Origin of the sequence: Micromonospora trifolii (assembly GCF_050516465.1) — a bacterium.
GTDB classification, from domain to species: Bacteria; Actinomycetota; Actinomycetes; order Mycobacteriales; family Micromonosporaceae; genus Micromonospora; species Micromonospora trifolii.
This window is the reverse complement of the sequence record NZ_CP191526.1, coordinates 5,899,923-6,010,517: the sequence shown is the minus strand read 5'-3', so window position 1 is coordinate 6,010,517 and position 110,595 is coordinate 5,899,923. Positions and strand designations below refer to the sequence as shown.

At 71.4% G+C, this 110,595-nt stretch carries 111 protein-coding genes, 1 tRNA gene and 1 pseudogene (1 of these 113 cut by a window edge); 45 read left to right on the top strand and 68 right to left on the bottom strand.

The window, feature by feature from the left end:
• Positions 1-372 precede the first annotated feature (372 nt).
• From rpsF to rplI, 4 genes are all read left to right on the top strand, one after another.
• Positions 373-663, top strand: coding sequence for a 30S ribosomal protein S6 (rpsF, locus tag ACQRWP_RS27995; protein WP_036391391.1), 291 nt, complete (start codon positions 373-375; stop codon positions 661-663).
• A gap of 80 nt (positions 664-743) precedes the next feature.
• The gene (locus ACQRWP_RS27990; protein ID WP_181518404.1) at positions 744-1,280 is read left to right on the top strand and encodes a single-stranded DNA-binding protein; all 537 of its coding nucleotides are present in this window, start codon (positions 744-746) and stop codon (positions 1,278-1,280) included.
• Positions 1,280-1,561, top strand: coding sequence for a 30S ribosomal protein S18 (gene rpsR, locus ACQRWP_RS27985; protein WP_051723758.1), 282 nt, complete (start codon positions 1,280-1,282; stop codon positions 1,559-1,561). Before ACQRWP_RS27990 ends, rpsR begins: the two co-directional genes overlap by 1 nt.
• A gap of 14 nt (positions 1,562-1,575) precedes the next feature.
• On the top strand, positions 1,576-2,022 hold the full coding sequence (rplI, locus tag ACQRWP_RS27980; RefSeq protein ID WP_030487689.1) for a 50S ribosomal protein L9: 447 nt from the start codon (positions 1,576-1,578) through the stop codon (positions 2,020-2,022).
• A gap of 202 nt (positions 2,023-2,224) precedes the next feature.
• On the opposite strand, the gene ACQRWP_RS27975 is transcribed toward rplI, so the two are convergent.
• Positions 2,225-3,784 carry a hypothetical protein gene (locus tag ACQRWP_RS27975; protein ID WP_430499001.1) on the bottom strand — a complete coding sequence of 520 codons (1,560 nt, stop codon included), beginning with the start codon at positions 3,782-3,784 and terminating at the stop codon, positions 2,225-2,227.
• A gap of 395 nt (positions 3,785-4,179) precedes the next feature.
• Here ACQRWP_RS27975 and dnaB point away from each other — a divergent pair, with 395 nt between their 5' ends.
• Positions 4,180-5,589: a replicative DNA helicase gene (gene dnaB / locus ACQRWP_RS27970; RefSeq protein ID WP_430498999.1), complete on the top strand. Its 1,410-nt coding sequence runs from the start codon at positions 4,180-4,182 to the stop codon at positions 5,587-5,589.
• 23 nt (positions 5,590-5,612) lie between these two features.
• Here the strand turns inward: dnaB and ACQRWP_RS27965 are convergent, their stop codons facing one another.
• The 5 genes from ACQRWP_RS27965 to ACQRWP_RS27945 form a co-directional block, all read right to left on the bottom strand.
• Positions 5,613-6,290, bottom strand: coding sequence for a maleylpyruvate isomerase N-terminal domain-containing protein (locus ACQRWP_RS27965; protein ID WP_430498998.1), 678 nt, complete (start codon positions 6,288-6,290; stop codon positions 5,613-5,615).
• Positions 6,291-6,393: 103 nt separating this feature from the next.
• Positions 6,394-6,777, bottom strand: coding sequence for a zf-TFIIB domain-containing protein (locus tag ACQRWP_RS27960; RefSeq protein ID WP_430498996.1), 384 nt, complete (start codon positions 6,775-6,777; stop codon positions 6,394-6,396).
• A gap of 22 nt (positions 6,778-6,799) precedes the next feature.
• Complete coding sequence (locus ACQRWP_RS27955) at positions 6,800-7,432, bottom strand: phosphoribosyltransferase (RefSeq protein WP_430498994.1); 633 nt, start codon at positions 7,430-7,432, stop codon at positions 6,800-6,802.
• A 41-nt stretch (positions 7,433-7,473) separates the two neighbouring features.
• On the bottom strand, positions 7,474-8,838 hold the full coding sequence (locus ACQRWP_RS27950) for a glycosyltransferase 87 family protein (protein WP_430498992.1): 1,365 nt from the start codon (positions 8,836-8,838) through the stop codon (positions 7,474-7,476).
• A gap of 50 nt (positions 8,839-8,888) precedes the next feature.
• Complete coding sequence (locus ACQRWP_RS27945) at positions 8,889-11,414, bottom strand: putative bifunctional diguanylate cyclase/phosphodiesterase (RefSeq protein ID WP_430498990.1); 2,526 nt, start codon at positions 11,412-11,414, stop codon at positions 8,889-8,891.
• A gap of 595 nt (positions 11,415-12,009) precedes the next feature.
• Between ACQRWP_RS27945 and ACQRWP_RS27940 the strand changes: the two genes are divergently transcribed.
• From ACQRWP_RS27940 to ACQRWP_RS27920, 5 genes are all read left to right on the top strand, one after another.
• On the top strand, positions 12,010-15,090 hold the full coding sequence (locus ACQRWP_RS27940) for an AfsR/SARP family transcriptional regulator (RefSeq protein ID WP_430498988.1): 3,081 nt from the start codon (positions 12,010-12,012) through the stop codon (positions 15,088-15,090).
• A 263-nt stretch (positions 15,091-15,353) separates the two neighbouring features.
• Entirely contained in the window at positions 15,354-15,845 is a 492-nt protein-coding gene (gene moaC, locus ACQRWP_RS27935; protein ID WP_099856846.1) for a cyclic pyranopterin monophosphate synthase MoaC, read from the top strand.
• Positions 15,842-16,312, top strand: coding sequence for a MogA/MoaB family molybdenum cofactor biosynthesis protein (locus ACQRWP_RS27930; RefSeq protein WP_430498986.1), 471 nt, complete (start codon positions 15,842-15,844; stop codon positions 16,310-16,312). Before moaC ends, ACQRWP_RS27930 begins: the two co-directional genes overlap by 4 nt.
• A 77-nt stretch (positions 16,313-16,389) precedes the next feature.
• Positions 16,390-17,649, top strand: a complete 1,260-nt coding sequence (locus ACQRWP_RS27925) for a molybdopterin molybdotransferase MoeA (RefSeq protein WP_430498984.1) — start codon at positions 16,390-16,392, stop codon at positions 17,647-17,649.
• Between the two features lie 11 nt (positions 17,650-17,660).
• The gene (locus tag ACQRWP_RS27920) at positions 17,661-18,074 is read left to right on the top strand and encodes a molybdenum cofactor biosynthesis protein MoaE (protein WP_430503312.1); all 414 of its coding nucleotides are present in this window, start codon (positions 17,661-17,663) and stop codon (positions 18,072-18,074) included.
• A gap of 4 nt (positions 18,075-18,078) precedes the next feature.
• Here the strand turns inward: ACQRWP_RS27920 and ACQRWP_RS27915 are convergent, their stop codons facing one another.
• The gene (locus ACQRWP_RS27915; protein ID WP_430498982.1) at positions 18,079-19,545 is read right to left on the bottom strand and encodes a glycosyltransferase 87 family protein; all 1,467 of its coding nucleotides are present in this window, start codon (positions 19,543-19,545) and stop codon (positions 18,079-18,081) included.
• Between the two features lie 215 nt (positions 19,546-19,760).
• Positions 19,761-20,306: a DoxX family protein gene (locus ACQRWP_RS27910; protein WP_430498980.1), complete on the bottom strand. Its 546-nt coding sequence runs from the start codon at positions 20,304-20,306 to the stop codon at positions 19,761-19,763.
• Positions 20,307-20,439: 133 nt separating this feature from the next.
• Here ACQRWP_RS27910 and ACQRWP_RS27905 point away from each other — a divergent pair, with 133 nt between their 5' ends.
• Entirely contained in the window at positions 20,440-20,988 is a 549-nt protein-coding gene (locus ACQRWP_RS27905) for a GNAT family N-acetyltransferase (protein WP_430498978.1), read from the top strand.
• A 24-nt stretch (positions 20,989-21,012) separates the two neighbouring features.
• Here ACQRWP_RS27905 and ACQRWP_RS27900 read toward each other — a convergent pair whose 3' ends face one another.
• The 3 genes from ACQRWP_RS27900 to ACQRWP_RS27890 form a co-directional block, all read right to left on the bottom strand.
• Complete coding sequence (locus tag ACQRWP_RS27900; protein ID WP_091396677.1) at positions 21,013-22,254, bottom strand: ATP-binding protein; 1,242 nt, start codon at positions 22,252-22,254, stop codon at positions 21,013-21,015.
• Positions 22,255-22,410: 156 nt separating this feature from the next.
• A complete protein-coding gene (locus tag ACQRWP_RS27895) occupies positions 22,411-22,860 on the bottom strand; it encodes an LppU/SCO3897 family protein (RefSeq protein WP_430503311.1) in 450 nt (149 codons plus the stop codon).
• Positions 22,861-23,360: 500 nt separating this feature from the next.
• Entirely contained in the window at positions 23,361-23,786 is a 426-nt protein-coding gene (locus ACQRWP_RS27890) for an LppU/SCO3897 family protein (protein ID WP_430503310.1), read from the bottom strand.
• A gap of 459 nt (positions 23,787-24,245) precedes the next feature.
• Between ACQRWP_RS27890 and ACQRWP_RS27885 the strand changes: the two genes are divergently transcribed.
• Both ACQRWP_RS27885 and ACQRWP_RS27880 read left to right on the top strand, forming a co-directional pair.
• The gene (locus tag ACQRWP_RS27885) at positions 24,246-25,250 is read left to right on the top strand and encodes an EamA family transporter (protein ID WP_430498975.1); all 1,005 of its coding nucleotides are present in this window, start codon (positions 24,246-24,248) and stop codon (positions 25,248-25,250) included.
• 10 nt (positions 25,251-25,260) lie between these two features.
• Positions 25,261-25,914, top strand: coding sequence for a prepilin peptidase (locus ACQRWP_RS27880; RefSeq protein WP_430498973.1), 654 nt, complete (start codon positions 25,261-25,263; stop codon positions 25,912-25,914).
• A 142-nt stretch (positions 25,915-26,056) separates the two neighbouring features.
• On the opposite strand, the gene ACQRWP_RS27875 is transcribed toward ACQRWP_RS27880, so the two are convergent.
• From ACQRWP_RS27875 to ACQRWP_RS27855, 5 genes are all read right to left on the bottom strand, one after another.
• The gene (locus ACQRWP_RS27875) at positions 26,057-29,236 is read right to left on the bottom strand and encodes a UvrD-helicase domain-containing protein (RefSeq protein ID WP_430498971.1); all 3,180 of its coding nucleotides are present in this window, start codon (positions 29,234-29,236) and stop codon (positions 26,057-26,059) included.
• Positions 29,237-29,297: 61 nt separating this feature from the next.
• Positions 29,298-30,542, bottom strand: a complete 1,245-nt coding sequence (locus ACQRWP_RS27870) for a metallophosphoesterase (RefSeq protein ID WP_430498969.1) — start codon at positions 30,540-30,542, stop codon at positions 29,298-29,300.
• Positions 30,543-30,555: 13 nt separating this feature from the next.
• The gene (locus ACQRWP_RS27865) at positions 30,556-30,810 is read right to left on the bottom strand and encodes a MoaD/ThiS family protein (protein ID WP_430498967.1); all 255 of its coding nucleotides are present in this window, start codon (positions 30,808-30,810) and stop codon (positions 30,556-30,558) included.
• Positions 30,811-30,812: 2 nt separating this feature from the next.
• Positions 30,813-31,826: a GTP 3',8-cyclase MoaA gene (gene moaA, locus ACQRWP_RS27860; RefSeq protein WP_430498965.1), complete on the bottom strand. Its 1,014-nt coding sequence runs from the start codon at positions 31,824-31,826 to the stop codon at positions 30,813-30,815.
• Positions 31,823-32,737 carry a fructosamine kinase family protein gene (locus tag ACQRWP_RS27855; RefSeq protein ID WP_430498963.1) on the bottom strand — a complete coding sequence of 305 codons (915 nt, stop codon included), beginning with the start codon at positions 32,735-32,737 and terminating at the stop codon, positions 31,823-31,825. Before ACQRWP_RS27855 ends, moaA begins: the two co-directional genes overlap by 4 nt.
• 173 nt (positions 32,738-32,910) lie before the next feature.
• Here ACQRWP_RS27855 and ACQRWP_RS27850 point away from each other — a divergent pair, with 173 nt between their 5' ends.
• The 4 genes from ACQRWP_RS27850 (at position 32,911) to ACQRWP_RS27835 (ending at position 35,486) form a co-directional block, all read left to right on the top strand.
• Positions 32,911-33,954 (top strand): DUF4192 domain-containing protein, encoded by a 1,044-nt coding sequence (locus ACQRWP_RS27850; RefSeq protein WP_430498961.1) that lies wholly within the window; start codon positions 32,911-32,913, stop codon positions 33,952-33,954.
• A 61-nt stretch (positions 33,955-34,015) separates the two neighbouring features.
• Positions 34,016-34,267 carry a hypothetical protein gene (locus ACQRWP_RS27845; RefSeq protein WP_430498959.1) on the top strand — a complete coding sequence of 84 codons (252 nt, stop codon included), beginning with the start codon at positions 34,016-34,018 and terminating at the stop codon, positions 34,265-34,267.
• On the top strand, positions 34,264-34,662 hold the full coding sequence (locus ACQRWP_RS27840) for a hypothetical protein (protein WP_430498957.1): 399 nt from the start codon (positions 34,264-34,266) through the stop codon (positions 34,660-34,662). Before ACQRWP_RS27845 ends, ACQRWP_RS27840 begins: the two co-directional genes overlap by 4 nt.
• Positions 34,663-34,769: 107 nt before the next feature.
• Positions 34,770-35,486, top strand: a complete 717-nt coding sequence (locus tag ACQRWP_RS27835) for a GAP family protein (protein ID WP_430498955.1) — start codon at positions 34,770-34,772, stop codon at positions 35,484-35,486.
• A gap of 13 nt (positions 35,487-35,499) precedes the next feature.
• On the opposite strand, the gene fdhD is transcribed toward ACQRWP_RS27835, so the two are convergent.
• Positions 35,500-36,366: a formate dehydrogenase accessory sulfurtransferase FdhD gene (fdhD, locus tag ACQRWP_RS27830; protein ID WP_430498953.1), complete on the bottom strand. Its 867-nt coding sequence runs from the start codon at positions 36,364-36,366 to the stop codon at positions 35,500-35,502.
• A gap of 241 nt (positions 36,367-36,607) precedes the next feature.
• On the opposite strand from fdhD, the gene mobA reads away from it, so the two are divergent.
• The 3 genes from mobA to ACQRWP_RS27815 all read left to right on the top strand — a co-directional run bounded on the left by mobA (position 36,608) and on the right by ACQRWP_RS27815 (position 38,763).
• Complete coding sequence (mobA, locus tag ACQRWP_RS27825; protein WP_430503309.1) at positions 36,608-37,312, top strand: molybdenum cofactor guanylyltransferase; 705 nt, start codon at positions 36,608-36,610, stop codon at positions 37,310-37,312.
• Positions 37,309-37,575, top strand: coding sequence for a DUF6457 domain-containing protein (locus ACQRWP_RS27820; RefSeq protein WP_430498951.1), 267 nt, complete (start codon positions 37,309-37,311; stop codon positions 37,573-37,575). Before mobA ends, ACQRWP_RS27820 begins: the two co-directional genes overlap by 4 nt.
• Before the next feature lie 81 nt (positions 37,576-37,656).
• Complete coding sequence (locus ACQRWP_RS27815) at positions 37,657-38,763, top strand: T3SS (YopN, CesT) and YbjN peptide-binding chaperone 1 (protein WP_430498949.1); 1,107 nt, start codon at positions 37,657-37,659, stop codon at positions 38,761-38,763.
• Between the two features lie 6 nt (positions 38,764-38,769).
• Here ACQRWP_RS27815 and ACQRWP_RS27810 read toward each other — a convergent pair whose 3' ends face one another.
• Positions 38,770-39,726 (bottom strand): zinc-binding dehydrogenase, encoded by a 957-nt coding sequence (locus ACQRWP_RS27810; RefSeq protein ID WP_430498947.1) that lies wholly within the window; start codon positions 39,724-39,726, stop codon positions 38,770-38,772.
• A gap of 72 nt (positions 39,727-39,798) precedes the next feature.
• Positions 39,799-40,263 carry an Lrp/AsnC family transcriptional regulator gene (locus ACQRWP_RS27805; RefSeq protein WP_430498945.1) on the bottom strand — a complete coding sequence of 155 codons (465 nt, stop codon included), beginning with the start codon at positions 40,261-40,263 and terminating at the stop codon, positions 39,799-39,801.
• A gap of 59 nt (positions 40,264-40,322) precedes the next feature.
• Here ACQRWP_RS27805 and ddaH point away from each other — a divergent pair, with 59 nt between their 5' ends.
• Positions 40,323-41,156, top strand: coding sequence for a dimethylargininase (gene ddaH / locus ACQRWP_RS27800; RefSeq protein WP_430498943.1), 834 nt, complete (start codon positions 40,323-40,325; stop codon positions 41,154-41,156).
• Between the two features lie 67 nt (positions 41,157-41,223).
• Here the strand turns inward: ddaH and ACQRWP_RS27795 are convergent, their stop codons facing one another.
• Complete coding sequence (locus ACQRWP_RS27795; protein WP_430498941.1) at positions 41,224-42,411, bottom strand: ABC transporter substrate-binding protein; 1,188 nt, start codon at positions 42,409-42,411, stop codon at positions 41,224-41,226.
• An 81-nt stretch (positions 42,412-42,492) separates the two neighbouring features.
• Positions 42,493-43,290 (bottom strand): alpha/beta hydrolase family protein, encoded by a 798-nt coding sequence (locus tag ACQRWP_RS27790; protein WP_430498939.1) that lies wholly within the window; start codon positions 43,288-43,290, stop codon positions 42,493-42,495.
• Positions 43,291-43,374: 84 nt separating this feature from the next.
• Here ACQRWP_RS27790 and ACQRWP_RS27785 point away from each other — a divergent pair, with 84 nt between their 5' ends.
• On the top strand, positions 43,375-43,977 hold the full coding sequence (locus ACQRWP_RS27785; RefSeq protein WP_238661813.1) for a bacterial proteasome activator family protein: 603 nt from the start codon (positions 43,375-43,377) through the stop codon (positions 43,975-43,977).
• A gap of 2 nt (positions 43,978-43,979) precedes the next feature.
• Here the strand turns inward: ACQRWP_RS27785 and ACQRWP_RS27780 are convergent, their stop codons facing one another.
• The 3 genes from ACQRWP_RS27780 to ACQRWP_RS27770 all read right to left on the bottom strand — a co-directional run bounded on the left by ACQRWP_RS27780 (position 43,980) and on the right by ACQRWP_RS27770 (position 46,639).
• Positions 43,980-44,792 (bottom strand): HAD family hydrolase, encoded by an 813-nt coding sequence (locus tag ACQRWP_RS27780; protein WP_430498937.1) that lies wholly within the window; start codon positions 44,790-44,792, stop codon positions 43,980-43,982.
• Positions 44,792-45,613, bottom strand: coding sequence for an HAD family hydrolase (locus ACQRWP_RS27775; RefSeq protein WP_430498935.1), 822 nt, complete (start codon positions 45,611-45,613; stop codon positions 44,792-44,794). The genes ACQRWP_RS27780 and ACQRWP_RS27775 overlap by 1 nt, the downstream gene beginning before the upstream one ends.
• Positions 45,614-45,898: 285 nt before the next feature.
• Positions 45,899-46,639: a hypothetical protein gene (locus ACQRWP_RS27770; protein ID WP_430498933.1), complete on the bottom strand. Its 741-nt coding sequence runs from the start codon at positions 46,637-46,639 to the stop codon at positions 45,899-45,901.
• Positions 46,640-46,770: 131 nt separating this feature from the next.
• On the opposite strand from ACQRWP_RS27770, the gene ACQRWP_RS27765 reads away from it, so the two are divergent.
• The 3 genes from ACQRWP_RS27765 (at position 46,771) to ACQRWP_RS27755 (ending at position 48,546) form a co-directional block, all read left to right on the top strand.
• Positions 46,771-47,202 carry an OsmC family protein gene (locus ACQRWP_RS27765; protein ID WP_091396762.1) on the top strand — a complete coding sequence of 144 codons (432 nt, stop codon included), beginning with the start codon at positions 46,771-46,773 and terminating at the stop codon, positions 47,200-47,202.
• A gap of 149 nt (positions 47,203-47,351) precedes the next feature.
• Entirely contained in the window at positions 47,352-47,699 is a 348-nt protein-coding gene (locus ACQRWP_RS27760) for a metallopeptidase family protein (RefSeq protein ID WP_196924705.1), read from the top strand.
• 124 nt (positions 47,700-47,823) lie between these two features.
• On the top strand, positions 47,824-48,546 hold the full coding sequence (locus tag ACQRWP_RS27755) for an AIM24 family protein (protein WP_430498931.1): 723 nt from the start codon (positions 47,824-47,826) through the stop codon (positions 48,544-48,546).
• 87 nt (positions 48,547-48,633) lie between these two features.
• On the opposite strand, the gene pheA is transcribed toward ACQRWP_RS27755, so the two are convergent.
• The 5 genes from pheA to ACQRWP_RS27730 all read right to left on the bottom strand — a co-directional run bounded on the left by pheA (position 48,634) and on the right by ACQRWP_RS27730 (position 52,130).
• Positions 48,634-49,587, bottom strand: a complete 954-nt coding sequence (pheA, locus tag ACQRWP_RS27750) for a prephenate dehydratase (RefSeq protein ID WP_430498929.1) — start codon at positions 49,585-49,587, stop codon at positions 48,634-48,636.
• A 10-nt stretch (positions 49,588-49,597) separates the two neighbouring features.
• The gene (locus ACQRWP_RS27745) at positions 49,598-50,092 is read right to left on the bottom strand and encodes a hypothetical protein (protein ID WP_430498927.1); all 495 of its coding nucleotides are present in this window, start codon (positions 50,090-50,092) and stop codon (positions 49,598-49,600) included.
• Between the two features lie 207 nt (positions 50,093-50,299).
• Positions 50,300-50,689, bottom strand: coding sequence for an ACT domain-containing protein (locus ACQRWP_RS27740; RefSeq protein ID WP_430498925.1), 390 nt, complete (start codon positions 50,687-50,689; stop codon positions 50,300-50,302).
• Positions 50,690-50,764: 75 nt separating this feature from the next.
• Complete coding sequence (locus ACQRWP_RS27735) at positions 50,765-51,223, bottom strand: hypothetical protein (RefSeq protein ID WP_430498923.1); 459 nt, start codon at positions 51,221-51,223, stop codon at positions 50,765-50,767.
• Between the two features lie 169 nt (positions 51,224-51,392).
• Complete coding sequence (locus ACQRWP_RS27730; RefSeq protein WP_430498921.1) at positions 51,393-52,130, bottom strand: hypothetical protein; 738 nt, start codon at positions 52,128-52,130, stop codon at positions 51,393-51,395.
• Between the two features lie 163 nt (positions 52,131-52,293).
• Between ACQRWP_RS27730 and ACQRWP_RS27725 the strand changes: the two genes are divergently transcribed.
• On the top strand, positions 52,294-53,511 hold the full coding sequence (locus ACQRWP_RS27725; RefSeq protein ID WP_091396783.1) for an arginine deiminase: 1,218 nt from the start codon (positions 52,294-52,296) through the stop codon (positions 53,509-53,511).
• 76 nt (positions 53,512-53,587) lie between these two features.
• Here the strand turns inward: ACQRWP_RS27725 and ACQRWP_RS27720 are convergent, their stop codons facing one another.
• The 15 genes and pseudogenes from ACQRWP_RS27720 to ACQRWP_RS27650 all read right to left on the bottom strand — a co-directional run bounded on the left by ACQRWP_RS27720 (position 53,588) and on the right by ACQRWP_RS27650 (position 68,822).
• Complete coding sequence (locus tag ACQRWP_RS27720; RefSeq protein ID WP_430498918.1) at positions 53,588-54,475, bottom strand: DUF5926 family protein; 888 nt, start codon at positions 54,473-54,475, stop codon at positions 53,588-53,590.
• Positions 54,476-54,534: 59 nt separating this feature from the next.
• A complete protein-coding gene (locus ACQRWP_RS27715; protein WP_430503308.1) occupies positions 54,535-54,954 on the bottom strand; it encodes an ATP-binding protein in 420 nt (139 codons plus the stop codon).
• Positions 54,955-55,015: 61 nt separating this feature from the next.
• Positions 55,016-56,470 (bottom strand): ATP-binding protein, encoded by a 1,455-nt coding sequence (locus ACQRWP_RS27710; protein WP_430498916.1) that lies wholly within the window; start codon positions 56,468-56,470, stop codon positions 55,016-55,018.
• 54 nt (positions 56,471-56,524) lie between these two features.
• On the bottom strand, positions 56,525-57,313 hold the full coding sequence (locus tag ACQRWP_RS27705) for a glycerophosphodiester phosphodiesterase (RefSeq protein WP_430498914.1): 789 nt from the start codon (positions 57,311-57,313) through the stop codon (positions 56,525-56,527).
• A 10-nt stretch (positions 57,314-57,323) separates the two neighbouring features.
• Positions 57,324-57,659 (bottom strand): rhodanese-like domain-containing protein, encoded by a 336-nt coding sequence (locus tag ACQRWP_RS27700; RefSeq protein WP_030487745.1) that lies wholly within the window; start codon positions 57,657-57,659, stop codon positions 57,324-57,326.
• A 58-nt stretch (positions 57,660-57,717) separates the two neighbouring features.
• Entirely contained in the window at positions 57,718-58,635 is a 918-nt protein-coding gene (locus tag ACQRWP_RS27695) for an LCP family protein (RefSeq protein ID WP_430498911.1), read from the bottom strand.
• Positions 58,636-58,855: 220 nt separating this feature from the next.
• Positions 58,856-60,127, bottom strand: a complete 1,272-nt coding sequence (locus ACQRWP_RS27690; RefSeq protein ID WP_430498909.1) for an LCP family protein — start codon at positions 60,125-60,127, stop codon at positions 58,856-58,858.
• Positions 60,128-60,286: 159 nt separating this feature from the next.
• Entirely contained in the window at positions 60,287-61,513 is a 1,227-nt protein-coding gene (locus ACQRWP_RS27685; protein WP_430498907.1) for an LCP family protein, read from the bottom strand.
• A gap of 76 nt (positions 61,514-61,589) precedes the next feature.
• The gene (locus ACQRWP_RS27680; RefSeq protein ID WP_238681609.1) at positions 61,590-62,567 is read right to left on the bottom strand and encodes an NAD-dependent epimerase/dehydratase family protein; all 978 of its coding nucleotides are present in this window, start codon (positions 62,565-62,567) and stop codon (positions 61,590-61,592) included.
• 89 nt (positions 62,568-62,656) lie between these two features.
• Positions 62,657-64,348, bottom strand: a complete 1,692-nt coding sequence (locus ACQRWP_RS27675; RefSeq protein WP_238687565.1) for a solute symporter family protein — start codon at positions 64,346-64,348, stop codon at positions 62,657-62,659.
• Positions 64,326-64,691 carry a DUF485 domain-containing protein gene (locus tag ACQRWP_RS27670; RefSeq protein WP_088950720.1) on the bottom strand — a complete coding sequence of 122 codons (366 nt, stop codon included), beginning with the start codon at positions 64,689-64,691 and terminating at the stop codon, positions 64,326-64,328. Before ACQRWP_RS27670 ends, ACQRWP_RS27675 begins: the two co-directional genes overlap by 23 nt.
• Positions 64,692-64,866: 175 nt before the next feature.
• Positions 64,867-65,409 (bottom strand): annotated as a pseudogene (locus tag ACQRWP_RS27665) (flavin reductase family protein); the annotation flags it as partial.
• Positions 65,381-66,280 carry an alpha/beta fold hydrolase gene (locus tag ACQRWP_RS27660; RefSeq protein WP_430498904.1) on the bottom strand — a complete coding sequence of 300 codons (900 nt, stop codon included), beginning with the start codon at positions 66,278-66,280 and terminating at the stop codon, positions 65,381-65,383. The pseudogene ACQRWP_RS27665 and the gene ACQRWP_RS27660, both read right to left, overlap by 29 nt.
• A gap of 89 nt (positions 66,281-66,369) precedes the next feature.
• Entirely contained in the window at positions 66,370-68,073 is a 1,704-nt protein-coding gene (locus ACQRWP_RS27655) for an ABC transporter permease (RefSeq protein ID WP_430498902.1), read from the bottom strand.
• Positions 68,058-68,822 carry an ABC transporter ATP-binding protein gene (locus ACQRWP_RS27650; protein WP_430498901.1) on the bottom strand — a complete coding sequence of 255 codons (765 nt, stop codon included), beginning with the start codon at positions 68,820-68,822 and terminating at the stop codon, positions 68,058-68,060. Before ACQRWP_RS27650 ends, ACQRWP_RS27655 begins: the two co-directional genes overlap by 16 nt.
• A 199-nt stretch (positions 68,823-69,021) precedes the next feature.
• Between ACQRWP_RS27650 and ACQRWP_RS27645 the strand changes: the two genes are divergently transcribed.
• Positions 69,022-69,522 carry a SigE family RNA polymerase sigma factor gene (locus ACQRWP_RS27645; RefSeq protein ID WP_430498899.1) on the top strand — a complete coding sequence of 167 codons (501 nt, stop codon included), beginning with the start codon at positions 69,022-69,024 and terminating at the stop codon, positions 69,520-69,522.
• Positions 69,515-70,366, top strand: a complete 852-nt coding sequence (locus ACQRWP_RS27640; RefSeq protein WP_430498897.1) for a hypothetical protein — start codon at positions 69,515-69,517, stop codon at positions 70,364-70,366. The genes ACQRWP_RS27645 and ACQRWP_RS27640 overlap by 8 nt, the downstream gene beginning before the upstream one ends.
• 50 nt (positions 70,367-70,416) lie before the next feature.
• Here ACQRWP_RS27640 and ACQRWP_RS27635 read toward each other — a convergent pair whose 3' ends face one another.
• From ACQRWP_RS27635 to ACQRWP_RS27615, 5 genes are read right to left on the bottom strand one after another with little or no spacing between them, the layout of a single operon-like run.
• Positions 70,417-72,057: a cation acetate symporter gene (locus tag ACQRWP_RS27635; RefSeq protein WP_430498895.1), complete on the bottom strand. Its 1,641-nt coding sequence runs from the start codon at positions 72,055-72,057 to the stop codon at positions 70,417-70,419.
• On the bottom strand, positions 72,058-72,471 hold the full coding sequence (locus ACQRWP_RS27630) for a hypothetical protein (protein WP_238687560.1): 414 nt from the start codon (positions 72,469-72,471) through the stop codon (positions 72,058-72,060). It abuts the gene before it with no gap.
• A gap of 44 nt (positions 72,472-72,515) precedes the next feature.
• The gene (locus tag ACQRWP_RS27625; RefSeq protein ID WP_430498893.1) at positions 72,516-74,219 is read right to left on the bottom strand and encodes a DUF4153 domain-containing protein; all 1,704 of its coding nucleotides are present in this window, start codon (positions 74,217-74,219) and stop codon (positions 72,516-72,518) included.
• Entirely contained in the window at positions 74,216-75,298 is a 1,083-nt protein-coding gene (locus ACQRWP_RS27620; RefSeq protein WP_430498891.1) for an ATP-binding protein, read from the bottom strand. Before ACQRWP_RS27620 ends, ACQRWP_RS27625 begins: the two co-directional genes overlap by 4 nt.
• Positions 75,295-75,975 carry a response regulator transcription factor gene (locus ACQRWP_RS27615; RefSeq protein ID WP_430498889.1) on the bottom strand — a complete coding sequence of 227 codons (681 nt, stop codon included), beginning with the start codon at positions 75,973-75,975 and terminating at the stop codon, positions 75,295-75,297. Before ACQRWP_RS27615 ends, ACQRWP_RS27620 begins: the two co-directional genes overlap by 4 nt.
• Before the next feature lie 95 nt (positions 75,976-76,070).
• Here ACQRWP_RS27615 and ACQRWP_RS27610 point away from each other — a divergent pair, with 95 nt between their 5' ends.
• Positions 76,071-76,709: a Uma2 family endonuclease gene (locus tag ACQRWP_RS27610; protein WP_430498887.1), complete on the top strand. Its 639-nt coding sequence runs from the start codon at positions 76,071-76,073 to the stop codon at positions 76,707-76,709.
• Positions 76,710-76,784: 75 nt separating this feature from the next.
• On the opposite strand, the gene ACQRWP_RS27605 is transcribed toward ACQRWP_RS27610, so the two are convergent.
• The 6 genes from ACQRWP_RS27605 to ACQRWP_RS27580 form a co-directional block, all read right to left on the bottom strand.
• Positions 76,785-78,857 (bottom strand): carboxypeptidase regulatory-like domain-containing protein, encoded by a 2,073-nt coding sequence (locus ACQRWP_RS27605; protein WP_430498885.1) that lies wholly within the window; start codon positions 78,855-78,857, stop codon positions 76,785-76,787.
• Positions 78,858-79,019: 162 nt separating this feature from the next.
• Positions 79,020-79,682 carry a DUF5701 family protein gene (locus ACQRWP_RS27600; protein ID WP_430498883.1) on the bottom strand — a complete coding sequence of 221 codons (663 nt, stop codon included), beginning with the start codon at positions 79,680-79,682 and terminating at the stop codon, positions 79,020-79,022.
• A 66-nt stretch (positions 79,683-79,748) separates the two neighbouring features.
• Complete coding sequence (locus ACQRWP_RS27595; RefSeq protein ID WP_430498881.1) at positions 79,749-80,537, bottom strand: LytR/AlgR family response regulator transcription factor; 789 nt, start codon at positions 80,535-80,537, stop codon at positions 79,749-79,751.
• Positions 80,534-81,760, bottom strand: a complete 1,227-nt coding sequence (locus tag ACQRWP_RS27590; RefSeq protein ID WP_430498879.1) for a sensor histidine kinase — start codon at positions 81,758-81,760, stop codon at positions 80,534-80,536. The genes ACQRWP_RS27595 and ACQRWP_RS27590 overlap by 4 nt, the downstream gene beginning before the upstream one ends.
• 39 nt (positions 81,761-81,799) lie before the next feature.
• Positions 81,800-83,371 carry a sugar transferase gene (locus tag ACQRWP_RS27585; RefSeq protein WP_430503307.1) on the bottom strand — a complete coding sequence of 524 codons (1,572 nt, stop codon included), beginning with the start codon at positions 83,369-83,371 and terminating at the stop codon, positions 81,800-81,802.
• A 264-nt stretch (positions 83,372-83,635) separates the two neighbouring features.
• Positions 83,636-84,496: an Fpg/Nei family DNA glycosylase gene (locus tag ACQRWP_RS27580; protein ID WP_238681619.1), complete on the bottom strand. Its 861-nt coding sequence runs from the start codon at positions 84,494-84,496 to the stop codon at positions 83,636-83,638.
• A 50-nt stretch (positions 84,497-84,546) separates the two neighbouring features.
• Here ACQRWP_RS27580 and ACQRWP_RS27575 point away from each other — a divergent pair, with 50 nt between their 5' ends.
• Positions 84,547-85,818, top strand: a complete 1,272-nt coding sequence (locus ACQRWP_RS27575; protein ID WP_430498876.1) for a glycosyltransferase — start codon at positions 84,547-84,549, stop codon at positions 85,816-85,818.
• 103 nt (positions 85,819-85,921) lie between these two features.
• Here ACQRWP_RS27575 and ACQRWP_RS27570 read toward each other — a convergent pair whose 3' ends face one another.
• From ACQRWP_RS27570 to ACQRWP_RS27550, 5 genes are all read right to left on the bottom strand, one after another.
• Positions 85,922-86,644 carry a CDP-alcohol phosphatidyltransferase family protein gene (locus tag ACQRWP_RS27570; RefSeq protein ID WP_238681621.1) on the bottom strand — a complete coding sequence of 241 codons (723 nt, stop codon included), beginning with the start codon at positions 86,642-86,644 and terminating at the stop codon, positions 85,922-85,924.
• Entirely contained in the window at positions 86,619-87,686 is a 1,068-nt protein-coding gene (locus ACQRWP_RS27565) for an iron-containing alcohol dehydrogenase family protein (protein WP_179781433.1), read from the bottom strand. Before ACQRWP_RS27565 ends, ACQRWP_RS27570 begins: the two co-directional genes overlap by 26 nt.
• Positions 87,674-88,405, bottom strand: coding sequence for a sugar phosphate nucleotidyltransferase (locus tag ACQRWP_RS27560; RefSeq protein ID WP_430498873.1), 732 nt, complete (start codon positions 88,403-88,405; stop codon positions 87,674-87,676). The genes ACQRWP_RS27565 and ACQRWP_RS27560 overlap by 13 nt, the downstream gene beginning before the upstream one ends.
• 78 nt (positions 88,406-88,483) lie before the next feature.
• Positions 88,484-89,251 (bottom strand): hypothetical protein, encoded by a 768-nt coding sequence (locus ACQRWP_RS27555; RefSeq protein ID WP_430498871.1) that lies wholly within the window; start codon positions 89,249-89,251, stop codon positions 88,484-88,486.
• On the bottom strand, positions 89,248-89,700 hold the full coding sequence (locus tag ACQRWP_RS27550) for an NUDIX hydrolase (protein WP_430503306.1): 453 nt from the start codon (positions 89,698-89,700) through the stop codon (positions 89,248-89,250). Before ACQRWP_RS27550 ends, ACQRWP_RS27555 begins: the two co-directional genes overlap by 4 nt.
• Before the next feature lie 109 nt (positions 89,701-89,809).
• On the opposite strand from ACQRWP_RS27550, the gene ACQRWP_RS27545 reads away from it, so the two are divergent.
• The 4 genes from ACQRWP_RS27545 to corA all read left to right on the top strand — a co-directional run bounded on the left by ACQRWP_RS27545 (position 89,810) and on the right by corA (position 93,421).
• Entirely contained in the window at positions 89,810-90,202 is a 393-nt protein-coding gene (locus ACQRWP_RS27545) for a CBS domain-containing protein (RefSeq protein ID WP_091396882.1), read from the top strand.
• 83 nt (positions 90,203-90,285) lie between these two features.
• Positions 90,286-90,744 (top strand): ester cyclase, encoded by a 459-nt coding sequence (locus ACQRWP_RS27540; RefSeq protein WP_430498868.1) that lies wholly within the window; start codon positions 90,286-90,288, stop codon positions 90,742-90,744.
• Between the two features lie 106 nt (positions 90,745-90,850).
• Positions 90,851-91,945, top strand: coding sequence for a PLP-dependent aminotransferase family protein (locus ACQRWP_RS27535; protein WP_430498866.1), 1,095 nt, complete (start codon positions 90,851-90,853; stop codon positions 91,943-91,945).
• Between the two features lie 321 nt (positions 91,946-92,266).
• On the top strand, positions 92,267-93,421 hold the full coding sequence (gene corA / locus ACQRWP_RS27530; RefSeq protein WP_430498864.1) for a magnesium/cobalt transporter CorA: 1,155 nt from the start codon (positions 92,267-92,269) through the stop codon (positions 93,419-93,421).
• A gap of 86 nt (positions 93,422-93,507) precedes the next feature.
• Here the strand turns inward: corA and ACQRWP_RS27525 are convergent, their stop codons facing one another.
• Positions 93,508-94,287: a hypothetical protein gene (locus tag ACQRWP_RS27525; RefSeq protein WP_430498862.1), complete on the bottom strand. Its 780-nt coding sequence runs from the start codon at positions 94,285-94,287 to the stop codon at positions 93,508-93,510.
• A gap of 84 nt (positions 94,288-94,371) precedes the next feature.
• Between ACQRWP_RS27525 and ACQRWP_RS27520 the strand changes: the two genes are divergently transcribed.
• Together ACQRWP_RS27520 and ACQRWP_RS27515 are read left to right on the top strand one after the other, a co-directional pair.
• The gene (locus ACQRWP_RS27520; RefSeq protein ID WP_430498860.1) at positions 94,372-94,902 is read left to right on the top strand and encodes a peptidylprolyl isomerase; all 531 of its coding nucleotides are present in this window, start codon (positions 94,372-94,374) and stop codon (positions 94,900-94,902) included.
• Between the two features lie 94 nt (positions 94,903-94,996).
• A complete protein-coding gene (locus ACQRWP_RS27515) occupies positions 94,997-95,908 on the top strand; it encodes a rhomboid family intramembrane serine protease (RefSeq protein ID WP_430498858.1) in 912 nt (303 codons plus the stop codon).
• On the opposite strand, the gene ACQRWP_RS27510 is transcribed toward ACQRWP_RS27515, so the two are convergent.
• A complete protein-coding gene (locus ACQRWP_RS27510; RefSeq protein ID WP_430498856.1) occupies positions 95,901-96,329 on the bottom strand; it encodes a PH domain-containing protein in 429 nt (142 codons plus the stop codon). The genes ACQRWP_RS27515 and ACQRWP_RS27510 overlap by 8 nt on opposite strands.
• A gap of 112 nt (positions 96,330-96,441) precedes the next feature.
• Between ACQRWP_RS27510 and ACQRWP_RS27505 the strand changes: the two genes are divergently transcribed.
• From ACQRWP_RS27505 to ACQRWP_RS27480, 6 genes are all read left to right on the top strand, one after another.
• A complete protein-coding gene (locus ACQRWP_RS27505) occupies positions 96,442-97,614 on the top strand; it encodes a thiolase family protein (RefSeq protein WP_112730311.1) in 1,173 nt (390 codons plus the stop codon).
• A 56-nt stretch (positions 97,615-97,670) separates the two neighbouring features.
• Positions 97,671-98,684: an aminoglycoside phosphotransferase family protein gene (locus tag ACQRWP_RS27500; RefSeq protein ID WP_430498853.1), complete on the top strand. Its 1,014-nt coding sequence runs from the start codon at positions 97,671-97,673 to the stop codon at positions 98,682-98,684.
• A gap of 111 nt (positions 98,685-98,795) precedes the next feature.
• Positions 98,796-99,302 (top strand): hypothetical protein, encoded by a 507-nt coding sequence (locus ACQRWP_RS27495; RefSeq protein WP_430498851.1) that lies wholly within the window; start codon positions 98,796-98,798, stop codon positions 99,300-99,302.
• Positions 99,303-99,392: 90 nt separating this feature from the next.
• A complete protein-coding gene (locus ACQRWP_RS27490; RefSeq protein ID WP_430498849.1) occupies positions 99,393-100,085 on the top strand; it encodes a response regulator transcription factor in 693 nt (230 codons plus the stop codon).
• Entirely contained in the window at positions 100,078-101,544 is a 1,467-nt protein-coding gene (locus ACQRWP_RS27485; RefSeq protein WP_430498847.1) for a sensor histidine kinase, read from the top strand. Before ACQRWP_RS27490 ends, ACQRWP_RS27485 begins: the two co-directional genes overlap by 8 nt.
• 56 nt (positions 101,545-101,600) lie before the next feature.
• Positions 101,601-102,200 carry a hypothetical protein gene (locus tag ACQRWP_RS27480; protein ID WP_430498846.1) on the top strand — a complete coding sequence of 200 codons (600 nt, stop codon included), beginning with the start codon at positions 101,601-101,603 and terminating at the stop codon, positions 102,198-102,200.
• A 39-nt stretch (positions 102,201-102,239) separates the two neighbouring features.
• Here the strand turns inward: ACQRWP_RS27480 and ACQRWP_RS27475 are convergent, their stop codons facing one another.
• Together ACQRWP_RS27475 and ACQRWP_RS27470 are read right to left on the bottom strand one after the other, a co-directional pair.
• Entirely contained in the window at positions 102,240-103,841 is a 1,602-nt protein-coding gene (locus tag ACQRWP_RS27475) for a ricin-type beta-trefoil lectin domain protein (RefSeq protein ID WP_430498844.1), read from the bottom strand.
• Positions 103,842-104,017: 176 nt separating this feature from the next.
• Entirely contained in the window at positions 104,018-106,231 is a 2,214-nt protein-coding gene (locus ACQRWP_RS27470) for a glycosyltransferase family 39 protein (RefSeq protein ID WP_430498842.1), read from the bottom strand.
• A gap of 123 nt (positions 106,232-106,354) precedes the next feature.
• On the opposite strand from ACQRWP_RS27470, the gene ACQRWP_RS27465 reads away from it, so the two are divergent.
• Positions 106,355-107,062: a glycosyltransferase family 2 protein gene (locus ACQRWP_RS27465; protein ID WP_030487790.1), complete on the top strand. Its 708-nt coding sequence runs from the start codon at positions 106,355-106,357 to the stop codon at positions 107,060-107,062.
• Here ACQRWP_RS27465 and ACQRWP_RS27460 read toward each other — a convergent pair.
• Both ACQRWP_RS27460 and ACQRWP_RS27455 read right to left on the bottom strand, forming a co-directional pair.
• Positions 107,048-107,941, bottom strand: coding sequence for a transketolase family protein (locus ACQRWP_RS27460; RefSeq protein WP_430498839.1), 894 nt, complete (start codon positions 107,939-107,941; stop codon positions 107,048-107,050). The two genes, ACQRWP_RS27465 and ACQRWP_RS27460, sit on opposite strands and share 15 nt — an antisense overlap.
• Before the next feature lie 5 nt (positions 107,942-107,946).
• Positions 107,947-108,642 (bottom strand): transketolase, encoded by a 696-nt coding sequence (locus tag ACQRWP_RS27455; protein ID WP_430498837.1) that lies wholly within the window; start codon positions 108,640-108,642, stop codon positions 107,947-107,949.
• Positions 108,643-108,689: 47 nt separating this feature from the next.
• Between ACQRWP_RS27455 and soxR the strand changes: the two genes are divergently transcribed.
• Positions 108,690-109,163, top strand: a complete 474-nt coding sequence (soxR, locus tag ACQRWP_RS27450) for a redox-sensitive transcriptional activator SoxR (protein ID WP_430498835.1) — start codon at positions 108,690-108,692, stop codon at positions 109,161-109,163.
• Positions 109,164-109,183: 20 nt separating this feature from the next.
• Here the strand turns inward: soxR and ACQRWP_RS27445 are convergent, their stop codons facing one another.
• Positions 109,184-110,182, bottom strand: coding sequence for an NAD(P)H-quinone oxidoreductase (locus ACQRWP_RS27445; RefSeq protein WP_430498833.1), 999 nt, complete (start codon positions 110,180-110,182; stop codon positions 109,184-109,186).
• A gap of 161 nt (positions 110,183-110,343) precedes the next feature.
• Between ACQRWP_RS27445 and ACQRWP_RS27440 the strand changes: the two genes are divergently transcribed.
• Positions 110,344-110,430, top strand: a tRNA-Ser gene (locus tag ACQRWP_RS27440).
• 63 nt (positions 110,431-110,493) lie between these two features.
• On the opposite strand, the gene ACQRWP_RS27435 is transcribed toward ACQRWP_RS27440, so the two are convergent.
• On the bottom strand, positions 110,494-110,595 hold the final stretch of the coding sequence (locus ACQRWP_RS27435) for a low temperature requirement protein A (RefSeq protein ID WP_430498831.1). It continues 1,080 nt past the right edge of the window; 102 of the gene's 1,182 nt are visible here — the last part of the coding sequence; its start codon lies beyond the right edge, outside the window; the stop codon is at positions 110,494-110,496.

Sequence of the window (110,595 nt, the reverse complement as noted above, 5' to 3'; positions counted from 1 at the left end):
CTTTTCCCCCCGACAAGGTACGAGTGCTGTTGTATCGTCAGATAACAACACGATAAAGCTCCGCGGGGCGTCTTCGGTCCAACCTCATCGGTGTGGTCGTTCCTCCCCAGGTCCCACCCAAGGAATGCGGACCGGACGCCCCGCGGCCTCGTAGACGGGGGCCCACCACCGACCGATTGACGGTCGGACGGTGGGCCCCCGTCGGCACGTCCAGGTCCGGACCCGACCACCCCGGGCATGATCGTTGGGACCGGGTATCCTGGTCAGGTTGTCCGCGTCCGGCCGGGTTCCCTCGGCGCGTGCGGGCAGCGACACAAGACCTCCTGCCACGGAAGGACCGTGGCCGCTTAGCCCACAGGAGGTGAGCACGTCTTGCGTCACTACGAACTAATGGTCATCCTCGACTCCAGCCTCGAGGAGCGCACCGTCGCACCGTCGCTCGACACGTACCTGAACGTGATTCGGACCGCGGGTGGCTCGGTTGAGAAGACCGACGTGTGGGGCCGCCGGCGCCTCGCGTACGAGATCAACAAAAAGGCCGAGGGCATCTACGCCGTCATCGACCTGCAGGCCACGCCTGCTGCGGTGGCCGAGCTGGACCGTCAGCTCCGGCTCAACGAGTCCGTGCTGCGCACCAAGGTCATCCGACCGGAAATGCGCTAGAGCATCCAACCCCGGTTCGTCCGGATCAGCCTCCGCGACTCTGTCGTACGGCTCTGCGAGCCTGTACTACGAGACGCTGAGTGCGCGAGGAGATGGTCATGGCAGGAGACACCACCATCACGGTCATCGGCAATCTGACCGATGACCCCGAGTTGCGGTTCACCCCCTCCGGGGCTGCGGTCGCCAAGTTCCGAGTCGCTTCGACGCCCCGTTTCATGGACAAGGCGTCGAACGAATGGAAGGACGGCGAGCCGCTGTTCCTCGCATGCACCGTGTGGCGGCAGGCCGCCGAGCACGTCGCCGAGTCGCTGCAGCGTGGCGCTCGGGTGATCGTGTCGGGCCGGCTGCGTCAGCGGTCTTACGAGACCCGCGAGGGTGAGAAGCGCACTGTCATCGAGCTTGAGGTCGACGAGATCGGCCCGTCGCTGCGCTACGCCACGGCGAAGGTGCAGAAGATGTCCCGCTCCGGTGGCGGTGGCGGCGGCTTCGGTGGCGGCGGTGGCGGTGGCAACCAGGGTGGCGGCGGAGGCAACTTCGACGACCCCTGGGCTTCGGCTGCACCCTCTCCCGCGCGTGCCGGTTCGGGCGCCAATTTTGACGAGGAGCCACCGTTCTAATGGCGCCTAGCGCTCGCGATCGCAAACCAGGAGCACGTGCAACGGCCAAGGCTGCGGCACTGCGCAAGCCGAAGAAGAAGGTGAACCCGCTCGACAAGGACGGGATCGCCTACATCGATTACAAGGACACCGCGCTGCTGCGCAAGTTCATCTCCGATCGCGGCAAGATCCGCGCTCGTCGGGTGACCGGCGTGACCTCGCAGCAGCAGCGGCAGATCGCCCGTGCGGTCAAGAACGCCCGTGAGATGGCGCTCCTGCCGTACACGGCCACCACCCGCTGAGAGGAGGCACCGATATGAAGATCATCCTGACTCAGGAAGTGTCCGGCCTCGGTGCCCCAGGCGACATCGTCGAGGTCAAGAACGGCTACGGCCGTAACTACCTGCTGCCGCAGGGCTTCGCGATCGTCTGGACCAAGGGCGCGGAAAAGCAGGTCACTGTCATCAAGCGGGCCCGTGGGGCCCGCGAGATCCGCGACCTCGACCACGCCAACGAGGTCAAGGCTCAGCTCGAGGGTCTCAAGGTCAACCTGAAGGTCCGCGCCGGCGACGGCGGACGGCTCTTCGGCTCGGTCACTCCGGCCGAGATCGTCGACGCCGTCAAGGCCGCCAGCGGCCCGGTCCTCGACCGTCGCCGGCTGGAGGTGCCCGGTCACATCAAGTCGATCGGCGCCTACCCGGTGAAGATCAAGCTGCACCCCGAGGTGACCGCGTCGTTCAACCTGAACGTCGTTCAGGGCTGACGTCCGCAACACCACCACGAGGGCCCGCGCCGAGCGATCGGTGCGGGCCCTCGTGCGTACGTCGTCCGACCCGACACTGCCCGGGCCAAGATGGGCCCGCCCGGCGTGCCCGACCCGCCACCCAGCGGGGCCCCGACCTGCCTCCGGCCCAGCGAGGCACCGACCCGACACTCGCCTGGTCTGGCCTGGCCTGGCCCAGCGGTCAGCCGATGGGTTGGCCCGTCACCGCGCTGATCAGCACCGTGGAGAGGCCGCCACCCACCACCGCGGCGGCAACCGCGATGGTCGCCGAGCGCCACGTCGTACCCACCCGCCGAAGCAGCGCCGCCACCACCAGACTGCTCACCAGCGCCAGACCGAAGCGCGGCGAACCGGCCAGGAGTGACTCCAGCGCGCGGGACCGGGCGGACTCACACCCGCCCCCGCTGATGTCGGTCACACAACCAGCCGGCGCCTGGCTGTCCAACGTCAACAGCCAAACGAAGATCAGCATCGCCGGTACCAGGTAACAGGCCGCCGTGTACAGCAGAGGCCGGACGGACCCACCCGGATCCGGGTCCAGCAGGTCGTCCTCCAGACGCCGTGCCCAGGCACCCGTGGCCGCCGACTCGACCCGCCGACGCACCGACGCCGTTCCCACCGCCGGCCGGTCCGCCCGGCGCCCGGGCGTAGCCGCACGTGGTGCACCCGCGCGCGGCGCAGGCGCGCTGCGCGGCCGTGGGGCCGTGTATCCCACCACCGGAGACCGGGGCGCCGACGTCGTCGGATCCATCCAACGCGGGTCGTCATCGGCCAACCGAGTGCCGGACCAGAACCCGTCTTCCCGGCTCGGCCACCCCTCGGCCGCCACCGAACGATCGGAGCGCGGCGCCAGCGTACGGTCCCACTCGTCGTCCTCGATCGCGGACCGCTCCCACTGACCGGTGCGGTCCGACCGCTCCCAGCCACCGACGCTCTCCACCGCCGACCACTGCCCGCTCAGGTCCCCGCCGTCCGCGCCGGCCACCGGCGGCCACGCGTGCACGCCCGAGGCGTCCCACGGGTCCACAGCAGGCGGGTACGACGGTTCGGGCTCGGCCACCCGATCCGATCCGCGGGCCCACGGGTCGGCCGCCGGACGGGACCAGGAATCCTCCGCCGCACGTCGGCTACGCCGGCTGGGCCGGCTCGGCTCCTGGTCCGGCACCTGCTCGCTCGGGGCGGACTCCGGCTCCCCGCCCGACCAGATCACCTGGGGACGACCAACGGGCGCGCGGCGGGGACGCCGGTCCGAGACAGCGCCCGAAACCGGCTCGTCCTCCCCGGCCGCGGCCCGTCGGCGGCCGGCGTACCCCTGCTCCTGCGGCCGGTCGAGCGTCCACTCTCGGGTGTGGTCCGAGTCTGGGGCTGAACCGATCGCTGCCTGCTCTCGCCGACGCGTCTCGCCGCCCCGCCGCCGACCACTCGACGAGTCGGCGGACCGTCGGCCTGCGCCGGAGATCGGCCGCTCGGGCTCGTCCTCGGCCTCGTCGTCGTCCGGCGCCGCGTGGCGACCACCGCCGTCCGCGTGCCGGACCCCGGACTCCAGCGCCCACCGGGGCAGGTAGGCGTCGACAGGCTCATCCTGGCCGCGGTCCAACGCACGCCGACGACTGGAGGTGCGGTAGCGCCCGTCCTCGTCGTACGGATCAACCGGAACGGACGCCGCGCGCTCACCCCACGAGGCGGTTGGCTGGCGCTCGCGCGGGCTGCCATCGCCGCGTCCCCAGTCCCGGTAATTCACGGCCGGAGTGTGACCCTTCTGAACCGAAAGCGGAATCCGCTGTCCAGGTGTAGCCGTTCGCTGGAGATAGTACGGGACGATCGTGTCACAGGCCCGACCGAAATATTCTCCTCCACAGGCTGGGGAGTATGTCTTCGCAGGTCAGCGACGTATGGCCGAGAATTCCCCAATGGTTATCCACAGGCTGTGCACACGCTGCGCACATGCTGTCCACCGGGATCCACAGGTTGTCCCGAGGCTCGTCCACCGGCGTTGTTGAGTCTCTGACCTCGGGGTCCGTATGGTTGGCCCTCGACCGCCGGCGATGGCCCCCGATCGACCGGCCCGGTCGGACGGAAGTGTCGTACCCCAGCGGTAGAGCTGGGGTTGGATCCGGCGCAGTGGAGGGGGGACCCGTGTCGGTCACCGACGACATGCGGGCAGAGCCACGCTCCGGCGGAGGCCAGCCACCTGCGCAGCAGCGGGGGGATGGCCAGTTCGACAAGACCCCGCCCCAGGACGTCGCGGCCGAGCAGTGCGTCCTCGGCGGCATGCTGCTCTCCAAGGACGCCATCGCCGACGTCGTCGAGATCCTCAAGACCAACGACTTCTACCGGCCGGTGCACGCCACCATCTTCGACATCATCCTCGACATCTACGGCCGGGGTGAGCCGGCCGACTCGATCACGGTCGCGGCGGCGCTCGCCGACTCCGGGGATCTGGTACGCATCGGTGGCGCGCCGTACCTGCACACACTCATCGCCAGCGTGCCCACCGCCGCGAACGCCGCCTACTACGCCCGGATCGTCAGTGAGCGGGCGGTGCTGCGCCGGCTGGTCGAGGCCGGCACGAAGATCGTGCAGCTGGGCTACGGCACCGCCAGCGGCGGCAGCCGCGACGTGGACGACGTCGTCGACCTCGCCCAGCAGGCCGTGTACGACGTCACCGAACGGCGGGTCAGCGAGGACTTCGCGGTCCTGGCGGACATGTTGCAGCCGACGCTGGACGAGATCGAGGCGGTGGGCGCGACCGGCGGCATGATGACCGGCGTGCCGACCGGCTTCAGCGACCTGGACCGACTGCTCAATGGGCTGCACGCCGGCCAACTTATAATCGTGGCAGGCAGACCTGGTCTCGGAAAATCAACGGCCAGCATGGACTTTGCCCGAAATGCTGCTATTCGCGCCAACCAGGCGGCCGCCATCTTCTCGCTGGAAATGAGCAAGGTCGAGATCGTCATGCGGCTGCTCTCCGCCGAGGCGCGGGTGCCGCTGCACGTGTTGCGCAGCGGTCAGCTCTCCGACGACGACTGGACCAAGCTGGCCCGGTGCATGGGTGAGATCAGCGAGGCACCGCTCTTCGTCGACGACACGCCGAGCATGAACCTGATGGAGATCCGGGCGAAGGCTCGGCGGCTCAAGCAGCGGCACGACCTCAAGATGATCGTGGTCGACTATCTCCAGCTGATGACCTCACCAAAGCGCACCGAGAGTCGCCAGCAGGAGGTCGCGGACCTGTCCCGTGGCCTCAAGCTGTTGGCCAAGGAGGTCGAATGCCCGGTGATCGCGGTCAGTCAGCTGAACCGTGGCCCCGAGCAGCGCACCGACAAGCGACCCCAGCTGTCCGATCTGCGCGAATCCGGGTCAATTGAGCAGGACGCCGACGTTGTCATCCTTCTGCACCGCGACGACTACTACGACAAGGAGTCGCCGCGGGCCGGGGAGGCGGATTTTATTGTTGCCAAGCACCGGAATGGGCCCACCGACACCGTGACCGTCGCGGCCCAGCTGCACCTGTCCCGCTTCGTCGACATGGCCATCGGCTGACCGACGCGGCAACCCGTCGTCGGTCAGCCGAGCAGTGGGAACCAGCCCGCCGACTCGCCCAGTTCCAGCCGGTCCCGGTCGGTCAGCGGGACGCGACCGGTGGCCTTCAGCAGGAAGTCGTGGTCGTCCCACGCGGTGGGTCGAACGGTGTCGTCGCTGAGCAGGCCGTCCATGGTCGCTACCGCGACGCGTACCGCCAGTGGGCCGGGCGGCGGCGCGTCGGGCAGTTCCAGCGTCAGGTCCAGGTGGTGGACGGCGGCCTCGGTGGTGAGGGTGGCGAGGAAGTCCGGTACGCGCAGCACGTGTCCCTGGGTGGTCACGTACCCGTCGGGGTCGGCTGACGTGGCGGCGCGGACCGCCGCCGGCGCGGTGTCCCGCCAGAGCTCGACGATCCCGGTCGGGCGGTCGAAGGCGGCGGCCGATCGGCGGACCCACCAGCCGTGCCGGGCGGCCTCGTCGTCGTTGCCGGGGAAGTCACGCCAGTAGCTCACGTCGTCGACGTCGGCGGGGCCGTCGACGGGGCTGGCCAGGGTGACGAGTGCCCGTTGGGCGTCGCCGAGCATGTGCAGGAGCAGGTCGGCGATGAGCCAGCCCCGGCAGCGGGTGGCTCGTTGCAGGCCGGCGTCGTCCAGGCGATCGACCACGGCGGTGATCCCGTCGTACGCCTGGGCCAGCGCCTCGTCCGGTCGGATCGCGGTCATGCGATTCAGCCTCGCATGAAGCATCGCGCCCGCCAACGATCAATGGTCCGGGTGTGTGCCCGGGCCGACGCGTGATCGACCCGGGCGGGAGGTCGGCCTGGGATCAGCCGAACATGTCGTCGAGGAAGCCCTTGCGCTTCTTCTGCCGGTAGTGGCCGTGGTAGCCGTGGTGTTGCTGCTGCTGGTGGCCGTAGGCCGGCTGCGGCGGGTAGCCGTGGGCGGGCGGGGGCGGCGGCGGGACGGCGCCGTAACCGGGCTGGTGCTGCGGGGGCGGCGGGGGCGGGTAGCCGGCCGGCTGCTGCGCGGGTTGCCCTGGCGCGCCGCCGCTCTGTTGGCGGCTCCAGTTGGCCTCCGCCTCGAACAGCTTCTCCAGCTCGCCGCGGTCCAGGAAGATGCCTCGGCACTCCCCGCACTGGTCGATGACGACGCCGCTGCGCTCGTACTGGCGCATTTCTCCGTGACACTTGGGACAGGTGAGGCTACTCATCGCCCGACGGTACCTGGTGGACCTATGCAGTTGCTGTGAGCGCCTCGGTGACTTCTTCGTCGGACACCTCGTGAAAATCGTCGTAGTAGACGCTGACGGCGCCGAAGTCCGCCGGGCGTTGGGCGCAGATGACCTGGTCGGCCTCGGCGGCGAGCAGTTCGTACGCCTCCTGCGCGCCGACCGGGACCGCGACCACGACCCGGTGTGCCCCGAGTTGGCGGACGACCTCGACGGCGACGCGGGCGGTTGCGCCGGTGGCGAGGCCGTCGTCGACGATCACGGCCGTCCGCCCGGTGAGGTCGACCTGTGGGCGGTCGCCCCGGTAGAGCCGTTCCCGGCGTTCCAGTTCGGCCTGCTCCCGGTGGCGGACCTCGGCGATGTCGTCGCTGCTGAGCCGGCTGGCCACCGCGTCGTTGAGCACCTGGACACCGCCCGGCCCGAGTGCGCCGAAGGCGACCTCCCGGGCCCACGGCATGCCGAGCTTGCGGACGACCAGCACGTCCAGTGGTGCGCCGAGCCGTTCGGCGACGACCCGGGCGACCGGTACGCCGCCACGGACGAGGCCGAGGACGACGACGTCCGGTTCGCCGATGAGCGCGGTGAGCCGTTCGGAGAGCAACCTTCCGGCGTCGGCCCGGTCGCGGTAGGTGGTCATGCCTTCAGGTCTACGCCCTGACACGCCGTTCCGCTCGGAAGTTACGCCGAAGTGGTCCGACCGGACCGTTCATCGGCGACCGCGGCGGTCGGAGTGTCGACCGGGCGGTGCAGGGCGGGGGCCCAGGTCAGCAGGGCCAGGGGGTACAGCAGGTAGCCGAAGCGGGTCGAGGGCATCAGGGCGATGGCGGCGAGCAGCCCGTACCCGCAGATGAGCGCGGTGGCGACGGCGGTGCGGGGCGGGCGGCGGGCGAGCCGGACGGCGATGGCCACTCCGGCGGCGACCAGCAGCGCGGCGGCGATCAGCCGGCCGGCGGGTAGCGCGCTGGCGATCAGGTAGCCGGGGAACGGGGACTGGGCGGGGCTGGTGACCAGCCCGTGGCCGAGGGGGAAGCGCAGCACGTTCTCGGTGAGGGCGTCGCGGTCCACCAGCAGCGCCGGCAGTAGTGCGGCGATGGGCAGGCCGATGGCGCCGACGGCGACTCGGGTGCCGGCCCGTCGGGTCAGGCCCCAGACGATCAGGACCAGGGCGACCGGCCAGGCGAACAGCTTCAGCGCGCCGGCGAGCCCGACGGCGAGGCCGGCCCGGCCGGGTCGGTCGGCGGCGGCGAACGCGAGGGCCAGCAGGCAGAGCGCGAGTACGGGTAGGTCGTCGCCACCGGTGGCCAGGGTGAGGGCACAGATCGGCAGGACGGTGGCGGCCTGCACGCCGCGCAGCAGGGCGGCGTCCCGCCGGTGGGTCGCGGCGGTGGCGGCCTGGCCGGCGGTGGCCTCGCCAGTGGTGGCCGGTGTTCTGCGTAGGGCGGCCACGGCCAGGGCGAGCGCCAGCGCGGTGCCCACCGCGAACCAGACCCGGGAGTCGGTCCACCAGGTGTCGAGCAGTGCTCTGGGCAGGCCGAACATCGCCATCCCGGGCTGGTACGGGGTGTAGCCCATCAGTTGCTCGCCGGGTGGCAGGGCGGCGATGGCGTCGGGCCCGAGGTAGGGCGTGCCGTGTTCCAGGAGGCGGCTGCCGGCGTGCTCAACGACCAGCACCTCCTCCTGGGCCCGGTCGGTGCGCCCGCCGGCCCGGTCGATGCTCTGCCAGGCCAGGGGCAGCAGTGTGGTGGTCGCCCAGGCGAGGCCGGTGACCACCCAGCGGGCTGACAGACCGGTCAGCCGGGAGGTTGGAGAGCGTCGACGCAGCAGAAGTTGGGCGATCACCGTCAGCGTTGCGAGCAGGTAGCCGACGGCGGCGACCGCGCCCCAGGCGCGGTGCGGCAGCAGGGTGGACGTGACTGCGGTGATCGCGGCGAAGGCGGCCGACACGGCGTAGAGGCCCAGGTCGAGGGCGAGTCCGCCGGCGGCGTTGTCGAGCGTCCGCCAGTGCCAGCGACGGCGGTGGGCGGTCGGGTCGTCGACGATCACGCGCGACAGTCTGGCAGACCAGGCTGTCCGCGCAGCGGGGCGATGCCTGCTCAGGCGGGCAGGTGTGGCAGGCGGTCGGGCCTGGAACGGCCGGCCTGGCGGCGGTTCTGGCTCAACCGGATCACCGCCCCGGCGTCGTGCAGCGGCGCGGCGAGGGTGCCCGGTCGGCCGCCCGAGCCGCGCTGCATCGCCGCGAGCAGGGTGCCGGACGGCATCGGCCGGGCGAACAGATGCCCCTGGCCGGCGACGCAGCCCAACTCCCAGAGGGCCCGCCGCTGCGGCTCGCTCTCCACCCCCTCGGCCACCACGTCCAGGTTGAGGCTGCGACCCAGGTCGAGGGTGGAACGGATGACGGCGGCGGCCTCCGCCGAACTCTCCATCGTCGTCACGAAGCTCCGGTCGATCTTCAGCTCGTGTACCGGGATCCGGGAGAGCAGCGAGAGGGAGGAGTAGCCGGTGCCGAAGTCGTCCAGCGCCAACCGGACTCCCTCGTCGCGGAGTCGGCTGAGCACCCGGTCGACCACGTCGAGTTGGCTGAGGGTCAGCGTCTCGGTCAGCTCCAGGACCAGCCGGTCCGGTGGTAGGTCGTGGGCGCGGAGGCGGGCGAGCACGGAACCCGGGAACCGCGCGTCGAGCAGGCTGCGCGGGGACACGTTGACCGCGACCGGTACGTCGAAGCCGGCGTCGCGCCAGCTCACCGCCGCGATCAGCGCCTGGTCGAGGATCGCTTCGGCGAACGCCGGTAGCAGGCCCGAGCGTTCCACCGCCTCCAGGAACCGCAGCGGGTCGATCAGGCCGTGGGTGGGGTGGTGCCAGCGGGCCAGCGCCTCAGCGCTGGTCACCTCACCGGTGCCCAGGTCGACGATCGGTTGGAAGTTGACGACGAACTCGTGGTCGGCGACCGCGCGCGGTAGGTCACCGCCGAGGGTGAGGCGACCGAGGTCGGCGGTGTCGCGGGTCGGGGCGTACGTGGCGATCCGCTGCCCGGCCCGCTTCGCCTGGTACATGGCGACGTCGGCGCGGCGCAGCAGCTCGGCCATGCCGCCGTTGGACGGGGCGCCGGAGATCCCGCCGCTGGCCTCGACGCTGATGCGCATGCCGTCCAGCTCGAACGGCTCGTGCAGGGCGGCGAGCAGCGTCTCGGCCCGGTGCGCGGCGACCGCCGGGGCCGGCAGACCGCGCAGGAGTACGGCGAACTCGTCGCCGCCGAGGCGGGCCACCAGGTCGCTCGCCTGGGCGGCACCCCGCAACCGGTCGGCCACCTGCACCAGCACCTGGTCGCCGGCGGCATGCCCGAGCGTGTCGTTGACCTCCTTGAAATGGTTGAGGTCGATCAGCACCAGCGCGGTCACCCCGTCGGCGTGGCGGGTGCTCAACTGTTCGGTGCCCTCGTCGAGGAGGTGCCGGCGGTTGGCCAGGCCGGTCAGCGCGTCGTGCGAGGCCGCGTACGCGTGCTCGTCGGCGACCCGGGCCAGTTCGGCGTACGCCTGGGCGTTGCGGACGGCGGTGCAGAGCGCGGAGGCGAAGGTGCGCAGGGTGTACTGCTCCCGCTCGGAGAGCTGCACCGGGCCGCGGAAGCGCAGTCGAAGCATGCCGACGTCGACCGTCCGGTCGTGGCCTTCCAGCGGCGCGGGGACGATCGTGCCGTCCACGTCGGTGGGCGTGCCGGTCGGGCCGTCGAAGGTGATGCCGCCGGTGCCGCCGCGTACGGTGCGGCCGCCGTCGCGCAGCTCGATCTCGACCTCGTCGGCGGAGAACAACTCGGCGGCCTGGGTGACGGCGGTGGTGAGGACGTTGTCCAGATCGACCACGTTGAGCGCGTCGGTGGTGCGGGCGAGCCGCTGCCACGCCTGCTGTTCGGTCCGGGAACGGATTCTCGTGGAGTAGGCCAGGTGCAGGCTGAGCACGAGCGGCGGTATGGCCAACAGGAGTTTGAGGTTGGCCTCAAGGATCAGCAGCGTGCAGGCCGCCACGACGAACCGTAGGGCGAAACCGGCGAGCCGGAGGTCGAGATTGCTTCGGAACTGCTTTGAGATCTTGGTCCTGGACGCCAGCGCGATGACCGGTATGGCCAGAATGTCGTCCAGGAGGGCTGCGGCCAGGTAAGCCAGCGCCAACGGCACGAGCATGGCCACGGTGCCCTCGGGCGGCCAGGTCCAGGTTGTCATTGCCAGCGTGATGCCGGCACCCCAGGCCACGATGACGTTCTTTCCCACGCTGAAGGCCAGCTTGATCGCCGGCTGGCGGTGCCAGGTGAACGCGATGCCCACCGCCGTTGAGAGCACCACTATTGGGGCCGGAACGACGGCGAGACCGATGATGATCGCCGTTTCGGTCCAGCTGATCGAGTGGGTGGTGGATCGGATCCGCACCCTCGCCTTAACCAGCGTTCCCAGAGCGATGGTCACGGTGAGCACGACGAGGACCGCGACATCGTTCGGCGTGGCAGTCGTCGCAAACCGCACTGCGACCGGCAGTGAGGTGGCCGTGATGACAGCCGCTACAACGACGACGAGACCGACGAGCAGCCGTAGCCGCTGATCGGTCTCAGTCTCTCGTCGCTGAGGATGGGTCACATCACCCCCGAAAGGACTGCCTCCGCCTTGTTCGTAGCCTAACGTGCGGGAGTCGCGCACGTACCGTGCGAAATTTTCAGTCCCATTCGCTGCCGCGCATCGCAATGCTCCTCTCTGCTGCCGTGTCATTCGATGACCTGCCCCCAGGGGAGATCTTCCTAACGAAAGGCAGCTTAAGAGGTGGAAGGGCAGCTTAGAAGAATTATATGTCGGTATGCGCAACATTAGCCAAGCTGGAGTGGATTTATTACGTTCTGTCCATGACGGCTAAACGGAGTGCGGTCAGGTCGCGGCGGTGTTGGTTTCGCAGAGGGCTCGAAACTGCGGACGGTATCTGCTCGGGTTATGAACGTGTTACTCCCCCTGGTCTGCGGCCCTCTGTCTGCGGCTTCACCCAGAGTTTGGCTCGGTGTAGTGGCGGATTGGGCAATTGGTACGACTAGGTCGTAGGAGCGGTCGGGACAGCTCCTCGCAACGTCCTCAGGCCGATGCGCGACCTTCGCATCGCCGCACGAGCGGTGAGTTGCCGGGGGGCTGAACCGTAGGCTTCGTTGTGTGATCGGCTGAATACCCGCGAAGGCTGGAGCAGGGGCGAGTGGAGATTCAGGTTCTAGGCGGCCTCTCGGTGCAACTACTCTCTCGCACGTTGCGCCTCGGAACACCCAAACAGCAGGCGATCTTCGCGATGCTCGCAGTTCAGCCAGGTCGACTGGTTACCGTGGCCGACTGCGTCGATGAGTTATGGGCCGATCGCCCACCGCGATCGGCCGTGGCGAATGTGCTGAGCTATGCCGCCAATCTGCGCCGGACTTTCGAGGCTTTCCCGTCCGGTCGAGGGGTCGTCGTGCGGCAGCGGAACGGCTTTCGTCTCGACGTGCCGCCCGAGCTGATCGATGTCTCATGCTTCCAGATGGAGCGGAGCGCGGGCCGGGAAGCCTTGGAGGTCGGCCACCTGAAGCAAGCTCGGGAGTTGCTGAGCCGAGCCGTCGCTCGGTGGCAGGGCCCGATGCTCGCCGGCATCCCGCTGGGACCCGTGCTCAGCGCGCGCGTGCTCGCCGCCGAGGAAGAGCGTCTGCTCGCCGTGGAACTTCTTGCCGACGTGCAGCTGAGATCCGGGCGGGGTGATCTGGCGATCCCGTTGTTGCGGGAAGTCATCGCCCGTCATCCCCTCCGGGAGCCGACGTATGTCCTGCTCATGCGGGCTCTGTACGAGGGTGGCGATCGCGCGGGCGCGCTCATCGCGTACGACGAGATCCGGACGCGGCTGATCACCGAGTTGGGGGTGGGCCCCCGGGCAACCATCGAAGAGTTGCACCGCAAGATTGCCACTCCGAGCCCAGTACCCGCTGTGCTCTCCCGACCAGGATCTTTCGTGGCGCTCGTGCACGACCCGGCGGGAGAGGCGGCAGCTGAACAAACGGGTCAGGTCAAACCGGTGGATCATCTTCCGCGGGCCGTCGCGGATTTCGTCGGGCGGGAAGACGTCCTGTCACGGCTGCTGGCGGAGACTCAGCGAGTCGAGGAACGAGTTCCGGCAGTGCACATGATCGACGGCATGGCGGGCAGCGGCAAGACGACCCTCGCCGTGCACCTGGCCCGCCGACTGTCCGATCGTTATCCGGACGCCATCTTGTTCATCGACCTGTGTGGCCATGGCGATAAGAACCGGGTCGAGCCAGCGGGTGCCCTGGTCACACTGCTGCGTCAGCTTGAGGTGCCGGCCGACCGCGTTCCGGTCGAGTTCGACGCCAGAGCGGAGTTGTGGCGACGAGAACTGGGCCGTCGAAGGTCGGTGCTCGTCCTCGACAACGCCGCGAGCAGCCAACAGATTCTGCCTCTCCTGCCGACCGAGCCGACCGCCGTCGTGCTGGTGACATCAAGGCGGAGGCTTGCTCACCCGGACGTGGCGCCTTCACAGACGTTGCCGGTGATGACTCCTGAAGAGAGTCTCGACCTCCTCGCATTCAGTGTCGGTAAGGCCCGGGTCGAAGCGGAGCCGGACGCCGCGGCCGAGGTGGTCCGGCTGTGTGGGCATCTCCCCCTGGCAATTCGGCTGGTCGGTGCCAGACTCGCCCATCGGCGCGGCTGGCGGTTGGCGGACCTGGCCGGACAGATGGCTGGCGATCCTCTGGTGCTGCACCACCTGGCTCAAGAACAGAGCACCGTCACCGGCGCCTTCGCCGCCTCCTATGAGCCGCTCCCGAGTTCGACCAAGCGTGTCTTCCGGTTCCTGGGTCTGTATCCCGGTAACCGCTTCAGCCCGGCGGCAGTCGCCGCACTGACCGGCCTGACAGTGGTGGAAGCTCACGGGGCGCTCGACGACCTCGTCGACCGGAACCTGGTGGAAGACCTGGACTCGACGCGATATCGACTACACGACCTCATGCGCCAGTACGCCGTGGAGTTGTGCACGCGTACTGAATCCGCGAGCGACCGAAAGCTCGGGTTGGCTCAACTGTTCGACTTCACGCTGGAGGCGGCGCTGAGGGTCGCCGATCTGCTGGAGCCCGGCGTCATCAGATCCCAGGTCACTCACCGCTCGTCCGGACGTCCTGAGCTGTTCGAGGCTATCGGTGAACCATGCACCGACTGGTTGGAGGCCGAGCGCACGGAACTGGTGGCAATAGTGTTGTCAGCGCTCGAGTCGAAGCTCTACCAGCACTCCTGGCAACTGGCCCGCGCCCTCTGGCGATTTTTCTACATCCGCGGATACTTCGAGGACATCATTCTGACCTTCCGCCACGCACTGACGGCGGCGGAGGCAACGGGAGATGTCGACGCGATGGCGGTGGTGAACAACTACCTGGCTTCCGCCTACGTACGCACCGGTGACAACCAGTGGGCGCTTGACCACCTGACCCGGGCGGTAGACCTCTCTCGCAACTCCCGGGACGTGCGGAACACCGCGCGGTACCGGGCCAACCTTGCGGCTGTCTACGCGTGGAGCGGGCACCTGGCCGAGGCGGTGACAGTCGGCATGGAGAGCCTGCGCGACTACAAGGGATACGGAAATGTCGGGGTGCCAGTCGTGCTGCCGAATCTTGGCACGGCACTGATGATGCTCGGGCGCTACGAGGAGGCGTTGCGACTGCACCGCCGGCACCTGGCATGGGCCCGGACGAAGTCCGAGGACTTCCATGTGCTCAACGCCATCGGTCATGTTGGGGCAGTGCGCGTGAGAATGGGCCATTTTCCGCCGGCAATCCGGATCCTCAAGGCCTCGTTGGCCTTGCGAGATCGCACCGGCCACCGGTTTGCCGAGGCTGAGGTGCGCAACGACCTCGGGATCGCCTATCGCGGTCTTGGCCGTCTGGTCGAGGCCCAACAGCAACACGAGTTGGCCAGGCAGTTGTCGATCAGCTCGGGGGAACGACACGTCGAGGCGGCCGCGCTGAACGAGCTTGGTCGCACTCTGCTGGTGCAAGGGCGGGGCGGCGAGGCGGCCGAGATGCACCAGGTCGCTCTGCGGTTGGCCACTCGGATCTCACACCCGTACGAGCAGGGACGTGCCTTGGCCGGTCTTGCCGAAGACTTCGCCCGGATCGACCCGGCCGAGGCGCGGCGGCACTGGGAGCGGGCGTTGGCGATCTTCCGACGGATGGGCGTGCCGGAGCGCTTCGAGGCCGAACGTCGCCTCGCCGAGTTGACCGACGCGACAGTGGTCGCAGAGCGCTGACCAGCCTGAACGGCGCTTATCGATTTCTTATCGGTAGGCCCGGTAACCTACCGGCCGTATCGGCGAACGGGGGAGGTTCTGCCCCTGGGCAGAACCGGGTCGTCGACACGACCCGCTGCCGGGTCCCCCCCCAGCGACCTCGGCGGCGGGCTGGTGAGGGAGGAGCGGCGTCGGGGCCGTTGCGCCATCAGCACCCGGTGCGGTCGCCAGCGTGACGCCGCTCCTTCCGACCGCCGTCGTACCGCACCGATAGGCTCACGACCGTGACCGAACCCGCGCAGCTCAGCCACGTCGATCGCGCCGGCGCGGCCCGCATGGTCGACGTCTCCGCCAAGGCGGTGACGGGTCGGTTGGCCGTAGCGGCCGGCCGGTTGCGGACCACGCCCGAGGTCATCGACCTGCTGCACCGCGACGGGCTGCCCAAGGGTGACGCGTTGGCCGTCGGTCGGCTGGCCGGGATCATGGGGGCCAAGCGCACTCCTGATCTGATCCCGCTCTGCCACCCGATCGCCCTGCACGGCGTCACCGTCGACCTGCGGCTGACCGCCGACACCGTGGAGATCACGGCCACCGCCCGCACGGCGGACCGGACGGGGGTGGAGATGGAGGCACTGACGGCGGTTGCTGTCGCCGGTCTCGCCCTGATCGACATGGTCAAGGCGGTCGACCCGGCGGCGTCGGTGGAAGCGGTCCGGGTGCTGCGCAAGGAGGGCGGCAAGACCGGCGAGTGGGTTCGGCCGGAGGACCGGCCGTGATCCGGGCTCGGGTGATCGTCGCTTCCAATCGGGCCGCGGCCGGCGTCTACGCCGACACCAGCGGGCCGCTGCTCGTCGCCGGCCTGCGCGAGCTGGGCTGCCAGGTCGACGACCCGGTGGTGGTGCCCGACGGTGAGCCGGTCGGCGACGCTTTGCGGGCCGCCCGCGCCGACGGTGTCGACGTGGTGCTGACCAGCGGTGGCACCGGCGTGACCCCGACGGATCGGACCCCGGACGTGACCCGGGGCCTGCTGGATTACGAGATCCCCGGCATCGCCGAGGCGATCCGCGCGCACAGTCGGGACCGGGTGCCGACGTCGGTGCTGTCCCGGGGACTGGCCGGGGTCGCCGGTCGGATGCTGGTGGTCAATCTGCCCGGCTCGACCGGCGGTGCCCGGGATGGCCTGGCCGTTCTCGGGCCGATCCTCGGGCACACCGTCGACCAACTCGGCGGCGGCGACCACTGACCGCTTCGCGGCGGCGACGACTGACCGGTGCGCGCCAGGCCCGGGCGGGTGTCGGTCCGTGCCGATAGGCTCGGTCGGTGAGCACGGAAACCGCACCCACCGCGGATCGGGTCACCGCACCCCCGCCAGCCGGGTGGGAGGAAGCGCGTTCGCGGGTCTACGCGGTCGGTCTGGCCGCCGCGCTGCCCGCCGCCGCCCGACCACTTGTCGACACCGACGGGTCGACCCTGGCCGAGCCGTTGACCACCCGCACCGACCTGCCGGCGTTCCCGACCTCCAGCGTGGATGGCTGGGCGGTGCGCGGCCGCGGGCCGTGGCGCGTCGTCGGCCGGGTCCTGGCCGGCAGCACCCCCGCGCCGCTCACCGAGGACGACACCACCGTCGAGATCGCGACCGGCGCGATGGTGCCCGAGGGCACCACCGCCGTGCTCCGCGTCGAGGAGTCCGCCGCATCCACCACCGGCCTGATCAGCGGCACTCCCCGGGAGACGCCCGAGTGGCGGAAACCCGGCGAGGAGGCGTACGCCGATGAGGAGTTGTTGCCAGTCGGCACGCCGGTCGACCCGGCGGTGATCGGCCTGGCCGCCGCCTGCGGGCACGACACGCTGCGGGTCCGGCGGGCGCCGCGCGCCGCGCTGCTGGTCTTCGGCGACGAGCTGCTGACGGCGGGCCCGCCCGCGGCCGGTCGCATCCGCGACGCGCTGGGCCCCGCGGTGCCGGCCTGGCTGCGGCGCTACGGCTGCCAGGTCCGCCCATCCGACGTGGTCGGCCCGGTGGCCGACACGCTGCCCGCGCACGTGGCGGCCCTGCGCTCGGCGCTGGGCAACGCCGATCTGGTCTGCACCACCGGCGGCACGATGAACGGCCCGGTCGACCATCTGCACCCGACCCTTGAGGCGCTCGGCGCCGACTACGTGGTCAACACGGTGGCGGTCCGTCCGGGCTTCCCGATGCTGCTGGCCCGGCTGACCGGCCCCGACGGGCGAGCCCGGTTCGTGGCCGGGCTGCCGGGCAACCCGCAGTCCGCCATCGTCGCGCTGGTGTCGCTCGTCGCCCCGCTGCTCGCCGGCCTCCAGGGCCGGCCGATGCCGGTGCTGCCGCAGGTCACGTTGGCCGAGGCGGTGCCCGGTCGCGGCGACCACACCCACCTGGCGTTGGTCCGACTGGACCGGTCCGCCGGCGTCGCGTTCCCGGTCCGCCACGTCGGCTCGGCGATGCTGCGGGGCCTGGCCGGCGCGGACGGGTTCGCGGTCATCCGTCCCGGCACCAGCGGCGAGCCCGGCGACCGGGTGCCGCTCGTGCCACTGCCGTTGTTTCCCGGGGAGCGTGCGTCGTGACCGCACCAGCGATGACCTTCGGCGAGGTCACCGACCAGCCGCTCGACCTCGCCACCCACGAGGCGGCGGTCGCCGACCGCCGGGCCGGCGCCGTGGTGTCCTTCCAGGGCGTGGTCCGCGACCACGACCACGGCCGCCAGGTCACCAGCCTGGAGTACGAGGGGCACCCGAGCGCAGAACAGGTGCTGCGCGAGGTGGCCGCCGAGATCGCCGCAGAGCCCGACGTCTACGCGGTGGCGGTCTCGCACCGGGTCGGCTCCCTGGCGATCGGTGACGTGGCGCTGGTCGCCGCGGTGAGCACCGCGCACCGGGCGGCGGCCTTCGCGGCCTGCGCCCGGCTGGTCGACGAGGTCAAGGCGCGACTGCCGATCTGGAAGCGGCAGGTCTTCACCGACGGCACCGAGGAATGGGTCAACTGCCCCTGACCGCTCAGCGGCGGCCGTTGACCACCACGGCCCGGGCGAGCCGGTCGCCGTAGAACGCCGGCTCCGCGCCTGGGCGCCAGGGCAGCGCGGCGACCAGCACGATCAGCGCGAGCGCGAGCGAGTTCTCCATCAGTGCCCCGAACAGGCCGTCCTGGTAGTGCGACATCTCCGGCAGTTGGTGTTCGTACGGCCAGATCGGAGAGATCAGGAAGAGCAGGTAGAGCCCGACAGCGGCGAAGCCGTGGCGGAGCCCGGTCAGCGTCGGGTACCAGATCGGCGGGCGGAGCCCGTTGACCCCGGGTAGACCGCCGAAGACCGGCCCCTGGCCGGTGCGCTGCGGCATCCCCCTGCTCGCCTCGCGGCGGCGCACGGCGGCGTCGGCCAGCACGATGATCGCCGGGATCACCCAGACCAGGTGGTGTGTCCAGGAGATCGGGCTGATCACGTTGGCGGTGAGACCGACCAGCGTGAAGGCGGTCAGCTCGTCACCGTCGGCGCGGGAACTGGCCGCCCGGGACAGGCCCAGCGCCAGGATCAGCACCGAGAAGGCGAGCCACAGCAGCCCCGGGGTCTCGATCGAGTCGTACAGCCGGGCGAGCAGGCCGGCGAGGGACTGGTTGGGCGTCATGTCCGCCGCACCGACCCGTTCGGTCTGCCACAACACGCTGCCGAAGTAGGTCCGCGACTCGTCACCGACGATCGCGAAGGTCCCCACCGTCACGCCGATCGTGGTGCCGATGGCGGTGGCCGCCACCCGCCACTGACGGGTGATGAGCAGGTAGGCGATGAACAGCGCCGGAGTGAGCTTGACCGCGGTGGCGAGGCCGATACCGGCCCCCGCCCAGGCCCCGCCGTAGATGAAGCGCAGCAACGGGCCGTCGGTGGCCGCGTAGTGGGTGCCCCGGCGGGACCGCCAGCGAAGGCCGATCAGGTCAGCCATGATCAAGGCGAACAGCAGGATGTTGACCTGGCCGTAGCCGAGGGTCTCCCGAGCTGGCTCGATGGCGACCGCGAGCGGCACCGCCAGGGCCACCGTGAACCACAGTGGCCACCCCAGCCGGTCCACGATGGGTCGGAGCAGCCCGGCCAGCACCAGCGCCAACGCGGCGATGCTGGCGGCGGCGTTGACCAGACCGGCCGCGCCGATCGGCAGCTGCGCCATCGGCAGCATGACCAGCCCAGCGAAGGGCGGATAGGTGAACCCGAGTGTGGTTTCGGGCGCGATGAACTCGTAGAGCTCGTGACCGCTCGCCCACCACACCACGGCACCGTGGTAGATCTTCATGTCGAAGAAGTTGTACGGCCGCCCGAAGGTGCCGATGGCGAGCCATGCGGCATAGGCGACGGCGGCCACGATGGCGCCCCGTACGACGTTCCTGCGATCGATCCCGCGCGTCACACGGTCGATCCCGCGTGACACACGTTGGATTGGGGCGAGGCGGTCCGCCCGTCTACCGACATCCGTCGGCATGGCGTGGCCACCCCCGTACCAAGGTCGTCCTACCCGTCCAGGTCCTGCACGGAGCCTAGAACGGCGCCTCACGTCAGTGCCTCCCGCGTTATGCGACCGTGTCCGATCCCACACATGTTTTTGACATTTCCACCGCGTTAACGCCTACCGGGTGGTTCAGGTAATTCGTGGCCTTAGCGAGGGGTGGGGGTGAGACGGAGACGGATCGACGCAGGTCAGCCGGGGAGTCGACGTGCGGTGGACGCGGAGCGGACGGCGATTCGGGCCTCGCGTCGGGCGGTTCGGACGGCGCGTTGCATGGAACGTCGAGAGTGGCCGATGCGATGGCCCGTCCGCCACCGCAGACCCGGCTTGCCGCCGGTGTCCGCTGCGGCGAGCAGCAGACCGCCGAGGAGCCCGATGTTCTTCAGAACGTGAATCTGGTTGTTGTTCTTGGCGATCGGGTCGTCGTTGTTCCAGAAGGGATGCCCGGCGATGGTAACCGGCACCAGCGTGCCGGCCAGAACCAGCGCCGCGGGTCGGCTGAACCGGCCGGTGGCCAGCATCAGCCCGGCGCCGACCTGCACGGCCGCGTTGAGCCGGATCAACGTCTCGGTCTCGGTGGGGAAGCTCGGGTGCGCCTTCTTCAGCATCGGTGCGACCTTGTCGGTCACCGGTTTGGCGGCCACCGTGAGCCGGCCGGGGTCGCGCATGTTGCGATACCCGCTGACCACGAAGATGCCGCTCAGCATGGCGCGGGCGAGGGAACGTACGGGCGTCATGGATCAGTCATACCCCGTCGCGACGTTTGCTACCCCGTCAACCGCAGGATCGGATTGGTGTTCGTACACGTACGCCACGCCGAATCGAGCGACCGTCACGGATGGACGGGCGCTGGCGGGTAACGTCGCGCGGGTGACCACGCTGCGGCTACGCCCCGAGGACCCGGCCGACGCCGGCCCGGTCCGCCGCGTACTGGCCACCGCCTTCGCCCGCCCGGACGTGGCGACGCCGCCGGAGGTCAGCCTGGTCGACGAGCTACGCGACACCACCGCCTGGTTGCCGGAGTTGGCCATGGTCGCCGAGTACGGCGGTGAGGTGGTCGGCTACGCGCTGCTCACCCGGGCGCGGCTGCGGCCGGAGCGAGGCTCGGACGTTCCCGTCCTGGCCTTGGGCCCGGTGGCGGTCGCGCCGCACCGACAGCGTGTCGGGCACGGCACGGCCGTCGTGCAGGCCGCCCTGGACGCCTCCACCGAGTTGGGCGAGCGGCTCGTGATCGTCCTCGGTGCCCCGGCCTTCTACCGCCGGTTCGGGTTCGGCCCGGCGAGTGAACTGGGCCTGACCGGCCCGTGGGCCGGCCTCGGTGAGCCGTGGCAGGCGCTGGTGCTGCCGCCGTCCACCAGCGAGGAGGGCCCGCCGCCTCGCGGTGAGGTGCTCTTTCCGGCACCCTGGTCGAAGGTCTGACCGGGTCGACGCGGTGGTTGGCGGTCAGGCCGGCTGGGTCCGCAGGTACCGGCCGAAGTGCGGGACGGTGAAGGCGACAGTGCCCCGCTCACCGGAGTAGATCAGCCCCTTCTTGATCAGCGCGTCCCGGGCCGGAGACAGACTGGCCGGCTTGCGGCCGAGGGCACGGGCGATCTCCGCGGTGGGCACCGCGGCGTCCATGTCGTCGCGGACCACCGCGCCGGGCTCGCCCTCGACCGCGGACATCATGGCCATCGCCCGCATGTACTCGCGTTCGGCGGGAGTGGCCCGTTCGAACCGGGAACCGAAGAACCCGACCGCCAGCTCGGCCTCCGCCTCGGGTGCGGCGACCCGCACATCGGCGGCGGTGATCGGCGAGCGAGGCGCGTGGTCCCAGGTCGCCTTGCCGTACGCCTGGACGAAGTAGGGATAGCCGCCGGACTTCTCGTAGAGCAGGTCGAGTGCCTTCTGCTCGTACTCGACCTCCTCGCGCTCGGCGGGCGCGCAGAGCGCCCGGTCGGCGGCGATCCGGTCGAGCCGGTCGATGCGCTGATAGCGGAACAACCGTTCGGAGTACGACTTGGCGGCGCTGAGCACCGCCGGCAGGTGCGGAAGGCCGGCGCCGACGACGATCAACGGCGCGCCGAGCTGGGACAGCTCGTGGCAGGCGGCGCAGAGCGCCGACACGTCCTCCGGGCCGAGATCCTGCATCTCGTCGATGAAGATGGCGATGCCGGTGCCGACGTCGCTGGCCACGGCGGCGGCGTCACTGAACAGCTCGACCAGGTCGATCTCGATGTCGCCGGAGTCGGCCCGACCGCTGGCGGCCGGCACGTCGATGCCGGGCTGCCACCGGTCGCGCAGCTTGGTGGCGGCACCGGCCCGGCCGGTCGGGTTGGACCGCTGGGCGAACGCCTTGAGGACGCCGAGGAACGCGTCGATCCGGTCGGGTGCGCGATGGCGGGGGGCGAGCTCCCGGACCGCCATGTGCAGCGCGGCGGCGACCGGTCTGCGCAACGACTGGTCCGGTCGAGCCTCGATCTTGCCGCTGCCCCAGAGCCGGTTGATCGCCTGCGACCGGAGCGTGTTGAGCAGAACCGTCTTGCCGACGCCACGCAGCCCGGTGAGCATCAGGCTGCGCTCGGGTCGACCTCGGGCGATGCGCTCGAGCACGATGTCGAAGACGTCCAGCTCTCGCCCCCGCCCGGCAAGTTCGGGCGGACGCTGGCCGGCGCCCGGCGCGTACGGGTTGCGGACCGGATCCACGCATCGCAGATTATCGGGCCATCTAGCTGCAAGGCTAGACATGGATAGATGGGGCTACCGGCGTGTCGAGACCGTCGACCACAAACTAGGGCTGTCTAGCGTCCACGCTAGACAGCCCTAGTTTTGGCAATCGGACTACCTATCGGCCAGATCGGGCTAGCGCTTCTTCAGGCAGAGCACGTAGTCGAACAGGTCGACCGAGTTGTCGTGCACGTAGTTCGCGGTCGCCTGCGGCGCGAGCGTCTCGCACCGGTCGCCGTCGGTGGTCGCCGGAATTCGCAGCAGCACCTGGTAGGTGTTCGGGCCGCAGGGCACCTTGCGGAGTTCCGCGTCGTCCTCACTGCCGTCGTTCACCACGCAGTCACCCCTGGCGAACTCCTCGTTCGGAGTCGGCGCGGCCGACGTCGGGGCGTCGCTGGGCAGCGCGGGCGGAACGGCCGGGGCACTCGTCGACGGGTCAGGCGCCGCGTCACTGCCAGCGTCGGCCACCTTCCAGACCGCCCAACCGGCCAGGCCGAGGCACGGACAGAGCACGAGCAGCACCACCACCGCGATGATGAGAGCGACGTTGCGGCCGGTCTTCTTCTCCGGCGCGGCCGGCGGCATCCCGTAGCCGCCGGGAGGCTGCTGACCCCACGGGGCGGGTGGCTGACCCGGTATCGGCCCGGCCGGCTGACCGGGCATCGGGCCTGCCGGCGGGTACGGCCCGGCCGGTGGGTACGGGCCGGACGGCGGCGTCGGGCCGGCTGGTGGGTAACCCGGCCCCGACGTGGGCGGAGTCGGGCCGGCCGGTGGGTACGGGCCGGGCGGTGGGTAACCCGGGCCCGAGGTGGGCGGCGGCGCCCACATCGGCGTCGTCGGCGGCTCCGGGGTGGTGGGCGGGGGCGCCCACATGGGTGCCGTCGGTGGCTCCGCGTCGGTCGACGGCGGACCCCACTGCTGCCGGGTCGGGTCGTCCGAGGGCGGAGGGGTGCTCCACTGGGGCACTGTCGGGTCGACCGGCGGTGAGCTGTCAGGCCCGCTGGGCGGGCGCTGGTACGGATCGTCCGGCTGATCGGAACCCGCAGGTCCGTAGGTCGTCATGTCATCCCCGGGGGTGGGTGGTCTCAGCGTTGCTTGAGGCAGAGGACGAAGTCGAGAGTGTCCAGCTCACTGTCGAAGAAATACCAGTTGGTGTAGCCCTCGACCTTGCCGCACTTGGCCTCGGCGTCCCGCTCGCCGCTGGTCGGGCCGTCGATCCGGCTCAGCACCTCGTACGACTTCGCGGTACAGCCGCTGATCAGCAGCTTCGGCTTGCCGCCGGCAGTGCCGTCGTTGCGAACGCACTGGCCGACCTTCGCGAACCGGGGATCGGCCGACGACTCCGGCGCGGCCGCGCTCGGCGCGGGCTCGACCGCGTCCGCGCTGGGCTCACCGGCAGCGGCCGAGCTGCTCGGTGCGGCTGCCGGCGCCGGGTCACTCTGCCCACGGCGGAACCAGAACGCGCCGGCGACGGCTACCACCAGCAGTACGACGGCCAGTACCGCGATCAGCGGCCCCCGACCGCGCCGGCTCGGTGCCGGATCCTCGCCGTACGGACCGTCAGGCCGGTACGGCTGCCCGCCGTACGCCGGGGTCGGCGGGGTCGGCTGGTACGAGTCGCCGTAGGGCGTGCGGGGCTCGTGGCCGTAGGGCGTATCCGTCCCGCCGCCGTAGGGCGCGGCGGGCGTTGCACCGTAGGGCGGGGTGGGTGGGCCGCCGTACGGCCCGGGTCGTCCCTGCGGCGCGGGCGGGTACGACGGGACCGCCGGCGGGTAGGGCTCCGGCGCGGGTGGGTAGGGCTGCTGCGCCGGTCGTCCGGGCGTCTCGTCGGGTCTTTGCCCACGCCACGGCCCCGGGTGGCCGCCCCCCGGTTGTCCGTAGTTCGTCATGCCGCCCTCCTGCACGAGTGGTGAGAGGCCGGCCACCAAAGCGCGACGCGGACTCCGGGGTCACCGTAGCGTGGTCCACTGATGAGCTCACCTTTACCGAGCGCCACGGCCCTCGCCGGCCGTCGTGCCAGCACCACGCCGACCCTGATCTGGACCGCGTTGATCGTGGTCTACCTGCTCTGGGGATCGACCTATCTGGCCATCCGGATCACCGTGGAGACGATGCCTCCGCTGCTGTCGGCCGCCCTCCGGTTCGCCGTCGCCGGCCTGGTCCTGGCGGTGGTGCTGCGACTGCGTCGAGGCCCCGGCGCGCTGCGGGTGGACCGACGGCAACTCGGCTCGGCCGCGTTGGTCGGGGTGCTCCTGCTCGCCGCTGGCAACGGTCTGGTGGTGCTCGCCGAATCGGGGCCGCCGGGAGTGGCGGTGCCGTCCGGGATCGCCGCGCTGCTGGTGGCCACGGTGCCGCTGCTCGTGGTGCTGTTGCGCTCGGCCACTGGCGATCGTCCGCCGGTCTGGACGTTCGCCGGGGTCAGCCTGGGCTTCGTCGGCCTCATCCTGCTGGTGCTGCCGGGCGGTGGTTCGACAGCGGTGCCGCTCGTCGGGGCGTTGACCGTGGTGGCGGCGGCCACCTCCTGGTCGGTCGGGTCGTTCCTGTCCGGACGGATCCGGATGCCCGCCGACCCGTTCGTGGCCACGGTGTACGAGATGGGGGCCGGCGCGCTGGTGCTGGTGGCCGTCGCCGCCGGTCGGGGCGAACTGGCCGACTTCCACCCGGCGGCGGTGAGCACCCGGTCCTGGTTGGCACTGGGCTACCTCATGGTGGCCGGCTCGCTGGTGGCCTTCACCGCGTACGTCTGGCTTCTGCACAACGCGCCGATCTCGCTGGTGTCGACGTACGCCTACGTGAACCCGGCGGTCGCGGTGGCGCTCGGCGCGCTGCTGGTGGCCGAGCCGATCACCGCGCAGGTGCTGCTCGGCGGTGCTGTCATCGTCGCCGGGGTCGCACTGGTGGTGACCACCGAACGGCCGCGTCGGGCGGGCACGGGATCACGATCGGGGGACACGCTGGTGCGCGACCGCCAGTAACGTCCGGCTCATGTCGGCCGCCGCGCTGGTGTCGATCGCGCTGCTCGGCGCGCTGGTCGGCCTCGTCGTACCCATGGTGTCCCGGCGCTTCGCCACAGCGGATGCCCGGCCATCGGCGTTTCCCGGGCCGCAGCCGGTCCGACGGCCCTGGGTCGACCCCGTTGTGGCGGCCAGCGTCTTTGTCGGCCTTGCCGTCGCTGTGGGTGACGACCCGGCGCTGCCGGTCTTCCTCGCGGTCGCGGCGGTCGGTCAGGTGCTGGCGCGGGTCGACCTGGCCTGCCTGCGGCTGCCCGACCCGCTGGTCCTCGTCGCCGGGTTGCTGGCCCTCGGGGGTCTGACCGCGGCGGCGCTGCTGTCCGGCACTCCTGGCCGGCTGCTCGGCGCGCTGGGAGGCGCGGCGGTCGCGGGCGCGGCGCACGTGCTGCTGGCCCTGCTGCCCGGCTCACGACTGGGCTTCGGAGACGTGAAACTCGCCGCCGTCCTCGGCCTGCCGCTCGGCTGGTTGGGCCGGAATGTCCTGCTCACCGGGCTGCTCCTGCCGCACGTGCTGCACGGCGGTCTGGTGCTCGGCCTGCTCGCCGCCCGAAAGGTGCACCGGAACACTCTGCTGCCCCTCGGCCCGGCCCTGCTGACCGGCGCCTGGCTCGCTGCCCTCCTCGCCTAACGCGCCCCCACCCCGCCCCCGCCCCCGCACCCACCCCCGGCTTCGTCGATCTTGCAGTTTCCGCACCGACATAAGGTGCACCCCACGCACAACGGCGACCAAAAGTGCAAGATCGACGGAGCGTGGGGCGTGGGGAGAGGGGTTAGATCAGGCGGAGTTGGCGGTCCCTGGGGCGGCGGGGCTCGGCTTCGCCGAAGCGCTCGAAGAGGCCGGGGTCGATGGTGCCGAGGAACGGCGAAGGGGCGCTGTCGCGCTCGGCGCCGTGGCGGGTGCGGCGGGCGGCGTGACTGACGTACAGCCGGTCCTGGGCCCGGGTCAGGCCGACGAAGAAGAGCCGGCGCTCCTCGGCGACGGCGTCCTCGTCGGGCGTCGAGCCCGGCCAACGCAGCGGCAGCAGCCCGTCCTCGACGCCGACCAGGAAGACCACCGGAAACTCCAGGCCCTTCGCGGCGTGCAGGGTGAGCAGCGTGACCGCCTCGGCGCGCGGGTCGAGCGCGTCCACCTCCGCGCCGGTGGCCAACTGCGACAGGAAGGCCTCCAGGTCGTCACCGCAGCGTCGGGCCAGCGGGGTCAGCAGGTCTACGGCCGAGCGGACGTCCTCGGGACGGACCCCGCTGCCGGCGCCGTCCAGGGTGGGCACGGCGAACCGCTCGGCCACCACCTGACCGGCCAGCCGCACCCGGGCGGCCAGTGGGCCGGCAAGACCGTCGGCGTGCCGTAGCTCGCGGGCGATGGCCGCCACCCCGAGCCGGTCCCGCAGCCGGTCGTGGGAACGCTTCTGCACGGGGATGTTGGCCCGGGTCAGGGCGTCCACGATCGGGGCGGCCTGCGCGTCGGTGCGGTACAGCACGGCGATGTCGGAGAACGACAGTGAGGTGGACCGGCCGTCGATGCGGCCCGAGTCCAGCGAGCGGTGCGACAACCCGCCGACCAGATCGTCGACGGTACGCACCACGAAGTCGGCTTCCTCGGCCACGGACGCCGCCGGGTAGCGCCCGACCAGTGGAGCCTCCGGGTCGAGCCGGGCCGGGTCCAGTCGTCGACCCCGGACCAGCGAGGACGGCGCGATGGCCTGCACGGCGGCGGCCAGGATCGGGGCCGACGAGCGGTAGTTGCGGTTGAGCCGGACCAGGCGGGCGTCGGTGAAGTCCTCGGAGAAGCGCAGGAAGTAGCCGACGTCGGCACCCCGGAACGAGTAGATCGCCTGGTCCGGGTCGCCGATCGCGCAGAGGTTGCCGTCGGCGGGGCTGAGCAGCCGCAGCAGCTCGTACTGCACCTCGTCGACGTCCTGGTACTCGTCGACGAAGATCCACCGCCAGCGGTCCCGGTACCGTTCGACCAACTTCCGGTCGGCCCGCAGCAACTCCACCGGCAGGGAAACCAGTTCGTCCAGGTCGACCAGGTCCTGCTTCCGCAGCAGCGACACGTAGGCGGCGCTGTCGTCGCCGGCCTCGGTGCGGGCCGCCGCCCGCTCGGCGTCGTCGGCGATCCGGAAGTCGGCCGGAAGCCCCGCCGCGTCGGCGTTCTCCCGCAGGATGGTCAACCCCAACGCGTGGAAGGTACCCACTGTGACGTCCTCGGCGACCGGGCCGAGCAGGCCGTCGAGGCGGTGCCGCAGCTCCTCGGCGGCCCGGCGGGTGAACGTGATCGCGAGGCAGTGCTCGGGAAAGACGTTCAGCTCCGCGCAGAGGTAAGCGATCCGGTGGGTGAGCGTCCTGGTCTTGCCGGTGCCCGGACCGGCCACGATGAGCAGCGGACCGCCAGGTGCGGAGGCGGCCACCCGCTGCATGGCGTCCAGTCGGTCCAGCAGGCCGGTGCCGACCTCCTCCATGCCGGAGAGCATCGGCTCGAACGGCTCATGTGGAGACGGTGGCGACGCGATCGGCGGCGCGGGCGCCGGGACCGTCTTCCGCTTCGGCTCCGCCTTCGCCGCCGCCGGGCGCTTGGCCGGGACCCGGGGAGCCGGCTCCGCGGGTCGTCGCTGCGCCGGCACGGGTACGTCGAACAGCGTCTCCTGCGCGCCCAGCTCGGCCGGGTCGAAGAGCGTGATCACTCCGTACTCGCCGTCGTAACCGGGCACCCGGCGGACGTCGCCGCGCCGCAGCCGCCCGATGCCCTCCGCGAGCAGCTCACCACCGGCCTGCGCGACCTCGGTCAGCGGCGTCGTGGTCAGGATCTCCAGCTCGGGGCCGAGCGCGGCCAGTAGCTCGTTGAGCCGCCCCTCGACCTTCTTCGACCGGGCACCCACCTTGTTGATCTCGCCGAGGATCTCGGCCAGCGGTACCAGGTGGGTGACGTCCCGGGCGTGCGCCGGCCGGTGCCCGTCCGGGCGGTCCGCCAACTCCTCGATCCGGCTGAGGACGCCCACGGTGAGGGGCTTGCCGCACTCGGGGCAGCGCCCGTCGGCGGCCCGGGTGCGCTCCGGAGACCAGTTGACCCCACACAGCCGGTGCCCGTCCGCGTGGTACTTGCCCTCCTCCGGGAAGAACTCGATCGTGCCGGCCAGGCCGTCACCGGTCCGCAGCGCCTCCCGGACGGCGAAGTAGTCCCGTTCGGCGGTCAGCACGGTCGCCTCCCGGCCGAGCGCCGGCGGCGAGTGCGCATCCGAGTTGGACACCAGTTGGTAGCCGTCCAGGCTGCCGACCCGCCAGTTCATGGCGGGGTCGGAGGAGAGCCCGGTCTCCACGGCGAAGATGTGCTCGGCCAGATCGGCGTAGCAGTCCGCGATCGCGTCGAAGCCGGACTTCGAGCCCAGCGCGGAGAACCAGGGAGTCCAGATGTGCGCCGGCACCAGGTAGCCGTCCGGGCTGGCCTCCAGGGTGATCTCCAGCAGGTCGCGGGAGTCCAGTCCGAGGATCGGTCGGCCGTCGGAGCCGAGGTTGCCGATCCGGCCGAGCGCGGTGTTGAACCGGGCCACCGCGTCCAGATCCGGCAGGTAGATCAGGTGGTGCACCTTGCGGGTCCGGTCGTCCCGCTTGTAGATGGTGGAGATCTCCACGCTCAGCATGAAACGGACGGGGTCCGCCTCCGCCGTCTGCGCGAGCCGGGGTGGCAGCCGACGGGCGATGTCCCGTTCCGCCTCCGGGCCGAGCCGGTAGAGCCCCGGCTCGGCCGGGCGCAGCGTCTCCCGCAGGTGGTCGTACCAGGCGGGGTGGGTGAAGTCGCCGGTGCCGAGCAGGCCGATGCCCTTGCGCCGGGCCCACCACGCGAGGTTCGGCAGGGTGAGGTCACGGCTGCACGCGCGCGAGTACTTCGAGTGGATGTGCAGGTCCGCGACGAATGGCGGTAGGCCACCGGGGGGTACGGCGCTGAACGGGGGCACGCCGCATCCTGTCACGCCCGCCGCGCCGGCCACCCGCCGCCACGCGCGGACGTGACCTCCGCTATGCCGAGCGCAGCTCGACCAGACTGATCTGCGGCTCCGCGCCGACTCGGACCGGCGGCCCCCAGAAACCGGCGCCGTTGGTCACGTAGACCTTGGTGCCGTCGACCTCGCCGAGCCCGCTGACCACCGGCTGCTCCAGCCTGACGGCCAGGTTGAACGGCACCATCTGACCGCCGTGGGTGTGCCCGGACAGTTGCAGGTCGACGCCGTACCGGGCCGCCTCCTTGGCGGCCAGCGGCTGGTGCGCGAGCAGGACAACGGGACGGCTCGGGTCGCGGTCACCGAGGGCAGCGGCGAAGTCTGGCCCGGCGGCGAGGCCGGTGCCCACCCCGGTCAGGTCGTTCACGCCGGCCAGGTCGAGCACACCGCCCCGGGCCTGGATCTCCTGCCGCCGGTTCTGCAGCACCCGCAGGCCGAGCCGGTCGACCTCCTGGACCCACTCCTCCACGCCGGAGTAGTACTCGTGGTTGCCGGTGACGAAGAAGCTGCCGTAGCGGGAGCGCAGGTCGCGCAGCGGCGCGGCGGCCGAGCCGAGTTCGGCCACGGAACCGTCGACCAGGTCACCGACGACCGCGACGATGTCCGCGTCGAGCCGGTTGATCGCGGCGACGATCCGCTCGGTGTGTGCCCGCCCGCGCAGCGGGCCGAGGTGGATGTCGGAGACGGTGGCGATGCGCAGACCGTCCATGCTGCGGGGGAGTTTGGCCAGCGGGATCCGCACCCGGTCGAGGTGGGGCGGGCCGAGCGCCGTGCGGATGCCGTACCCGGTGACGCCGGTGGCGGTGAGGCCGGCGAAGATGGCCGCCCCACGGGCCAGCAGCAGCCGACGGGACGGGTCGTGGTCCGGTGCCGCTACGGCGCCGGCGGCCGGCGGCTCGGTCGGCCCGGCGGCGCCGACCAGCACCGGCTCGGGCGCGGCGGTGGTGGGCTCCGCGGCGACCACGCGGCGGCGGAGCACCAGCCGGGCGACCAGCATCGGAACTTCCAGCACGACCAGTACGACCAGCAGGTAGAACATCAGCGCGAGCCACAGGTAGCCCGGCCAGGCGAGCCAGTAGAGCCCGGCCTGCGTCCCGGCGAGGGTGACCGGCACGAGCAGGGCCAGCACCAGGGCGGCGATCCCGCCGATCCGTCGCCAGCGGCCCGGCGTGGTGGTGTCCCGAACGAGCCGCTTCCACAGGTAGAGGTGGATGAGGCCGGTGACCAGCGCCAGGACAGCCACGAACCCCAGAACCGCCATCATGTGTGCGCCTCCCTCAGCCGCCCGCGAACGGGGGCAGGACATCGATCGTGGCCCCGGCCGGCAGGGTTGCCTGACGATCATGACAGGTGACGCCGTTCACGAGGAAACTCGCCACCCGCAGCACCCCGGCGAGCCGGTCGCCGTGGCGCTGGGTCAGCTCGGCCATGACATCGTCGAGTGACCGCCCGGCGGGGATGGCCTCCTCGGCACGGCCGGCGGCGGCGCGGGCGCCCGCGAAGTAGCGGACGGTCAGCGGGGTCCCCTCCATGCTCAGCCTCCGATCGCGGACATCGGGCGGGTCGGCTGGAGGAAGGTGGGGTCGTCGATGCCGTGCCCGGCGCGCTTGCCCCACATCGCGGTACGCCAGCGTCGGGCCAACTCGTCGTCGTCCGCGCCGGTGCGCAGTGCGGCGCGCAGATCCGACTCTTCGGTGGCGAAGAGGCAGGCGCGGACCTGGCCGTCGGCGGTCAACCGGGTGCGGTCGCAGTCTCCGCAGAAGGGGCGGGTGACGCTGGCGATCACACCGACCCGGGCGGGGCCCCCGTCGACCAGCCAGGTCTCCGCCGGTGCCGCGCCGCGCTCGGCCGGGTCGGGGCTCAGATCGAAGACGGTACGCAGCGACGCCAGGATCTCCTCGGCGGTGACCATGGTGTCGCGGGCCCAACCGTGCTGGGCGTCCAACGGCATCTGCTCGATGATCCGCAACTGGTAGTCGTGATCGAGGGCGAAGCGGAGCAGCGCCGGTGCCTCGTCCTCGTTGACACCACGCATCAGCACTGAATTGATCTTCACGGGACTGAGCCCGGCGGCCGCCGCTCCGGCGAGCCCCGCCAGCACCGCGTCGAGGCGGGGGCGGCGGGTGAGCTTGGTGAACCGGTCCGGGTCCAGCGTGTCCAGTGAGACGTTCACCCGGTCCAGGCCGGCCGCCCGCAACGCCGGGGCCAGTCGGTCCAACCCGATGCCGTTGGTGGTCAGCGAGACCCGGGGGCGGGGTTCGAGGGCGGCGACCGCCGTCACGATGTCGACCAGCCCGGCTCGGATCAGCGGCTCACCGCCGGTGAACCGCACCTCGGTCACGCCGAGCAGTTCGACAGCCACCCGGACCAGCCGGACGATCTCCTCGTCGGTCAGCAACTCGGGGCCGGCCAGCCAGGGGAGCCCTTCCGCCGGCATGCAGTAGGTGCAGCGCAGGTTGCACTTGTCGGTGAGGGACACGCGCAGGTCCCGGGCGACACGGCCGTACCGGTCGACGAGGACGCCGTCGGTCCCCGGGGCGACGCTCACCTGTCGACCGTAGCGCGCTCGGCCCGGCTCAGGACGGCACGGGAGGTCTGGACGACCACATCTCGGAAGCTGGCGCCGAAGAGTGCGGTGTGCACGAGCAGCAGATGCAGCTGATGCAGGAGCACGCGGTCACGCCAGCCGTCCGGTAGTGGCCAACTCTCCTGGTAGGCAGCCAGCACCCGATCCAGGTGGGGGATGCCGCCGAAGAGGGCGAGCTGGGCGAGGTCCGTTTCCCGGTGCCCACCGTGCGCTGCCGGGTCGACGAGCCAGGCCCGGTCGTCGGCCCCCCACAGCACGTTGCCCGGCCACAGGTCGCCATGGATGCGTGCGGGCGGCTCGTCGCCGCCGAGCCCGTCGAGGCGGCCGATCACCTGCTCGACCAGAGCGGCATCGGCGCTGGTCAGCGCGCCACCGTCGACCGAGCGTCGCAGGTAGGGGGCGAGGCGCCGTTCGGCGAACCAGGTCGACCAGCGCCCGCCCGTGGGGGTGTTGTCCTGTGGGAGCGAGCCGATGAACCCGGGCCAGGTGGCACCGAAGGCGGTCGCGCCCGCCCGGTGCAGCCCGGCCAACTCCCGGCCGAAGCGCTCCGCGGCCTCCGGCGTCGGTTCGCCGGGCTCCACCCAGTCGAGCGCCAGCAGCTCCGGCAACACCACGATCACCTCGGGTACGCCGACCGCGCCCGCCTCCCGCAGCCAGCGCAGGCCCGCGGCCTCGGCGGCGAAGAAGCCCTCCGGCGCCGGTCGGTCGGCGCCCTCCGGCCAGGACTTGGCGAAGACGGAGTGGCCGTCGTCGAGGGTGAGCCGGGCGGCGGCGCAGATGTTTCCACCAGCGACCGGCGTCTCCCGGAGCCGCTGATGGGTCCGGAAGGTCGGGAGGTGTGCCGGATGCGCGCGCAGGTACGCCAGGTCCATCAGCGCACGGTAACCGCTCCTTACGACAGCCAGGTGTCGCCCGACGACATCGGCGCTCTTTCCGCACCTGTAGGTGTGGCGTGAGCAGGGAAAACACGTTCAGTAACTGTGGATAAGTCGCGTGTCGTCCACAGGGGTGGAGGAGCCTGGGACCCCCGCCGCAGGCTTCCGACATGACCTCGACCGAACGCCCTCAGCTCGCCGTCCGCTCACCCGCCGACCTGATCGCCGCTGTGCCGTACCTGCTCGGCTTTCACCCCACCGACAGCGTGGTCGCCGTGGCGCTGGTCGGCCGGCAGATCGTCTTCGCCGCCCGCGCGGACCTGCCCGACCCGACCGAGCTGGGCGGCCTGGCCGGGCACCTGGCTGGTGTGATCCGCCGGCAGGGCGCGGAGGCCGCCACCGTGGTGGGTTACGGGCAACCGGAGCGGGTCACCCCGGCCGTGGACGCGGTGCGCGACGCGCTGAACGACTTCGGGCTGCACGTGCTCGACGCGCTGCGGGTGACCGACGGTCGCTGGTGGTCCTATCTCTGCACCGAGCCCGACTGCTGCCCGCCCGAGGGTCGCCGCTACGACCCGACCGTCAACCGGGTGACCGCCTCGGCGGTCTTCGCCGGCCAGGTCGCTCTCCCCGACCGGGCCGCCCTGGCGGCGCAGGTGGCACCGGTGGACGGCCCGGCCCGGGAGGCGGCCCGCGCGGCCACCGCCGGCGCCGAGCTGAGACTGGCCGAGCTGGTCGAGCAGGCACCCGAGAGCGACCTGCTCGGGGCGCGGGCGCTGCGCGCCGCCGGGGTGGCGGCGGTCCGCGAGGCCCAGCGCCGGCAGCGGCGTGGTGAGCGGCTCGACGACGACGAGGTGGCCTGGTTGAGCCTGCTGATGACCCACCTGCCGGTTCGCGATCACGCGTGGGAACGCACCGACGGCCGGGACCGGGACATCGCCCTCTGGACCGACGTGCTGCGCCGCGCCGAGCCGGAGGTGGCCGCCGCGCCGGGTGCGCTGCTGGCATTCGCCGCGTGGCGCGCCGGACAGGGCGCGTTGGCGGCGGTCGCGCTCGAGCGCACGCTGAGCCTGCACCCCGACTACTCGCTCGCCCTGCTGCTGGACGACCTGCTCCGGCGGGGCGTGCCCCCGGCCGAGCTGGACGGCTGGCCGTCGGTCGGGATGCCCGGCGTCATCCGGCCCCGCAAACGGAGCCGACGTGGCCGCCGCTGACCAGCCCCACCGGCCGCGCGGTAATACCGTCGGTGCTACCGAAGTTGATAGGCTGGCGGACGTGACCGTCAAGCGCTCCGTGAGCCTCCCCGACGACGTCGCGGACTGGCTCGACCAGCAGCCCAACGTCTCGGCCGCCATCACCGCGGCGGTACGGGTGCAGATGGCCCGCGTGCACCTCGACGAGGTGCTGCGGCGAGCCGGCATCGAGGTGACCGAGGCGGGTCGGGCGCGATGGCGGGAGCGCCTCGCGACGCCCATTCCGGCGGAGGCTCTGGCCGAGGGGCGCCGGATGTTGGGACGCGCCGGATGAGCGATCAGATCGCTGTCGTGTTCGACGCGTCGGCGTTGACGGCTTACCTCGAGGGCAACGTCTCGGTGGGGGAGTTGATGCTGGAGGTCGCCGACGAGGGTCGGCAGGTGGCCATCCCCGCGACCTGCCTGGCTGTCGCCTTCGCGAGCGTGGTCGACGAGATCGATGCCGCGCTACTGGCCCTGATGATGACTGCCCCGATGATCCGACTGCTGCCGCTCGACGCCGAGGACGTGCGCGACAGCGGCAAGCTGGCCCGTGCCGTGGCCGGAGACGTCTCGTTCGGCCAGGCCGCCCGTGCGGCACTCACCCACGAGGCGCACTACGCAACAGTGCAAGCCAAGGTGGCGGCGAAGGTGCTCCCCACCAACTGGAGCATCCTCGACCTGGCGTGACGGGTCCTCCGTCGAAGGATGTACGCGTTGCTCCTGTCCACGGCCGACGCGGCAGGTTCACCGCCGCCGGAGAATGATCTCGTGGCCGTTCTTCGCGTTGGTACGACATGACCCCCGAGTTGCCGCTGTCGCTGGCCGGGCTGGCGTTGATCGACAGCACCAGCATCGGCACCCTCTTCATCCCGGTCTGGTTGCTGCTCGCCCCCGGCCCGGTAAACGTCCGGCGGATCCTGGGCTACCTCGCCACCATCGCGACGTTCTACCTCGCGGTGGGGCTGCTGCTGGTCTGGGGCGGCAGCGCGCTGGGGGACGCGCTGGGCGGCGCCCTGGACAACCGGGGCGTCCTCTGGGCGCAACTCGTCCTGGGCGTGGGGATGCTGGTGCTCAGCTTCCGCTACGACGGCAAACGGCGTCCCCGTACCGGTGGTGTGTTGCGCTGGCGGGACCGGGCCACCGCCGGAGATTCCTCGGCCCGCTGGTTGGTCGGGCTCGCGCTGCTCGCGGCGCTTGCCGAGGTGGCGACCATGCTCCCGTACCTCGGTGCGGTGGGTCTGTTGGCCACCTCGGGGGTGGGAGCGGCGAGCGTGGTGGCGCTGCTCACCGGGTACTGCCTGGTCATGGTGCTGCCGGCGGTGTTGTTGCTGGGTGCCAGGGTGGCCCGCCCGCGACTGGTCGAGCCGGTGCTGGCCCGCCTGAACACCTGGATCGTCACGAAGGCGGGCAGCGCGTTGGGCTGGATCCTCGGCATCGCCGGTTTCCTGATCGCCCGTGATGCCGCCGCACGGCTGGCCCTGTTCGACCTGATCGACCGGATCGGTCGCTGACGGGCCGCTCACGTCAGGCTGGCTGCTCCACGGTGATCCGGTGCGGCCCGGTGTAGACGTTCATGGTCCGCCCGCGCAGGAAGCCGACAAGTGTCATCCCCGCCTCGTCGGCCAGTTCGGCGGCGAGGGTGCTCGGGGCGGACACCGCGGCCAGCAGTGGCAACCCCGCCATCCACGCCTTCTGGGTCAGCTCGAAGCTGGCTCGTCCGGAGACCAGCAGCAGGTGCCCGGCGAGCGGCAGCCGGCGTTCCCGCACGGCCCAGCCGATCACCTTGTCCACGGCGTTGTGCCGGCCCACGTCCTCCCGGAGCACCACCAGCTCACCGTTGGGGGTGAACAACCCCGCCGCGTGCAGCCCGCCGGTCCGATCGAAGCCGCGCTGGGCGGCGCGCAACCGGTCGGGCAGTTCGGCGAGCAGCGTGGCCGGCACGCTGAGCGGATCCGCCGCGACCGGGAAGAGTGACCGGGTGCGTACCGCGTCGATGCTGGCCTTGCCGCAGACCCCGCAGGAGCTGGTCGTGTAGAAGTTCCGGGACGGGTCGGTGGTCGGTTCCGGTACGCCGGGGGCGAGCACCACGTCCACCACGTTGTACGTGTTCGGCGTTTCCGCGCCGGCGCAGAGCTGAGCGGTCAGCACGTCGTCGGTCGACCGGATCAGCCCCTCCGTCAGCAGGAACCCGATGGCCAGGTCCAGGTCGTCGCCGGGGGTACGCATGGTGACTGCGAGCGGCCGACGTTTGCCCGGACCGGCCGCGCCGACCCGGATCTCCAGCGGCTCCTCCACGGCGAGCGTGTCCGGTCGGCGGACCGATCCGCGCCCGGCGGTGGCCGCGTCCAGGTCGATCCGGAGTACGCCGCGTCGATCAGTTGCCCGTCCCATCCCGCCATCCTCCACCCCCCGCCGCCACGCCCGCACGACCACCGGCCGTTAGCGAACGCCAACCCAACCGAGCAACCCCCAACCCCATCCCGACCCCACCCCACCCCACCCCCGCGCGTTGATCATGAAGTTGTCCGCGCGTGTCGTCGGCGTGTCGAGCGACAACTTCATGATCACCGGGGCGAGTGGTCGGGCCAGCAGGGTCGGCGCGATCGGGCGCTGGCACGGCTACGGTGGCCGGGTGGGGACGTACGCCGCAGTGGTGCTCGCGGGTGGGGCCGCCCGACGGATGGGCGGGGTCGACAAGCCGGCGCTTCCGGTCGGCGGCCGGCCGATGCGTGACCGGGTGCTGGCCGCCGTCAGCGACGCGACGCCGCGGGTGCTGGTTGGTGCGGCCGACGCCGTGCCGTCGGGTGTGCGGGTCGTCCGGGAGGACCCGCCCGGCGGGGGTCCGGTCGCCGCGGCGGCGGCCGGTCTGGCGCTGCTGGATGCCGACACCACCCTGGTCGCGCTGCTCGCCGCCGACCTGCCGCTGCTCACCCGGGCCGCGATCGGTGACCTGCTGACCCACCTCGATCGGGAGACCCCCGACACCGAACCGCCGGGCGGCGGCTCCGCTCCGGCACCGCCGGCCCACACCGGCCTCGCTCCGGCACCGCCGGCCCACACCGGCCCCGACGGCGAGCGGCGCCCCGACGGAGCGTGCTTCGTGGACGGGGACGGGCGGCGGCAGTCGCTCTGCGGTGTCTGGCGGGTCGCCGCGCTGCGGTCGGCCTTTGACCGGCTGACGGTCGAGCGGGGCGGCAGTCTGTCCGGAGCCCCGGTCCGGGCGTTGCTGGCAGGTCTCGTCGTGCGGGAGGTGGCCTGGTCCGGCGAGGGCCCGCCGCCGTGGTTCGACTGCGACACTGACGAGGACGTACGCCGGGCGGAGGAGTGGGCGCGATGACGGTGATGGACGACTGGGTCACGGCGGTGTGCGCCGAGTTGGATCTGGACCCGGCCGGGGTGCCGGTGCCGGCGGTGCTGGATCTGGCCCGGGACGTCGCCCATCAGGTGCTGCGTCCGGGTGCGCCGGTCACCGCGTACCTCTTCGGGTTGGCGGTCGGCCGGGGCGCGGACCCGGCGGACGCTGCGGCCCGGCTCAGCGCGCTGGCGGGCGCCTGGCCGGTCGAGCTGGGCGCCGACCCCGCCGACCCGACGGCCCCCTGACCGCCGCTGTCCGATCCCGGTCCGGGCTGATTCGACCAACAGGCGGCGTGGGTAGGGTGATCGTGACGGACGGAGGCGATCATGACGGCTGACCACCCCTCGGCGCCGCACGGTGAGCTGCCCGGCGCTTCGACTGAGCCGGCGGAATCGATCCTGCTCGACGAGCCCAGCACCACCGACCTGCGGGCGAAGGTGACCGAGGCGTGGCGGGAGTTCGCCCGCGCGCTCGCCGTACGGCTGCGGGAACTTCCCGTTGGCGCGCACCTCGACGTGACCCTGGACCCCACCGCCTCCGGCACCGGGGACGCCGTCTATTCGATAAGCGTCGACGTGGACGCGGACCGCGTGTTGTCCGCCCGCGCGGTCGGCAACGCCGCCCTGCCGGCGGGCTACCGACTGGACCGGGGCGCGGTGGCGGACATGGTCGCGCTCGGTTGGTCCCCGCCCGGGGTGGTCGCCGGCTCCGGCGGTTCCTTCGGGCTGAACGCCACGACGGCCGAGTCGACGCAGGTCGCCACGCTGCTCTCCCGCACGCTGCGGGACGTCTACGGTGCTCCGCACCCGGCCTTCCTCGTCTATCTGGTGCACGACGCCGAGGGCGAGCCGTTGGCCGTGGACCCGCTGGGCACCGCCCGCAGCGAGTTCGGTCCGGACGCCGACGTCGAGGCGGACCTGGAGGAGGCGTTGGCCGAGGCCGCTGCCGCGCAGGTCGAGCGGGACGACGTGCTCGACCTGGCCGATCGGGTCCGCACCGTGGTCTCCACCATGTTGAAGTCGGACACCGACCGGTTGCAGATCGACTCGGACGGCGACATCACCATTCGCGCCGGCTCGGCGATGGTCTTCGTGCGGGTGCGGGACAATCCGCCCCTGGTGGACGTCTTCTCGCCGGTGCTCACCGAGGTGGAGCCGACCGAGCGGCTCTACGTCAAGCTCTCCGAGCTGACGAACCGGATGCCGATCGGCCGCCTCTACTGCGCCGACGACACGGTCTGGGCGTCCATCCCGGTGTTCGGCCGTAACTTCCAGGCGACCCATCTGATGCTGGCGGTGCAGGTGATGACCGGTCTTGCCGACGAGTTGGACGACCGTCTGCACGGCGAGTTCGGCGGCAAGCGGTTCTTCGGTGAGGGTGACAAGCCGGTCCGGCGCGACGAGTCGGAGCACCGCACCGGCATGTATCTCTGAGCCCGATCAGGCTACGTCCAGCAGGGTCTTGCCGACCGTCGCGCGCGCCTCGATGGCGGCGTGCGCGTCGGCGGCACGTTCCAGCGGGAAACGCTGGCCGATGAGCGGTCGCAGGCGGCCGGCCGCCGCGTCCGCCAGGACCTGTTCGGTGTATGCCCGCAGCCGGGCCGGCGGCACGTCCGGGCGGACCACTGTGACCTGCCGTGCCGTGGCGGCCTCCGCCGACACCGGGGACCACTCCCCGCTCGCCAACCCGAAGCTGACCATCCGGCCGCCCGGGGGGAGCAGGTCGAAGGCTGCCCGGGCCACCGGACCACCGACCCCGTCGAGCACCACGTCGACCCCGCCCACGGCAGCGCGGACCTGCTCGGCCCACTCGGGCAGCAGGTAGTCGACGGCCAACTCGGCGCCCAGGCCGGGTAGCAGGTCCACCTTGTGTCGCCCACCGGCCGCGCCGATCACCCGGGCCCCGGCCCGGACCGCGAGCTGCACCAACAGGCTGCCGACGCCGCCGGCAGCGGCCTCCACCAGCACCCGGTCACCTGGGCGGACGCCGACCGCCTCGATCAGCATGGTGGCGGTCCGCCCGTCGGCCAGCAGGGCCACCGCCTCGTCCAGCGCCAACCCGGGCGGCACCGCGATCGTCGCCGACGCGTCCACGGCCGCGCGTTCGGCGTAACCGCCGGAACCTCCGGTGGCGCTGACCACCCGCTGCCCGGTCAGCGCCGGGTCGACGTCCGACCCGACACCCGTGATCACCCCGCCGACGCCGTTGCCGGGGATCAGCGGTGGGGTGAGGCGGAACGGGCCGGGGTGACCGGCGCGCAGTTGCGTCTCGATGAAGGTGATGTTCGCGTGCGCGACGTCGATCAGCACCTGGCCGGGGCCGGGGACCGGGTCGGGCGCGGGGCCGGGCACCAGCACCTCGGGCCCGCCGAACTCACGTAACCAGATCGCCCGCATGACAGTCCCCTCGGCCCCGATGGGCTGCCTCGCCCATTCGGGGTCAGTCCACCTCCTCAACCTGGGTTGAGGTCAAGCGGAGCCGGCGGACGGGCCGACGCCGGGCGATTCGACCAGTCGGGAGAGCACGATGGTGCTGCGGGTGGAGGTCACGAAGGACTCGGCACGCAGCCGCTCCAGCGCCGCCTCCAGGTGGGCGATGTCGGCGGCGCGCAGGTGCACGAGCGCGTCCGCCTCCCCGGAGACGGTGTACGCGCCGACGACCTCGGGGTGTCGGCGGGCGGCCACGCCGATCTGCGCCGGGGTGGTCCGGCCGGCGCAGAACAGCTCGACGAAGGCCTCCGTCGTCCAGCCGACGGCGGCCGGATCAACGACGGCCGTGAATCCCCTGATCACGCCGGTGGCGCGGAGTCGGTCGACGCGACGCTTGACCGCTGGGGCGGAGAGTGACACCCGAGCGCCGATGTCGGCGTAGGACGCGCGGGCGTCCGCGACGAGTAACGCAATGATCCGCTGGTCTACCGCGTCTATCTGCAACGTTCCGCCTCTGGGAAGCAACGCTTGTGGCTGTTTTCAAAGTTCCACGGTACCTACTCTTGGTGACCGTGGACCAGCAGCGTTTCCCGCGAAAGCGGACATATCTCATGTGCTCGCCGGAGTACTTCGCGGTCGAGTACGCGATCAACCCGTGGATGGACGTGACCACCCCGGTCGACCGGGACCTGGCCGTCAAACAGTGGGACCGGCTGCGCGAGACGCTTGTCGGCCTCGGCCACGAGGTGCACCTGCTCACCCCCGAGCAGGGCCTGCCCGACATGGTCTACGCCGCCAACGGCGGCTTCGTGGTGGACGGAAGCGTCTACGGCGCCCGGTTCAAGCACGAGCAGCGGGCCGCCGAGGCGGCCGCCCACCACGCCTTCTACGAGGCGCTGGGCTGGCGGTTCATCGCACCCGGCGAGACCAATGAGGGCGAGGGCGACTTCGCGTACGTGCCGGAGGCGCACGGCGGGCTCATCCTGGCCGGGCACGGCTTCCGCACCGAGATTCCGGCGCACGCGGAGGCGCAGGAGGCGCTGGGTCGTCCGGTGGTGTCGCTGCGCCTGATCGACCCCCGCTTCTACCACCTGGACGTGGCGCTCGCGGCCATCGACGACGCGAACATCGTCTACTTCCCGGGCGCGTTCTCCGCGGCCAGTCAGCGGGTTCTCACCCAACTCTTCCCGGACGCGGTGATCGCCGACGACGAGGACGCGTTGGCCTTCGGGCTCAACCTGGTCAGCGACGGCGCGAACGTGGTGCTCAACAGCGAGGCCACCCGCCTGGCCGGCAAGCTCAAGGCGGCCGGGTACACCCCGGTCCCGGTCGAGTTGGCCGAGCTGAAGAAGGGTGGCGGCAGCGTGAAGTGCTGCATCGCCGAGCTGCGGCACTGACCCGCGAACGCCTCGGGGCCGGTCTCCCACTGGGAGACCGGCCCCGAATCGTGCTCCGGGTGGGCGTTCAGCCCAGCGTGGCCAGCTCGTTGATCAGCACGTTCGACATGACCTGACCGTCGCGCTGCACCTCGCGCAGGTACCACTTCTGCTGCGGGGTACGCGGCTGGTTGAACTGCCAGATGCCGCGCGGGCTGTCGATCTGGCCGATCTTGCCCAGGGCCAGGTTGACCTGCTGCGGCGTGGGCTTCCCGCCGGTCAGCTGGATGGCCTGGTCGAGCACCTGCGCCGCGTCGTACGACGCCATGGCGTACGTGGTGGGGGTGACCTGGTACTTCTTGCGGTACGCCGAGGCGAAGACCCGGTTGGAGGTGTTGTTCAGGTCGGCCGAGTAGTTCAGCGCGGTCTGGATGCCCAGCGCGTTGTCCTTCAAGTTCTCCAGCACGGTGCCCTCGGTGAGGAAGCCGGGTGCGTAGATCGGCCCGGCGAACTTCTCGCGCAGCTGCTTGATGAACTCCACCGCGGCCGCCCCGGCGAAGAAGCAGAAGACCGCGGTGGGCTTCTTGGCCAGCGCCTTGGTGATGTCCGAGGCGTACGTCGTCTTGCCGGGGTTGGAGGTGGCGTTGGTGTAGGTCACCGGGTCGCCGATCCGCGGGTCGGTCGTGCCGAACTCCTGCCGGAAGCCGCGGACCACGTCCGGGCTGCCGACGTTCTCCGGCATGATGATCGCGACGCGGCCGTTCGCCGGCAACTGGTCGCGCAGGTAGCGGCCCAGCGCTCGGCCAGCCTCGTCGAGCACGTACGAGGTCCTCCAGATGTAGAAGACGCTCTGCAGGCTGCTCGGTGAGGCGTTGGAGCCGATCAGCGGGACCCTGGCCTGCTCCACGGTGTCCCGGATGCCGACCATCACCGCCGAGTTGACCACGCCGGTGAGCGCCAGCACGCCCTGCTTGAGCAGGCCCTCGACGGCAGCCTTGCCGGTCTTCGCGGTGTCGCCCTCGTCGGCGGTCAACAGCTCCACCGGGTGGCCGCCCAGCCGCTGGTCGTGCAGGTCGAGGAAGAGCTGGAAGCCATTGGTGATGTCGTCGCCGATGCTCTTGAAACCACCAGCCTGCGGCGTGATCAAACCGATCTTGATCGGGCCCCGGTCGGCGGTCGGCTCGGCGTCACTATCTGAGCCACACGCGGCGACGAACCCGGTGGTACCGAGCGCGGCCAACAGTTGGAGCGCCCGCCTGCGATTCATCTGCGACACCGAGTTCCTTCCAAGGAAGCGTTACAGGGCCGAACACCGCCCCTCCGGCGTTCTACCTGGTCCGCGACGCTGCGTCAATGGCTAGTGATCATCGTGCAGGGACCGCAACACAGCGAGGACCTGAGACCAGGCGACGGAATCCGGGTCGATCAGCCCGAAATGCTCGCATCCGGGCAGTTCAACAAGGGAAATATCGGAACCTGCGGCACACGCCTCCGCGACGAAATCCCGGCTCATCTCCACCGGGACCTGATGATCGTCCGAGCCATGAATAACTACTGTCCGTGTCCGTATCGGTACCAACATCCGTGGATCCGCGGCCGCGTACCGGTCCGGGACCTGCGCCGGGCCGCCGCCGAGCAGCGCGGCGACCGCGCCCGAATCCAGATCTCGCCGGTACGCCTCGCCCAGATCGGCCACCGGGGCCAGGGCGAGCACCCCGCCTACCGTCGCCGGGGCGGTGGCAGCCGCGTACAGCGCCAGGTGGCCGCCGGCGGAGTGCCCGACCAGGATCGGCGCGGCCCGGCTCACCCGGCCGGGCAGCGCCTCGGCGGCCAGCACGGGCAGCTCGGCCACCCCGGTCAGTACGTCGGTCAGGGTGCCCGGCCAGCCGCCTCCGGGCTGCCCGGTGCGGCGGTATTCCAGCTGTGCCACCGGGTAGCCGTCCGCGGCGAGGGCTGCGGCCAGCGGGCCGGTGTGCCGCCGGTCGTACTCGGCCCGCCAGAAGCCGCCGTGCAGAACGACAACCAGTGGCCGGGCCGGCCCGGTTCCGGTTGGGAGGCGCAGATCGGCCACCTGATCCGGGTGGTCCCCGTACGCCACCGTCCGGTCGGGCTCCGGTGCGGGCCGGGTCAGCACGGCGCGCGGGTCGACAGGCATGGCGCGACGGTAGCGCGCCCCGCCCGGGTGGTTCGGCCCCGGTAGTCGGTCCCGGCCGGCATGGCTCGCGCCCGCTGGGTAAAGATGGACCCCATGACCGAAGCGCGCTCCGCTGGACAGAACGACGAGCCTGGCCCCGACGACTCCGGCCACTCCGGCACCGTGGTGGTGGTTGGTCCGGACGGCCGGCCGATCGGCACGATGCAGACCGACGAGGGCCAGGGTGAGGACCCGACCCGCCTGGTCGAACAGCCGGCCAAGGTGATGCGGATCGGCAGCATGATCAAGCAGTTGCTGGAGGAGGTGAAGGCCGCGCCTCTCGACGACGCCAGCCGCAACCGGATGCGGGAGATCCACGAGCGGTCGATCGTCGAGCTCAAGGAGGGCCTCGCCCCCGAGCTGCGCGACGAGCTGGAGCGCATCTCGCTGCCCTTCGCCGAGGACAAGGCCCCCAGCGAGGGCGAGCTGCGGATCGCGCACGCCCAGCTCGTCGGCTGGCTGGAGGGCCTGTTCCACGGCATCCAGGCGGCCCTGGTGGCCCAACAGATGGCCGCCCGGGTGCAGCTGGAGCAGATGCGCGGTGGCCGGCAGGCGCTGCCCAGTGGCCCCGGTGGGGTCGTCCCCGGGATGCCGGGCATCGGCCAGCCGGGCGCCGGTGAGGGTCACAACACCGGTCAGTACCTCTGACCTCAGTCCACCCCGAAGATCTTCTCCAGGTACGCCGCCACGCCGTCCTCGGTGTTCGCCGTCGTCACGTCATCGGCGACCGCCAGGACGGCGCGGTGCGCGTTGGCCACCGCCACGCCGCGCCCGGCCCAGGTCAGCATCGGCACGTCGTTGGGCATGTCGCCGAAGGCCAGCACGTCCGCCGCGGCCACCCCCAGCTGGTCGCAGTACCAGGCCAGCCCCGCCGCCTTGGTCACCCCGGCCGCGGAGATCTCCACCAGCCCCGAGGACGACGAGTGCGTGGCCTCGGCCAGCCCCGCCACCGCCGTGGCGATCAACTCGGCGAAGGCATCCGGGTCCTGCTCGCCGGCTCGGGCGAGGAGCTTCACCGCCGGGACCGACAGCAGCTCCTCAGGGGTCTCGATCGGCCGGATGCCGTTGGCGTCGGCGTCCCAGCGCAGTGGGTAGTGCGCCTCGTGCCGCATCTCCCGGCTGTCCAGGATCTCCACGGCGAAGCTGATCCCGGGCACCTCGGCCCGTAGCCTCCGGGCCACCTCGGCCAAGTGGTGCGGGGCGAGCGGGTCAGCCCGCACCACCTCGTCCTCGAACGGGTCGTAGACCACGGCGCCGTTGGCGCAGACCGCCGGCAGCGGTCGGGCGAGCTGGTCGTACACCATCTTGAGCCAGCGGACCGGACGGCCGGTGACCAGGACGACCGGCGTGCCTCGCGCGGAGATCCGCGCGAGCAGGTCGGCGGTGCGTGGGCTGACGGAGTGGTCGTCGCGGATCAGCGTGCCGTCGATGTCGGTGGCGATGAGGCGGGGCGTGTCTCCCATTACCGGGACAGTAGCCGGTCCAGATACACCGCCACCCCGTCGTCGTCGTTGCGCAAGGTCACCTCGTCGGCGACGGCGCGCAGCGCGGGGTGCGCGTTGGCCACGGCCACCCGCGACCAGCCGGCCCACTCGAACATCGGCAGGTCGTTGGGCATGTCACCGAAGACCAGCACATCGGCCGGGTCGACCCCGAGCGTCTGCGCCACCACGGTCAGCCCGGTCGCCTTGTCCACGCCGGGCGGGCAGATCTCGATGAAGCCGAGCCCGGCCTGGGTGAGCGTGGCGACCTGCGGCGAGACGATCCGGCGGGCCACCGCCAGCAGCTCGTCCACGTGGTGGTCGGCGGTCCGGGCGAACGCCTTGATCACGTCGCAGGCGAGGCACTCGTCGCGAGTGCGCGCCTCGAAGCGGTCCTGGTAGGGCCAGCTCTCGTGGTAGTCGCCCCACAGCGGGGCGTCGTGCTCGTCGGACGCCTCGACCATCACGGTCAGCGGGCCGACCTCCGCCTCCAGGTCGGCGAGGAGCCGGGCCAGCACCTCGGCGGGCAGCCGCTCGTCGCGGAGCACCACCGGGCCGCTCGGGTCGCTCTGGTCGACCACCCGGCCGCCGCCGGCCATCACCAGGAAGTCGGCGGCCCGGATGTCGTTGCGGGTCAACTCGGTCAACCGAGGGCCGCGTCCGGTCGCGCCGACCACCGGAATTCCGGCGGCGCGCACCCGGTCGAGCACCCCATGGGTGTACGCGGAGACGGTGTCATCGCTGCGGACCAGCGTCCCGTCGAGGTCGGTCGCGATCAACTTGGGCAGTCCCGGGCGGGTCATCGTTCCTCCTTCGCCCGCCGCCGTCGCACCGCCAGCGTCAGGGAAACCGACTCCCGGCGTGACGGCGGGCAGCAACCGTACCTCGCGGAACGGGTCGCATCCATGGCTTCCAGGCGAATCGGACGCCAACCCCGGGCACCCGCAAGATGTCCCCCGCGCGCTGCCCCCACCTACCCGCGCGATCTTGCACGTCCGGTTGCCGATCTGCGTGTTATGCGCCAGATGTCGGGACAGCAACTGCAAGATCGACGCGGCGAGGGGGTGGGGTGGGGTGGGGCTGGGGGGTTAGGGCTGGGGGTCGGGGCGGGCGAAGGGGGCGGCGGGGGTGACCGTCAGGTCGGCTGGGGCGGGTAGGCCGTCGTCGACCGGGTCGGGGTCGCGGCGGCGGCGCCGGGGTCGTGGTGCTGGCGCGTCGGCGGGCCGGTCATCGTCTGGTGGCCCGGCGAACGTGCCGGGGGGTGCGGCGGGCGCCAGCCGCAGGGCGGCCGCGAACAGCACACAGGCGACGAACGCCATCACCAGCCCACGGCCGTACTCGACCTGGAAGCCGTCCTGGGGCGAGTAGAAGAAGTTTCGCTGACCGGGGTTGTCGAGGCTGGCCGTGGCGGCCACCAGCAGCGCCAGCAGGGCACCGGCCAGGGTGAGACCGGCCAGCCGGGCGTTCGGCCGCACGGCCGCCGTGCCGCGCAACGACAGCGCCACGGTGCAGACGAGAACGAGAAGCCCGACCAGATAGCCGACCCCGAAGCCACCGACATCGGACACCCCGGCGGGCACCTTGATCGTCGCGTTTCCCTCGGGCCCGCCGTTCGGCAGGTTCATCACCAGCCACTCACCGACCAGCGAGGCGATCGCGGCCACCGCGCCCAGACCGGCGAGCAGTAGGGGCAGCCGAGGATCCTGCGCGAGATCGGCCAGGGACCAGGCGAAGCGGCGTCGCGGGGCCGGGTCGTCGGCACCCCACTCGATCACCGCGGGGGCCTCGGATCGGTCGCCCTGCCGCGGGATTGGAAGCTCCTCGGACATCGGCCACCCTTCCGCCGGTCACGGACCTGGGTCGCATCATGGCACAGCAAGCTGGTGGTGACAGGGATCGCAGGGCTGGCGAGCGCGCCGGTCTGTCGCTCGGCGGTCGCCTTTCCGCTAGCGTTTGCCCCATGCCTATCCGTACCGCTTCAGCACAATGGCAGGGCAATCTCACCGAGGGCGCGGGCACCATCCGCACCGGTAAGGGCGGCCTGTCCGGCAACTACTCCTTCAAGTCGCGCTTCGAGGAGGGTGAGGGCACCAACCCCGAGGAGCTGATCGCCGCCGCGCACGCCGGCTGCTTCTCGATGGCGTTCTCCAAGGCGCTTGCCGACGCGGGCTCGACGGCCACCTCGGTCGAGACCACCGCCAAGGTGCACCTGGACAAGACCGACGCCGGCATGACCGTGACCCGGATCGACCTGGAGACGGTCGGTCAGGTCCCGGGGATCGACGACGCGGAGTTCCAGAAGCTCGCCGAGGCCGCCAAGGCCAACTGCCCGATCTCCCGCCTGCTCTCGCCGGGCGCCGAGATCACCCTCAACGCCCGCCTGGCTGCCTGAGCCAGCCGGCCCACACCGTACGTCCACGGAAGGAGCCTCCGCCCGGTCCCGGGTGGTCGCTTCTTCCGTGCATGTGCGGATGACGGCCACGGCCGTCCAGCAGGACCGGGCCGCGTGCCCCCGCGTCGGGCACAATGGGCGAGGTGCCGGTGGAGATGAGCCGTGAGCGCTTCGAGGAGTTGGTCGGCGAAGCCCTCGACGAGGTGCCCGAAGAACTACTCGGCCTGATGAACAACGTGGTGATCCTGGTCGAGGACGACCCACCACCGGGAGAGGTCGACCTGCTCGGCCTCTACGAGGGGCATGCGCTCACCGAGCGCGGTTGGGACTACTCCGGCGTGCTGCCCGACCGGATCTTCATCTACCGCCGTCCGATCCTGCGGATCTGCGACAACGATGAGGACGTCATCGACGAGGTGGCGGTGACAGTGGTGCATGAGATCGCCCACCACTTCGGCATCGACGACGCGCGGTTGCACGCGCTCGGCTGGGGCTGAGCCCCGCCGCTCGACGCCCGCCCGCGCAATACGGCCGCGCCGCGCCGCCCGGCCGATGGCTGGTGCTTGCCGAGGTCGCCTACCGTCGGTGCAGCGAACTCGACCCTATTCAGGAGGCCCTTTCATGCGCAGCGAGCTGTTCTCCGCGGAGAATCTGGAGAAGGAGTCCGCGCAGCCCGGCATGCGGTTGCAGAACTCCAAGATGTTGAAGATCGAGCTCAACGGCGAGGCGATGGCCCGGGTCGGGTCGATGGTCGCCTACCAGGGGAATGTGCAGTTCCAGGCGTTGGGTTCGGGCGGGCTCGGCAAGTTCCTCAAGCAGAAGCTCACCGGCGAGGGCGTTCCGCTGATGAAGGTCTCCGGCCAGGGTGACGTCTTCCTCGCCGAGCTGGCCAAGGACGTGCACATCGTCGACCTGGAGCCGGGCGACGCCCTCTCCATCAACGGCTCCAGCGTGCTCGCCTTCGACTCCACCCTCCAGTACGACATCAGGATGGTCGGCGGCGCCGGGATGGCGTCCTCGTCCGGCCTCTTCAACTGTGTGTTCAGCGGCTACGGGCGGATCGCCATCACCACCAAGGGCACCCCGGTCGTGCTCAACGTGGACGCCCCGACGTACGTCGACCCGCAGGCAGCGGTCTGCTGGTCGGCCAATCTCCAGACCGGCTACCACCGGGCCGAGCAGCTCGGCCTCGGCACACTGCTCGGGCGCCGCACCGGTGAGTCGTTCACCATGAGCTTCGCCGGTCAGGGCTTCGTGGTGGTGCAGCCGTCCGAGGAGCCGCCGGTCCTGGGCAGTGGTCAGCAGCAGCAGGAGGGCGGTCTGCTCGGCGGTCTGCTGAGCTGATCGGCAGTGGCGCTGGGCGCACCTGATCTGTCGAGGTGACCGCAGTGGCGCGGGCGCCCCCGTTCTCCTGGGGGCGCACCGCGCCGGTCAGGTCAACTCACCGGTACGCAGGCGGGTCAGCCAGGCCGCCGCGTCGGCGTAGTCGACGTCGGAGAGGCCCGCTGGCGCGGGCACCGGGCGTTCGCCCGCCTCGGCCCACCGGTGCCGGGGATAGGAGCCCAGGAAGCGGACGTCGGCACAGACCCTTCGGAGCCCCTGCAACGCCTCGCCCAGGCGTACGTCGGCCACGTGGCCGGTGCAGTCCAGGAAGAAGACGTAGCGGCCCAGCGCCTCGCCGGTCGGACGGGATTCGATCCGGGTCAGGTTGACCCCGCGGACGGCCAACTCCATCAGCACGGACAGCAGCGCGCCGACCCGGTCGTGGGCGATGTAGACCGCGAGCGAGGTGAGGTCGTCACCGGTCGGCGGCGGTGGCGGCCCGGGGCGGGACACCAGCGCGAACCGGGTCACCGCGTCGGGGTGGTCGGCGATCTTGTCGGCGAGTGTGGTGAGTCGGTGCCGGGAGGCTCCGATCGGTGCGCAGATCGCCGCGTCGTACTCGCCCGTGCCGGCGCCGGCGGCGGCCGCGCCGTTGGAGAGCACGTCGACCACCACGGCGTCGGGCAGGTGGTCGCGCAACCAGCCCCGGCACTGGGTGGACGCCTGTGGATGGGCCGCCACGGTGCGGATCGAGGTCAGCGAGGTGTCGGGCCGCGCGGCGAGCACGAACTCCACCGACAGGATCACCTCCCGGGTGATCACCAGCGGCTCGCCCTCCGCCATCTCGTCCAGCGTGACGCCCACTGCGCCACCGATCGAGTTCTCCAGTGGCACCAGCGCGGCGTCGGCGTCGCCGGCGCGGACGCTGTCCAGCGCCTCTCCGACGCTGCGGGCGGGCGTACGGGTGCCGCGCTCGGCGGCGGGGATGGAGCGCAGGGCCTGCTCGGCGAAGGTGCCCTCCGGCCCGAGGAAGACGAAACGTGTCGGCGGTGTTCCCGGCATGACGATCAGCCTACGCACCCGGCCCGTTGGCCGGGCCGGCGTCGCAGGCGAGGGCGCGGATCCCGGCCGGGCTGGTGGCGCGTACCTCGATGGTGCAGACGTCCGTGCCGGCGGTGACCAGCACCGGCGAACCGGGCTCGCCCCGGGTGACCACCTGGAGTTCCTCGTGCCCGGTCACCGTCAGCACGGTGAACTGCCAGTCGCCGGCGCAGAGCGGCCCGGTGCGGACCTGGACCCGGACGTTCGCCGGCAGCACTCCGGCCCGGCCGCGCAACAGTTGCAGCACCCGCTGCCCGGTCGGCCCGTTGCGGCAGGCCGTCGCGACCAACCCGGCGTCCGGGGTGGGCGTGACAGTACCGAGAGACGGCACGGTGGTCGGCGGCGTGGCCGGTGCGGTGCTCGGACCGGACGGTGTCGGGGCCGCGGTGTGGGTGGGCACGCTGGTCGGCTCCCCCAGCCCGGGTGGGGCGCCACAGCCGGCCAGCGCCGCGACGGCGAGCGCCATCGGCAGGACTCGGGCGATGCTCGGCGCAGAAACGCGATCGGCTGCCCGGTCAGGAGTCGCCGGCGGGGTGTGAATCGTCGACCGCGGTGAGGGGGACGCGGGCGGGGGTGGGGTGAACGGCACGGGCCGATCCTCGGGACATCGGAGAATTCGTCGCGGCCGGGGTGGCCGAGCCCATCGTAGGGTGAGCGGCCGGTCGGGTGAAGGTCAGCCGGTGACGCGGTGCCCGGCGCGCTGGAGCGCGGCCGTGCCCTCGGTCAGCCGGACGGTCGGCACCAGCAGGTAGTCGGTGTCGAACGTGGAGAACGTGACGGCGCTGACCCGTGCCTCGGCGAGCGGGTCGACCAGCGCGGCCAGGCTGCCGGTGCCGGCCGGTGCCACCGGAGCGGTGACCCGTAGGCAGCGCCAGGTCGTCTCCACCACGGCATGTGCCGGCGCCCGGTCGGTCGGGCAGATCACGGAGATCCCGTCGGAAGTCCAGCTCACCGTCACCACGTCCGCGCCGCGCAGCCCGCTCGACAGCGCGTACGGCAGGGTGGTGCCGGCGGCCAACCGGCACACAGCGTATTCCCCCGGCAGCAGAGCGATATCGAGCATGAGGGCACCCTACGGCCTTCGTGCGGGCCCACCCCGGCAACGCCGCGTGCGGCGAAGGACACACTGCGCCGCAGGTCAGACCTCGAAGAAGAAGGTGAGTGAGCCGGCGACGGTGCCGTCGGTGAGCACCGGGGTGGAGATCGCGTCAACTGTCGCGTCGGAGCTGTTCGCCGAGGCGGCCTGCACCCGGATTAGCCCACGGGCGAGTCGGCCGGAGGAGAGCGCCAGCAGGGGCGGGATCTTGTCGATCTCGGCTTCGGTCAGCTCGCCCCGGTTGGCGGTGAAGTCGAGCAGGCGGAGCCCGCCATCGAGCAACGGTCGCCCGATCAGCCCGGCCGGCTCACCGAGGCAGAGCAGCTCACAGCCGGCCGTGGAGATCGCCACCACCCGGGTGTCGGCGTCGATCAGCAGACACGGCTCATCGGCCCTGGAGACTGTCGACGACCATTGGCCGACATTGTCGGACTCCGGCTCTGTCGAGGCCCGCGCCGCCGGCACGAACGCTTCCGAGAGCGAAAGTTCGACGTGGGCCACCGCGCCTCCTATGTGCACCGATCGACTGTCCACGCTAGCGGGTCGCCGACGGAATCACCGAGCGCACCGGGTCACCGGGGCGCGCAGCGTGAACCGAGGCGACCGGTGACGGCGCGGAGACCGGTGAGGTGAACGGGGGGACCGGAGCCGCGTGGCGTCGCCGGTGACGTTACCGGCGGTGGGCCGGCTTGTCAGCGGCCGTTCGGCCCTCGTCGTACCACCGGTAGTCGGCAGTTGGACGGTACGTGCCGTTCAGCCAGGTGCCCGGGTGCTGCGCGACCCGGGAAAGCTTCTCGGCGGTGGCGGGGCTGATCCGGCTGCCGCCGGCCACGAGTAGCCGGTCCAGTTCCCGGTGTGTGGCCATCAGGCAGTCCTTCGGAAGGCCGTAGACGCTGATCACGCCCGAGCCGACGAAGGTCAGCACCGGTGTCACCGGAACGGGTAGCCCCACCGCGTCGGAGAGGGCCTTGCTGGCCCGCTTGGCGTCCCGGCGGGACTCGGCCACGTACGGGGGCCGCTTGCCGTTGATCTGCACCACGTCTCCGGCGACGAGCACTCTGGCCCGGCCGTGGTCGGCGATGGTCACGGCGAAGAGGCCACTCGGCCCGATGGCGAGGAACCCGGCTCGCTCGTCCTGACCGCGGTCGAGGACGTCTGTCACGTCGGTGCGCGGCCACTCGATCACATGCCAGGCAGGCCCGAGGTGGTCGAGTTGGCCCAACGCCCGTGCCCCGGCCGCCTCGAGGCGGCGTGCACCGCGCTCGGCCCGACGGCGGCGGGCCCATTCGAGCGGTGTCGGACGGACCGGTTCGAGAACCCCCGGCGCCTCGACGCGGGGGTGTGGCACCGCGACGGGCGGCAGTGCCCGAGCGGACGGTACGGCTCGTCGTGCGGGAAAGACAGTCATCGCGACCTCCGGCAAAAGGTCCCTCGAAGTTATGTCCTCACTACCCTACGTTGCCACTACCGGTGTTCGGCAAGCCGGAGCGCCGGAGTGACTGTGGATGAATGCCATATTCATCCACAGTTCTTTTCTCGGATGCCGCTAAACCCTGCCCTACGCTGCGGGAGTGACCCACTACGTCGACAGTGAAGTCGGGCGGCTCGGCACCGTACTGCTGCACCGGCCCGGCCCCGAACTGGCCCGGCTCACCCCACGCAACAACGACTCGCTCCTGTTCGACGCGATCCCCTGGGTGGGGCGCGCCCAGGAGGAGCACGACGCGTTCGCCGCCGCCCTGCGCGAGCGCGGCGTCGAAGTGCTCTACCTGGCCACCCTGCTGGCCGAGACGCTGGCCGTCGCGGACGCCCGGGCCGAACTCACCGAGCAGGTGCTGCGCTCCCGGCGGCTCGGCGACACCCTGCGCGCCCGCGTCGCCGACCACCTCTCCTACCTGGACCCGGCCGCCCTGGCCGACGTGCTCACCGCCGGGCTGGCCCACGAGGAGTTGCGGATCAGCTCCGAGCGACCGGGTGGACTGGTCTACACGCTGATGGACCGACACGACTTCGTCATCGACCCGTTGCCCAACCTGCTCTTCACCCGCGACTCGTCGCTGTGGATCGGCGACCGGGTCGGTGTCACCAGCCTGGCCATGCCGGCCCGCCGCCGCGAGACCACCCTGACCGACGCCATCTACCGCCACCACCCCCGGTTCGCCGGCACCGAGTTCGTCTACCGCCCCAGCCTCGAGCACCTGGAGGGCGGGGACGTGCTGCTGCTCGCGCCCGGGGTGCTGGCGGTCGGGGTGGGCGAGCGGACGACCCCGGCCGGCGCCGAGCGCCTCGGCCGGCAGGTCTTCGCCGCCGGCCTGGCCCACACCATCCTGGTGGTGCCGATCGCGCAGAAACGCGCCACCATGCACCTGGACACCGTGTGCACGATGGTCGACGTGGACGCCGTCCTGATGTATCCCAACATCGCGAGCACGCTGTCCGCGTACACGGTGATCGCCGGCGGGGACGGCGAGGACCCGCGGGTGGACGGGCCGGCGCCGTTCCTGCGCGCCGCCGCCGACGCGATGGACCTCGACCTGCTCCGGGTCATCGACACCGGGCTGGATCCGGTCACCGCGGAACGCGAGCAGTGGGATGACGGCAACAACACCCTCGCGCTGGCCCCCCGGCTCTGCGTCGGCTACGAGCGCAACACGGAGACCAACGCCCAACTGGAGCGGGCCGGCATCGAGGTGATCCCGATCGCCGGCTCCGAGCTGGGCTCCGGTCGGGGCGGACCGCGCTGCATGTCCTGTCCGATCACCCGCGACCCGCTACCCGTCGCCGGCTGAGCACGCGACCGGCCCGTCACCCACTGAACGGGACGACCGCACCCGCCGGCCGGCTGAGCGGGACGACCGCCCCGGCTCAGCGCAGGGTGAGCTGGCGGCCGAGCAGCCCCTGACGGGCCCGGCGGCCGGCGGCGTCGAGTGGGTCGGTGACGGTGAGCGCCTCGGCGTACCGCTTGGCGAACTGCGCCACCGGCTCCTCCCACTCGGCCGCCGGGGTCTCCTCCGGCAGGTCCCAGACCGGCACGAGTCGACCGTGCGCGCGGAACATGCCGGCGAACTTGGTCTGCTCGCCGAGCGTCAGCGTGCCGGCCGCGCCGAGTCGGGCCAGCGCGTCCAGGGCGGCGTCCTCGTCCTCCGGCAGCACCCACCGCACGTGGGCCTTCTCCGGGACCTGACACCAGTACGCGGCCTTCGCCGCGGTCAGCCGGACCGTCGGGTAGATGGCCGCGTTAGCCCGCTCCAGCGACGCCTGGACGGTCGGATCCTCGGCGGCCCCGGGGTCGAGCCAGAAGTCGAAACCGTCGTGCATGGTGATGTCCAGTGGACCGTCCACGAGGATGTCCTGGAGCCGGGGCCCGGGGCCGGGCAGTGGCGGCACGGCCACCTGGCCCCCCGGCTCGGCACGCAGCGCGCTGAGCAACGCGTCGGCCAGATCACGGGACACGTCACCGGACTGCTGGTGGCGCTGGAGACCGATCAGCACCCGTCCGTCCGGCTTGGTGATCGCCGGGGCGGCCATCGGCAGCACCGTGGCGAGCGTCGCCGTCCGGTCGCCGAACTCCTCGACCAGGGCGGGCGCCAGCCGCAGCGGGGCGGAGGCGGCGGGCACCAGCTCGCGCAGCGCGATCCACTCGGACTCGTCGACCAGCCCGTCGAACGGACGCGGCACGAAGACGTCCCGCACCTTGTCGCGACGGGGGGTGGTGTCGGCGGCGGTGCGCTGGCTCTTTCGACGCTTACTCACGGCGTCACAGCCTAGAGCCCCGGGCGGCTCGCCGTGGCCGGGACCCGCCCGAGCCGGCCTCAGCCCGCCGGCACCAGGTCGGGTCGGGGTGTCGGCACCGCGTCGAACTCCGCCCAGACGCGCTGGCCCATGCCGTCCTGCTCGACGCCCCAGCGGGTGGCCAGGCCGGCCACGATGTGCAGCCCGCGCCCGTCCGCGGCGTCCGGGCTGGCCGTCCGGAGCCGTGGCCCGGTGCTTGCGCTGCCGCCGTCGGTGACCCGTAGCTGGATCAGTGCGCCCTCATCCGAGGGCCGTAGCTGCCAGGCAACCCGGATCACGCCGCCGGGCAGCGGTCTGGCGTGCCGCACCGCGTTGCCCACCAGCTCCGCGAGCACCGCGATCAGGTCCGCGAGGAGCGTCGGGGGTACGACGTCCGCCAACTCGGCGGCGAGCCGGTGTCGGGCCAGCCGCGCCCCGCCCGGGTGGTGGGAAACCACCACGCACCAGGCTCGATCCCTCGTTGCCGCTGCCACCGTCGCCTCCACGTCGCGCCACCCCTGGTCAACCGCGTGGTAGCCGCACCTCTGCGACCGTACCGCCGCCGGTCCTCGGACGTAGGGATACCCATCCATTCTGCTGTTCAACGATCCGGCGGACGAGATAGAGGCCGAGCCCGGCCCCCGGGTAGCCGCGACGGTCGCCGGACTCGCCCTGCCAGAACCGGTCGAACGCCCGTTCCACGTGCTCGGGCCGGATGCCGATGCCCTGGTCGCTGACCCGGAAGGCCACCAGATGACCGTCGCCCGAGGCGGTGATCTCGATGGGAGAACCAGGTGCCGAGTACTTACCGGCGTTGGTCGTCAACTCGGTCAGCACGGTGGACAGGCTGGGCCGGTGACCGAGCGCCTTGGGCAGATCGCTCGGGAGGCGGAGCACCAGCCGGCGGCGCAGCTCCGCCGGCAGGTCGACGACGGCGGAGCGCAGCGCCTCACCGAGGTCGAACGGGGTGGGAGGGTCGTCGCCCGGCCCCACCTCGGCCGCCGAGCTGAGCAGACGGTCGACCAGCCGGGCCAGCTCGTTGGCGCGTTGCCCGATCACCCGGGCCGCCTGCCGTCGGTCGACGTCGGTCAGCGACTCCCAGTGGTCGGTGAGGGTGTCCGCGTACCCCTTGATGACGGTGACCGGGGTGCGCAGCTCGTGGCTGGTCACCGCGACGAACAGCTCGCGGTCGTGGTCGCGGCGCTGCTGGTCGGTGATGTCGCGGAAGGTGACCACCCGTAGCGTGCCTGGGCCGGGCAGGTCGCCGGAGGTGATCCGCAGCCAGCGGCCGTCCGGCATCCGGTGGTCCCGAACCTGCCCGGAGGGCGGCAGCGGGAACGGCAACGGGCGGCTCAGCGCCTGCTCGACCGTCCGGCCGGTGACCTGGGCGGCGGCCGGGTTCCAGAGCCGGACGTGCCCGTCCCGGTCGACGACGGCCAGCCCGTCGGCGAGGGCCGCCACCACCGGGCCGTCGCCGTGCACCGGCAGGCCACTCTGGTCGCCGTACATGTGCCCGACGCAGGACGCGAGGTAGGCGATGACCCCCTGCTGCTCGGCGCCCGGCTCGTCATCGCCCGGATAGAGCGCGTGCAGGCTGCCGACGGTGTGACCGCCGATCTCGGCCCGGGAGACCACCATCCGGCGCAGGCCGCTGCCAGCCAGTTCGCCGGCCAGCTTGCCGTTGAGGTCGCTCACCCGCGCCTGGCGTACCCGTGGCCCGGAGAGCAGGCAGACGGTGTCCGGGTCGTCGACCGCCAGTGGTCGGCCGAGGGCCCACTCCGCCGCGCCGGTCGCGGCGATGACGCGACCGCCGGTCGGACCGAACTCGACGAACGCCATCCCGGTCGCGCCGAGCGCCGGCTGGGCCACCCTGAGCAGTTGGGTGAGGACCGGCAGGCCAGCGTCACCAGAATTGATCATCTCGATCACGACGGTGTGGCCGGCGATGAGAGCGGGGAAATCGATACGCTCCGGCATGTGCCGAGTCTGCCCCGCCGACCCGGGTTTGGGCACCCCCGCCCGGTCGATGGGTCAGCGGTCCAGCCGGGCGAGGGCGTACGCGGGCCGGTCGGTGATGATCCCGTCCACCCCGGCGGCCAGCACCAGCTCCAGGTCGGTCGGCTCGTTGACCGTCCAGACGTACACCTGGTTGCCGGCCGCGCGCAGTGCGGGCAGCAGCTGCGGGCGGCCCCGGACCAGGCCGATGCCCGGCCCGGCGATCCGGGTGCCGAACGGCAGTCGCCCCAACCGCAGCCAGCGCGGCAGCACCTCCAGCAGCAGCACGGTGGGCAGCGTCGGGGCCAGCTCGCGCACCCGACGGACCGCCAGCGGGGAGAACGACATGACGGTGACCTGCACCGGGTCGTCCGGCGCGGGGTCGGCCAGCCCGTACCGGCGCAGGAGGCTGACCAGTCGCCGTTCCACGTTCGAGCCGTAGCGGGACGGGTGCTTCGTCTCGACCAGCAGTCGGACCGGCCGCCCGGCGGCGAGCACCGCGTCCAGGAGCCGGGCCAGGGTCAGCAGCCGGGTGTGCGACTCATCCGGTGGCAGATCGCCGTTCGGGGCGCTGCCCGGGTGCCATGAGCCGAAGTCCAGCGCGTCCAGCTCGGCGAGCGTACGCGCGCTGACCAGACCGCGACCGTTGCTGGTGCGGTCGAGTCGTCGGTCGTGCACGCAGACCAGGTGCCCGTCCCGGGTCAGCCGGACGTCGCACTCCAGGCCGTCGGCGCCCTCGTCGAGGGCGCGCAGGTACGCGGCGAGGGTGTGCTCGGGTAGGTCGAACGAGGCGCCGCGGTGCGCGAAGACCAGTGGCCCGCCCATTCCGCCGGCCTCAGATGACCTGGCCGGGCTGCCCGTTCGCGTCGACCACCGGTCGGCCGACCGCAGCCCACTGACGCATCCCGCCGTCGGCGTTGCGCACCTGCTCCCAGCCGTTGTTGATCAGGTAGGCGACGACCTGGGCGGAACGTCCGCCGGAACGGCAGACGACCGCCACCTCCCGGTCGGTGGGCACCTCGGCCAGCCGGGCCGGCAGCTCCATCATCGGCAGGTGGTGGGCGGTGGGCGCGTGGCCGGCCGCCCACTCGTCGTCCTCCCGCACATCCAGCAGGTAGGTCTCGTCGGCGATCTCGGTCACGGGCACGGTGGGAACCTGGGGTCCGAACACAGGAAGCAACACTAGATCCTCGTGGCCCGGTTCGGCACCGACCGGGCCGTCGGCACCGTCACAACCGGGTCACCCAGCGGGGGTTGGCCTGCGCCCAGGCCGGCACCCGGGTGCCGCGGAGCGCCTCGAAGAGCCCGTTGCCGCCGTTGTCCAGCACCACGTACGAGACCTCGTCGATCGTCTGCGGCGAGGAGGGCACCTGGACGCCGCGCATCCCGTCGGGCGGCAGCGCGCGCAGCGCGAGGAGCAGGTCCTCAAGGGGTACGCCGTTGGTGTCGACGGTCAACGAGCCGCCGACCGCCCGGAGCACCTGGTCCAGTTTGACGGGGTTGTTCCGCAGGTCCGCCTTACCGGCGCTGTCCAACATCGCCCGGAGCAACTGCTGCTGGTGGTGCTGCCGGTCGTAGTCACCGCCGGGCAGGTCGTAGCGCTGTCGGACGTAGTCCAGCGCCTGCGCGCCGTCCATCTGGTGGCAGCCGGTGGGGAAGACCCGGTTGGTGTGGATCGAGCGGACCTCGGTGTCCACGCACATCTCCACCCCGCCGAGCAGGTCGATGACCTTCCGGAAGCCGGAGAAGTCGATCAGCGCGGCGCCGTCGAACCGGATTCCGGTGAGCCGGTGCAGGGTGGCGGAGAGCAGTTGGGCGCCGGCCTGCCCGCCTCCGCCGTGTTCGTACGCGGCATTGATCTTGTCTTGACCGCCGCCGAAGCCGTTCGCGGGCGGGATGGCGACCAGCAGGTCACGCGGGATGGAGACCAGGTACGCCTCCCGCTGCCCGGCGGGGACGTGCACGATGAGGATGGTGTCCGAGCGTTGGTCCGGGCCGCTGTCGCCGGGGCGCCGGTCGGAGCCGACCAGGAGGTAGTTGAGCGGCCCGTCCAGGTCGGTGCGGTCGGTGCGGGCGTCGGCGTCGAGCAGTTGCTCCTTGGTCACCGTGCGGTCGTAGCGGTGGCTGAGCGTCTTGAGCCCGGCCACGGCGAGCCCCGCCAGCAGGACGAGGGCCAGGCCGATGCCGAGCAGGATCCGCGGCCCACGGGCGCGGGGCGCCCGGGCGGACGGGGCCGCTCCGGCCCGGCCCGCTGCGTTCCGTCCCCACCTGGACGTGACCGCCTCCCCGCAGCCGATACGTGAAACCTGCTCACGTCAGGCTACGGGCGGTGAGGAGGCCGTCGCTGACTTTCCGCGACTCCCGGTCTCACTTGCGGCTGGAGATCACCTCGGGGTGGGTGAAGACGAACTCGGCGAGTTTGTCCTGCTTGACCGCCTGGAACATCGCCATCGTCTCTTCGTTCAAGCCCTCGGTGTTGTTGTTGTTGGCGTTGAAGGTGCCGTTGTTGGTCTTGAGCATGGTCAGCTCGTTGCCGGTGACCCCGCGCATGGTGAAGATGAAGTTCTCCATCGTCACGCCGCCGGTGTCCAGCACGAGCGACTTACCTGCCACCTGGATCAGGTTGTTCATCTTGGCCGGGTTGGTCAACATCCCGCCCTCGGTGGCCTTCTTCGCCATCGCCTTGATCAGCTGCTGCTGGTTGGCCTGCCGGTCGTAGTCGCCGTTCTTGAGGGACTTGCGCTGCCGGGAGTAGTCGAGCGCGGCCCAACCCTCCATCTCCTGGCAGCCCTTCTTGTGCACCACCGGGGTCCGCTGCTTGCCGGTCTTCTTGGCGTCCGCGTTCCACATCGGCTTGCCGTCGACGTACGACATGTGCAGCGACTTGACCTCCTGGCTGACACAGATCCGCACCGTGCCCAGGGTGTCGATGACGTTCTTGAAGCCACCGAAGTTGATGATCGCCGCGCCGTCGAAGCTGATCCCGGTGAGCCGCTTGATCGTCTGGGCCATCAGCTGGGCGCCACCCTCCCAGCCGCCGCCGTTGGCGGCACCGGCCTGGAACGCGGCGTTGATCTTGCCGGAGCCGCCGCCGTAGCCGCTCTTCTGGAACGCCGGGATCTGCGCCTCGGTGTCCCGGGGGATCGAGATCAGGTACGCCTGGTCGTGCGTGGCCGGAATGTGCAGGATGATGATGCTGTCCGAGCGGACGTCGTCGGCGGCCCAGCGCTCCCGCGCGTCCACGCCGAGCAGCAGCATGTCGATCGGGCCGTCCAGGCTCGCGCCGCCCTCGGCGTCGGACTTGCCGGCATCACCCAGCAGGTTGCCCTTCGCGATGCCGCCGGTCGCCTGCCCGATCAGCGCCTTGCTGCCGACGATGGCCACCCCGCTGCTCAACATCAGCACGGCACCGAAGACCACTGTCAGCCTGGCCCAGAGCGGGTCCTTACGCTTCGTCCGCTTCTTCGACGACCCACCGCCACCCGGGCGGTCGCCACCGCCACCACCGCCGCTGCCGGGCGGACGCGAGCCCGGCCCGCCACCCGAGGGGCGTGCCTGCGCGGGTATGGCCGCAGCGACTCGACCGCTGGGGGCGGCGGACCCGGAGGAAGAAGGGCGACGACTGGCCTGAACCGGCATGCGTACTCCAGCTCGTGATCAGGAGGGGGCGGCACCACTGTACGTACATCAAATCGACTTGGCGAGTTCATCCCGGGTCAATCCGGACGTCGAATTTTGCAGACTCAGTCGATCGTCGCTGCTCGATGACCCGAACGGCTGGTGCCAGTCGGGCCACGGTCAGCCGCCGTCGTTGCTCTTCGGCGGGTTCGCCTTGACCCAGTCGGCCATCGTGTCCGCGGACATTGCCTGGTACATCGCGAGCGCCTTCTCCCGGTCCGACACCACAACCGACTCGCCGTTGATGGTGTCACTGCCCGAGTTCGGGCTGGTCACAAAGGTGAGGTTCTGGCCGCGCAGGTTACGGAACTGCAGCGCCATGTCTGTAACCGAGAAAGTCTGGTCGACGGTTACGGCCGCGGTCACCGACTTGAGGAAATCGTTGAGCTTCTTCGGGTTCGCCAACGTGCCGGTGCTGGCCGCCTTGTCCATCAGTGCCCGAAGGAACTCCTGCTGGTGCCGCATCCGGGCGAAGTCTCCGTCCGGGAACTGCTTGCGCTGCCGGATCCAGTCCAGCGCCTCCGCGCCGTCCATGTGGTTGGTGCCCTTGGTGAAGGTCCGGTACGGCTTGTGGATCGAGGTGGTGGTGCGCTCCACCTTCAGGTCCACCCCGCCGAGGGCGTCGGTGACCTCCTTGAAGCCGCCGAAGTCGATCGCCATCACGTGGTCGATCCGAACGTCGGTGAAGCACTCCACGGTGCGTACCGCCAGCGGCAGCCCACCGAACGCGAACGCTGCGTTGATCTTCGCGCGCGAACCGGAGCCGCAGTCCGCGCCGGCGCTCTCCGGGATCGGCACGTACAGGTCCCGGGGGATGGAGACCAGGTAGGCCTTCTGGTGGTCGGCCGGGATGTGCATGACGATGATCGTGTCGGCGCGCCACTGACTCTTGCTGTCGACCGGCGCGTCCGGGTCCCGCGAGTCGCTGCCGACCAGCAGGATGTTCAGCGCGCCATCGACGGTCTTGGCGGGCCGACCACCGGTGATCTCCGCGAACGGGTCGGTGCGGGCCAGGTCACTGTTGAGGTTGCGGGCGTACAACCAGGCGCCGACGCTGCCGAGCAGCGCCAGCACCAGCACCGCGGCCCCGGCCACCAGGGCGATCCGACCCCAGCGCGGTCGCGGGCCGCGCCGCCCCGGGCCACCGGTGCCACCCGGGCCGTCGGGCCCGGTGGGCCCCGCCGGGCCGCCGGAGCGAGGCTGCTCCTCGTCGTACGACGGGTAGAAGCGCGCCTCGGCCGGACGGGCACGCCCGGAGGCGCCCCGGTCGGGGCCGGGCACCGACGCGCGCCCGGCGCTGCGATGCAGGTACGGATTCGGGACGCCGGCAGACGAGGTCGCGGACATGTAACTCAGGGTACGTAGCGGAAGCCACCGCCGCCTTCAGGCGACACTCAGCGGCAGGCGGTACGCGAAGATCTGGTTACCCTAGCCGCGTCCGGAAGTACTCGATCGTGCGTCGCAGGCCGTCTTCGGGCGCGACCGACGGCTCGTATCCGAGCAGTTCACGAGCGAGCGTGAGATCCGGCCGGCGCATCTCCGGGTCGTCCGAGCTGCGGGTGACATAGGTCACCTTCGAGGTGCTGTCGGAGAGCGACACGATCAACTCGGCGAGTTGCCGCATGGTCAGCTCGTGCTCGGTGCCGCAGTTGACCGGGCCCGTCTCGGTCGAGTCGAGCAGCAGCAGGATGCCGCGCACCAGATCCTCGACGAAGCAGATGGACCGGGTCTGGTTGCCAGTGCCGTGCACGGTGATCGGCTCGCCGCGCAGCGCCTGGGAGATGAAGGTGGGGATGGCGCGGCCGTCGTCCGGGCGCATCCGCGGGCCGTACGTGTTGAAGATCCGGACGATCGCCGCGTCGAGCCCGCGGTAGCGGTGGTACGCCATCGTGGCGGCCTCGGAGAAGCGCTTGGCCTCGTCGTAGACGCTGCGGACCCCGATCGGGTTGACGTTGCCCCAGTAGGTTTCCCGCTGCGGGTGCTCCTTCGGGTCCCCGTACGCCTCGGAGGTGGAGGCCATCAGGAACCGGGCGCCGTCGGCGGCCGCGCGCTCCAGCAGGTGCAGGGTGCCGACCGAGCCGACCCGGAGGATCTCCACCGGCAACTGGGCGAAGTCGGTGGGGCTGGCCGGCGAGGCCATGTGCAGGATCGCGTCGAACCGCTCGGCCAGCGCCGGGTGGTGGGTCGGCAGACCGTCGGAGATGTCCGCTTCGACGAGGGTGAAGGTCGGCCGGTCCAGCAGGTGGGCGACGTTCTCCTTGGAGCCGGTCACGAAGTTGTCCAGCGCCACCACCGTGCAGCCTCGGGCGATCAGCGAGTCCACCAGGTGCGACGGGACGAAGCCAGCTCCGCCGGTGACGAGGACGCGGTGACCGGACCCAAAGCGCTCAGCAACCTTCATACCGCTCAGCCTACCGACCGCCGAATTCGCCGAAGGGGTCCCCTGTTGACGTCACGCGTCAACAGGGGACCCCTCGACAGGTGCCGCGATCAGTGGGCGCCAGAGCCGGTGAGGGCGCGCACCTCCAGCTCCGCGTACTTCTCCTCGTCGTGCTCCTTGGAGATGACGGTGCCGATCCATCCGCAGAGGAAACCGAACGGGATGGAGAGGATGCCCGGGTTGGACAGCGGGAACCACTGCCAGTCGTGGTCCGGGAACATCGAGGTCGCCGCACCGGAGACCACCGGCGAGAAGAACACCAGCAGCACGGCCGAGATCAGCCCGCCGTAGATCGCCCACACCGCGCCGGAGGTGTTGAACCGCCGCCAGAAGAGGCTGTAGAGGATCGCCGGCAGGTTGCCCGAGGCGGCGACCGCGAAGGCCAGCGCCACCAGGAACGCCACGTTGAGGTTCTGCGCGTAGATCGACAGGGCGATCGACACCGCGCCGATCCCCAGGGCGGAGATCCGGGCGACCCGCACCTCCTGCCGCTCCGACGCCTCACCCTTCTTCAGCACGTTCGCGTAGAAGTCGTGCGCCAGGCTGGACGACGAGGCCAGCGTCAACCCGGCGACCACCGCGAGGATGGTGGCGAAGGCGACCGCCGCGATGATCGCCAGCAGGGCTGCCCCGCCCAGTTCGCCGCCGAAGAAGTCGATGCCGAGCGCTTCGGCCAACTGCGGCGCGGCGGTGTTGCCGGCCTTGTCCTGTGCCGTGATCGCCTGGCTGCCCACCAGCGCCGCCGCACCGAAGCCGAGGGCCAGGGTGAGCAGGTAGAAGGTGCCGATGATGCCGATCGCCCAGAGCACGCTCTTGCGGGCCGCCTTCGCGGTCGGCACCGTGTAGAAGCGGATCAGGATGTGCGGCAGACCGGCGGTGCCGAGCACCAGGGCGATACCCAGGGACAGCAGATCCACCTTGTTGTAGAACGTCTGTGTCGAGTTGCCGGCGACCTCGACGCCGTACCGGAGCCCGGGTTCGAGGAACGCGCTGCCCTTGCCCGATGCGGCGGCCGCCTGGCCGAGCAGCTCCGACAGGTTGAAGTTGAACTTCGCCAGCACCAGGATGGTCATCAACAGCGCGCCGCCCATGAGCAGGAACGCCTTGACGATCTGCACGTAGGTGGTGCCCTTCATGCCACCCACGGTCACGTAGATGATCATCAGCGTGCCGACCATGATGATGGTGGCCACCTTCGCGGTGTCCGCGTCCATGCCGAGGAAGGTCGTCCCCGGCCGGATGCCGAGCAGCAGCGCGACCAGCGCGCCGGCGCCGACCATCTGGGCGAGCAGGTAGAAGATCGACACCGTGATGGTGGAGACCGCCGCCGCCGTACGCACCGGACGCTGACGCATCCGGAAGGCCAGCACGTCCGCCATCGTGTACCGGCCCGAGTTCCGCAGCAGCTCGGCGACCAGCAGCAGGGCCACCAGCCAGGCGACCAGGAAGCCGATCGAGTAGAGGAAGCCGTCGTAGCCGTACAGCGCGATGATGCCGGCGATGCCGAGGAACGAAGCGGCCGACATGTAGTCGCCGCCGATCGCCATGCCGTTCTGGAAACCGGAGAAGGACCGGCCGCCCGCGTAGAAGTCGGTCGCCGTCTTGGTCTGCCGACTGGCCCAGATGGTGATGCCCAGGGTCACCGCCACGAAGACCAGGAAGAGCGTGATGGTCAGGTTGCGGGCGGTGTGATCGCCCGCCTCAGCCGCGAGGAACGTCTCAACCGCGTGAACCGTCTTCACGGGTCACCTCCCCGATCTCGGCGCGGATCCGGTCCGCGATGGGGTCGATCTTCCGGTCCGCGTACCGGGAGTAGAGCCAGGCGATCAGGAACGTGGAGACGAACTGGAGCAGGCCGAAGACCAGTGCGACGTTGATGTTGCTGCCGAACAGCTTCGTGCCCATGAAGTCCCGGGCGTACGCGGAGAGAATGACGTAGAGCGCATACCACAGGAAGAACGCGACGGTCATCGGGAAGACGAAGCCGCGCAGCGCACGCCGCAGCCCGGCGAACTCGTCCGACCGTTGTACGGCCAGGTACTTGTCCGACTGGGAAGCGGCCGGAGCGGGTGTGTCCGTGGACATCTGTGGATCACCACCTTCACAGGCGTCAGAGGAGTTTCGCGCACCGTAAAGAGCGCACTCCCCGGCAGGGAAGGCTGAGATCGACGCCGGTCGGCGAGTGCGCCGAGCGGTTGGCTGGCTGCGCCAAGTGACTCAGGTCACTGCGGTGATCGGTCGCCCCTGGCGAGGCGTTCGTTCAGGCCGGCAGCTCGTGGTAACGACCGCGGTAGTGCAGCAGCGGAGTGGCCTCCTCGGCCAGGTCGACCGCCTCGATCGTGGCCTCGACCAGCAGGCCCCAGCCGTACTCCCGGGCGGTGTCCAGCCGGCACCCTGCCCAGCCGCCGGCGTCCGCCGGAACCGGCCCGTACGGTGTCTCGTTCCACGTGCCGGTGGCGAAGAGCCCGCCCGGGGCGGGAAAGAGGCCGGCGAACCGGTCGGCGAGCTGCCGGTGCGGCGGGCCGAGCGGCGTGACCGCGAACCGACCGGACTCCTCGAGGGCCGCCCAGAGGTCGGACTCCGGGTCGATCAACCCGAGCAGCCGGTCCGGTTCCCCCTCGGCCACCAGGGTGGACGAGACGGTCAGCCCGGCTGGACCGGGCGCCGTCCAGAGGGTCACCGGTGCGGCGAGGCGACCACGCAGCCGGCGGACCGGCGACCGTTGCCCGGTCGGCACCGCGAACGGATCGGTGTGGTGGATCTCGGCACCCGGCTCATGATTCACGTGAAACATTGTGACCCGCCCCGCCCGTCGCCAGAACCCGACCGGCGAAGGAGCGAATCAGGGCGGCGACCTCGTCCGGTCGCGTGTCGAGCACGAAGTGCCCCCCGTCGAGCAGGTGCACCTCCGCCCCCGGCACGTCGGAGCGGTACGCCTCGGGTTCGGTGACCTCGAACGAGGTGTCGTACCGACCCCAGACGACCAGCAGCGGCGGCTGGGTCCGGCGCAGCCAGTCCTGCCAGGCCGGGTACGAGGCGACGTTGGTCCGGTAGTCGTACTGGAGGTCCACTTGACGCTCGATCTCCCCGGGGCGACTGAGGAAGGCCTGCTCGTCGACCCACAGGTCGGGGTCGTACCGCTCCGGGTCCGGATCGTTGCCGACGTGCCGGGTGCGGATCGCCGCCAGCGAGAGGATGTTCTCCCGGACCGCCGCCTCGTGCGCGGGCCGGTCCTGCCAGAAGGCCCGGCGGGTGCCCCAGAGCGGGCCCAGCCCGGCGTCGTGGGCGACCGCGTTCTGCACGATGAGGCCGCGCAGGCGACCCGGATCGGCGAGGGCCATCCGGAACCCCACCGGCCCGCCGTAGTCCTGCACGTAGAGCAGGTAACGCTCCGCGCCGACGGCGGCGGCGAAACCCGCCATCGTCTCGGCGATCCGGTCGAAGGTGTACGGGCTCCGCGGGTCCGGGGCGGCACTGTGCCCGAAGCCGGGGTAGTCCGGCGCGATCAGCCGGAACTGGTCGGCGAGCCGATCGAACAGCCGCTCGAACATCCGCGACGAGGACGGGAAACCGTGCAGGAGCAGCAGCACGGGCGCGTCCGGTGCCCCCGCCTCCCGGTAGAAGATCGAGAGCCCGTCGACGACGATGCTGCGGTAACGCGTGTGCGAGCCCATGCCGACTGCCCCCTCGTCCCGACTGCTCGCACCATAACGAGGGACGGGTGCCCCCGACCGGCGTTCGGCCGGACGGGGACGGCCCGCGCTCAGCGCCGAGGGGTGACGGTGGCCAGCAGTTCTGGCTGGCGCCGGTCCAGCACGTCGCCGGCCAGGTACGCGCCCAGCAGCGCCGCGCCCAGCCCGTACGCTGCGCCGACCGGCAGGGCCAGCCAGAGCCACGCGTCACCGAGCAGCGCGGCGGCCACCACCATCGGCACCGCGACGACCACCGAGACGAGCATGGCCAGCAGGGTGAGCAGCCCCTTCGCCAGGCCCGCACCGCTGTTCATGGCGAACGGGTTGCTCGTCTCCGGCAGTGAGTACGCCCCGAGCACCGAGATCAGGCTGTTCACCGCCAACCCGGCGCCGTAGGTGGCGACCAGACCGCCGATGGTGAGCCCGATCCACTCCGGTCGGCTGAGCAGAAACGACAACACCACCGCGACGAAGCCCAACATCGGCAGCACGTACAGCGAGAAAGCCGTCATCCGGGCCCGCAACTCGACCCGGCCGGGCACCCCGGCCACCACGTTCGCCGCGTACGCGCTGCCGTCGAAGCCGAACTGGTTGGCCAGGGTGACGGCGGCGAGCACGCCCACGAGGAGCATGGAGATGGTGACCACGACCGGTGAGCTGTCGCTGGCAGCCGCCGTGTACCCGGCGCCGTCCTCGAACGCGAAGTCCCCGCCCGTAACGTTGATCAACACCGGCACGAAGATGCCGACCACCGCGACCGTGATCAGGTTGGCCCGGCGGCGCGCGTCCCGCCACCAGTAACGGGCCTCCCGGGCGACCAGGGCACCGAACCGGTCCCGGCCGGCCCAGGTGGCGACCCGGGGAAACAGTTGGGCGACCGCGCCGCCGGTGACCCCGCGCCGCACCGGGGCCTTACCGGCGCTCGCCGCACCCACCATCGCCGACTCGATCGACCGGGACCACCAGGCCAGCAGGGCGCCGAGCGCCAGCACCGTGATCAGCAACTTGACCGGTGCCGCCCACACCCGGCCCTGGGCCACGTCGATGCCGACGGTCCACGGAGCGCCCAACGGCGTCCAACCGATCACGGTCGCCACGCCGGTCAACCGGGTCCAGTCCGCCTCGCGCAGCGCGGCGAGGCCGAAGACCTGCAACGGGCCGAGCAGCGCGGCCGTCACCGCCAGCAGCACGGCCGCCAGGTCGCGGACCCGTCGGGACCGCAACATGGTGGCGAAGGCGCTGGTCACCGCCCGGCTGGCGGCCACACAGAGCAGCAACCCGGCGAGCACACCCACGACGGCGACCAACCCCGCCGACCAGCCACCCAACGACCAGGCGGTCAGCACCAGCCCGAACGACGCGATGAGCACCGCCAGCACCGGCACGCTGATCAGGGCCGCCACGAACAGGCCGGTCACCAACGTGCGCCGGGGCAGCGGCAGCAGCGCGAAGCGGGCCGGGTCCAGTGTCTCGTCCACACCGAAGAAGACAAGTGGCAGGAACAGCCAACCCAGCACCAGCAGCCCGCCACCGGCCGCCGCGATCAGCACCGCGTACCGACCGTTGCCGGTCAGGCCCGGCGCGGCGAAGAGGAAGAACCCGGCGGCGGCGAACCAGAGCCCGAGCAACGCGCCGCCGACGAACAGGGCGATCCGCCAGCCCTGGCCCCGAAAGTTGTTGCCCATCACCCGCAGCTTGAGCCGCACGAAGTGGCGAGCGGAGACCGACCGTACCGGCGCGGCGGGGGTGGCGTCCGCACTTACTGGGAGAGCCACGACAGCTCCTCGCCGGTCGCGGTGCGCCCGCCGACCACCTCGACGAAGACCTGCTCCAACGAGCGACCGCCGCGGACCTCGTCGATGGTCCCGACCCGCTTGATGGTGCCGGCGGCCAGGATCGCCACGTGCGAGCAGAGCCGCTCGACGACCTCCATGACGTGGCTGGAGAAGACCACAGTGCCGCCGCCGGCCGCGTATCGGGTGAGGATGTCCCGGATCAGCGCTGCGGAGACCGGGTCGACCGCCTCGAACGGCTCGTCCAACACCAGCACCCGGGGGCCGTGCAGCAGCGCGCAGGCCAGGCCGATCTTCTTCTTCATGCCCGCCGAGTAGTCCACGACCAGCGTGCGACCGGCGTCGCCGAGCGCCAGCACGTCGAGCAGCTCGGCAGCCCGCTGGTCGACCACCGCCGGGTCCATCCCCCGCAACAACCCGTTGTACGCCAGCAGCTCCGCGCCGGTCAGCCGGTCGAACAACCGGACCCCGTCGGGCATCACGCCGAGCAGCCGTTTGGCGGTGACCGGGTCCTGCCAGACGTCGTGCCCGAGCACCCAGGCCGAGCCGGCGTCCGGTCGCAGCAGCCCGACCGCCATCGACAGGGTGGTCGTCTTGCCGGCGCCGTTGGGGCCGAGCAGGCCATAGAAGGAGCCGGCGGGGACGTCCAGGTCGACGCCGGCCACCGCGATCGTCCCGTCGAACCGCTTGGCCAGGCCACGCAGTGCGAGCGCGGGGTGCTCAACAGTCATGCGCCGACGTTATCCGTCGATCGCCAGTTCCGCCGTCCGGCGACGGGCGGACCCGCGATCATCCCCGAGGCGGACGAGCCCCTCAGAGCCCCTGGTACGGGTGCTGGCGACCGTTGTCCCGCTCCGCACGCTGCACCCGATGCAACCGGACGCCGTGCTCGCGGGTGACAGAGGCAGGGAGCGACACGGGGAGGGGACATTGAACAGGGATGACGGCTTCGAGGAGTTCTACCGAGCAAGCAGGCACCGGGTCGTCACAGTGCTGTACGCGCTCGGTGGCGACATCCATGAGGCGCAGGACGCCGCACAGGAGGCGTACGTGCGGGCCTGGCAGCGCTGGCGGCGCATCAGCGAGTACGACGATCCGGAGGCGTGGGTGCACGTCGTGGGACACCGCCTCCTTCAGAACCGTTGGCGGAAGATTCGGAACGGGATCACCGCCCATCGGCGGAACGGTCCGGTGACCGCGGTCGGACCACCATCGGAGAACACCGTCGCGCTGGTCGCCGCGTTACGCCAGTTGCCGAAGGACCAACGCGAGGCGATCGTCCTGCACCACCTCGCGGATCTCTCGGTCGCGGACATCGCGACGCGGACCGCTGTTCCGGTCGGCACGGTCAAGGCCCGGCTCGCCCGAGGGCGCAAGGCCCTCGCACCTCTGCTCGGCACCACCCTCCCCGAGGAGGTCAGCAATGCCTGATCAGCCCTTCGTCGACCTGTTCCAGGACACCGAGCACCTGAGCTGGGCCCCGACCGCACAGGTACGGGAGCGCGGCCGGCGGCGAACCCGTCAGACGAGGATCGCGGCGGCGCTCGCCGCAGTGGTGGCGGTGGCCCTGGTGGCCACCGGGGCGGTGGCGCTGGCCAGCGGCCGGGAGGGTGCGCCGACGCCGGTGCTGCCGGCGACCGGATCACCCACCCCGACGCCCACGCCGTCGGCCACCCCGACCCCGTCTCCGACGCCCTCGACCCGCAACACCCCCGGCGCACCACCGTCGAGCCCGTCGACGACCAGCGGCAGCCCGTCGAATGGTTCCAACAGCCCGGCCATCCCAGCGGAGGCGCTGCTGCGCGCGTCGGACCTCCCGCGCGGTTTCCGGGCGGCCGGAAGTGACATGGACGGCGACTGGTCGTTCAATTTTGCTGCCAGCTTCGCCTGCGCGGACACGCCACGGCTGTCGGCGAAGGAGCGCGCCGAGCGGGGTGCGGTGTTCGGGAAACCCGATGCGTCACCGGTCATCGAGCGAGTGCGGCGGTACTCCCTCGACGGCGCGAAGGCCACCATCGTCTGGGCCCGGACGGTGACCGAATGCGAGCAGAGGGACGAACTGTCCTCGTTGTCGATTGTCGACTCGGGGTTCGCCGGAGACGGTTCGCTCCTGATCAGATTCGACGCCCAAGGCCTGATCAGTTACACACTGTTCGTCCGACAGGGTGATCTGGTCGCGGAGGTCTGGCTGGGCAGCCTGACCAACAGGACGGAGGCCCGACGGCTGGCACAACGGGCAGCCGACCGATTGTGCGCCGGCACCGACGCCTGCTGATCCCGGTGGACCGTTGGGCGTGACAGCCGGCCTCGACAAGGAGTTCGCGCCTACATGCGGAGGGCTTCCGGGGTGTGCAGGCGGAGCATGGTGGCGGCGACGTCGGCCGGGGCTCGCCTGCGGGTCGCCATCGACACGACGACCATCACGGTGAAGGCCAGCGGCACCGTCCAGGCGGCCGGCTGCGCGATGAGCGTGGCCGGCCAGCCGGACAGCGGTGGGCCGAGCACGGTGACCAGCACCGCGCCGATCGCCGCGCCACCACCGGCCACCACGCCGGCGGTGGCGCCCACGTCGGTCAGCCCACGCCACCAGATGCCGAGCACCAGCAGCGGGCAGAAGCTCGACGCGGCGACCGCGAAGGCCAGCCCGACGACCTGCGACACGTCCAGCCCGGAGACGTGCAGCGCCAGCACCGCGGGCACACCACCGGCGATGACGGTGGCCAGCCGGAACCCGCGTACCGAGCCCCGGCCGAGCACGTCCGTCGAGATCACCCCGGCAACGCTGGTCAGCAGCCCGGACGAGGTGGAGAGGAACGCCGCGAAGGCGCCTGCGGCGACCAGCGCGGCGAGTAGCCGCCCGGCCAGGCCGTCACCCAGGGCCGCTTCGGGTAGCAGCACCACCACCGCGTCGGTCTGGCCGCTGAGCAGCAACTGCGGGGTGTAGATCCGGCCGAGGACCCCGTACAGGGTGGGCAGCAGGTAGAACGCGCCGACCAACGCCAGCACGACCAGGGTGGTCCGGCGGGCCGCCGCGCCGTCCGGATTGGTGTAGAAGCGCACCAGCACGTGCGGCAGACCCATGGTGCCCAGGAAGGTGGCCAGGATCAGCGAGTACGTGGCGAACAGGCCCCGGTCGTCGTCACCGGCGGCGCTGGGCAGCAACCAGTCGTTGGCGTCGGTGGCCACCCCGGAGACGTCCGGCACCGGATCACCCGCAGCGAAGGTCAACTCGTCGCCGGGGCGTACCTCTCGGATGTCACCGTCGGGCAGGGTGAGGGTCGCGCGGTGCTCGACCACGACGGTGGTCGCGGCCCGGAACGTCGGCCCGTCGGGCGGGGTCACCGCCGGGCGGCCGTCGGCCTGCCACTGCAAGGCCAGGAAGATCACCGGTACGGCGAGAGCGGTCAGCTTGAGCCAGTACTGGAATGCCTGCACGAAGGTGATCGCGCGCATGCCGCCCAGCGCGACGTTCGCGGTGACCACGGCCGCCACCAGCAGGGCGCCGAGGGGGTACGGGGAGCCGGCCACCGTGGCCAGGGTCAGCCCGGCACCCTGGAGTTGCGGCACCAGGTACAGCCAACCGATGAAGATCACGAAGGCGGTTGCCAGGATGCGGAGTCGACGCGACCCCAACCGCAGCTCGCAGAAGTCGGGCAGGGTGAACGCACCGGAGCGGCGCAGCGGCGCGGCCACGAAGAGCAGCAGGGCCAGGTAGCCGGCGGCGAACCCGACCGGGTACCAGAGCACGTCCACGCCGTACTTGAGGACCAGGCCGGCGATGCCGAGGAAGCTCGCCGCCGACAGGTACTCCCCGCCGATGGCGGCGGCGTTCCAGGTCGGACTGATCGCCCTGGACGCCACCAGGAAGTCGGACGTGGTCCGGGCCAACCGCAGCCCGTAGAAGCCGATCCCGACGGTGACCAGGGTGACCGCGACGATGGCCGGGACCACGAAGTCGTTGCCCACTCAGCGCTCCGGCCGTTGCACCAGGTCGGTGAAGTCCTGCTCGTTGCGCTCGGCCAGCCGCACGTACGCCCAGCCCACCCCGATCAGGAACGGGAAGGAGGCCACCCCGAGCAGCAGCCACGGCAGGTTGACGCCGGCGACGGTGGTCCGGCCGAGCGAGGGCGCGATCGCGAACAGCCAGGGCAGCCCGCCCAACCCGATGGCCACCACCAGGGACAGCCGCAGCGCCAGCGCGAGTTGGGCCCGGACCAGACCGCGGACCAGCGCCTCACCGACCTGGGTCTGCTGGGCCAGCTCGGCGCGGGTCCGCTCGGCGCGGGTGTCCTGCCTGGTGATCTCGGCCAGCACGATCCGGGACCGCCGGGGCGGCGGAACCGCACCGCTCGACCCCACGTCAGGGAGTTGCTTGGCCACCCCGGCAGTCTCGCCCGCCGTACGCGATTGTCAAGCGTTCACGCTCACCAGCGTCGTAACCCGGGGCAGTCGGTCACGCTGGCGCTCACCGGGATCGTGTCGAGAACCCGCCGGGCGCGTTCCCTGCCGAGGTTCGTCGCCCAGAAGCCGTCCCGGGGCAGCTCGGCGGCGATCTCCCCGAGCGCGCAGGAACGCATCGGCTCGGGCAACCGACCCAGGGCCGGTACGGCGTCGGCCGACAGCCCGGACAGGTAGCTGACGTCCAACCGGCCGGTCTCCAGGTACCGGTCGACGTTCCGTTCGGCGATCAGGCGATCCGGGTTGAGAAGGGCCAACCCGAGCAGCGCCAGCACCGCGGTGCCGACCACCAACCGGGGGAGCCAGTCGGCCCGCAACCGCGCCACGGCCACCCCGACCAGGACGAAGAGCAGCCCGAGCCAGAGTTCGACGGTCGACACGACGAGCCGCAGCCGGGTGGCACCGTACGCGTCGGCGTAGACCTGCATCCGGTAGAGCGCCGAGGCGACGATCACCAGGCTGAGCGCGGTGAGCGTGCCGAGCAGTACCCGGACCAGCAGCCGGTCCCCCCGGGTGGCCTTCGGCGCCCGGCGGGCGGCGATCGCGATCACCAGCAGGGTGAGCGCGGTGACGGCGAGCAGTTGCCAGAAGCCGCCGCGGGCGTACTGGGCGTAGGTGAGCCCGGCGGTCCGCAGCACGTGCCCCGCCCCGCCGAACAGCACCGTCAGCTGGACCAGCACGAACACGGCGAACAGGGCGTCGAGCAATACCAGCGGGAGGGTCCACTCCAGCCGGTGTGCCGGCCGTGACGACGCCGGTCGCAGGCCCTCCAGGTCGGGTGGGCGGCTGACCAGGTACGCGCCACCGAGCAGACCGCCGCCGATCAGGATCAGCCGCAGCATCCAGCCGATCACACCGGCCGGCGCGATGTCGGGCAGCAGACCACCGACCAGATTGGCGAAGACCGCGTCGGCGGAGGAGAAGAGCAGCCCGAACAGCGTCAGCAGGACGGCGGACACCGCCAGGCTGGTCACGATGCGCCCGAACCCGATCCCCGAGCCCGCCGGGCGGTTGTTGCGCACTCCGCGTACCGCCCACGGAAGCGCCCGTACCGTCGCGGCCGGTGGCAGCGTCGCGGCGACCAGCATTCCGAGCGGACTTCGCCCGCCGGTAACCGCGAGCGTCCCGGTCCCCACCGCTGCAAGCAGGCAGAGCACGAAGAGCCAACCGGCTGCCCGGAACGTGCCGACGGCGACCAACGCGACAGTCGCGGCAGCCCAGGCGGCCTGCGCCACCCGCCCCGGTGCCCCCGTGGCACCGGGACGGGCGGGTTCGGCGTCGGTTGCGGTGCCGGGTTCGGTCGGCTCGGTGCGGCCCGCAACCGGGGAGGACGTCCCGGACCTGACGATGGCGGCGGTGCTGAGGGCGGCCGTGCCGGCCAACGCGGCGACCAGCCAGCCGAGGCCCGGCCGAACCATCGTGAGCACCGAGGCGCCGACGACTGCCGCCGCCGTCGACGCCACCAGCACCAGCGGACCCGCATCGCCGGATGGTCCCGGCCAGCGCCGCGCGATCATCGATGGCGGCCGGGGCAGGGCCGGTGCGGCCGGAGCTGCCTGGGGCCGACCGGCCGCCGGCGGTGCGGCCGGTCCGGGCCTGACGGGTGGGGCGACCTGCGCCGGCCCGGTCGGCCCGGTGGCCGGGAGTGGGGTGCTGCCGGGGCTGGTCATGCGGCCTCTTCTCGGTATGGCCCGTCGCACGGGATGGTGACCTGAATGCGGCAGCCGGGCCGGTCACCCCGGTCTGGCCCGGCGGGATCGAGGACACCGATCCGACCGCCGTGCAGTTCGACGACCCACCGGGCGATGGCCAGGCCGAGCCCGGTCCCACCACCGGCCGACCGGTCGCCGCGGGTGAACCGCTCGAACACCCGGGAACGCTCGGCCGGCGGAATGCCCTGGCCCTCGTCGCTCACCTCGAAGCGGAGCTGGTCGCCGTGCTCCTCGGCGCTCACCCGCACCGTGCCGCCGGGTGGGCTGTGTCGCGCCGCGTTGTCGAGGAGGTTCGCGAAGACCTGGTGCAGCCGCCACGGGTCCGCGTGGACCGTCAGCGGTGCCGGCAGGTCGCGGAGCTGGAAGCGCACGTCCAGGCCGGCGCCGGACGCGCTGGCCGTGGCGTGCTCCACCGCCTCGTCGAGGAAGTCCCCCACGTCGATGCGTACGCGCCGCAGCGGCACCACGCCCGCGTCGAGTCGGGACAGGTCGAGCAGGTCGGCGACGAGGTGCCCGAGCCGTTCGGTCTGGGCCAACGCCGAACGCAGCGCCGCCGGTTCGGGGTCGGCCACCCCGTCCACCATGTTCTCCAGCACGCCCTGCAACGCGGTGATCGGCGTACGCAGCTCGTGCGAGACGTTGGCGATCAGCTCGCGTCGACGCTGGTCGGCGGCGTGCAGATCCTCGGCCATCTTGTTGAACGCCTGGGCCAGCTCGCCGACCTCGTCGCGGGAGGTGGCGCGTACCCGACGTGTGTAGTCACCTCGGGCCATCGCGCCGGCGGCTGCTGTCATGTCCCGTAACGGCGAGGTCATGCCGTGGGCGAGCACCTGCGAGGTGAGCAGGGCGACGGCGATGGCGGTGGCCGAGGTGATCGGCGGCGGCCAGCCGATGCCGTACGAGAAGTAGGCCAGCCCGGCCGCCCCGGAGGCGACCAGCAGCACACCCAGCTTCAGCTTGATCGATCGCACTGGGTCCAGCGGTCGGGGCAGCAGCTCCAGCACCCGGTCCAGCCGGGTGAGCAGGGTCGCCGTCATGACGGCAGCTCCAGGGCGTAGCCGACCCCGTGCACAGTGCGGATGAGGTCGGCACCCAGCTTGCGGCGCAGAGCCTTGATGTGGCTGTCCACGGTGCGGGTGCCGCTTCCGTCGCCCCATCCCCAGACGTCGGCGAGCAGCCGTTCCCGGGGGAGCACCGTGCGGGGTCGACCCGCGAGGTGGACCAGCAGGTCGAACTCGGTCGGGGTGAGGTGGACGTCCGCCCCGGCCCGGCGGACCCGTCGCTCGGCCTCGTTGATCTCGATGTCGCCGAGGCGGATGGCGGGCGGCGCGGGAGTGGCGGCGGCCCGCTCCATCCGGCGCAGCAGAACATGCACCCGGGCGGTGAGCTCCCGCATCGAGAACGGCTTGGTGAGGTAGTCGTCCGCGCCGACCGCCAGCCCCACGAGCAGGTCGGTCTCGTCGTCCCGGGCGGTGAGCATCAGCACCGGCACCGCCCGGTCAGCCTGGATCCGGCGGCACACCTCCAGGCCGTCGAAGCCCGGCAGCATCACGTCGAGGACGACGAGATCCGGCTGTACGGCGTGAAACTGCGCGACGCCGCTGGGCCCGTCCGCCGCGATCTCCACCGTGAAACCCTCGGCCCGTAGTCGGGCGGCGATGGACTCGGCGATGGTCCGTTCGTCCTCGACCACCAGTACCCGACGTTCTTTCATGGGTCCTGACTGTAGGGAGCGGCCGTGGAGATCAGTGGTTTGCGTTGTGAATAACCTGTGGAGAACCGCTCACGGCTGTGGATAACTCGGGGATCATGCCGGCTGGCGTGGGGGAACGCCGGAGGCTCGTTGTGGACAACCAACCGAGCTGTCAGGGTGGTCCGGTAGAGAGGAGGTGTGACGGTGACCAACCCTGCCCGGCCCGGCTGGGGCGACGCCTGGACGGTGGACGACCTCCAGAGCCTCCCCGAGGACGACCAGGTCTACGAGATCTTCGACGGGAGCCTGCTCGTGTCCCCCATGGGGATGTCTTCCACGGCGCGGTCGCCAACCGCCTCCGCCGGATCCTCGACCGGCAGGCCCCCGCCGGTGTGCTCGTGGGTCAGGACATCGGGGTGAGTGCGAAACGCTCGTCGTATTTCGTACCCGATCTCTTCGTCGCCAGTGAGAGCGCACTGGACAGCGGCGGTGCCGCGCTCGACCCGGCCGACGTTCGCCTCGTCGTCGAGGTGATCTCGCCGAGCAACGCCGGCCGTGATCTGGTGCTCAAACGTCACGAGTACGCCGCCGTCGGCATTCCGCTCTACTGGCTGGTGGAGCCCCGCAAGCAGACCCTGACCGTGCTGGTGAACGGCGCGGGCGGTTACCGCGAGCAGGCGGTTTTCCCGGTCGGCGAGGTCTACAGCACCGAGCAGCCGTTCCCTCTCACCCTGCCGCTGGCCGACATCTTCTGACCCGTCGCCGCAGACGCACGAAGATGCGGAGCGGGGCCGGTGGCACAATGCCGCCGGCCCCGCTGCACCGAACCGTCAGTTGACCGGTACGACCAGATCCACGGACATGCTGCCGCTGGCCGGTACGGAGAACAGCCCGAGCTTTCGGCTGCCGTCCGGCTGCGTCACCAGGTAGCGACCGTCGAAGTACTCATCTCCAAGCGAGACGTTGTAGGTGAAGTAGATCCGCTGCGGTCCCTTGAGGCGAATGCTGAACCGACCGTCGCTGATCGAACCGTTGCCCGCAATGTCGCCGGTGTCGGCGCTGCGGGCGATGACGAATCCGCTGGTGAAGGGAGTGCCGTCCGGCGTACGGAAGGTGCCGGTCAGCTCGATGCCCTGGTCGAGTTGAACGTTGTGGGTGGCGGCCGCCCCCGCGGTCACCGGCACCGGAGTGGCCTTGAACCGGCTGGGCTTGTCGCCGGACCACTCGCTGGCGTGCGGGTTGCCGCCGAACACCAGCGGCCAGGCGTACGGGCCGAGGCGCTTGATGGTGTAGACGCCGTGCTCATCGGTGATGGCGTCCTGGGCCCCGACCCCGGGGTGACCGGTCAACACCGACACGCCAGCGTCCGGCACCGGCTTGCCGGCCACGTCGGTGACAGTGCCCGTGACCGTGCCGGCCGGGTCGAGCCGGACCTGCGGTCCGGTGACGACCTGACCGGCGGTCGCGGTGACGACGGCTGCCTCCCGCTCGTCGCCGGTGCCGCCGTTGGCGCCCACCCACTGACGGCCGTAGGTGTCGCGTTGCGGCACCGCGAAGAGCTTGTAGCTGCCGGCGGCGAGGGGTCCCACCTGGATCTTGCCGTTGCGGTCGCTGCAGTCGCCGTAGCCGTCCTGGAGCGACGCCTGCTTCGGCAGGAAGGTGTCCAGGCAGATGTTCGACACAGGCGCGCCGCTCTGCCGGTCCACGATGGTGGTGCTGATGACCGCGCCGGGCCGCATCTTCACGGTCAACTTGGTGTCGCCGTTCGCCTTGACCCGTACCCCGTTCACCTCGCGGGAGAAGTACAGCTTGTCCGGTGCGTCCAGGTAGATGGTGTGGCTGCCCTGCGACAGGTCGGTGACGGTCACCGTGCCGGTGCCGTCGCTGCAGATCGACTGGGCACAGAAGTTTGCGATCGGGGCGCCGGTGACCGAGTCGATGGCCGACAGGGTGACCGAGCCGGTGCCGAGCAGGCTGTCCGCGATGGCCGTCTGCTGTCCACCCCGCACCTCGACCAGGTTGGCTTCCTCAGGGGTCAGCTTGCCGCGGTAGTACTGCTGCCGCTCACCGGCGGTCACGCCAACCTTGTAGGCGCCCTGGAGAAGTTGCGCGGTGAACTCACCGTTCGCGTCGGTCTGCGTCCACGCCCCGCTGGACGAGTTGGCGGTGGTGATGCTGACCTCGGCGTTCGGGAGTGGGGCGCCGGCGGCGGTGGTGTACCGGCCGGTCAGGCTCCCCGCCGGCAGCGCCGTCTCGTTGACCACGATCGCCTCGTCGGCCTTCACCTCGAAGACGTCGGCGCTCTCCTGGTCGAGTTTCCCGGGCACGTACTGCTCCTGGTAGGAGCCCTCGATCGGTTGGATGCTCACGGTGTAGCGACCCGGTCGGGCGGCGATCGTGAACCGGCCCTGGTCGTCGGTGCGACCCCACGCCCGGCTATACGTGTCGGTCTCCCGAACGTCGACGTTCAGGTCCACCACCGGCTGGCCGCCGGTGTTCACGATGCGTCCGGTGATGGTGCCGGTCTCGAAGAGCTGCTCGTCGATCCTGGTGGTGCCACCGGCGGTGACGGTCACCGGGTCGGCGTCGAACGCGTTGTCCTTCTGGTGGTGGTACTGCTCGGGCTTCTCCCAGGGGAAGTAGCCCACCACGTACGAGCCGGCTTGCAGCCCGCCAACTGTGTAGTTGCCGTCGGCGTGGGTGTTGGTGGAGCCGACGTAGTCGTAGCTGTCGCTCTCGTAGAGCTGCACGAGGACCTCGGCGGCGGGCGTGCCGGTGCTGGTGGTCAGTCTTCCGCTGACCGCGCCCGTTGCCGCGGCCTGGGCCGGGGTGGCGCCAGGCAGCACGAGCGCCGTTACGACGGCACCGGCCAGCAGGGCACGGCGGGCTGGGGATAGCTGCATCGATGTCCCAATGTGAGGGTGGTGGGGCGGCCTGAGCAGGCTCTGCCCGCACCGACCCTGCGCCCCGTACGGGGGTCGGCACACGAAGAATAGGTCGCCGACGATAGCTGCGGAATTGCCCGACCGGGCGAGCCTCCTCGGTGGAATCCAGCACCCTGGCGGTCAGCCCAGGCCGATGCGCTCCGGCCGGGCCGAGGCGGAGCCGAGCCAGGTGTGCGGGTTGCCGTACCAGCACCAGCCCAGCTTGGGCGCACCCTGGCTGATCCAGAGCGCCGGCACCCGCTTGTCGCCGCAGCGGGAGCCGACCAGCGAGAAGCACCGGTTGCTCGCCAACGCGGCCGGGTGCAGCGTGATGAAGGCGAGCCCCTCGTCGATGCTCAGCGGCAACCGGCCCTGAGCGGTGATCCCCTCCATGGCCGTGGCCGGGGCCAGGTTGCGGAACTCCTCGCCCCGGTCGACGTCGAAGAGCAGGTACGCCGGCCCGGCCGGCACCTCCAACTCCTTGATCGGGTCGAAGCGGGGCAGGTCGTCCTCGGCGTAGTTCCGGTCGACGACGCCGGGCTTGCGCTTGCCGGACAGGGTGGTGAGCTCCATCCGTTCCGGCACCCCGATCAGCTCCCGGGTGGTGACCAGCAGGAACGGCACCCGGGCGTCGGTGGGGGCGGGCAGCCCGGCGGTGCCCTCGACCGCCCTGGCCCGCAGTGGCGCGACCAGGTCGCGGAAGGCGTTCTCGGTCAGCCCGGCGAGGGCGGGGTAGCTGAGCTGCACCAGTAGGTCGAGTTGGCGGTCGAACTCGGTTTCGGCGTCGAACGGGGTCTCGGTCACGGCAAGCCTCCCGGAAGTCGTACGGACTAGCGTACAACGTACGGTAGGGCTGGTTCCATTCCCGGCTCAGCGACTCCAATCCTGCTTCGCGGCCCTGACCAGCTTGTCCTTCAGCTCCCGGGTGTGCCGCCGGCTCACCGGCAGCTCGGTCGAGTCGATCACCACCACATAGCCGGAGTTGACCAGCCGCAACTCCGCGATCAACTTCAACTGCACCAGGTACGAACGGTGCACCCTGACGAAACCGGCATCGGCCCAGCGCTCCGCCAGCGTGGCCAGCGAGACCCGCACCAGGTGCGACCCCTCCGCGGTGTGCAACCGGGCGTAGTCGCCCTGCGCCTCCACCCACCGCACCGCCGATCGGGGCAGCATCCGGGTGGTGCCGGCCAACTCGATGGGGATGGTCGGGTCCTCCTCCGCGCGGGCCAGCGCCGCCGGGTGCGACGGCACCACCCGCGAGCCGATCACCCGGCGCAGCGACTCGGCCAGCCGATCGGCGCGCACCGGTTTCCGCACGTAGTCGGTGGCGCCCAGATCGAAGGCGTCCACCGCGCCGTCGTCGTACGCGGTGACGAACACGATCGCCGGTGGCCGGGCGAAGCGGCGCAACACCCGGGCCAGCTCCATGCCGTCCAGGCCGGGCATCCGGATGTCCAGGAAGACCACGTCCACGTCGCCGTCGCGCAGCAGCCGCAGCGCCTCGGTGGCATCCCCGGCCGTGTGCAACCGGGCCACCCGGGGGTCGGCCCGCAGGTGGTACGCCAGCTCGTCGAGCGCGGGCGGCTCGTCGTCCACCGCGAGGACGCGCAGGAAACCGGACGCGTTAACCGCACCCGTCCCGGTTCGCTCGCTCACGACCCTGCCCGCACGCCGGGGTGGAACTTCGGCACCCGCATGCTCACCTTGGTGCCCGAGCCCAACCCCGTCTCCACGACCAGGCCGAACCGGTCCCCGAAGACCGAGCGCAACCGCTCGTCGACGTTGGAGAGGCCGACGTGCTGGCCCGTGTCGTCGCCCGGGTCGCCGGTGCCGCGGGCCAGCTCGGCGATGCCGGCGGTCAGCGTGGTCGGATCCATTCCCACTCCGTCGTCCTCCACCGTGATGTGGCATTCGGCTCCCGCGTCCCGGGCCTCGATGCTCACCATGCCCGTGCCCGGCTTGCGGGACAACCCGTGGCGAACCGCGTTCTCGACCAACGGCTGGAGGCAGAGGAACGGCAACGTCACCGGCAGCACCTCCGGGGCGATCTGCAACCGCACCTGCAACCGGTCGCCGAACCGGGCCCGTTCGATGGTCAGGTAGCGGTCGATCGACCGCAGCTCCTCGGCCAGCGTGGTGAACTCCCCGTGCGCCCGGAACGAGTACCGGGTGAACTCCGCGAACTCCAGGATCAGCTCCCGGGCCCGCTCCGGGTCGGTGCGTACGAACGAGCCGATCGCGGTGAGCGCGTTGTAGATGAAGTGCGGGCTGATCTGCGCCCGCAACGCCCGGATCTCGGCGCGGGCCAGCCGCTCCCGCGACGAGTCCAGCTCGGCCAGGGCGAGCTGGTTGCCGGCCCAGTGCGCCGTCTCCAGGGTGGCCTGCACCAACCCCGGAGGCGGCGGGCTGTCGGCGACCGCCACCAGCGCGCCCACCACCCGGCCGTCCGCCCCCAGCAATGGTGCGACCACCGCCCCGCGGACCGGGCAGTCGACCCGGTCGCAGTGCAGTTCCTGCTCACCCAGCACGCTCGAGCGGCCGGTGTCCACCGTCCGCTGGGCCGCCGCGAGCAGTTGATCTCCGTGGTGCGTGCCGCGCCCGTCCAGGGCCAGCAGCCGGTCGGCGTCCGTGAGCGCCAGCCCGACCGCGCCAACCAGCGCCCGCAGATGGCGTACGGCCTTCGCCGCGCCCGCCTCGCTCAACCCCGCTCGCAGCGGCTCGGCGGCCAGGCCGGCGGTGTGCAGCACCTCGTAGGTGGCCCGCTGGGTGGCGGTGGCGATGCCACGGCGGGCCCGCAGCCGCAACACCGCCAGCAGGGCTGCGGTCAGCGCGGTGACGAGTGAGACGACGCCGACCACGGCGGAGAGGTTGGCAGACACGCAGCGATCCTCGCCCCTGCGAGCCGGCGCGCCAACCCCCTAGTACGCGCCCTTGCGGGCAAGCACCACCCCGACGGTGCGCCACAGGATGCTCAGGTCGTACGCGAGCGACCAGTTGTCGACGTAGTAGAGGTCCAGTCGGACCGACTCGTCCCAGGACAGGTCGGAGCGGCCGGAGACCTGCCACAGCCCGGTCATGCCGGGGCGGACCAGCAGTCGGCGCCTCACGTCACCCAGGAAGTCACCGTCGTCGGCCGGTAGCGGGCGGGGCCCGACCAGCGACATCTCGCCCCAGAGCACGTTGATCAACTGCGGCAGCTCGTCCAGCGACGTGGCCCGCAGGAAGCGACCGACCGGGAAGACCCGAGGGTCCTCCTTCATCTTGAACAGCATGCCGTCGGTCTCGTTCCGATCGACCAGGCTGGCCAGCCGGTCCTCGGCGTTGACGTACATGGTCCGGAACTTCCACACCCGGAACGTGCGCCCCTCGTGCCCCACCCGGGGCTGGCGGAAGAAGACCGGCCCGGGGTCGGAGATCCGGATCGCCACGGCGATGGCCAGGAACAGCGGGATCAGCAGCAGCAGGCCGAGGCCGGCGGCGACCCGGTCCATCAGGTTCTTGGCCAGCAGCGCCGGCCCGGAGAGGGTCGGCTCCTCGACGTGCAGCAGCGGCAGACCCTCGATCGGCCGGATGTGCACCCGGGGGCCGGCGATGTCGGTGAGCTGCGGGGCGACCACCAGGTCGACGCCGGAGCCCTCCAGCTGCCAGGCCAGCCGGCGCAACTCGCCCGGCTCCGCGCTGGCCGACCCGCAGACCGCGATGGTGTCCCCACCGACCTCACGGACCAGGGCCAGGACGTCGCGTCCGGCGTACACCGGAACCGGGGTCGGCATACCGCGGGCCGCCGCGTACCCGTCGGTGATGTGGATGGCGACGGGCATCAGCCCGGCGGCCGGGCTGCGGGTGACCGCCGCGTAGACCTCCAGACATTCGGGCAGAGTGCCGACCAGCACCATCCGGTGAGCGGCCTGGCCGGCCCGCCGCCGGATGTAGTGCAGCGCCCACCGGGCCACGAAACGGCCCCACAGGATCAACAGCGTCGCGCCGACCAGCGCAGTGCCCACGGTGAACCGGGAGAGCTGCGTGACGGTGGAGAAGGCGAGGAAGGAGACGCTCGCGGCCACCGTTACCGATGCACGGATCACCCGCTTGAACTCGTCCGGGCCGAGCCCCAGGTAGCGCCGGTCGTAGGCCCGGTTGCTCCAGAGGATCACCACCCAGCCGAACGGAAGCAGCAGGTAGGAGACGGTGTGGAACCACGTCGGGTCCTGCTGGGTGCCGGAGAACCCGGAGGCAGCCTGGTCGAAGAGCTGGATCGCGATCCAGCTGGCGAACGCGGCCGCGCCGAAGTCGAGCAGCAGCAGGATCGCGATGTAGGGGCGGTGCCAGCGGGAGACACGGCGTCGCGCCCTCGTCCAAGCCGACCGAGGGACGCCGTTGTGGGACGGCGGCGTCGGCGGCTGGATCTCGAAGCTGTCGACGTGCCGCACGAGTCTGCTCCGGCCTTCGTTGGTTACCGGGCGCTGGAGGCTTGCCGTCACCTCACCCATGTCCTCCCGCATGACACGGGCCGCTCACTCGGCGTGAAGGCCCGGGTCGCCCACCGTCCCAGTCTCCCACGCTGGCTCCGACCGGTCGTCGCCCCGAAGGAGATTGGCGACCGACGGTGCTGGCGGGATCTGGCCGGCTCCGCACCATTTCAGAAGCCGGGGACCGGGCCACTATACCGATGGATGCGCGCGTGGCGAGAAGGGCGGACCGGAGCTTCCGCTCAGTGAGGGAGATTCCGCTCCGTAGTCCTGAAGTGCAATTACTCACCGTACGAGGCGAGACAACCGACGGTCAGCGAGCGGCTTGCCGCCGGTCTGGCAGGTGGGGCAGTACTGGAGGCTGGAGTCGGCGAACGACACCTCGCGCACGGTGTCCCCGCAGACCGGGCAGGGAAGCCCGGTGCGCGCGTGCACCTTCAACCCGGAGCGCTTCTCGCCCTTCAGCTCCGCGGCCCGCTGACCGAGGGAGCGCTCGACCGCGTCGCCGAGGACCTGTCGGGTGGCGGCGTGCAGGGTGGCGATCTGGGCGTCGGTGAGCCGGTCGGTGATCGCGAACGGGGACAGCTTCGCGGCGTGCAGGATCTCGTCGGAGTACGCGTTGCCCACCCCGGACAGCACCGACTGGTCGGTCAGCACCCCCTTGACCTGCCCCCGCCTGCTCCGCAGCCGCTCGGCGAAAAGGGGCAGATCCGCGGCGAGCGCGTCCGGGCCCAGCTTGGCCACCCCGGGAACCGCCGCGAGGTCGGTGACCAGATACGCGGCCAGCTTCTTCTGCGTGCCGGCCTCGGTGAGGTCGAAGCCGGAACCGTCATCCAGGCGTACCCGCACCGCGATCGGGCCCTTGCCCGGACGCAGTGGGGTGGTGGCGGGGAACGCCTCCCGGTAGTGCAGCCAGCCTGCTCGCGCCAAATGCACCACCAGGTGCACTCCACCCTCGAAGAGGACGTCGAGGAACTTGCCGTGCCGACTGGCGTCGACCACCGCCCGGCCCGCGACCTCGGTCGGCGCCGGCTCGTACGTTTTCAGGGCGCTGATCGCGGCGATCTCCAGCCGATCGACGCGCCGCCCCACCGCGCGCTGACGCAGGTAACCCGCGAGCGCCTCAACCTCCGGTAGTTCGGGCACGACACAACCTCCGGTAGTTCGGGCACGACATAACGGTAGCCTTCTTTCCCGTGAGAATCGTGGTGGCACACAACCGGTACCGGGAAGCCCAGCCCTCCGGTGAGAACACGATCGTCGACTCGGAGATCGCTCAGCTCACCGCCGCTGGCGTCGAGGTGCTGCCCTTCATTCGCAGTTCGGACGAGATCCCGTCGATGTCGAAGGCGGCGAAGGCGCTGCTGCCGATCTCGCCGATCTGGGCGCCGCGCGCCCAGCACGACCTGAGCCGGCTGCTCACCGAACACCGACCGGACGTTCTGCACCTGCACAACCCGTACCCCCTGATTTCGCCCTGGGTGGTGCGGACCGCGCACCGGCACGGCGTGCCGGTGGTGCAGACGGTGCACAACTACCGGCAGGTCTGCTCATCGGGGATCTACTTCCGCGACGGCGTGATCTGTCAGGACTGCAAGGGTCGGGCGTTGGGTGTGCCGGCGATCAAGCACCGCTGCTACCGCGACTCGGCGGTGCAGAGCGCCTTGATGGCGACCACCCTGGCCGTGCACCGGGGGACCTGGCGCTCGGTGGATCGGTACATCGCGCTCACCTCGGCGATCGCCGATCACCTCCGCGACTACGGCATTCCGGACGAACACATCGTGGTGAAGCCGAACTCCGTACCCGATCCGGGTCGGCCGGCGCCGCTGGGTGACGGGTTCCTCTACATGGCCCGGCTCTCCCCGGAGAAGGGCGTCGACCTGCTGCTGGACGCCTGGCGTCGGCACCCGGTGGGTGCGCTGGGCACGCTGCGGGTAGCCGGCGACGGTGAGCTGCGCCCACTCGTGGAGGCGGCCGCCGCCGAGCGACCCGACGTGGTCTACCTCGGTCAGCTCGACCGGGCCGGCGTGCAGGCCGCCGTCGAGGCGAGCGCTGTGGTGATCGCCGCCGCGATGTGGCACGACGTGCTGCCCACTGTGATCATCGAGGCGTTGGCGAACGGCCGGCCGGTGCTCGGTACGGCGTTGGGCGGCATTCCGTACCTGGTCGGGGCCGATGCCCCGCACGAGCCCGCCGGCACCGGGCCCGCCGAGATCGCCTCCGCGGTCGCCGGGGGCGGCGGCGGACCAGCCATGCCGGCGGGGATCGGTCTGGGCGAGGCCGGTTGGGTGGTCGCCCCGGAGCCGGCCGCGCTCGCGGCCGCGCTGCCGGTCGCCCGCGCCGGAGCGTCCGGGCTGACCCTGGCCGCCCGCGCCCGCTACGAGCGAACCTTCCACCCCGACGTGGTCACCAAGCAGCTCATCGACATCTACGCGGGCCTGGCCCGAACCCCCAACCACGTCTGAACGCCGCGCCTGACGCTTCCGTGCGTCCGCGTCCGGCCTCGCGCCGAGCGCGGGGGACCGCCGCGCGGGCCGCGCCGGGTCGCGCCGCAGGGGCGGGTGGCGGTCAGCGCAGGGAGGCGCGGGCCGAGAAGGCGATGCTCGCCAGTAGGAAGCCGCCGTTGACGATCGTGAAGGCGACCATCACCCAGAGGACCAGCGCGGGGGCCACGGCGAGCACCAGGGCGGCCACGAAGACCACCGCGCCGTAGTCGCGGACCAGCTTCACCAGGCGCACCGGCAACGAGGTCGAGGTGACCATGCTGGCCGCGTTCGGGCCGGCCTGCATCACCGACGTCACCAGGTTGACCATCCAGGTGCCCGCGAAGGTCGCCACGAGCCAGGTCGGCGTGGCCGGCTCCTGCGCCACGGCGGTGGCCGCCAGGGCTGCCACCAGGGCGATCTGCGCGGCCACGTCGCAGAGCACGTCGACGCGCGCGCCGGCCGCGCTGCCCTGGCCGGTCACCCGGGCCAGCTGCCCGTCCGCGCAGTCCAGGGAGTACGCCACCTGCCAGCCGACCAGGGCGAGCAGGCCGACCACCCAGGCCGGTACGTCCCCGGCGGCGACCGGGCCGGCGAGCGCCACCACGGTGACCGAGGTGGCCAGCCCGAGCACCAGGTTGGTGATGGTCAACGCTGTCGGTCGCAGCCCGAGCCGCTGGGCGACGAGCGCGAAGACGGCCCCCAGCCACTGGCTGATCGACTCGCTGAACAGGCCGCCGCCCCGGTTCACCCGGTGGAAGTCGGCGACGGTGGGACGGGGGTCAGCCAAGCTGGTCGCGGATTGCACCGGCGTAGTCTGCCAGCCGCTCCCGCGTCTCGGTAGGCGACAGTGCCAGGTGTTCGAGGATCGTGTAGCGGTCCGGGCGGGTACGCGGCGCGAACTGCACCGCCTCGATGAACTGGTCGTCGGTGAGCGCCACCTCGGCGGGGAGCCGGGGCAGACCGTGCCGGGCGAGGCAGGCCGACATCTCCCCGAAGCGGCGGAGGTCTCCGCGCAGCCAGGTGCAGAACAGTGCACCCAGCCCGGCCAGCTCGCCGTGCGAGGCGGTCCCCGGAAAGAGCGAGTCGACAGCGTGCATGATCTCGTGGCAGCCGCCGCTGCACGGACGGCTGGTGCCGTCGACAGCCATCGCCAGGCCGCTGGAGATCAACGCCTCGGCGAGGACGATCACGAAGGCGTCGTCGCTCATGTCGCCGGGGTGGTTGAGCACCGCTTCGGCGCCCGCTCGCGAGAGCGAGGCGGCAAGCCCGTCGACCGGCTCACCGCGTACCTGCCGGGACAGCTCCCAGTCGGCCAGCGCACTGATGTTGCTGATCACGTCGCCGATGCCGGCCCGGTTGTGCCGGTCCGGGCCGCTCTCCACGAAGTCCAGGTCGACGATCACCCCGATCGGGATGTGTACGCCGTAGGAGCCCTTGATCCCGTCGGTGATCAGGCTGGCCACCGGGGAGGCGATCCCGTCGTTGGCGAGGCTGGTCGCCACCGACACCATCGGCAGCCCTCGACGGGTCGCCGCGTACTTGGCCACGTCGATGGTCTTGCCGCCACCGATGCCGACCACCGCGTCGTACGACCGGGCGCGGAGTTTGCCGCCCAGGTCGTCGGCGGCGTCCAGCGTCCCGCCGGAGACGGTGAAGACGTCCGCCGAGCGCAGCGACGGTCGGATCAGCTCCGCGATCTGCGCGCCCTGACCCGGACCGACCACCACCGCGACGTCACCCCCGGAGGAGATCCGCCCGTCGGCCAGGATCGCGCCCAGGTCGGCGACCGCCCCGCGTCGCACGTCGATGTGCAGCGGGGTGAGGACGCTCCGAGCTAGTAGAGGCACGCGATCTCCCGCGCGCGGGCCAGGTCGGCGTGGTTGTCGACCTCGACCCAGGGGACGTCACCGATCGGCGCCGCCCGCACCTCCCCGCCCCGGTCGGAGAACTCCTGGTAGCCGTCCTCGTAGTACAGGTTCGGGTCCCGTCGCCAGGTCGCCTCCAGCGCGTCGGCGAGGGCGTCGGCGACCTGCGGCTCGATCAGCGTCGCGCCGATGTACTCCCCGTACGCCTCGCCCGGGTCCATCAGCTTGGTGATCCGGGTGAGCTGGCCGGCGGCGTCGAAGGTGGTCTTCATCTCCTCCTCGGCCAGCGGCTTGAGGGTGTCCACGGCCAGCAGGATGCCCGGACCACGCTCGGCGAGCAGGGTCTTCTCCACGCTCACCGGGTGCACGGTGTCCCCGTTGACCAGCAGCACCCCGCGCGCGAAGTACTCCCGGGCGAGCCAGAGCGAGTAGGCGTTGTTCCACTCCTCGGCCTTGTCGTTGTGCACAAGGGTGAGCGTCACCCCGTACCGCTTCTCCAGCTCGGCCTGCCGCTCGCGGACCGCGTCCGCCGCGTAGCCGACGACGATCACGATGTCGGTGAGCCCGACCTCGGCGAGGTTGCCCAGCGCGATGTCCAGGATCGTCGTCTCACCGTCCACCGGCACCAACGCCTTGGGCAGGGTGTCGGTGTACGGGCGCAGCCGTCGTCCCGCTCCGGCCGCGAGCACCATTCCGATCATCGCGACATCCTCCCTCGTCCTGCTCCCGTCACCGCTGGAGGATAGCCCCGGCCGGGTGTGCCGCTCCGGCCAACCGGGTCAGCCGGGCAATGCCGCCAGGTCGGCGAGCATGGTCAGGCGCTCCTCGACGCCGAGCACGGAATACGGGCCGGCGGCCCGCCGGTCGGTCTCCAGTTCGATGGCGAGCCGCTCGGGACCGGCCGGAAGGGCGGCGATGCTCGACGCGGTGTGCCCGGCGGCAGTCCAGGCGGCGGCGTGCGCGTCGGCCCGGTGGTATCGCAGCGTGCTGAGCCGGTTGAGTAGCAGCACGCCCAACGGGGTGCCGTCCGGCTCGTACGGGGGCGCCAGCGCGGCGAAGGCCGAGGCCACCCGGTCCCCCTCCTCGTCCGCCAGCACCAGGGCGTACGACAGCAGTCGGCCGAGCATGGCCACCAGCCGGGCCACCCGGTCGTCATGGCCGGCCCACAGCTCCTCGGTGACCTCGGCGTGCACCTGGTACAGCTCGGCGAGGAAGGCGGCGCCCCGCTCGGTGGCGGACAGGGCGCCGTCCGGGCCGCGGTAGATCATCCCGTGTGCCACCTGCTTGTCCACGGTCCGCCGGCAGGCGACCGGGTCCTGGTAGCGGGTGATCGCCGCGAACCCGGGCCCGTCGACAGTGCCACCGGGCGCGGCCAGCCGGGTGCGAAGGTCGACCAGGAAGCCGGTCGCCATGACTCCGCCGTAGCGCTGGGACAACTCGGCGCCACCGCCGTCCCGGCCGGCCAGGATGCCGGCGCGGAAGGTCCGGTCCACGGCCGGGGCGAGCAGCCCGGCGATCCGGTGCGGCGCCAGCTCGACGGTGTTCACAGACCGATCGACCGCAGGACGGCGAAGCCCTCCTCCGCGATCCGCCGGATCAGCCCGTCGTTGACGTCGCGGTGCTCGTCGAGCACTGTCACCTCGTGCTCGGCCAGCCAGCGGTACTCGGTGTGCTTGCCGGCCTCCAGCATCGGGCGTTCGAGGTCACCGTCGACGCGGACCAGGAAGTCGTACTCGGTCCGGGCCAGGCCGTCGTCGCCGACGTAGCTGTACTCGCCCACCTGGCCCAGGACGTGGGAGAGGACCCAGCCGGTCTCCTCGGTGATCTCCCGGCGCAGTGCCTCGTCGATGTCCTCGCCCGGTTCCACATGGCCGCCGACGATGTCCCAGCAGTTGGGAAACAGGCGTCGGTGTGGTGAGCGGCGCTGAAAGAAGATGCGGCTGTCATGGTCGACGATCAGCGCGCCGGCGCAGCGCAGGGGCTCGGTGGACACCATCCGACAGTAGCCAGCGTCCGCAGCTTGTGCGATGCCGCTCTTGTCCCGGAAACATCCACCGACCACCATGTCCGTACCGAATGCCACCGTCCCAAAGGGGTGATGTGTGATGCAGGTACGGGATGCGATGTCCAGCCAGGTCCTCGTCGTCGGTCCGGAGCACACGCTCCGACAGGCGGCCCGGATGATGTCGGCCCGCGGTGTCGGGTCGGCGGTCGTGATCGACCCGGATTCCGAGGGCGTGGGGATCATGACCGAACGCGACGTGTTGAAGGCCATCGGCGCCGGCCTGGACTGCGACGTGGAACGCACCGGCGCCCACCTGACCTGGGACGTGGTCTACGCCGGGCCGGAGTGGACGGTGGCCGAGGCCGCCGCCGCGATGGCCCGGGGCGGGTTCCGGCACCTGGTGGTTCTGGACGGCCAGGAGGTGGCCGGTGTGATCTCCGTGCGGGACATCATGCGGGTCTGGTCGGAGAGCCAGGCGGTCGCCACGACCTGACCGGGGGTGGTGTGCCGGGCCGGATCGATGGGTAGACATCCCTTGCGGGCGCGGAGATGCCGTGGCCCGCGGGGGAGGTCCCGATGCGCGACGCGGAGCGGCTGGTCGAGCAGCAGTACGCCATGCTCCTGCGTCGGGACGTGGCCCGGCTGCCGGATCTCTACGCCCCGGAGGCGTTCTACGCCATGCCGGGCGTGACGGTCCGTCCGATCGAGCTGCCCGCGCTCCTGCGCACCTGGACCGGCGCTTTCCCGGATCTGCGGGTCGATCCGATGGGGGCGGTCCGCACCGGCGGTGGCGCCGCGCTCGAGCTGCGGCTGACCGGCACCCACACCGGCACCCTGCATTCGCCGTACGGCACCGTCGCGCCCACCGGCCGCCTGGTGAGTTGGGAGGTGGCCGACGTGGTCCGGGCCCGCAAGGGTCGGATCACCGCTTGGCGCTCCTACTTCGACTGGAGTCAGCTTCTCGACGCCCTCGGCGTGCAGCTGGAGGGACTTTCCCGGGCCGCGCAGCACGACGCGCTCGCCCTTCCGGTCTGATCTGCCGCCGACCGGTGGAGTGGGGTCACCCGACCCGGTGGCTCAGGATGCGGACATCGCCGTGCCGACCGCGCGTTCCCCACCGCCGCCCGTACGCTCAACATCCATGACCGCCGAGCAGTTGATCTCCTTTGCCCGTGGGGCTCCCTCGCTGGACATCGTCGATGTCGAGGGGCTCAAGGCCGCCTCCGTCCGCGCCTTCGACGCCGACCCCGCGGGGGTGACGGCGTACGGCACCTCCGTCGGGTACCTACCGCTGCGAAAGTGGATCGCCGAGAAGCACGGGGTCGAGGCCGACCAGGTGCTGGTCACCAACGGGTCGCTCCAGGCCGACGCGTTCCTCTTCGACCACCTGGTCCGCCCCGGCGACGCGGTGGTGGTGGAGCGTCCGACGTACGACCGGACGCTGCTCAACCTCCAGCGGATGGGCACTGAGCTGCACGGCATCGCCGTCCAGCCGGATGGCTTGGACACTGCCGAGCTGCGCAAGCTGCTGGAGTCCGGGGTTCGCCCCCGGCTCGCGCACGTCATCCCGAACTACCAGAACCCCGCCGGCATGACGCTGTCCCTGGAGAAGCGCCGGGAGCTACTCGACCTGGCCGCCGAGTACGAGTTCACGATCTTCGAGGACGACCCGTACGCGGACATCCGCTTCCGTGGTGAGGCGCTGCCGTCGATGCTCTCGCTGGACACCCGCAACGTGGTGGTGCACGCGTCGAGCTTCACCAAGACGGTCTGCCCGGGTGTGCGGGTCGGTTACCTGGTCGGCCCGGCCGACCTGATCGCCTCCATCGCGAAGAACGCGACAAGCCTCTACATCTCCCCCGGGATGGTGTCCCAGGCGATCGTGCACCAGTTCTGCGTCTCCGGTGACATCGACCGCTCGATCGAGACGGTCCGGGCGGCGCTGGGCGAGCGGGCCCAGGTGCTCGCCGAGTCGTTGCGCCGGCACCTGCCGCAGGCGCAGTTCGTGGAGCCCGACGGTGGCTACTTCCTCTGGGTGGAGTTCCCGGAGGACGTGCTGGTCGACCGGCTCGCCCCGGCGGCGGCCGAGCGCGGGGTCGCCGTGGTCAAGGGCAGCGACTTCGTGCTGGACGGCGGGCGGCACGCGCTCCGACTGGCCTTCTCGGCGGTGACCGCCGACAAGATCGACGAGGGTGTCCGGCGGCTCGCGGCGGCCGTCGAGGCCGTCCGTAGCTGAATTAACTGTCGGGTTCCTGACAGAACGACGATGCCGGCCGTCCCGGGGCTCCCCTCCGGGCGGCCGGCTGGCCCACAATGCTGCGAGCGTCACCCCGTCAGCTGCGGGTTCACCGCCCGGCCTCCGGGCCGGCCCCGCCCGGGTTGACGCGGCAGCACAACCTCCCGCCCCCACAGGTGCCGGGTGGGCCGTGTCGTCCCCCGCACACCCCCCGATGCGGCCCGGCCCGCCCGGCGCCGCCCCACGCGACCGCCGTCACACCGGTCCTCGACCGCGATCGGCGTAGCCTGCAAGCCGCAGCTGAGCGCGGGAGGTGACGCGATGACGGATCGGACAGAGCGGGACCGGACGGCACCGTCGACCACCGGTCGGGTGCTGCGACCTCGGGCGTGGCCCTCCCCGGTCCGGGCGATGACCCGGATCCTCAACGCCGACGGCTCGCCGCCCGTCCCCGCCCCGACGGGCACGGGCACCGGCCGCAGCGCGGTGGTCGACTGCGCGCTCTACGTCGACGGCAAGCGGCAGCCCGGCGACTGGACCTACGCGGAGGCGCTGGCCGCGGCCCGCCGCGAGGAGCACGGCTTCGTCTGGATCGGTCTGCACCAGCCGGAGCTGGCCGAGATGACCGCCATCGCGGAGACCTACGGCCTGCACGAGTTGGCGGTCGAGGACGCGGTCAAGGCCGAGCAGCGCCCGAAGCTGGAGCGGTTCGGCGACGTCGTCTTCCTGGTGCTGCGCACCGCCCGTTACTGCGAGCACACCGAGCTGACCGAGAACTCCGAGGTGGTGGAGACCGGCCAGGTGATGCTCTTCATCGGCCCGAACTTCGTGATCAGCGTCCGCCACGGGGATGCCTGCCGGCTCGCCCCGATCCGCGCCGACCTGGAGACCAAGCAGGAGTTGCTGCTGCACGGCCCCTGGGCGGTGGCGTACGGGGTGACCGACCGGGTGGTTGACCTCTATCTGGAGGTGGCCGAGCAGATCGAGGACGACCTGGACGTGCTGGAGGCGGAGGTCTTCGACCGGCACGGCCACGGGCGGATCCAGCGGATCTATCAGATGAAGCGGGAGCTGGTGGAGTTCAAGCGGGCGGTGGTGCCGTTGCAACGGCCGCTGATGACGCTGACCTCCCAGGTCAACCGGGACGTGCCCAAGGAGATCCGCAAGTACTTCCGGGACGTGCAGGACCACCTGAGCCGCACCGTGGAGCAGGTGAACTCCTACGACGACCTGCTGAACTCGATCCTCCAGGCGCGGCTGGCCCAGGTCACCGTCGACCAGAACAACGACATGCGCAAGATCGCCGCCTGGGCGGCCATCGCCGCGGTCTGGACCTCCATCGCCGGCGTCGAGGGCATGAACTTCGACAACATGCCCGAGCTGAAGATGACGTACGGCTATCCCGTGGCGCTGGCCCTCATGCTCGGCGTCTCACTGGCCCTCTACCGCTGGTTCCGCCGCAACGGCTGGCTCTGAGCTGATCTTGCGGGAGCGCCGCACACGCGGAAGCGCCGACGAGTGGGTGGACCCACTCGCCGGCGCCCGATGCGCTGCTGTTGACCTCAGCGGCGGCCGTTGGTGCGGGCCGTGTCCTTGCCCAGGGCCTTGGTGAGGTCGTCGGTCGGCCGACCGGAGACGTCGGTGGCGCCCTCGGCGACCGACGGGACCTTGTCGGTGGGGCGGACACCGGTCTGCTTGGCCGGGGCGGTGGTGCTGGCGCTGGAGCCGCCGGCCACCGCCGAGCTGCCCGCGCCGGTCATCCCCGCCGCGCCGGACATGGCGGAGCCGTCGGACCCCCGGGCGGTGGACGGCGTACGCACCTCGATCGAGTCGATCTCGTCGCGCATCGGCTCCAGGGTGCTGCGGGTCGGGTCGTACTCGGCCCACTCCTGCTGCTCCCGGCGGCGACGCAGCGCGACCGCGCCGGCCACGCCGGCGATGGCACCCGCCGCCAACAGGCCGGTCATCATCGAGCCGCGACGGCGCGGCTGCTTCTTCTTACCGGTGATCCGCATGGTCTTCGACTTGGCCTTCCTGGTCAGCGGCCCTGCCTGCGCGGCGCCGTCACGAGCAGCCGCCGCCAGCGGTGCCAGCGTGGTGAGAGTCGTCCCCCAGCCGGTCGACGCGCGGTCGCGTACCTTCGCGGCGGTCGGTGCGACGTAGCCCCGGGCCACCTGGACCCGCGGGCCGACGGTCGCGCCAGCGCCCTTCGCGGCGTGATTGGCTGCCAGCATCAGGTGGCTGATGCTCTGGTTCAGCTCGGCCTTGGCCAGCTGCCCCTGGGACTTACGCCGCCCGAATCCAAACACGGTCCTACCTCCTGGGAGTTGTTCCTTCGTCATCCTCCACCTTCGGATGCCTCCGCGATGCCAGATCGGGCACATGGGAGGATCCGCATGGAACTGACCAACGAGTGAGGAGTACCCGTGGCCGAGGCTGTCTACGCCACCCTGCACACCAACGCTGGCCCGATCCGGCTGGAGCTCTTCCCGAACCACGCGCCGAAGACCGTCCGCAACTTCGTCGACCTGGCCGAGGGCAACCGTGAGTACACCGACCCGCGCACCGGTCAGCCGGGCAATGGTCCGTACTACGACGGCACCATCTCGCACCGGGTGATCAGCGGTTTCATGGTCCAGATGGGCGACCCGACCGGCACCGGCCGGGGCGGACCGGGCTACAAGTTCGCCGACGAGTTCCACCCGGAGCTGCGGTTCGACCGTCCGTACCTGCTGGCGATGGCGAACGCCGGACCGGGCACCAACGGTTCGCAGTTCTTCATCACCGTGTCCCCGACGCCGCACCTCAACAACCGGCACACCATCTTCGGCCAGGTCGCCGACGAGGAGTCGGTGAAGATCGTGGATTCGATCGCGAGCACCCCGACCGGTCCGAGCGACCGTCCGCTCCAGGACGTCGTCATCGAGCGGGTCGAGATCGAGCGGTCCGCTTCCTGAGCGACTGGCGAGGTACCTTTGCTCGCATGATTGAGCGCTCCGGAGCACGGCCGGTGCCGGTGGACCGTGTGGTGTTGGACGGAGGGTCGGCCCGGTGAGCGAGTCTCCGCCGACCACCCCGGTCTGCTACCGGCACCCCGGCCGGGAGACCTACGTCCGGTGCTCCCGCTGTGACCGGCCGATCTGCCCGGACTGCATGCGGGATGCCTCGGTCGGGCACCAGTGCCCGGAGTGTGTCAACGAGGGACGTCGCAGTGTCCGGCCGGCGCGTACCGCCTTCGGCGGCGGTACGGCCGGCCGGCACGGCTATGTCACCAAGGCGCTGATCGCCGTGAACGTGCTGTTCCTGCTGCTCTCCATCGCCTCCGCCCGGGGCGGGGACGCGGCGGTGGGCGGCTCCGGCTTCGGCGGCCTGATGGGTGGCAGCACACCGCTGACCGAGTGGGGTGCGGTGCTCGGCCGGGCCTACCTCTCCGACTACACGCTCGGCGGGATCGCCGAGGGCCAGTGGTACCGGCTGGTCACGGCGATGTTCCTGCACTACGGCGTGCTCCACCTGCTGCTCAACATGTGGGCGCTGTGGGTGCTCGGCCGGTCGCTGGAGGCCAGCCTCGGGCGGGTACGGTTCGCCGCGCTCTACCTGATCGCGGGCCTCGGCGGCAACGTGGCAGCGTACCTGTTCAGCAGCCCGCGGGCGGCCACCGTCGGTGCCTCGACCGCCGTGTTCGGTCTCTTCGCCGCGCTGATCATCATCGAGCGCAGGTTGGGCCGGGACATTTCCCGGATCATCCCGATCCTGGTGATCAATCTGGTGTTCACGCTGGCCGTGCCGGGCATCTCGATCCCCGGGCACCTGGGCGGGCTGGTGGTCGGCGCGCTGATGGCGTTGGTGCTCGCGTACGCGCCGCGTGGTCGGCGCACGCTGGTGCAGGTCACCGGTGGGGCGCTGATCCTGCTGATCCTGCTCGCGCTGGTGCTCTTCCGGACCGCCGCACTGCTCACCTGACAGGGCGGGCGGCGCGCAGTGCGGCGGCCACCTCTTCCGGGGTGGCCCCCAGGTCGTACCGGCCGAACAGGTGCAGCGAGTTGCCCGCGTCGATCTCCAGGGTTTCGCTGGTCAGCCCCAGCCGGGGCCGTCGGTCGACGGCGATCGCCTCGACCGCCGACCAGGGCAGCAGCCGCCGGCCGGCGAAGCCGTGGATGACGGTGAGCCCGGCCGGGTCCACCGCCAATCGGATCGGCGCGACCAGGTCACGTACCGCCCAGCCGGCCAGCGCGGCGGCGGCCAGGGCGGCCAGCGCGAGGCGGACCGGGTCGCCGTCGGCGAAGAGCAGCCCGAGCGCGAGGATCAGGACGGCGCCGGCCAGCTTCGCCGCCGGCAGGCTCGACGGCACCCGCCACTGCTGTGCCGGGGAGGTCTCATTCACCCGCCCAGCATGCCAGCGGCCGTCGGATTCCGGCACCTCGTGCGGGTGTGGCCGGACGACCGGTCGATGGACGACGTAGGATCGGGGCAGCCCAAGTTACCGGGGAGTAAACATGAGTGACGCGGTCATTGTCGGCGCGGTACGAACCCCGGTCGGGCGGCGCAAGGGCAGCCTCGCCAGCGTCCACCCGGTCGACCTCTCGGCGCACGTGCTGCGCGCCCTCGCCGAGCGCACCGGGCTCGACCCGGCCCAGGTCGACGACGTCTTCTGGGGCTGCGTGTCCCAGGTCGGCGAGCAGTCGTGGAACATCGCCCGCAACGGCGTACTCGCCGCTGGCTGGCCGGAGACGGTGCCCGGCACCACCCTGGACCGGCAGTGCGGCTCCAGCCAGCAGGCCCTGCACTTCGCCGCCGCGACGGTGCTCTCCGGCCAGGCCGACCTGGTGGTCGCCGGTGGCGTCGAGTCGATGACCCGGGTGCCGATGGGCTCCAGTGTGGCCGGCGGCATGCCGTTCAGTGACCAGCTGCGCGCCCGTTACCGGGGCGTCGAGGGCTTCGCCGACGACGCGCCGTTGCCGTTCAACCAGGGGGTCGGGGCCGAGCTGATCGCCCAACGGTGGCGCCTCTCGCGTACCCAACTGGACGAGTTCGCGCTGGCCAGCCATGAGAAGGCGGCAGCCGCGCAGGACGCTGGGGCGTTCGACCCGGAGTTGACCCCGGTGCCGCTCGCCGACGGTGGCAAGTTCGCCGCCGACGAGGGCATCCGCCGGGAGACCTCCCTGGAGAAGCTGGGTGAGCTGGCCACCCCGTTCCGCGCCGACGGCGTGGTGACCGCCGGTTCGGCGTCCCAGATCTCCGACGGCGCCGCAGCCCTCGCTGTGACCACCTCCGACTGGGCCAGCCGGCACGGCCTGCGCCCGCTGGCCCGCATCCACACCGCCGTGGTCGCCGCCGACGACCCGGTCACCATGCTCACCGCGCCCATCCCGGCCACCGCGAAGGCGCTGCGCCGCGCGGGGCTGGGCATCGAGGAGATCGGGGTGTACGAGGTGAACGAGGCGTTCGCCCCGGTGCCGCTGGCCTGGCTGGCGGAGACCGAGGCGGACCCGGAGCGGCTCAACCCGCGCGGCGGGGCGATCGCCCTCGGCCACCCGCTCGGCGGCTCCGGTGCCCGCATCATGACCACCATGCTCCAGCACATGCGGGACAACGGCATCCGCTACGGCCTGCAGACCATGTGCGAGGGCGGCGGCATGGCCAACGCCACAATCGTCGAGCTGGTCTGACGCGGGGCCGGAAAACGCCTCGCCTCGACGCGGAACCGCCGCCTAGGGTGCCCAGCGTGACGACGATCGCCGGTGAGCGTGCCCCCGACTGGTCCAGCGAGCAGTGGCAGGTGCGGGCCCGATCCTGGGTCGACGCGCAGCTGAGCCGGGCCGGCCGACGGGTGACCGGGCTGGTGGAGCCGAGGCTGCGGCCCTGGTCGCTGGTGTGGCGGGTGCCCACCGACGACGGTCCGGTCTGGTTCAAGGCCAACAACCCGGGCACCGTGCACGAGGCGGTCCTGATCGCGGCGCTCGCCGAGTTGACGCCCGACCGGGTGCTGACGCCGATCGCGGTGGACCCGGCGCAGGGCTGGTCGCTGCTGCCCGACGGCGGTGAGTCGTTGCGCGACGTGCTGGCGCGCGACCCCGACCTGGCGCACTGGGAGCGGGCGCTTCCCGGGTACGCGGCGCTGCAACTGGCGAGCGCGTCGCGCGCCGACGAGCTGGTCGCCCTGGGCGTGCCGGATCAGCGCCCGGAGGTGCTGGCCGGTCTCTTCGCCGAGCTGCTCGACGATCACGAGGCGCTGCTGGTCGGTGCCGAGGGTGGGCTCGGTCCGGAGGTGCACGAGCGGTTGCGGGCCGAGCTGCCGGCGTACGCGCAGCGGTGCCGCCGGCTCGCCGACCTCGGCATTCCGGCGACCGTGCAACACGACGACCTGCACGACGGCAACCTCTTCGCCGGCGCGGCCGGGTACCGCTACTTCGACTGGGGCGACGCCTCGGTGGCGCACCCGTTCGGCACGCTGCTGGTGACCCTGCGCTCCATCGGGCACGCCGGCAAGCTCGCCGCCGACGACGCCAAACTGGTGCGGCTCCGCGACGCGTACCTGGAGGCGTGGACCGACAGGTACGACCGGCGGACCCTCGTGGAGGCGGCCGACCTCGCGATCGGTCTGGGGCCGGTGAGCCGGTCGCTCTCCTGGCGTCGGGCGCTGGACACCCCCGAGGAGTCCCGCGCCGAGTACGCCGACGCGGTCCCGGGCTGGCTGGAGGAGCTGTTCGCCGCCAGTCCGCTTCAGCCCAACTCCTGACCATGATCCGTCCGAGTCTGAAGTCGGACAGGCAGTGCGACAGGCGGCGTGGAACTTCCAAAAAACCCGCGTGACCCACGTCACCCTGCTGGGGACGTCGTTGGGCACGTCATGGACGTCTTCTCCCGAACGTTCCTCCCGGCCGCCGCTGAGGCTGGCCTGGCCGTGCAGACGGTGAGCCGGCACATGCCGGTCTTCCGGCGCTGCGTCGGCTCCGGTGACGCCACCATCCTGGTCACCCGTTGCAGCCGCCCCGACCGCCCGGTCACCGGCGACTACCTGTTGCTACTCACGCACCGCCGCCTGGTGGTGACCCAGCAGACCCGCCTTCTGCACCGACTGCGCCTGCACCTCAACACCGAGTTGCGCGAGCTGAGCAACGTCACCTGGAGCCCGGACCCGCGGCTGCATTCGGTGGAGATGGCGGCCACCGCGATCGACGGGATCCGTGAGCGGTTCCTGATCCGGACCAGTCACCCGAAGCAGGTCTGGCAGCTCGACGCGTTGCTCAACCAGGCGTTCCGGACCCGCCTGCGGCCGCCCGGCGCGCGGGTCGTCGCCAGCATCGGCGACGCGCCGGCCGCCGCCCGGCCGGGCATGTTCGCTCCGTCCTGGTGACCTGATCCCGACCCGGGTGTCGCCCCGCCTTTACCGAACTCGAACACACACCGATCGCGCGGAGCCTTCGCAGTCGGCAATCATGGGCCGGTGACCGTCGAACCACCGCATCGCGGGCTCGTCCTCGTAGTGGAGGACGAGCCGGCCATCGCCGACCTGGTCCGGCTCTACCTGACCCGGGACGGGTTCGGCGTCCACCTGGAACGTGACGGCGAGGCCGGTCTGAGCGCGGCCCGCCGGTTGCGCCCGGTGGCCTGCGTCCTGGACATCGCGCTGCCGGGCCTGCCCGGCACCGAGATCTGCCGCCGGCTGCGCGAGGCCGGTGACTGGACCCCGGTCATCTTCCTCACCGCCCGAGACGACGAGGTGGATCGGATCGTCGGCCTGGAGTTGGGCGCCGACGACTACGTCACCAAGCCGTTCAGCCCCCGGGAACTGGTCGCCCGGGTCCGCGCGGTGCTGCGCCGATCCGCCGGTGGCCCGGAGGGCGCGGACCGGCCACGTGTCGTCGGCCCGGTGACGCTCGATCCGGCCCGCCGCACGGTCACCGCCGCCGGCACCCCGGTGCAGCTCACCTCCACCGAATTCGACCTGCTGGCCCACCTGATGGCCCGGCCCGGCCGGGTCTTCACCCGGGAGGAGTTGCTGGCCGGAGTCTGGGGCTACGCGGCGCACGCCGGCACCCGGACGGTGGACGTGCACGTCGCCCAGGTGCGGGCGAAGCTCGGCCCGGCGAGCGTGATCCGGACCCATCGCGGCGTCGGGTACGCGGTCGATGCCTGACCACCCCGGGCACGTCGAGTCGCCGACCATGGCCCTGCCGGTGGTCGGCGCCGGTCCACCCACCGCACCCCGACGAGGCCGATTCGGCCGTACGCTGACCGCCCGCGCGGTGCTCGTCACCTGCGCGGTGGCGCTGGTGTCGGTGCTGGTCACCGCCATCGTCGCGGTGCCGTTGGCGATCCGTGGCGCGGAGCGGAGCGAGCAGGAGGCACTCGCCGCCCAGGCCCGACTCGCCGCCGAGGTGCTGAGGACCCGCCTCGACCGGGGCCGCAGCGCCGACGAGGAACGGCTCATCCAGCAACTGCGCGACCAGGGCATCGACGCTTACCTGATCCGGCGCGGGGTGGTCGACCGGGCGGGTCTGCCACTCCGGGTGGTGCAGCGGATCGAGCAGGGCCGCAACGTGTCGGCTCGTCGCTCTGTCAACGGTGAGCGGGCCCTGGTCGAGGGTCGGGCCCTGCCCGGCGGCAACGGGGTGGTGCTCTCCCGTCCGCTGGCCAACGGACTGTGGGCCCGGGTGCTGCTCAGTCTCTGGTTGCCGCTGCTCGCCGGGTTGACCGCCGGTGTGGTGGCCGGGCTGCTGCTGGCCCGTCGGCTGGCCCGGCCGATCCGGGTCGCGGCTACCGCCGCCGCCCGGCTGCGCGCGGGCGACCGTGCCGTCCGGGTGCCCGTGGAGTCGCCGGACGAGGTCGCCGACCTCGCCGAGGCGTTGAACGGGCTGGCTGCCGCGCTTGCCACCAGCGAGGGCCGACAGCGGGAGTTCCTGCTCTCCGTCTCGCACGAGCTGCGCACCCCGCTGACCGCGATCCGGGGGTACGCCGAGGCGCTCGCCGACGGGGTGCTCGGCGCCGACGACACGGTGGACACCGGTCGGACGATGCTGGCCGAGGCCCAACACCTGGACCGGTTGATCGGTGACCTGCTGGCACTGGCCCGGCTGGAGGCCGCCGACTTCCCCCTTGAACCGGTGCCGGTGGACCTGACCCAACTGGCCCTGGACGCGGAGCCGACCTGGTCCGGTCGGTGCGCGGCGGTGGGCGTGCCGTTCCGGGTGGAGACGCCCGGTCAGCCGGTGCCCGCGTACACCGATCCGGGGAGGATCCGGCAGGTGCTGGACGGGCTGCTGGAGAACGCGCTGCGGGTCGTACCCCCGGGGTCGCCGGTGGTGCTCGCGGTCCGGCCGGCCGGCGCCGACCCGGCGCAGGGCGGCGTGTTGGAGGTCCGCGACGGCGGGCCCGGCTTCACCGACGACGACCTGGCGGTGGCCTTCGAACGCGGTGCGCTGCACGAGCGTTACCGGGGGGTGCGCAAGGTGGGCAGCGGGTTGGGGTTGGCGCTGGCCGCCGGGTTGGTCCGCCGGCTGGGCGGGGAGATCGCCGCAGGGCACGCGCCGGAGGGTGGTGCCGCCTTCACCGTCCGGCTGCCCGGTGATCCTTACCTGACCCGAACATCGGCCTGACGCTCCGCTCGTCGTTCCCGGGAAGGCTGGGGGCTCCACGGACGAGAGGGAGAGTCATGCCACGTTGGGGTATCGCCACCGGCACCACGGCACTGCTCGCGGCGGTCGCGCTCGGCGTCAGCGGCTGCGGCGCGGCCGAGGTGGCCAGCCAGCCCGCCCGAGATGTCGCCGTCGAGGTCGCCGCCGCCATGGGGGTCGAGGGTCAGGCGCTGACCGCGATGGGCTTCGACGCCAACGACCTGGACGTGCTGACCGTCGCCGCACCGGCCACCCCGACGCCGGGTGCGTCCCCCAGCGCGCAGGACAAGGCCCGGGAGAAGCGCGGCGAGGAGTGGCGCAAGCGCCGCGAGGCCCGCGTGCAGCTGCGCAAGAACACCCTGCACGGTGAGGCGGTGGTGAAGACGAAGGACGGCGGTACGCAGACCGTCGCCGTGCAGCGCGGCGAGGTGACCGCGATCGACGGCGACTCGATGACCGTCAAGTCCACCGACGGCTTCACCATGACCTGGACCTTCGGCGACGACCTGCGGGTGGTCGAGCGGCGGGCCACAGTGCAGCCGAGCGAGGTCAAGGTCGGCGCGGCGGTCGGCGTCGCCGGCGCGAAGGACGGCGACAAGGGCGTGGCCCGGCTCATCCTCGTTCCCCGCGCCAAGTGAGCGCAGGGGCCCTGGTCGACGCCAGGGCCCCTGCTCCCGTCAGTAGACGCGGGAGCCGATGAAGTCGTCGTGACCGTAGCCGACCGGGTTGGCGGCGGTCCGGGCCTCGAACGACCACTGTTGCCGGGTGCTGCTGGAACAGTTCGCCAACCGCAGGCGAGAGCTGCCCAGCAACGGGTTGTCGAACGCCACGCACAGGTTGGTGGCGCTCGCCGGCCTGATCTGGTTGCCCACGAAGACGAACTGCTGCGCGCCGGTGCCGTTGCAGTCGTAGATGTTGACCGCGGTGCCGGCGCTCATCGAGCTGTTGGCGACGTCCAGGCAACGGTCGTGGGACAGCTCCGAGTGCAGCGACCGTCGGGCCGAGTCGTACCAGAAGCCCTGGTTGCGCCCACCGTGGCAGGAGTACGGCTGCTGCGCGGTGCCGTTGCGGGAGTCGTACCCCTTGCCGTCGACACAGGTGCCGGTGGCCTGGTTGCGGAGTTGCTTGAAGTCCAGCAGCCCCGGGTAGAGCACGCCACCGCCGGTGCTGGCCGGGTCGACGCAGCTGGCCCGTGTCTGCCCGGAGTTCCAGAACTGGGTGATGCACTGGGCGAACATGCCGTGCCCACGGGCGTTGGGGTGGAACGACTGGCGGGCGGCGTTCTCGTTCCAGATGCCGACCTCGATGTAGAGACCGCGGACCGAGGTGTTGTCGGTGCACACCTCGTGCCCGTGGAAGAGCCGGCTGGCGTCCAGGTAGCGGGTGCCGGTGTTGGCCGCGGCGGAGCGCAGCGCCGACTCGAACATCGGCACCGCCTTGTTCCGGGCGAACGCCGCGTCGGCCAGGTAGAGCAGACAACCGCCGGAGTACCAGCCGGGGAAGTTGGGGTTGTCCTCCACGTCGGGGCTGCCGGGGCTCGGGTACGACATCAGCACCAGCTCGTAGTCCGACCGCAGGTAGCCGGCGTTGGTCATGGTCTGCCTGATGTCGGTGAGCGCCGACTCCACGGCCTGTCGGCTGCCGTCGGTGCGGATCGTCCACTGGTCGGTGTAGGTGGGGTAGCAGGCGCCCTGGAAGAAGACCCGGCGGACGGCGCAGTCGGTGGCGACCGGACCAAACTGGATGGTGCCGTCACCGTTCGCGCCGACCACCACCCAGATCAGCTTCACGTGCGTGTTGCGCGCCTTGATGCCCAGGTGGTCGCCCTGGTTCAGCTCGTTGTGCTGGGTCGGGCCACCGGCGATCAGGTTCCAGGGGGTGGCGCCGGAGCAGGCGATGTTGTACTGCGCGTCGGACGTGATGCCGGTGCGGAAGACGGCCTGGTCGTACGAGCGGTCGCACCAGTTGCCGTCCTGGTGGGTGCCGGGGACGTAGTTGCCGACCCCTTCACCGGAGATCTCGCTGTCACCCATGGTGATCAACGCGGTGCGCCGTTGTTCGATCGGGCGGATCGCCGGGCTGCCGTAGAGGGCGGTCGCCTCGGCGGCCCGGATGGCTTCGAGGTTGGCGGGGAGTGGTTGGACGGTTGGTCGGTCGGCGGCGGTGGCGGGGGTGGTCGGTCCGGCGAGCATCGGTAGGACGAGAGCGGCGACGGCGACGGCGACGGTGATGGCCCGTCGTCGGGTCGCGCGTTCGGGCCTGGCGGGGATTGCAGGCATCGACGCACTCCTTTCGGCTCAATCGCGGGACGTCGATTGAGTTACCAGACGGTAACGTGCGGATCAACAGATGTGAATGCGCCTCAGATCCTTGCGCGCGGGATGCAGAACCGCCCGGATCGGACTATCCGGGCCTGCGCGGCAGCGCCACGTCGGCGCTGGGCCGGCTTTCTGGTTCAGCGGCCCGGCGGCAGGGCGTAGCCGACGTAGCCGCGGAACTCCAGCCGCCAGCCGGCCGGGACGAGTTTGGCGCAGGCCGCCTTGTTGCCGGTGCAGACGATCGCGTCGACCGAGGAGGGGGCGGCCGGCGGTCGTTCCGGCAGTACCGACTGCAACGCCACCAGGTCCGGCGAGCCGCCGTCCGGCTGCCGCAGCAGCAGCCACCACGGGTACTCCCAGTTGTCGTTCTGCTGCACCAGCCCGATCCGTCGCGCACCGCTGTCCTGGACCGCGGTCGCCGCCCAGCGGAACTCGTCGGCCCACTGCGGGCGGCGCAGGAACCGGGTGTCCCAGTCCGAGGTGGTGAAGACCGAGCCGGCACCGACCAGCCGGCGCGGGAAGCCGTACGACAGCGCGAGCACTCCGGCCAGCGCCGAGGTGGCCAGCACGGTGACGGCCGCCACGGTGGCAACCGTTCGACGCCCACCCGCGCGGTTACGCAGGAGCGCGTCCAGCCAGAGGCCGGCGAGGGGCACGGCGAGCACCACGGCGTAGAGCAGCAGCCGGTTGCCCCACGGCTGCCACTTGATCATCGCGGTGTGCAGCAGCACGGCCGTCAGCACCACCACGGCGTACGCCCGCAGCGACCCGGCCCGCTCGGGAGCGATCCGCCGTGGTCGGGCGAGCGCGATCACCGCGCCGATCACCGCCAACGCCCCGGCCAGCGGAAACGCCACCCGGTCCTCGTCCGGATACCAGGCCGGCTCCGGGAACAGCTCCCGCCCGAAGGTGATCGCGCGGTCCTGCGGGTCGACCCCGATCACCTCGGCACCACTGATGATCACTTCGGCCCCGGCCCGACGCAGCGGCGCCAGCGGCGTGTCGAACGCGGTGTGCCCGATCCGCAGCGCGTTGACCACTATCGACGCCGGGTCGTGCCGCTCCATCGGGATGGACTCGCGCAGCCGGGGCGGCCCCAGCGGATGCCCGAACTCGGCGGTCACCCGGGCCAGGAACGGGCCGACCACCACGGCTGCGACCACCAGGATCAGCACCGAACCGCCGACAGTGCGGGCCAGCCCGCCAACTGACCAGGACCGCCGCCCGCCGCCCGCCGCTGCCGAGTCGGTCGGTGCCGGGCTCGCCGGTGCCGATTGATCGGTCCGGGCCAGCCTCAACTGGGCCAGTCCCCAGAGCACCAGCAGCGGGCCGACCGCGATCAGACCGCTGGTCTTGGTCACCGCGGTCAGCCCGGTGGCCGCACCCAGCCCGAGCAGCGTGCCCCAGCCGGTCCGTCGACGCAGCCCGTCGAGCACCACTGTCGCCGCGCAGGCCACCCACGCGGCGCAGATCAGGTCGGTCTGCGTGCTGGTCGCCTGGAGCACCACCATCGGCGTGGTCGCCAGCACGAACGCGGTGAGCAACTGGGCCCGCCGGCCACCGCCGAGCTGAGCGGTGATCCGTGCGGCCACCAGGAGGCAGACCACTCCGGCCGCCCACTGCACCAGGTTGTGCAGGTGGTCCCCGCCGGTGAGCAGGCGCAGGTGCAGCAGCAGGTACTCGGCGCCGGGCGGGATGGTCACCTGCCGGTGGATGGCGGTGGGCCAGAAGTCCAGGTCGCCCTGGGCCACCCAGTGCTCCACCTTGGGCAGGTGATAGGTCTGTGAGTCGAAGTTGTTCGGTTCGGCCAGCAGCGCGACCAGCAGCTCCACCAGGACCAGCCCGCCGACCGTGCCGGCGAGGAGCCGCTCGCCCGGTCGGGCCGTACGCCAGGCGTCGACCGCCACGGCGAGCAGACCGGCGGGCCCCCGACCGGCGCGGGTCGGCGCGGGGGCAGGCTCATCGCGCTCGCCCGCCGGGGCCGCCACATCGGTGCCGCCACCGGACACCACAGCGCCGACCGTCACCGGCCGTGATGCAGTGCTGACTACCGGTGCAGCGGCGGGCGGCTGCCCGAGGCGGATTGCCCGCCGCCAGCGCAGACCGGCCGCCGTCGCGGCAGCGACCAGGAAGAGCAACCAGGCGACGGCGAACGCGGGTCGGGTCAACGCGTGCGACGCGCCGAGCACCTCGACGACGAGTACCGCGTACGCCCCGCTGAGCAGGGCGGCGCGCACCACGGCGAGCCGCAGCGGTGCCACCGCACCAGCCTCGCGTGGCATCGCCGCGACGGTTAGCAGGAGCACCGCGGCGGCAGGAACCGCCGCGAGCAGGGAGCCGGCAGCCGACATGGCGGAAGTAAACACCATTGATCTGAACCCGCCGCGCCGACTGCCCAGCGGTGGCGGTACGCGGTGAACAAACCAACCAGGCTAGGCTATGGCCGACGTGTTGCCGCCACCGTGGAGATCCCCGTGAAGCTCTCGATCCTCATGCCGGTCTACAACGAGGAAGAACGCATCGCGGATGCCCTCAAGCAGGCACTGGCGGTGGACTATCCCTGTGAGATCGAACTGGTCGTCGTCGACGACGGCAGTCGCGACGGCACCGGCGAGGTCCTCGGTCGCGCCGACGACGCGCGCCTGCGGGTCATCACGCACCAGCGCAACGCCGGCAAGGGTGCCGCCATCAAGACTGCGGTCGACAGCGCCGAGGGCGACTACATGGTCATCCTCGACGCCGACCTGGAGTACGACCCGCAGGACATCCCCAAGCTGCTCGACCCGGTGCTCGACGGGCGGGCCACGGTGGTCTACGGCAATCGCACCTTCGGCAGCCACAGCGCCTACAGCTTCTGGTACGTGATGGGCAACAAGGGCGTCACGATGGCGGCCAACGTGCTGTTCAACTCGTACATCGGTGACCTGGAGACCTGCTTCAAGCTGATGCCGGTGGCGCTCTACCGGTCGCTTGAGGTGCGCTCGCGCGGCTTCGGCATGGAGGCCGAGGTGACCGGCAAGCTGCTCCGTCGCCGGATCCGGCCGTACGAGGTGCCGATCAGCTACCGGGCGCGCGGCCGGGAAGAGGGCAAGAAGATCACCTGGAAGGACGGCGTCGAGGCGATCTGGATCCTCGGGCGCGAGCGCGCTCGCCGCCGCCCCGCCGTCTCAGCCGCCAACTGACCCCAGGAACGCGCTGATCGACCGCCGCAGGCCGTCGGCGTCCAGACCATGCCACCGGGCGTGGTCGGCCGGATCGCCGTACCGTCGCAGGTCGGTCTGACCCACCCCGAGGGCGAGCAGCCGGTGCGGTACGTCCGCCAGCGCCCGGCTGACGAGCGCGCTCGACGTTCCCGCCAGGTACGGCTCGACCAGCACCACGTCGGTGTTGGCGAGCGCCCGCAGCCCGGGCGTGTCGAGCGGCCGGGGCGTGTGGGTGTACGCCACCGTCACGTCCATTCCCTCGGTCGCCGCCAGGGTGGGGTCGAGCATCGGTCCGACCGCCACCACGAGCGGCGCGTCCGGCCCGCCCCGCCGGAGCACCAGTAGCCGGGCGGCATCCGGGTACGCCTCGGCGTTGCGCTGCTCGGAGAGCCGCAGGTAGATCGGATCGTCGGTGGTCGCGGCGTTGCGCAGCAGCGGCGCCACCTCGTCCGGGTGGCCGGGCACCCGGACCGTCCAGCCGTCGCCGAGGGAGTCGAAGAGCGCCACGTCCCCGGGCGACTGGTGGGTGCGGCCCTCCGCCGACCCGTCGTACGACGCGCCGATGCTGACCAGGACCGCGCCCACGCCCTGGTGGTCCAGATCCAACTTGATCTGCTCGTACGCCCGGTCCACGAGGAACGTCGCGTACGAGTGCGCGATCGGACGCAGCCCGGTCAGGGCTAGCCCGCCGGCCACACCGATCATCAGTTGCTCCCGGATGCCGACGTTGAGCACCCGGTCCGGGTGTCGGTGGCCGGCTGAGGCGAACTGGCTCGCCGAGATGTCGGCCAGCACCAGTGCGGTGCGCGGATCCTCGTCGAGGAGCGCTGTGGTGGTGTCGATGAAGGCGGTACGCATGTCGGTCATCCCTTGCTCTCGATGCGGGCGACCACCAGGTGCGGGTGACGTGGCTGGTGCCCGGTCAGCGCCGCATACAGGGCTTCGTGGTTCCGGCCGTCGACCGTGTCGGCGGTCCAGCCGTTGACGGTGAACCGGCTGGCGATGCCACCGGCCCACCCGTAGCTGGCCGAGGCGTTGTCGACCACGACCGCGGTGAGGCTGTCCAGGCCGGTCGCTCCCGCGTACGCGATCGCCTCGTGGTTGGATCCCTCGTCCAGTTCGGCGTCGCCGAGCAGCACGTACACCCGGGGTTTGTGCAGTCCCTGGGCGCGCAGGCCGAGCGTGGTGCCGACGGCCAGCCCGAGCCCGTGCCCGAGGGAGCCGGAGCCGATCTCGACCCCGGGCACCAGGAGTCGGTCCGGGTGGTGGCCGAGCCGGCTTCCCGGCCCGGCCAGGTCGTCGAGCCAGGCGTCCGGGATGAAGCCGTGCGCGGCGAGCACCGCGTAGTAGGCGGCCGGTCCGTGGCCCTTGGAGAGCAGGAACCGGTCCCGCTCCGGGTCGTCGGCGGTGTCGGGGGTGACCCGCAGCACCCGGTCGTAGAGCACCTGGAGCACGTCGACGGTGGAGTGCGCGCTCGGCGCGTGTTTCTCGTCGCCGGTCAGTCGTCGGATCAGCCCGGGCAGTCGGGCGCTGCTGTCGGTGGTCAGTGTGGTGGTCATGCCACTACTGTGTTAGTTGAAGTGCACTTCAACTCAAGGACCTGGTGATGCCGGATTTATTGACGATCGGCGAGCTGTCCGCCCGCTCCGGGGTGGCACCGTCGGCGCTGCGCTACTACGAGCGACTCGGGCTGATCCGCGCCGACCGTACCGGCGGCAACCAGCGCCGCTACGCCCGCGCCGAGTTGCGGCGGGTCGCCTTCATCCGGATCTCCCAGCAGGTCGGCGTCTCGCTCGACGAGATCCGGGAGGCACTCGACTCGCTCCCGGAGGCCCGCACGCCAAGCCCGCAGGACTGGGCGCGGCTCTCGGCGAGCTGGCGCAGCCGGCTGGACGAGCGGATCCGGCTGCTCACCAGGCTCCGCGACGACCTGGATGGCTGCATCGGCTGCGGCTGCCTGTCCTTGCAGCGCTGCACGCTCAACAATCCGGAGGACACCCTGGCCGGCGAGGGCCCGGGCGCCCGGCTGGTGCTGCCCCGACCGACCGACGACCCGACGCTGGCAAACTCGCTCAACTGACGGCCATCCGGCAGGCTCGCTCAGCTGACGGCGGACCCGCCACCCGGCGGGCGGGTGAGCAGCACCTTGCCGAAGTGGTCGTTCGACTCGACGAGCCGGTGCGCCTCCGCAGCCTCGGTCATCGGCAGCCGCCGGTCCACGATCGGCCGGATCCGGCCCGCCTCGACCAACGGCCACACCTCGTCCCGTACGCCCTGGACGATTTCCGCCTTCTCGGCGAGCGGACGGGACCGTAGCGACGTCGCGGCGACGCTCGCCCGCTTGGTCAGCAGCGCGCCGAGATCCAACTCGGCCTTGCGCCCACCCTGCATCCCGATCACCACGAGCCGACCGCCGGTGGACAGAGCGGAGACGTTCCGCCCCAGGTAGGAACCACCCATGATGTCGAGGATGACGTCCACGCCGCGCCCGTCGGTGACCCGCCGGACCTCCTCGACGAAGTCCTGCTCCCGGTAGTCGATGATGTGCGCCGCGCCCAGCTCACGCAGCCGGTCGTGCTTGGCCTCCCGCGCGGTGGTCAGCACTGTCACGCCGAGGGCCGCCCCGAGCTGGATGGCGAAGGTGCCGATCCCGCTGCCCCCGCCGTGCACCAGCAGCGTGTCGCCCGCGCCGAGCCGGGCCACCTGGACCAGGTTCGACCAGACCGTGCAGGCCACCTCGGGCAGCGCCGCCGCGTCGACCGGGTCGCACGCCGGCACCGGCAGCAACTGCCCGGCGGGGACCGCCACCCGTTCCGCGTACCCGCCGCCGGCCAGCAGCGCGCAGACCTGCTGCCCGACCGCCCACCCGGCGACCTCCGCGCCAACCTCCGTGATCACCCCAGAGCATTCCAACCCGGGGTACGCGGGCGCGCCCGGCGGTGGCGGGTAGTGCCCCTGCCGTTGCAGCAGGTCAGCGCGGTTGACCCCGCTGGCCCGCACGTCCACGATCACCTCGTCCGGGCCCGGCTCCGGGTCGGGCACCTCGGCCCAGACCAGCGCGTCGGGTCCACCGGGCTGCGGAATCGTGATGGCTCGCATGGGCCCAGTCTTCCCGATCTCACCGGGTGCCGCAGGCGCACCCTCCAGCCCACTGTGGACCCGCCGGACCGCCTGGCCGGCGCACCGGGGAGGGACGCCGGGCCGCCCGGAGCGAGCCGTGGCAGACTATGCGTGGCCGTACGCCCACGGGTGGCGGTCCAGGAGGGTTCGCCTAGTGGCCGATGGCGCTGGTCTTGAAAACCGGTAAGGCAGCGATGTCTTCGTGGGTTCGAATCCCACACCCTCCGCCCACCTTGATCCACTCGGCTTTCCGAAAGTCGGGGTGTCAGGACTCCTGGGACACCCCGACATCACTGAACCTGAGTCGATCGCCTGGCCCACGCCTCGTAGCTGAGCAGCGCGACGAGAAACGCGGTGAGCAGGCCGAGAGCGGCCAGGCCGGGCAGGTAACG

What these genes read in the sequence shown, in the direction of transcription:
- ACQRWP_RS27765 (WP_091396762.1), top strand. Translation starts at nt 46,771, where the DNA reads ATGCCTATCCGTACCGCTTCAGCACAATGGCAGGGCAATCTCACCGAG.
- ACQRWP_RS27745 (WP_430498927.1), bottom strand. Translation starts at nt 50,092, where the DNA reads ATGGCGCTCGCCGTCGCGGCGCTGGCCGGCTGTGGCGCCCCACCCGGG.
- ACQRWP_RS27495 (WP_430498851.1), top strand. Translation starts at nt 98,796, where the DNA reads ATGGACGTCTTCTCCCGAACGTTCCTCCCGGCCGCCGCTGAGGCTGGC.
- ACQRWP_RS27740 (WP_430498925.1), bottom strand. Translation starts at nt 50,689, where the DNA reads ATGCTCGATATCGCTCTGCTGCCGGGGGAATACGCTGTGTGCCGGTTG.
- ACQRWP_RS27885 (WP_430498975.1), top strand. Translation starts at nt 24,246, where the DNA reads ATGAGCTCACCTTTACCGAGCGCCACGGCCCTCGCCGGCCGTCGTGCC.
- ACQRWP_RS27660 (WP_430498904.1), bottom strand. Translation starts at nt 66,280, where the DNA reads ATGGGCTCGCACACGCGTTACCGCAGCATCGTCGTCGACGGGCTCTCG.
- ACQRWP_RS27685 (WP_430498907.1), bottom strand. Translation starts at nt 61,513, where the DNA reads ATGTCCGCGACCTCGTCTGCCGGCGTCCCGAATCCGTACCTGCATCGC.
- ACQRWP_RS27775 (WP_430498935.1), bottom strand. Translation starts at nt 45,613, where the DNA reads ATGACCCGCCCGGGACTGCCCAAGTTGATCGCGACCGACCTCGACGGG.
- ACQRWP_RS27770 (WP_430498933.1), bottom strand. Translation starts at nt 46,639, where the DNA reads ATGTCCGAGGAGCTTCCAATCCCGCGGCAGGGCGACCGATCCGAGGCC.
- ACQRWP_RS27485 (WP_430498847.1), top strand. Translation starts at nt 100,078, where the DNA reads ATGCCTGACCACCCCGGGCACGTCGAGTCGCCGACCATGGCCCTGCCG.
- ACQRWP_RS27855 (WP_430498963.1), bottom strand. Translation starts at nt 32,737, where the DNA reads ATGGACCTGGCGTACCTGCGCGCGCATCCGGCACACCTCCCGACCTTC.
- ACQRWP_RS27545 (WP_091396882.1), top strand. Translation starts at nt 89,810, where the DNA reads ATGCAGGTACGGGATGCGATGTCCAGCCAGGTCCTCGTCGTCGGTCCG.
- ACQRWP_RS27880 (WP_430498973.1), top strand. Translation starts at nt 25,261, where the DNA reads ATGTCGGCCGCCGCGCTGGTGTCGATCGCGCTGCTCGGCGCGCTGGTC.
- ACQRWP_RS27820 (WP_430498951.1), top strand. Translation starts at nt 37,309, where the DNA reads ATGACGGTGATGGACGACTGGGTCACGGCGGTGTGCGCCGAGTTGGAT.
- pheA (WP_430498929.1), bottom strand. Translation starts at nt 49,587, where the DNA reads ATGCCGGGAACACCGCCGACACGTTTCGTCTTCCTCGGGCCGGAGGGC.
- ACQRWP_RS27710 (WP_430498916.1), bottom strand. Translation starts at nt 56,470, where the DNA reads ATGCCGGAGCGTATCGATTTCCCCGCTCTCATCGCCGGCCACACCGTC.
- ACQRWP_RS27550 (WP_430503306.1), bottom strand. Translation starts at nt 89,700, where the DNA reads ATGGTGTCCACCGAGCCCCTGCGCTGCGCCGGCGCGCTGATCGTCGAC.
- ACQRWP_RS27525 (WP_430498862.1), bottom strand. Translation starts at nt 94,287, where the DNA reads ATGACGAAGGAACAACTCCCAGGAGGTAGGACCGTGTTTGGATTCGGG.
- ACQRWP_RS27455 (WP_430498837.1), bottom strand. Translation starts at nt 108,642, where the DNA reads ATGACCACCACACTGACCACCGACAGCAGCGCCCGACTGCCCGGGCTG.
- ACQRWP_RS27480 (WP_430498846.1), top strand. Translation starts at nt 101,601, where the DNA reads ATGCCACGTTGGGGTATCGCCACCGGCACCACGGCACTGCTCGCGGCG.
- ACQRWP_RS27690 (WP_430498909.1), bottom strand. Translation starts at nt 60,127, where the DNA reads ATGCCGGTTCAGGCCAGTCGTCGCCCTTCTTCCTCCGGGTCCGCCGCC.
- ACQRWP_RS27535 (WP_430498866.1), top strand. Translation starts at nt 90,851, where the DNA reads ATGACCGCCGAGCAGTTGATCTCCTTTGCCCGTGGGGCTCCCTCGCTG.
- ACQRWP_RS27585 (WP_430503307.1), bottom strand. Translation starts at nt 83,371, where the DNA reads ATGGGTGAGGTGACGGCAAGCCTCCAGCGCCCGGTAACCAACGAAGGC.
- ACQRWP_RS27615 (WP_430498889.1), bottom strand. Translation starts at nt 75,975, where the DNA reads ATGAAAGAACGTCGGGTACTGGTGGTCGAGGACGAACGGACCATCGCC.
- ACQRWP_RS27560 (WP_430498873.1), bottom strand. Translation starts at nt 88,405, where the DNA reads ATGATCGGAATGGTGCTCGCGGCCGGAGCGGGACGACGGCTGCGCCCG.
- ACQRWP_RS27670 (WP_088950720.1), bottom strand. Translation starts at nt 64,691, where the DNA reads ATGTCCACGGACACACCCGCTCCGGCCGCTTCCCAGTCGGACAAGTAC.
- ACQRWP_RS27870 (WP_430498969.1), bottom strand. Translation starts at nt 30,542, where the DNA reads ATGATGGCGGTTCTGGGGTTCGTGGCTGTCCTGGCGCTGGTCACCGGC.
- ACQRWP_RS27910 (WP_430498980.1), bottom strand. Translation starts at nt 20,306, where the DNA reads ATGACGCCCGTACGTTCCCTCGCCCGCGCCATGCTGAGCGGCATCTTC.
- ACQRWP_RS27445 (WP_430498833.1), bottom strand. Translation starts at nt 110,182, where the DNA reads ATGCGAGCCATCACGATTCCGCAGCCCGGTGGACCCGACGCGCTGGTC.
- ACQRWP_RS27640 (WP_430498897.1), top strand. Translation starts at nt 69,515, where the DNA reads ATGCCTGATCAGCCCTTCGTCGACCTGTTCCAGGACACCGAGCACCTG.
- ACQRWP_RS27460 (WP_430498839.1), bottom strand. Translation starts at nt 107,941, where the DNA reads ATGCGTACCGCCTTCATCGACACCACCACAGCGCTCCTCGACGAGGAT.
- ACQRWP_RS27475 (WP_430498844.1), bottom strand. Translation starts at nt 103,841, where the DNA reads ATGCCTGCAATCCCCGCCAGGCCCGAACGCGCGACCCGACGACGGGCC.
- rpsR (WP_051723758.1), top strand. Translation starts at nt 1,280, where the DNA reads ATGGCGCCTAGCGCTCGCGATCGCAAACCAGGAGCACGTGCAACGGCC.
- ACQRWP_RS27785 (WP_238661813.1), top strand. Translation starts at nt 43,375, where the DNA reads ATGGACCCCATGACCGAAGCGCGCTCCGCTGGACAGAACGACGAGCCT.
- ACQRWP_RS27650 (WP_430498901.1), bottom strand. Translation starts at nt 68,822, where the DNA reads ATGACTGTTGAGCACCCCGCGCTCGCACTGCGTGGCCTGGCCAAGCGG.
- ACQRWP_RS27810 (WP_430498947.1), bottom strand. Translation starts at nt 39,726, where the DNA reads ATGCGGGCGATCTGGTTACGTGAGTTCGGCGGGCCCGAGGTGCTGGTG.
- ACQRWP_RS27605 (WP_430498885.1), bottom strand. Translation starts at nt 78,857, where the DNA reads ATGCAGCTATCCCCAGCCCGCCGTGCCCTGCTGGCCGGTGCCGTCGTA.
- soxR (WP_430498835.1), top strand. Translation starts at nt 108,690, where the DNA reads ATGCCGGATTTATTGACGATCGGCGAGCTGTCCGCCCGCTCCGGGGTG.
- ACQRWP_RS27835 (WP_430498955.1), top strand. Translation starts at nt 34,770, where the DNA reads ATGACCCCCGAGTTGCCGCTGTCGCTGGCCGGGCTGGCGTTGATCGAC.
- ACQRWP_RS27540 (WP_430498868.1), top strand. Translation starts at nt 90,286, where the DNA reads ATGCGCGACGCGGAGCGGCTGGTCGAGCAGCAGTACGCCATGCTCCTG.
- ACQRWP_RS27620 (WP_430498891.1), bottom strand. Translation starts at nt 75,298, where the DNA reads ATGACGGCGACCCTGCTCACCCGGCTGGACCGGGTGCTGGAGCTGCTG.
- ACQRWP_RS27955 (WP_430498994.1), bottom strand. Translation starts at nt 7,432, where the DNA reads ATGACCACCTACCGCGACCGGGCCGACGCCGGAAGGTTGCTCTCCGAA.
- rplI (WP_030487689.1), top strand. Translation starts at nt 1,576, where the DNA reads ATGAAGATCATCCTGACTCAGGAAGTGTCCGGCCTCGGTGCCCCAGGC.
- fdhD (WP_430498953.1), bottom strand. Translation starts at nt 36,366, where the DNA reads ATGGGACGGGCAACTGATCGACGCGGCGTACTCCGGATCGACCTGGAC.
- ACQRWP_RS27850 (WP_430498961.1), top strand. Translation starts at nt 32,911, where the DNA reads ATGACCTCGACCGAACGCCCTCAGCTCGCCGTCCGCTCACCCGCCGAC.
- ACQRWP_RS27705 (WP_430498914.1), bottom strand. Translation starts at nt 57,313, where the DNA reads ATGGGCGGGCCACTGGTCTTCGCGCACCGCGGCGCCTCGTTCGACCTA.
- ACQRWP_RS27780 (WP_430498937.1), bottom strand. Translation starts at nt 44,792, where the DNA reads ATGGGAGACACGCCCCGCCTCATCGCCACCGACATCGACGGCACGCTG.
- ACQRWP_RS27505 (WP_112730311.1), top strand. Translation starts at nt 96,442, where the DNA reads ATGAGTGACGCGGTCATTGTCGGCGCGGTACGAACCCCGGTCGGGCGG.
- ACQRWP_RS27895 (WP_430503311.1), bottom strand. Translation starts at nt 22,860, where the DNA reads ATGCCGCCGGCCGCGCCGGAGAAGAAGACCGGCCGCAACGTCGCTCTC.
- ACQRWP_RS27815 (WP_430498949.1), top strand. Translation starts at nt 37,657, where the DNA reads ATGACGGCTGACCACCCCTCGGCGCCGCACGGTGAGCTGCCCGGCGCT.
- ACQRWP_RS27840 (WP_430498957.1), top strand. Translation starts at nt 34,264, where the DNA reads ATGAGCGATCAGATCGCTGTCGTGTTCGACGCGTCGGCGTTGACGGCT.
- ACQRWP_RS27865 (WP_430498967.1), bottom strand. Translation starts at nt 30,810, where the DNA reads ATGGAGGGGACCCCGCTGACCGTCCGCTACTTCGCGGGCGCCCGCGCC.
- ACQRWP_RS27625 (WP_430498893.1), bottom strand. Translation starts at nt 74,219, where the DNA reads ATGACCAGCCCCGGCAGCACCCCACTCCCGGCCACCGGGCCGACCGGG.
- ACQRWP_RS27960 (WP_430498996.1), bottom strand. Translation starts at nt 6,777, where the DNA reads ATGAGTAGCCTCACCTGTCCCAAGTGTCACGGAGAAATGCGCCAGTAC.
- ACQRWP_RS27680 (WP_238681609.1), bottom strand. Translation starts at nt 62,567, where the DNA reads ATGAAGGTTGCTGAGCGCTTTGGGTCCGGTCACCGCGTCCTCGTCACC.
- ACQRWP_RS27610 (WP_430498887.1), top strand. Translation starts at nt 76,071, where the DNA reads ATGCCGGCTGGCGTGGGGGAACGCCGGAGGCTCGTTGTGGACAACCAA.
- corA (WP_430498864.1), top strand. Translation starts at nt 92,267, where the DNA reads ATGACGGATCGGACAGAGCGGGACCGGACGGCACCGTCGACCACCGGT.
- ACQRWP_RS27790 (WP_430498939.1), bottom strand. Translation starts at nt 43,290, where the DNA reads ATGCCTGTCGACCCGCGCGCCGTGCTGACCCGGCCCGCACCGGAGCCC.
- ACQRWP_RS27915 (WP_430498982.1), bottom strand. Translation starts at nt 19,545, where the DNA reads ATGCCGACGGATGTCGGTAGACGGGCGGACCGCCTCGCCCCAATCCAA.
- ACQRWP_RS27965 (WP_430498998.1), bottom strand. Translation starts at nt 6,290, where the DNA reads ATGACCGCGATCCGACCGGACGAGGCGCTGGCCCAGGCGTACGACGGG.
- ACQRWP_RS27755 (WP_430498931.1), top strand. Translation starts at nt 47,824, where the DNA reads ATGCGCAGCGAGCTGTTCTCCGCGGAGAATCTGGAGAAGGAGTCCGCG.
- ACQRWP_RS27730 (WP_430498921.1), bottom strand. Translation starts at nt 52,130, where the DNA reads ATGACTGTCTTTCCCGCACGACGAGCCGTACCGTCCGCTCGGGCACTG.
- ACQRWP_RS27470 (WP_430498842.1), bottom strand. Translation starts at nt 106,231, where the DNA reads ATGTCGGCTGCCGGCTCCCTGCTCGCGGCGGTTCCTGCCGCCGCGGTG.
- ACQRWP_RS27920 (WP_430503312.1), top strand. Translation starts at nt 17,661, where the DNA reads ATGACCTTCGGCGAGGTCACCGACCAGCCGCTCGACCTCGCCACCCAC.